Genomic DNA, 115,343 nt, shown 5'->3' with positions numbered 1-115,343 from the left:
GCCGCGTTCCCACCCGGCAGGGCACGCATTTTCCGCAGGATTCGGACATGCAGAATTCCATGAAAAACCTGGCCACATCGACCATGCAGGAAGATGCATCCATGACGATCATGCCGCCGGATCCCATGATCGACCCGACCTGGGCAAGAGAATCGTAATCCACCGGCATATCGAGAAACTGCTCAGGAATACAGCCGCCCGAGGGGCCGCCGGTCTGTACTGCTTTGAATCGTCCGCCCTGGGGGATGCCGCCGCCGATAGCAAAGACGATATCACGTAACGATGTGCCCATGGGGATTTCGATAAGGCCGGTATTGACGACTTTGCCAGCCAGGGCAAAGACCTTGGTTCCTTTGCTCTTTTCTGTCCCGATGCCGGCAAACCACTGGCTGCCCCTGCGGATGATGGGGGCAATATTGGCCAGGGTTTCGACATTATTAATCATGGTAGGGTGATCCCATAAGCCGAATTCCACCGGGAACGGTGGCCTTGGCCGGGGCCGGCCCATCCGTCCTTCAATTGAGGCGATAAGAGCGGTCTCTTCCCCGCAGACAAAGGCCCCGGCGCCCAGACGAACCTGCAGATTGAAATGAAAGGAGGTGTTGAAGATATTGTTGCCGATCATGCCCATGCGTTCTGCCTGGGATAAGGCCAGTCGAAGCCGTTTGACGGCGAGCGGATACTCCGCCCGGACATAGATGAAGCCCTGGTTTGCCCCGGTGGCATATCCCGCGATAACCATTCCCTCAATTACCCGATGCGGGTCGCTTTCCAGTACGCTGCGATCCATAAAGGCCCCGGGATCGCCCTCATCGCCATTGCAGATGATAAACTTTGTCGACCCCATCGCCTTGGCCATGCTCATCCATTTCAGGCCGGTAGGATACCCTGCCCCGCCCCTGCCCCGTAAACCGCTGCCGGACACCTGGTCGATGATCTCCTGTGGGGTCATCTGGGTAAGGGCCTGATAAAGCCCGGCATAGCCGTCTTCGGCAATGTATTCTTCAATCCGCTCCGGATCGATCCGTCCGCAATTTTCCGTGACAATGCGTACCTGGCGCTGAAAAAAAGGGGTCTCGGCGGGACAGACCAGCCGTGCTACCGGACTGCCGTTGAGAGAATCGAGGATTTCCGGGACATCGGAGACCTGCACCCCCTGATAATAGCTGCCGCTCGTCGGCAGAGACAGAAGAGGCCCCTCGGCGCAGAGTCCCAGGCAGCCAACCCCGGTGATTTTGCACCAGCTGTCAAGACCGCGCCGGGTCACTTCTTTTTCCAGGGCCTCCTTGATAAGCCCGCTACCGCATGATAAACATCCCGCCGCAAGGCAGACATTGATGCGGTGCTGGAAGCCGTCCTTCTTCGACTTTTCAATCCTGGCTATCTGCTGCAGATCTTCAATGTTCAGGGTCATGGTGCTGCCATCTCCCTATTTTTTCAAGGACTTTTTCCGGACTCAATTTGCCGGTAACCTCGCCGTCAAAGACGCCTGCCGGGGCAAGTCCGCATGATCCGAGACAGCGTGCCTCAAGCAGAGAGACCTTGCCGTCCGCTGTCGTTTCCCCCGTGGCAATACCGACTTTTTCTTTGATTCTGTCCAATATCTGGCCCGAACCGCCGATATAACAGGCGGTTCCCCGGCATATGACACAGGTGTGCTCCCCCGGCGGCCTTAAGGTAAAAGAATGATAAAAGGTGGCCACCGCGTAAACCCTGCTCAGCGGTACTTGCAGTGCAGCAGCAACGTATCTCAGGATGGGCTCTTCCAGATAGCCGAACGATTCCTGAACGGTGTGCAAGGTTTCAATCAGGCCATGGGGTTCATTGCGATAGAGCTGCATGGTGCGATTAACCATCCGCAGCCGATGATCCTGGGCGGGGCTTGTGGCGGGAAGGGCTGTTGCGTTGGGATTGATACCTTCTGCTAGCATGACTGACACTCCTGTTGTTGAAGAGTACAACCAAACGAGAAGACATAGAGTAATGCGTTAATAAACTGGTAAAACCGACTATGGGAGCCCAAGGGTGCTTCCTGCGGACGCAACGCAGATGAAGATTGCTCTGCCCTCAGGCCCGTTTTACAAATGCCTTGCCTTACTCCTCTTTCCAGAGTCCGGTGACGGTGTACGGTGAGCCGGGAGACTGGAAAAATGAGCCGTCGACAAAACGGTAGCCCTGTTCAAGCCCATCTATTGCCAGCAGGTCGGTCGCCCCGAGCTCAAGGTCGGCGGCCAGAAAATTTTCCTGCAGTCTTTCCGGATGCGTCGACTTGGGAATGACCACGGTGCCCCGGGAAAGTCCCCAGACCAGCAGCACTTGCCCCGGCGTCATATTATTTCTTTCCGCGATGTCGACAATAATTGGCTGGGTAAGCAGCGAAGGTTCGTTGTCTTTTTTCAGGGCCGCAGGCCGATCTCCAGAGCCAAGCGGCGAGTAGGCCGTGAGCAGCAGACCGTTATTTTTGCAATATTCGACCATTTTTCGCTGCTGCAGATAGGGATGCAGTTCTATCTGGTTCATTACCGGCTGAATAGCTGCCTGCCGTTTGAGCTCAATCAACCGGGGAAGATTAAAATTGCAGACGCCGATAAACCGGCATAAGCCTTTTTTTACCATTTTTTCCATTGCCTGCCAGGTCTCGATTATCGGAATGGCCTCCGGGGGAAGGAATTCTTCCGGGCGTTTGGGGAAAACAATATTGGGTTGGAAATTGATCGGCCAGTGGATAAGAAAAAGATCCAGATAGTCGAGTTGCAGATCGAGAAGTGTTCGCTCCAGTGCCGGCTGCACATGTTTTCGTGCGTGAGCGTTGTTCCACAGCTTAGAGGTTATCCACAATTCCTCTCGCTTCACCCGTTTGGCAGTGATGGCTTCACCGAGGGCTGTGCCGATCTCTTTCTGGTTCTGATAGATGGATGCACAATCGATGTGACGATAGCCGATGTCAAGGGCCGTGGAAACCGCCCTGGCGACTTCTCCGGTGTCTGATTTCCAGGTGCCGAGACCCAGGGCGGGAATTGTATCGGTATTGTTAACGGGCAGATATTTCATCGGTTCCTCCGTCAGGGTAGGTTTTAGGATGATAACAAGCAACCATACACCCGTCAATTTCGGTCAGCTCGGGCGGTTTGCCGCGGCATATTTCAGTCATCGACGGGCAGCGTGGATGGAAGGTACATCCGGAAGGCGGCGCAATCGGCGAAGGCAATTCTCCCTTGAGCACTATTCGTTCTTTGGTCCGAAATGGATCAGCCACCGGAGTTGCGGAAAGCAGCGCTCTTGTGTAGGGATGATGCGGTTTGCTGAACAGGGTGTCCCTGCTGCCGGACTCAATGGGTTTACCTAAGTACATGACCATAACTTCATCGGCAATGTGTTTGACAACCGACAGGTCATGACTGATAAACATATAGGCCAGATCGAACTGCTCCTGCAGCGTCGCGATGAGATTGAGAATCTGGGCCTGGATTGACACATCGAGCGCGGAAACGGGCTCATCGAGCACGACAATCTCAGGATTGAGCATCAGTGCCCTGGCCACGGCGATTCGCTGCCGCTGTCCTCCGGAGAACATGTGCGGATAACGATCGTAGTATTCCGGTCGCAGGCCGACAAGCCTGATGATATCCAGCGCCGCCTCCCGTCTCTCCCTGCCGCTCATTGAGGTGTTGACCAGCAGCGGTTCCTCCAGGGCATGGCCTATTTTCTGGCGCGGGTTGAGCGATCCATAGGGATCCTGGAAAACGATCTGCACCTTTTTGTGCAGCCTGTCGAGTACATATTTGTCGGCGGTAACAATGTTTATTCCGGTGATATTGAGTTCGCCGGAGGTCGGCTTTTCAATCATCGTTACCAGTCGTGCCAGTGTTGATTTGCCGCAGCCGGATTCACCGACAACGGCGAGGGTTTTTCCTTTGACCAGCTTAAAGGAGGCGCCATCAAGAGCCTTTAAAATTGCCGGTTTTTGAAAGCTGCCCCGGTCAACCTTATAGTGTCGGGTCAAATTTTCGGCTTCCAGAACAACTTCACCTTTCATGCGCTTACCTCCTCGGGATAGTTGGTTGGGAGGCCCCCGGCAAGCGGATAGTGACAGAGGGCACGACCGAAGGCAGGCGACGCCTCCACGGGCGGTGTGCTGCGGCAAAGCTCCGTGGCATATTGGCAGCGGGGGGAAAAGAGGCAGCCGACGGGCTTGTCGAATTGACCGGGAACAACACCGGCGATCGACGGCAGGATTCTCGAAGTTGATCGCTCCGGCAGGGAATTGAGCAGGGCCTGGGTATAGGGGTGGTGGGGATCGGAGAATAATCCTTTGATCAGCTGTTTTTCCACCTGTTGCCCGGCATACTGCACTGCGACCCGTTCGGCAGTCTCCGCGACGACGCCCATATCGTGGGTGATCAGCACCAGGGACATGTTTTGTTCCTTCTGCAGTTTGAGCAGCAGGTCCAGAATCTGGGCCTGAATGGTGACATCAAGCGCCGTGGTAGGTTCATCGGCGATCAGCAGAAGGGGATTGCAGGAGATGGACATGGCGATCATCACCCGCTGGTTCATTCCGCCTGAGAGCTGATGCGGAAAGGCCGCGAGTCTTTTCTGGGGTTCGGGGATACCGACCAGATCGAGCAGTTCAATGGCCCGTTTCTTCCTCTCCGCCCGGTTCATGCCAAGATGGATTTTCAGAGCTTCCGTCAGTTGAAACCCGATGGTAAAACAGGGATTGAGGCTGGTCATCGGCTCCTGAAATATCATGGCCATTTGCGAGCCGATAATCTGTCGGAGCTGTTTTTTGCTGATGGTTTTCAGGTCCTGACCGTTAAAGCGGAGGGTGTCGGCTGTTATCGTCGCAGTCCAGGGTAAAAGACCCATCAGCGCCAGCATGGATACGGATTTTCCCGAACCGGATTCCCCGACGATGGAGACTATCTCGCCGGGTGCAATATTCAGGGAGACCCTGTCAACAGCGGTGAACTCGCCACCGGCCGTTTTGAAGGTTACGCTGAGGTTTTTTATTTCAAGTAATGGCATGGTGAATTACGATCGTTTGAGTTTCGGATCGAGGGCATCGCGCAGACCGTCGCCCATCAGGTTAATGGCCAGAACGGTGACCAGGATGGCAACACCGGGGAAAGTGACGACCCACCAGGCGCGGAGGATAAATTCACGGGCTTCCGCCAGCATGGTCCCCCATTCCGGGGTCGGCGGCTGGGCGCCCAGGCCAAGAAATCCGAGGGCCGCAGCATCCAGGATGGCGGTGGAAAAGCTGAGAGCTGCCTGAACGATCAGCGGTGCCATGCAATTGGGCAGGACGGTAATAAACATCAGCCGCAGCGAGCGTACGCCGATGACTCGCGCCGCGGTTACATAGTCCTTGGTCATCTCCGTCATGACGGCCGCCCGTGTCAGGCGGACATAATGCGGCTGCTGGACGATGGCGATGGCAATCATGGCGTTGATCAGGCTGGGTCCGAGAATGGCCACCAGGACCAGGGCGAGGAGCAGGCTGGGGAAGGCCAGAACCACATCCATGATGCGCATGATGAAGGTATCCACCCAGCCGCGGAAAAAACCTGCGATAAGGCCAAGTATCACCCCGACTACCAGGGAAATTGAGACGACGATGCAGCCAATAAAAAGCGAATAGCGCGAGCCGTAGATCAGCCGCGACAGCATATCCCGGCCAATGGCATCGGTGCCCAGTAAAAACCGCGTATCGCCGCCGGCTTCCCAGAAGGGTGGCTGCAGCAGCGCGTCGCGAAACTGCTGGTTAGGAAGATGGGGGGCAATATGATTGGCAAAGATGGCGACGAGGATTACGCCGATGAAAAAAAACAGCCCGAGGACGGCACCGTGATTTTCACTGAAATAGGACCAGAATTCAGCAAGAACCGCTCTGAACCCGGTCGGCCGGTCATCGACTGGTTCAATTCGTTCAACGACTTCCTGCATGGTTGTTTCGCTCATGTTTAATCCGTATGACGTATTTGCGGGTTGATCAGGCCGTAAAGCAGGTCAACCGCCAGATTGACGAACATGACTATCGCCGCGATAAGCAGCAGGCCGCCCTGCACCGAGGAATAGTCGCGTCTGAAAATTGAATCGACCATCCATTTGCCGATACCCGGCCAGGAAAAGATGGTTTCGGTCAGGATCGCCCCGGCAAAGAGCACGCCGATCTGCAACCCGATGACGGTTATAACCGGAATCATCGCATTGCGCAGGGCATGCAGGCCAATGACCCGTTGCGGGCCGAGGCCTTTGGCCCGGGCAGTGCGCACGTAATCTTCACTCAGCACCTCAAGCATGGCGGAACGGGTCTGTCGGGCAATAACCGCCAGTGGAATGGTGCCAAGGACAATGGCCGGGAGAATGAGATGGGAGACCGCTGAACTAAACGCTCCCTCCTGTCCGGAAAGCAGGCTGTCGATCAGCATAAAACCGGTAACCGGTTCGAAATAATAGAGCAGGGAAATACGTCCGGAGACAGGGGTCCAGCCAAGAATGCCTGAGAAAAAGATGATCAGCAGCAGCCCCCACCAGAAGATGGGCATGGAATATCCGGTCAGGGCTCCGGTCATCACCGTGTGGTCAAAGACGGAACCCCTGCGGGTGGCGGCAATCATCCCGGCCGGCAAGCCAAAGAAGACCGCGATGATCATGGCACAGAGCGAGAGCTCGGCCGTCGCCGGAAACAGGGTCAGGAATTCCTCGAGCACCGGTTTTCTGGTGGTGATGGAATGGCCAAAATCACCATGGGCCAGTTGTTTGAGATATAAACCGTACTGGACGATGATTGGTTTATCGAAGCCGAACTCAGCCATCAGGGCGGCATGTCGTTCATCGCTCATCCCCCGCTCACCAGCCATGAGCAGCACAGGGTCGCCGGGGAGGGTGCGGATAAAGACAAAAGCCACCAGGGTAACGCCAAAGAAAGTTGGGAGAATAACACCCAGTTTTCTTATGAAATAAAGAAACATGTATCAGTTCCCTGTAGAAATTTCGGCATGGAAAAGGCTGGGCAGCTTAGGCTGCCCAGCCTGCGGGGACCGTCTATTTGATATCAACACCATAGAAAACATTGCCGCCGAAAGGATCGATGCGGAAATCGACAACTTCCTTTCTCACCGGCTGGAATACCACGGAATGAGCAATGGTTGCCCATGGGGCCTGTTCTTTGAAGAGTACCTGAGCTTGTTTATACAGCTTGGTGCGTTCGCCAATGTCTGCGACAATTTTGGCCTTCTGGATCAGCTCTTCGAACGGTTTATAACACCATTGCGCACGGTTTGCTCCGCCCACACCATCGCAGCCGAGCAGTACGGCCAGGAAGTTGTCCGGGTCACCATTGTCGCCGGTCCAGCCAAGGAGAACGGCGCCATCACGCTTTTCGTCCTTTGAACGTTTAAGGTATTCGGCCCATTCGTAGGAAACGATTTCTACTTCTACGCCAACCTTGGCAAAATCAGCCTGAAGCATCTCCGCCATACGACGGGCATTGGGATTGTAGGGTCGCTGCACCGGCATTGCCCATATTTTCATTTTCAGGTTTTTAACACCTTCTGCGGCAAGAATTTTTTTCGAGGCGGCAGGATCATAGGGATCGTCAACAACAGCATCGTTATAGGACCAGATGGTTGGCGGGATCGGATTTTTTGCTACTTTACCGGCGCCCTGAAAGACTGCGTTGAGGATGGCCGGTTTGTTGATGGCCATATTCAGCGCCTTCCGGACCTTGGGGTTATCAAAGGGGGCCATCTTGGCGTTATAGGCGAGATAGCCGACATTCAGACCTTCTTTTTCCAACAGGTTGATATCGGCATCCTTTTTCATTGCATCCAGGTCAGCCGGATTGGGATAGGGCATTACCTGGCACTCATTAGCTTTCAGTTTCTGATAGCGAACCGACGCATCGGGAGTGATGGCAAAAACCAGATTATCGATGGGGGCCTTGCCAGCCCAGTAGTCTGGATTGGCCTTATACCGGATAACCGCGTCTTTTTGATACGCAACCAGCTGGAAAGGACCGGTGCCGACCGGTTCAAAGTCGATCACGTCCGGGGTGCCGGCTTTCATCATTTTGTCGGCGTATTCTGCCGAGAAAATCGATGCAAAATCCATGGCGAGATTGGCGATAAACGGGGCTTCAGGACGATTGAGGATGAACTTGACGGTATAGTCGTCGACCTTGACAATGTCTTTCAACAATTCCGGCATGGACATGCTGTTGAAATATTCATAGGAAGCGTTGCCGACTTTATGGTAGGGATGGTTTTTATCGAACTGACGCATGAACGTGAAAACGACGTCATCGGCGTTAAAGTCGCGGGTGGGGGTAAAGTTTTTGGTTGTATGAAATTTTACGCCTTTGCGGAGATGAAAGGTGTATTCCTTGCCGTCGGCTGAAATATCCCATTTTGTCGCAAGACCTGGTTCGATCTCAGTGGTGCCTCTCTTGAACATCGAGAGCTTGTCGAAGATCTGCCGGGAAGAGGCATCGAAAGTGGTTCCTGCGGTATAGAAAGCGGGGTTAAAACCCTCCGGGCTTCCCTCGGAACAGAACACCAGAGTTTTCGGTGCGGCACCGGCGTGCATCGATGCCAGCAACAAGGTCGCCCCACAGAAAGCAGCAATCAGATTTTTTGTTTTTCTCATCTTTTTGATCTCCTCTTATTTTTATGATAACAGACCGGTTCTCATGGTCTGCGCTTGCCTTGTCCACAACCAGCTTTAATGCAGGATAGATAGTATAAAGTGAGCGACATTGTATACTATTTTGGCATCGACTGCATTGTTTATGTATTTTCTGGCACCTTCCGCTCACTCAGCGGACCAATTTGAAAACGGGTTCGTGACCAGATTGGCATTGTAATATCTGCTGTCGTCGGTGACTTCCCTGCCTATCCAGGAAGGTTTGTCAAAGTGTTGCCCTTCGTATTCAAGTTCAATTTCAGCAAAGAGAAGGCCTTCATTTTCTCCTTTAAATTCATCGACTTCCCAGGTAAATCCAGCAAAAGGAATTTCGTATCTGGTTTTTTCGATAAGCGGTTTCTGGCAGAGTTCATGGAGCATCTCCCTGGCATCCTCGACCGGAATATCGTATTCATACTCGAGCCGTGTCGCTCCGACATTGGGCCCTTTGATGGTCAGAATACCGCGGTCATCGATAATTCGTACCCGGACGGTTCTGCCTTTTTCCGAGTTCAGGTACCCCTGGCAATAGAGCCTGCCTGTGCCAAGATGGCGCCAGTCGTCGCCTGTAATCAGGAATTTTTTCTCAATTTCTTTCCCCATGGACAGCTCCAAGTTAAGAAGTGGTGGAAGGTTTTCCGGCAAGTTCGATAGCCGAAAAATTCAAGGTGGTGTGGACGGTCAGTAACGGAAACAGCAGTGCGATGGCAAAAATATTGACGAAAGGAATCATGCTGATAAGGGCGGGGAGAACCCCCAGCCGAAAGGCGGGACTGCTATGCGTGCGCAGCCAGCGCAGTTTTTGGCCAAGGGACCAGCGGCGTCGCGAGGCGGGATAATCGACAAACAGCAAAGCTGAATAGTAGGTGTAAAAGAGAAAAACGAGCGCCTGGCCTATCCCGGGGATAAAATTAACAAAGAGTGCCGCAATGGTCACTACTATTCCGAACGAGGCAATTTTCAGTCCCTCAAAGAGGTCTCGGAAAAAGCCGGTAATGGAAAAATTCGCTTCGGCGTCGAAATGGATGCCGGCATACATTTTTTCAGCCGCAGCGCTGAGAAACGCATAGCCGGGAGTTGACAGGGTGTAAGCGAAAAGAAAAGCGAGGTAGAAGGCGACTATTCTGGAGACGATGAGAAACAACCAGCTGCTCACCAGCCACCCGCTATATTTGATCCAGCCCAGGATGCTCCCGGTTGCCGGAGCGGTTGCGGTAAAGTTTCCGGTGAGCTGATCGATGAAGTCGACGGTCACCAGATAGCCGACCCAGGTGAGCGTGATGGTTAGCAGAAAAAGAAGAAAGCTCCAGCCAAACAGCCTTTTCCGGCGGAATATGAGCGAGAGGGAATGAGATAAGGGGATCCATTCAGGAGTGGGGGCTTCTGGAACATGGAGTTGCTTTTGCATGATATAAGCTGGTATAACGAGTAGGGTTGAAACTGCAGCCGGTATTGAGCCGCAAGCAAGGGGAAAAGGCAAAAACATTTCTGTGCGACAACATGTCATGTCGCCCAAGTGTCTGCCGACCGCCTAAAAGTATAGCTCCTTTTTACTGGCTGTAAAGTCCGATGGCGTTGTAAAAACTCTCCCCGTGCTTCGTTGTCAGAAAAGTTGAAGTTTTTCGAAGCCGGAGTTTCTGACCTATTTAAAGGCTGCGTATCTCCTTATCCATATGGAATTATACCTATTTACCAAATTTCAATTTTTCGCGTTATGAATGTAAAAAGTAAAAAACCGCCTCGACCGGTTTTCGTCTGTCGCGAGTGCGGCCATCAGAGCGGTAAATGGCTGGGGCGCTGCCCGGATTGTGGTGAGTGGGAAAGTCTCGTTGAAGAAATCCTTCACGTTCAGACCCCTGGCGGAACCACTGTTTCGCAACCGCAACCGCTCTACCTCGCTCCCGAGGGAGACGAAGATAGAATCAGCACCCGCATGGAAGAGCTGGACCGGGTTCTGGGCGGGGGAATTGTGCCGGGCTCGGTTGTTTTGATCGGCGGCGAGCCGGGGATTGGTAAGTCGACCCTTCTGCTCCATCTACTTGCCTCGATTGCCGAAGATGGCCGGAAGGTTCTGTATGTGTCGGGTGAGGAATCTGCCCGGCAGATAAAAATGCGGGCCAGGCGTCTCGGCGCCATCCATCCGGATGAATTCCTGGCCACCGAGAGCGTGGTCGAGCACATCATCGCCATGACCTGTGCCATGCGACCCAGCCTGCTGGCCGTTGATTCCATTCAGACCCTGACCTGTACCGATGTTGCCTCTTCGCCTGGTTCCGTTACCCAGGTGCGCGAGTCGGCATACCGATTGCTCGGTATGGCCAAAAAGGAAAACATTCCGGTAGTCCTGGTCGGCCATGTCACCAAGGACGGGGCAATAGCCGGGCCGAAAGTGCTCGAACATATGGTCGATACGGTGCTCTATTTTGAAGGGGATCGGAGCCATGCTTTTCGTATCCTGCGGACGGTGAAGAACCGGTTTGGGTCCACCAACGAAATCGGGGTATTCGAAATGAAGGAAGAAGGGCTGGTGCAGGTGAGCAACCCCTCGGAGATTCTGCTGGCCGAGCGGCCCATAAATGAACCCGGCTCCGTCGTGCTGCCAAGCGTTGAAGGGACGAGGCCGATTCTGGTCGAAGTGCAGGCCCTGGTCAGTCCCACCAACCTTGGAACGGCCAGGCGTACGGCGATTGGTGCCGATCAGCAACGATTATCCCTGCTCTGTGCGGTGTTGGAAAAAAAAGCTGGCCTGGATATGTACGGCCACGATATATTTCTCAATATCGCCGGGGGGATGCGTATAGATGAACCGGCTCTCGATCTGGGTGTTATCTGTGCCCTGGCCTCCAGCCTGTTGGAAAAACCGATACCCTCGACCACGGTGGTCTGCGGGGAAGTTGGTCTGGCCGGCGAAGTTCGTGCCATAGGCCATGTGGACGTGCGGATTCGCGAGGCGCAACGGTTGGGTTTTAATCGTTTTGTGCTCCCCAGGAGCAATAAGGAACGAATAACCTGGAAGCCGGCGATCGAATTAATTGGGGTGTCCAGTCTCCAGGAGCTTATGGATGTTGTATTTGGCTAAACAAGCTGATAATATCACAGTAATTACCCCACGAAAAGTAACCTTTTAAAGGAGCCGCACCATGACTGATTCGCATCAACACAGCCACCATGACCATCAGGAAGATAACTCCGTGAATGTAAAAGTTGCCTTGTTTTTTGTCGTCGTCCTTGTCGCGATTTTCTTTATCGGCTGGATAAATTGAGGAAGGTAACTCGTTGCTCCGTACCAATGAGCGGCAAAATTTATCAAGGTATTGTGTAAGGTGACGGAAAAGGTGACCAGGAACAGCCCGGAACGGGAAGTCGTTATTCTGATGACCGATATGGTCGGGTATTCACAAGTATCTTCAGGGATGACCCCGGAGGAAATTCGCGATTTTCTGATCGATTACCATGGCAGGATACACCATATAATTCATCGGGAAGAATGTATTCCCTTTGAAATCGAGCCTTCTGCCGGGGACGGCTGCCTGGTTATTTTTGACAAGCGACCGGGCGAAGACCGCGCCGGGATCTGCAGCCGGGCTCTGGCCACGGCACTCAGGATGGCCGAGGCCATTGCCGACGGCAGTTTAGCCCCGACCCGGATGGGCATCTTGCTTGGGCCGATAACCGAGGCGCAGCTGGGTACCAGAATGGCTAAATTCGGGGCAAGTTTTGCCGTTGCCAATCGTCTTGAGGAACTGTGCGGCCATTTTGGCACAGATTTACTGATGGATCGGGAAGTTGCCAGACATCAGAAGGGTTTTGAGAAGTATCTGGTCACCATCGCCAAGATCAGCCTGACCAGTGTTCAGCATCCAATGAATGTTTTCACCCTTTATAAGCCCGGCATTCAAAACTGCCCGGTCCATGTGGATGAAGCAGGCTTGTTGAAATTTATCCGGATGAAAAATGATGCCATGGAGTTCTTCAGCGGCAATTTAATGCTTGGGATTGAACCTGATTTTCCACGGGTCAGAGAGGAGCTTCTGCTGACCCAGAAGTATTTCAGGGAATTGACCGGCAGAGAAGATGCCGGCACTGAGCGAATTCTCGAATACATCCGTGAAACACCTTTTCCGGCCGACGATTTTGATCAGCAAGGCATGAAGCTGATGGAAAAAAAGCGGGATTCTCTCGGGGAGCGGTTGTTTCATCTGTCAAAAGAATTGCTCCGGGCCATGAACCCCGCTTTTTATCACGCGCTGGTTGTGGATACCGAATGGGAACGATATTTCAAACTGGAGTGGTGTAAAAAAGGCGCCACGATAATCAAAATAGACAGTGTTCCCGATGGTATCTATTATCTGGACAGCGGAACAGCGCTCGCTTTTAATGGCGAGGGAGAGCTGCTCGCCACCATGACTGCTGGAGCTATCTTCGGGGAGATGGCCTATTTTGGCAAGGCGCAGAAACGTACTGCCACGGTTACTGCCAAGACGGATGTGGTATTGCGAAGAATATCTACCGAGGACTTCAAAAAACTTCCGGTGATAATTGAGATATTCGAACGGATTGCCAGGGCGCGGCAGCGGGAGATCGCCGAAAACCTCCAGCATCCCTCAGATATGGCCGTTTCCTCCGTCTGAAGAGATGGACTCCGACGGAGGAAACGGCTCTTAGGGTTGTGTGCTATTTGCTCGACAGCACCACATAGGTTGAGTAATCACCGGCGCGGACCCGCAGGAGAACTTTGTTGTCTCCTTTCGATTTTTTCAAGACAGCCCCGAGATCTTTCATGGTGCTGACTCGTTGCCGGTTGACTTCTTCGACAAGTTGACCTGGTTTAAGTCCTGCTGCTGCTGCCGCACTGCCTGCCGCAACATCGCTGATAATCAGGCCGCTGTGAATACCATAGTCGAATTTCCTGGCCAGCTCAGGGGTCAGTTCCTGCAGCGTGAGACCATACTGGTCAAGGGAACCAACGTTATTGGCGCCAATTCCTCCTTTGCTGAAATCGGATGGCTGTTCGCCGATAGAGACCTGGATCTTCTTTTCTCTCCCGTCGCGCATGATGTCAAGCATTGCCTTGCTCTGGGGCTGGAGCATGGCCACCCGATTGCGCAGATCGGCAACATCCTTGAGTTCAACCCCGTCCAGACGGAGGATGACATCTCCCTGCTGCAGTCCGGCAGCACTGGCCGGAGAATTATTTTGAACCTCACTGATCAGAATTCCGCCGCTCTGTTTGAGGCCAAACGATTCTGCCAGCTCTTTTGTCACATTCTGGATAGCTACGCCAAGCCAGCCGCGGGTGACCTTCCCCTGTTTCTGCAGCTGTCCTTCAACGGCTTTAACCATATTTATCGGGATGGCGAAGCCGATTCCCATATAGCCCCCGGTTTTTGAGAACAGAGCGGTATTAATGCCGACCACCTCTCCCCGGCCATTGATTAACGGTCCGCCGCTATTGCCTGGATTGATGGCCGCATCTGTCTGAATGAAGTTCTCATAGTCGCTGATGCCAATGCTGGACCTGCCGGTCGCACTGACCACGCCGACGGTCACCGTCTGGCTCAGGCCAAAGGGGTTGCCGATGGCAATGACCCACTCACCGGCTTCGAGCTGCGATGAATCTCCGAGGGGTAAAACCGGCAGGTTTTCCGGATCAGAGATCTTGATCAGCGCAACATCGGTCTGGGGGTCGGTGCCGATAACCTTGGCGTCGAAATCCCGGTTATCGGAAAGGGTTACTTTGATGCTGTCGGCGCCATCGACCACATGGTTGTTGGTCAAAATAAAACCATCTTTACTGATGATAAACCCGGAGCCCTGCCCCTGTTGCTTGTATTCGTGAGGCTGTTGCTGGTAACGCCGGAACTGGGGGCCGAAAAACTGCTCAAAAAGGGGATTGTTGAACATATCTTCAGGCCCCATTCCTTCTTGGGAATTGCTCGTTGTCGTTTTTTCTACCTTGATATTTACAACTGCCGGTTTCGCCTGTTTCACCACGTTGACAAAGGCCTTGGATGACTTGTCAAGAATAGCGATATCATCGCTGCTGTTGGTCTGGGCGAAACTCCTGGTGGCTATGAGTGTCATGCAGACCATCAGGATGGCAAGTGTCCTGACAAGCGGTAGGGTCAATTTTTTTGTGTTCATGCACATTCTCCTTTAATTAAAGACGCTGAAAAGATGTAACCGTTCACCGGAAAACCTGAAAATCTCGTACAATCTCCGAGCGGTAAGCGTTTACCAGTGCCGGAGATGCGCGAAAGAGGTCAGTAAACTGTACTCGTGGTACGTTTCCGACCAATGACAGAACAGATTCGGTGCTGGTGAACGCTTACGAAAAGATTGCTTAAGGAAGATCCGTCAGCCACATGCCGATTATCAATAGTGATAAGGCGAATCAGTTTTCTGTCTGTGGAGACTACTGTAAACGTGAACAAAAGACCGTCAAGAAAGATTACTGAAATGTAATCATCAAACCGGGAACAGCAGGTGGTGAGTTGGGCGTGCAACTGGTCAACTGGTTCCCATGCGCCGCATGGGAACCAGTTGCACTAATGTGTCGTCCGTTTTATGAGGGGAAATGCAGGGTGGGGGACACCGGGTGTCAGCTCCGGATCATATCGGCAATCTGGAAAGCGACCTCCAGACTTTGTTCGGCATTGAGCCGGGGATCGCAGCTGGTCATATAGTTTTCGGCAAGTTCTTCATCGACGATGTTATGCGCTCCACCAGTACACTCTGTGACATTGTTGCCGGTCATCTCCAGATGGATGCCGCCTGGGACAGTACCCTCAGACCAGTGGGTCTCGAAAAAGCAGGTTATCTCGGACAGGATATCATTGAAATTTCTGGTTTTATGTCCCGATTTTGCAGTGTAGGTATTGGCATGCATCGGATCACAGCTCCAGACAATATTAAAGCCCTCTTTTTTCATCTCCCGCAGCAGCGGCGGCAGGGCTTTTTCAACTTTTTTCATGCCAAGTCGGGTAATAATTGTCAGTCTTCCCGGTTCGTTGTCAGGATTGATGACATCGATAATGCGTTTCACATTATCGATGTCATAGGTCGGACCGAGCTTCAGGCCGATCGGATTATGCACCCCGCGCAGGAATTCGATATGGGCACCATCGACCTGTCGGGTTCGCTCGCCGATCCACAGCATATGTGCCGAACAATCGTACCAGTCACCGGTGATGGAATCCATGCGGGTCATTGCTTCTTCATATTGCAGGAGCAGGGCTTCATGGGAGGTGAAAAGCTCGGTTTGGTGAATCTGCGGGGCTTCTGAGGAAATACCGATGGTTTCCATGAATCTGATGGCATGGCTGATCTGTTTAGCTAAGCGATCATAAGAGCGACCCATAGGTGAATGTGCGACGAATTCCTGGTTCCATGCCTGCACCCTCTGCAGAGAGCCAAAACCGCCCCGGGTAAAGGCGCGCAGAAGGTTGAGGGTTGAAGCGGCCATGTTATACCCCTTCAGCATGAACTTGGGGTTCGGGTTACGGGACTCCGGGGTGAACTCGGCAGAATTGACCATATCGCCCCGGTAGGAGGGCAGTTCCACCCCGTCGATAATTTCGGTATCGGAGGAACGCGGCTTGGCAAACTGGCCGGCAATCCTGCCAACCTTAATCACCGGCTTACCCCCGGCGTAGGTGAGCACTACCGCCATCTGCAGCAGAACTTTCAAGGTTTCGCGGATGTTTGGGGCGGTAACCTGAGCAAAGTTTTCCGAGCAGTCACCACCCTGGAGCAGAAAAGCGTCTCCGGTTACTGCCTTGGCCAGAAGCTGCTTGAGGGAACGAATCTCACCGGCAAAGACCAGAGGGGGCAGCAGGGCTAAATTGGTAAGAACTTTGTCAACAGCCTCCTGGTCCGGCCAGGTTGGCTGCTGCAGCGCTGTAAACTTTTGCCAGCTTGATTTCGTCCAGTTTTTGTGCTCGGTAGGCGTCATGTTTTCCTCGGCGGTCTTTAGTTATGTTTATTGTTGATTATTTATTGTTGGCAACTGGGGGTGTGCGTGCAATTTAAAATCTCATCCCGCCCAAAAGCATTGCGGGACTCTGTTTAGTACCCCCTTGCGGGGTGCAAGTTCATTCACGAAATTTTTTCTTGAACAGCAAGAAAAAATTTCTAAGTCACTAATAACAGCAGCGCTCCACATCAAAAGCGTTGAGTATCCGTAATTCCTGCTCTCTGCGTTTGGGCTCGGGCGGTGGATAGAATACTAATTGTGGGGCCATTTTTTCAAGAGTCTGTCGATCCGGAATGGAGTCTAATCCATAACCAAGAATCTTGCCAGTTCTAGTGTCTAAAAGTTCGGCATCCCGGCCGTTGGTCACAACGGCAAGGGGCAGACAGTACTCCCGGTTGATGACTCTGGCTGCAGCTATTGCCGCCCGCTCCCTGCTGACCAGGGAGCCCGGGCCATAGCGAATGATCATATATTGTTTTTCTGACAGGGAAACTGTCAGTTCGATGGTTGACACGACAAAACATCGGGAGAAGAGGGTTTCGATCTTCAGTCTTGGTTGCAGCTGTTCTCGGTCAAAGCCCTTTTGCTCCACCATTAAACGGCTTAGATCCTGGCGGATACGTTCGTCGTCGGTGTCGGTCAGTTCCTCGTTGGTCAGATAATCCCTGAGGGTTCCGTAGATGAGGTGATGGGGTTTGGGAACAGGCATTGGGTATCGTTATTTTTAGTACCCCCTTGAGGGGTGCTCTGTTTAGTCCCCGTGCTGTGCGGGGATACGTTTATTCACAAAATTGAGCCTTGTTGAAGGTACTTAATGTCTATGATAGCTCACTAATCCCGCCAAAAAGCGTTGCGGGACTCTTTTTAATGCCCCTTGCGGGTACTCTGTTTAGCACCCCCCTTCTTGGGTATCAGTTCATTCACGAGATAATTTGCTAAATCACTAATCCCGCCCAAAAGCGCTGCGGGACTCTGTATAGTACCCCCTTGAGGGGTGCTCTGTTTAGTCCCCGTGCTGTGCGGGGATAAGTTCATTCACGAAATAGAGCCTTTCTCATAAAGCATTGGATGTAATTGTGGTTTCACTAATCCCGCCTAAAAGCGTTGCGGGACTCTGTATAGTACCCCCTTGAGGGGTGTAAGTTCATTCACGAAAGAGTTCCTTCGTATGAAGCATTGGATGTAATTGTGGTTTCACTAATCCCGCCTAAAAGCGTTGCGGGATAAGTTCATTCACGAAATAGTTTACTTGTAAACAGCACAAGTAAACTATTTCTAATTCACTAATAATAATCTCCAGGATTTTTGCAAGTGAGGCTTTAGTTACATTACTTTGTTCCGGAAAGACGCGGAGCCCCTTTCTTCTCTAGCTGAGCGATATCTGGGTTCCAGTCGAGCCACTCCGGCTCCGGTTTGTCGTAGAGGGTGAAATGGTGGCCGGATACCATCGCCGAACCGGTTTGACCGATATTTGGAGTAGAGAGCGCTATGCCCCCACGCATGACCGCTTCAAGGGATGCCGTGGAGACGGTAACGCCAGAGAACAGTCCGCCCTCGAGTTTGGCGCCGCTGACATTCCAGAACCGGGTATTTTTCCAGATGATTGCACTATACTCCTTGGCTATGGAAACAAATACCAGCACTTTCTGAAAGGTGGGCGAGAGTTCATACCCGGTAACCCGTCCAACCTGGACCTGCCGATAATAGACCGGCGAGCCGACACTGAGGGAGCCGAGATGCTGGGTCTCCAGCACTATCCCGAGCCCGTCACGGTCGGCGATCTCCGTTTGCGGCGGTTTTGGCAGCACCTTGAATGTTTGGACAAGCGGGCCGTTGCCCTGGAGGATGCTCAGGTACGAACCAAACAGGATGGACTGGACATTTTTAACCCCGGCCAGGCTCACCTCGGCCTGTTCGACCCATATCAGGGTGCCGGATCTGAACAGCTGCATGGCATTTCTGTTGATGCGGATTGTGCCGACAATTGTTTGCAGATTTTCCGCAAGGGTGAGCCTGGTTATCTGACCGATTTCAATGCCCTTGTGTTTTACCGGTGCACCTTCCTTCAGACCGTAATTGTCTTTGAGTATTACGGTCAGCTCTATCTTGTCAGCCTGCAGCGCTTCCTGCTGGTTGGCATAGAGTGGATAGGGCTTGGTCGAGCTGAGCGGGGCTCCATCGGATACATTAATGCAACCAATGCCGCCGGCCAGCATGGACTGGAGTGACCCGGTCTGCAGGTTGAGGCCGGTCAGCCCGCCTGACACCCGGACGCCGCTGGCGTTGTAGAATCTGGTTTTTTCGTTGATAAGGTTCTTGTATTGGTTGTAAACAAAACACTCGATCAGGACGCCCTGCTGGTCGGGGGTCAGACGAAAGTCTTCAATCTCGCCGATTTTAATATTTTTATGGAGTATCGGCGCGCCGATGGAAAGAGATTGCGCATCTTCGGACATCAGCAGAAAGTGTTTACCGGAAGGCTGCAGGTCGGGAACTTTGGCAAGTGCGTCTTTATAGCTTGAATACAGCGGAAACCGAAAACCTTCTTCCGGCGTGACATTCTTTTGTTTTTTCTGTTTTTCAGGGGTTATGAAGCTCAATCCTCCACTGAGCAGGTTGGCCAGTGGTCCCGTTGAAACCTGCAATCCCTGATCGAGGCTCGCGTCAACCTGCAAACCGGAATGCTTCCAGAAGATGGAATTTTTGCTGAGCAGGTGGAGGTATTCCTGGTAGATAAACAGGGTAGTCCGGATGTTTGCGGCAGATTTTTCCAGATCGACAGCCACGATCTCGCCTACCTGGATGTTTTTGAAATAAACGGGGGATTTGGCGGAAATGTCGATGGGGTCCTCCGAGACAAGCACGAAAGACCGGCCATTTCTTAACGGTGTCTGCGGAGGGGGTTCAGGCAGGATATCAAAGCTGTCCTGAAATGGTCCATCACCCGGTTGAAAGGTTATATGGGCCCCGGAGAAAAGTGAACTGAGATTATCTATTCCTGCGGCCGAAACCTCCGGTTTCACCAGCCAGAACTTGGTGTTTTTCCGGAGGATGAGTTCTGCTTTCGGGTCAAGCAGAATGTGGGCTGTGACAGTCCTCTGTGGATCGTTGTTAATCTGGATATCCTTGACAAATCCTGCTTCCAGGCCGCGATACATGACCTTGGTTGATTTCTCGACTATATCCTCTCCGGAGGAGAGGGTTAAGTTCAGCGGGATACCGTAATTTGCCGACTCGAGATCGGGATACAGCGGAAAAACCTGGCGGCTGATAGCTGCCGGGCTGTGCTGAAGTTGTTCCGGGGTGTACAGCAGTATGCCGCCTCGCACCAGCGAAGCCAGGGATTCCACCTGGATCTTCACATTGGGCAATTTGCCGCTTATCTGGATGCCGCTGGAGTTGCAGAAACGACTGCCTTCCCTTACCAGGTGGGCAAACTCTGGCTGTATGAAGAGATCGATCTGGACATTTTTATCCTGGACGAGCCGATAGGCCTGGACTTTACCAATCTCGATATTTCGATAATAGACACCCGTTCCCGTCTGGATCGACCCGAGCATATCGGTCGTCAGCCGCACGTGAAGGCCGGGTGTCTCCGGCGAAACCGGCGGGGAGGAAGTGAGGCCCTGAAATTCTCGTCGTGCTTTTGTCGAGGAGCCGATTTGAATGCCTATATAGCTGCCGGAGAGAATGGTGTCTAGCCCCTGGACCGAACTTGCCGACAGTTGCGGTCGAACCACCCAGAACAGGGTGTCTTCAACAAGATGGCTGACGACGTCCTTGTCCATTTTCGCTATCGCTTTGGCCTGCTGGTTGTCCAGGTCGGGCAGGACTTTAGTGACAAGGCCGACCGGAATACCCCTGGCCATGATCTGGGTTTTACCCGAGACGATGCCGGTTGCATCCTTGAACAAGATGGTTATTTCCACCCCGGCATCTCTGTAGCTGTTATAGATGAGCCAGCCGCAGATACATAGAGCAATGACTGGTAAAGTCCATATTACTGAAATACCGCGATTTTTTTCAACAACAGGTTCGGTTGTCATGGGTTGTTTCCAGAAGTTATTCGAGAGTTTTTACTGCCCGCCTGCTGTGGCTGGCTGCATCTATCCCATATGAGGCGCGGGTCGAAGGTGATGACCGCAAACATGGTAGAGGCGACGACAATGCAGAAATAGGTGGCTGCCGGGGCAGCATGTATGGACGTGAAAAAGCCAAAGTTGACCAGAACGGACAGAAGGGCGATGACAAAGATGTCGAGCATTGACCATCTGCCGATAAAAGTAATAAATCGAAACATTTTTGCCCGTTGTCTGAGTAGCCTGTTGCTGCATGGCCGGGTGGAAAGCAGCAGGATGGTGAGGCCGACTATCTTGAAGATGGGCACCAGAACAGATGCGGTAAAAATGATCAGGCCTATGAAATAGGAACCGTGTTGAAAAAAATAGATAATTCCGTCCATAATAGTTGATCGACTGGGAACACCGAGAAAATCAACCCGCATTATCGGCAGCAGATTGGCCGGAGCCAGAAAAATTGTCGAGGTGAGCACCAGGGCCCAGGTCTTTGATATACTGGACGGATGTCGAAGGTGCAGTGGCTCGCCGCAGCGTGGACATTTTTTGGTGCCATGGTTCGTCGGCGAGAGTTTATGGCAGATATGGCACTGGCTCAAACCCTGCATGGCGGCGGTAACAATTCCGCCATCGCTGGCATGGACAACCACAGGTGGCTGGGCTGCAACCGGGGCGTTGTTTTTTTGCTTTTTATCTTCAATGGTCTGCCAGAAAAAATCGCGGTCGATGGCGGCGGCAAGAGCGATTGTGAGCAAAACGAGGCCGGTGAAACAGAAGATTCCGGTATTATACGAAATGTCGGTACTGCTTCCCATCTTGATGACCGTGACCATAATGCCGAGCAGGTACACTTCAACCATCGCCCATTCCTCCAGATGCAGGTAGCTCCTAAAGAGCCTGGCCAGATACCATGGATATTTTTGCCGGTAGAGCTGGAGGGAAATTATAAAGACGGAGCTCAGCAGCATCAGCGGGAAGATGACCGCCGAGAGCAGGACCATAAACGAGACCAGATAATAGCCGTTATTGTAAAAGTCAAAGAGTGAGTCAATAATATTGGCCGAATCGCTGAAACCAAATGATTCCATGGTCATAAGCGGGAGAAGCATTGCCGGGAGGTACATGAGCAGACCGGCAATGCTCAGGGCCAGCGCTTTTCTAATTGAATCGCTGTTTCTCCTGCTTATAGTCTTGCCGCAACGGGGGCAGAGGATAGAATGTCCGGCGGGCGCCTCTGTCTTCTGCAAAAGCAGATCGCAGTCGGGACAGGCAGTTAAGTGGTCAAAATCTTTTGGATCAAATTGCACTGCAGACCTTTTTAAAGACAAAAGAATACATTCGTTCTGTATAAAAATCTGGTAAAAACCACGGATCGGGGATGGCTAAGCAGATAAGCACCCTATGCAACAGGGCTTGAACTCCGACATCGAAAAACTTCCTGCACAGTATACTAATGTGAAGTTGATCGTTTGTCATATGAAAAACTATTGTTACCCTGGATTTGGGTACGACAGGCATGGTGAGGGAATTGATAAAGGATACGAGCGGGCAGAAGGCCGGAAAGAAATGGTTGAAGATAACAATCAAGGCAGAGCCTCAGCTGGTGGAATCGATCAGCGATTATCTGGTCGGGGTGTTTGATGCGGGGGTGGAGACGGGTGCCCGTGATGAACTTCTATACGGAACGGTCAACGGTTATATTCAAAAAGCTGATTTATTGCCGCATGAGGTGGACGGTATTCTTGGTCAGGTGTCCGCATATCTTTCTGAATTGGCTGAGATATTCAGTGTTCAGACACCTATCCTTTCGTCAACTATGATTGAGGAAGAGGATTGGGGGAAAAGCTGGAAACAGCATTTTAAACCGTTTGCCATCGTGCCTGGCCTGGTTATTGCCCCCACCTGGGAAGAATATCGACCGGCTGCCGGGGAGGCGGTTCTCGTCATGGATCCGGGCATGGCTTTTGGTACCGGCCACCATGCGACCACCAGCCTTTCAGTCGATTTTATCCGGCAGACTCTGGCCCAGGGGGGCGGGCAGCGACTCCTGGACGTGGGTACCGGCACAGGAATTCTCGGCATGGCGGCATTGCTTTTTGGCGCAGGAGATGTCTTAGGGATAGACAACGATCCGGAGGCGGTTTCTGCCGCGGAGCAGAATGTGCAGTTAAATTCCTTGCAGGAACATATGCAGGTAAGCCTTGCACCGCTTTCTGCGCTGCAGGAATCCTTTGCCATAGTGGTTGCCAATATTGTCCATGATGTTCTGGTCCGCATGGCCGATGACCTGACCCGTTTGACGGCAGACGGCGGTACCCTGATTCTGTCCGGGATACTGGCCGGAGACCAGGTTGCCAGTATAACAGACGTATTTACGGCAAGAGGCATGCGGCTCTCGGGGCGTCAGAGTTGTCAGGAGTGGGCCGCGTTATGCTTTAAAAAAGAGTGAGAAGCCGTGCCGGGCCTCTGGTATTATGTCGCTCGGCCCTGCATCGGGGTAAGCTGGTAATCGGTGTCGAAAATGATCCCCACCCCATCCTTTTCCTGGCGGATGACGATTCCGTTGGCGATGACCCAGACGTTCTGATCGGTAAGCTGTCTCAGGCTTTCCACCGAGAGGATGAAACGCAGTCTTTTCAGGTCGGCAAGGCTGAGATAAAATTCGATTTTAACCTTGGCAGCCATGGGGAATTTATGGGCAGTTTGAATAAAGGCCCCGCCGGAGCTGATATTTGCCGCAACCGTATCAATGACCGGAGCAGGATCATCGATATGTCTGTATGATATTTTGGCTTGAAGGTTAAGAGAAAATCGTTTCTGTTCTCTTCGTTCAATCGACATATTGTTCCCTCGGCACCTGATGGCATCACAAGCATCCCCACAAGGGGCTGGCCATCTTGAGAATCGACTCTTTATGAGACTGTTAGTTGTGGTATATCTGAATATGGCATTATCTCTTCTTACTTACGGGATGCAGGAGATTTTGTCAATTTCAACAGACGCAGATAAAATTTGTATCCGTTCACCGGAAAACCGACAAATCAAGAATTACCTCAGAAATGTAAACGGTTACCGGTGCCGGAGATGTGCGGATGAGGTTTTTAAGCTGTACGAGTGTTACGCTTAAAGGCCGAAGACAAAACAGATTCGGTGCTGGTGAACGATTACCAAAATTTAACCCTGGATGGGATGGGAGCTGATGCGACGTTTTTTTTTCGATCCGACTTTGCGAGATGGCGACATCGTCTTTCTCTCGGATGAGGAATCGCACCATATTGCGAAGGTGCTACGCCTGAAGACGGGCGATGTCATTGAAATTCTCGACGGTCTGGGCGCGGTGTTCCGTGCGGTTATCACCAGTGTCGGACGTCAGGTCGAGGCCCGGATCGAAGAAATTATCACCCGGGAGGCGACCGTTGGCAAATCGGTCTGGGTATGGCAGGCGATCCTGAAAGGCGAGAAAATGGACACGGTGGTGCAGAAATGTACCGAACTCGGCGTAACCGGACTGCTTCCCTACCAGAGTTCGCGGTGCCAGGGGAAATTCGATCAGGTACAGGGCCGCAAAAAATATCAGCGGTGGCAGCGAATCGGTCTCGAGGCCTGCAAGCAATGCCGGCGCCTGCATGCGATACACATTGACGCACCGACAAGCTACGCCGAATCTCTTAAAAAAAGGTCCGATGACGACGGCGTATTGCGACTGCTCTTCTGGGAAGAGGAAAAGACCACCCGTCTTGGTGATATTCCGGAAATCCGGGATGCCGCCTCACTCGCCCTTATGCTTGGGCCGGAAGGAGGCTTTACCCGGGAAGAGGTCGAACTGGCGCGGCTGTCGGGCTGGCGTACCGTCAGTCTGGGCGACAGGATCCTGCGGGCGGAAACGGCAACGCTCAGTGCCGTCGCAATCGTCCAGTTTCTGGCAGGCAGCCTGTGATGGATAGAGATCTGTCCCGTTCGACAATACTGGGTACATCATCCGGCCCGATAGACCTCCAGGCTGCGCAGGCAGGTGGCCATCAGATTATCGATGTCCGTTCGGCCGGGGAATTTCTGGCTGGAACCATTCCCGGGGCGATTAACATTCCGCTGTTTGATGAGGATGAGCGCAGTGTTATCGGAACCATTTATAAACACGGGGGGCATGAACAGGCGGTAGAGCAGGGGTTTTCCTATGTTGAAAAAAAATTGGCCGATCTGCTTGCCGCGTTTGAACCCTTGCAATCAAAACCACTCGCTGTTTTCTGTGCCCGGGGAGGAATGCGATCCCTGTCGGTGGTCAATCTGCTGGTGCAATCCGGTTATAATGCCTTCCAGCTTGAAGGGGGCTATAAAACATACCGCCAGGATGTGCTCGACCGTCTGCAGAAATTTCACCCGAAACTGATCGTGATTCATGGCCTGACCGGCACCGGCAAAACCCGGATTCTGCAACAACTGGTGCCGGCGATAGATCTGGAAGACCTTGCCGGACACCGCAGCTCTCTTTTCGGTGGTCTGGACCAGCAGCCGAGCAACCAGCGCACCTTTGAAAGCAGACTGGCGCAGGTTATCGGCTCTTTGCAGCAAGAGCCTTATTTCATCGAAGGGGAGAGCCGAAAGATAGGTCGAGTCTTTATCCCTCAACCCCTGGCGTCAGCCATGCAAAGCGCTCTTCTGGTCTATGTCCATTGCAGCCTGGAAACCAGAATAAGGCGTATCATTGAGGATTATCCCGTCACAGATGAGGCGATGCGCAACCAGATTGAGACCATCCTGAAATCCTTCAAACAGAAAATGGGTAGTGGGCAGGTCGACAAACTGTGTCTGCTTCTCCGAAAGGGAGATTTACACGAGCTGGTCCGCATTCTGCTCGTCGATTACTATGACAAAAGATACAGCAAGAGCATGAGCAGTTACCGGTACGTGCTGGAACTCTCTTCCGAAAATATTGCGGCGGCAGCGTCCGACCTTACCGAGTTTCGTCGTACTCTTCTGTAGCTTCGTTGTGCTTCTCCTGCCGGTTGCCCGAAATTGCTGCCCGGAGGTTGGACTGTTGTCTCAGGAAATACCAGGACGAGGCCATGCCCGCAACCGGCCCCGTAATCCCTATGACCCCGAACGTGCCGATTGACATATCGGCTCAATGAGCGAGGAGTCGATCCAGCCATGCCGGTTCATTTCATCGGCGACATAGCTGAAAGAGCCGTGACTTTTTTGGGGGTAGACCAGGCGGCCTTCCGGCAGCGTTCCGACCGACGCCGATGACGCAAACGGAGAGATGAGCATCTTCACATCCGGGGCGACAACCACCGAAGGGTTGAAGTCCTGATAGCGGAAAATCGTTCCTGCTGTGCCCAGGCAGAGGAGCAGGAGACAACAGGCCCTCGCCCCGATACTGAACTGTCTTGAAAATCGATATTTCATAGAGGCAAAAAGATACGCGGTAATGAGGAGAAGGGCCAGCAGAATAAGTGTCGTCCACTGGTTCAGGGTCAAAAGCTGGAAAAATTTTTCGGCAGTGGAGGGCTCTTGCGGAAAGAGGCCATGTTCTTTTTTTATCAGTTCGAGGTTGCCGGCGATATCCGAGTCGGCAGGGGCAAGGCGCAAGGCTCTTTCGTAGTTCAGTATGGCCTTGCCGGTTTTCCCCGCCATGGCGTAACTGTTGGCAAGGTTGTAAAGCACCGCCGGGGCATACCCTGCCGTTGTGGTTAGCTGTTCATAGTTGGCGATGGCCTGGTCATAATCACCGCGGCTGTACGCCTCATTTCCCCTGCGGAAGAGGTCGTCTTCCACTGTCCCCGCAAAAACGACTGTTGCCAGAAGCAGGATAGTCAGCACCGTGGAAATCACGCAGTGAAAGCCTCTACCCTTCATGATAATTCCTCCAGTTTCTTTTTCAGGGTGGTGAAATACTCCTGCATTTTTTCGTCGGTAAGCGATGCGCCGCCGTAGGCGGCCTCATCTGCGGCCTGAAAAATTTCAAGAAGATCGGTGTTTTCGCTCAGTCGGCTTTTGATATCGGCCAGGCTGAGTGCTGCCGGTTCGATATTCCATAACCAGCCGAGCTGGTTCTGGATGGCTGTTTTACTTAACGCAAGAAACGACGGGCCGTCGCCTGCCGCCTGGGCACGTTCGATCTGTTTCAGGTCGTTTTCAAGCAGCAGTCTCTTGTGTTTTTTTCTTTCAATTTCGGGGTTTTTTTCGATATTTCGCCGGCGAATCGCGAGCCCAAAAACAGTGAGCAGCAGCAGCGTGCAAACAGCGCAGAGTGTTAAAAACCAACTCTTTGCAAAAAGAGGAACGATTCGCGCATGATAGGACCCGGCCTCCAGATGGATCGGGGCCAGTCCTCCGCCAATGCCGGGCGCGGGGGATGCGGGTGCGGCCGACCGGGATTGCGCAGGGGTCGCGGCGGGAACCGGTTGAACAGGTGACGCGATGGCTGAAGCCGCTGTTTTTTGGATATGAACCGCGAGATGTTTACTGGTTTTGGTGATATAGCGTCTTTGCTGCGGATCGAAATAACTGAAAGAAAGCGGTGGAATTTCGGTTGCTGCCGCGTTTTTGGCAACGATTGCCTGTTCGAAGATTTTGGTTCCGGTATAGCTTTTTGCCTGATTACTGAATTTGGCGCTGGGCGAATAGGTCTTCCAGTCGGGATTTTCCGGAAAAGCAGGGGCTTCAACCCGATCGAAATTCCCCGTGCCGGAGATTTCCATAGTCAGCGTTATCGGTTCGCCGACTTCCACCTCAACCGGTGTTGCCCTGACGTTCAAGGTGAAATCGCCAATGGCACCGGTAAAGTTTTCCGGTTGATCAGCCGTCGGCAGGTCCATTACGGTAAAAACGGTCTCGGGGCTGACCGAAACAATCGGTTTTCGTTCGGCACTGCCAAAGAAGCTGTCGATGGCGGGGTCGTTAAAAAAAGAATCGTCAAAAAAACCGCTGCCGCCAAAAGGGGAAAGCACCCTTCTTTTCTGGGGGATACGCAGGGTTGCATCAAGGGAAAAACTGATCGGGTGTTCGCCGGCCTTTATACCAGACAGATTGGTTTCCCAGGTGAGAACATGGTACATCCGGCCTTTTACCGACTCCTCGGTCTGCTGGGGTTGGTCCGACAGCTGGGACATGACCACGCCGTCGCCACGCAGGGTCGGCGGTTTAATGTCTTCGACTCGATAGGCCTGATTAAAATAGGCCTTGATGGTAAACGGAACAATCTCTCCGGGGTAGTGACTGCCGGTCGGTGAAATGCGGATAAAGGCTATTTGACCTCCATCCTGGCGAGTTGGCGTCGGATAAGCGCCCGGCTGCTGTCCCCCTGGAGTGACCTCGAAACGTATTGGCTGGGTTGTGAGGGATTCGCCGCCGGCTGTCACCTTGAGAGGCGGGATGGTATATTTCCCGGGTTTGTCGGCCTGAACGAGATAGTTATGCATAACAGAAGACGAAAAGTCGCCATTCACCATGCTGATCTGACTCGATGTCCCCTGACTGCGCAGCTGGATATTGTCGATTTCCGGCAATGCAATGTCGGCGGTGCGGCTTGTTCCGGTAATTGTGATGGTCAGTCTTGCCGCCCGGTCCTGGGGGAAGGAGAGCGAGCTGAGCGAGGCCTCGACCTGGACCTCGGCAGAAGCCGGCAAGGTGCCGGGACCAAAAAGGCAGAGGCCGAGAAGGACCAGGCAGGCCAGACTTTGCCAGAGTATCGATTGTTGTTGTCGCATCACCAGTCTTTATTTACGGGGTTTTCAGTATTGTTGCCGGCGGAGGGAACAAAATTCAGTTCACCTTCCTCGTTTTTCAAGGCGTTGAGCAGGCTCTGTGCCTCTTTTTGGGTCATCTCGCCGGGTTGCTGTGGCGAACCCTGGTCTGTCTGTCCGGCAGCAGGATTGTTTTTCTCCGGCGATTTGTTTATTGGTTTCGGAGTGTCGGTTTTTCCGTTCTCTTTGTCAGCCGGTTGCGGGGGCTGCTGCCTGCCGCTGTCATTTTTCTGTGCATCCGTCCCATCGTTACTGTCCGTGGACTGCTTATCCCCAGGTTGTTGCTTGTCTGAACCGGACTGCTGCTGTTTTTTGTCCTGCTGCTCGGCATTGTCTTTGTGCTGCTGTTCCGAACCGCTTTGTTGCTGCTGGTCTTTTTTCTGCTGGTCCTGCTGATCCTTGTTGTTCTGCTGTTGTTGCTGCTGTTTTTTCAGCTCTTCCAGCCGTTTTTCAATGAGCTGGTGATTGTGTCTGGCATCAGCGTTTTGGGGATCGAGTTTCAGGGCCGAATCCAGTGAGTTCAAAGCCTCCTGCCACTGGCCGATGGCTGCTTTCGGATCGGCCTGCTGTGCCTCTGCGCCTTTTTGGTAATAGCTGTTGCCTCTATTGTAATAGGCTTTTTCCTGAAGCTTTATGTCGTCACTTGTCAGTGCCTTGGTAAATGCATCAATGGCCTCGTCAAACATATTGTTTTTATAGGCGGCTGTCCCGAAGTTATACAGGAGTTCCGGGTCATCAGGAGATTTTTCCAGTTTTTGCCGGTAATATTCCGACGCCTGCAGATAGTCTTTTTGGGCATAGGCTTCTTCCCCGCTGGAACAATACGCCCTGGGAGCAAGGCTTAGGCCGAGCAGCAGGATAAGAGCCGTTGTAGCGCCCGTTTTTCTCCGTCGCCTGAACCAGTTAACCATCGTATTGATAGCGGACAGGGGCCGGATGGGACGGGCTTTTTTCCGTTCGCCAAGCAGCAGCTCCACGACCAGGAAAAGGATCGCTGCGGCGAGTGGCCATTCGAACCTTTCCAAGGGTACTTTTTGTCTGCGTTCCGCCAGTTCCTCTTTTGGGATAAGGGCCAGTTTCTGTTTGTAAATGGTCTCCAGCCCTTCGCCGGCCGTGCCGAGGGGAACATACAGCCCGCCGGTTTTTTCGGCAAGAGCTGCGAGGGTTTTTTCGTCGAGTCGGGAGGTGACAAAATTACCGTTCTGGTCTTTGACAAAACCCTTGCCGTTTTCTGCCGCAACCGGGATGAGTTCGCCCTGACTGGTGCCCACGCCAACGGTATAAATCGTCAGTCCGGCTTTGGCACCATTTTCCGCGGCTTTTATGGCGTCCCCCTCCAGATTCTCGCCGTCGGTCAGAATAATCAGAATCTTATGATTTGCGGTATTATTCAGGGTCTCGGCCGCCATGTCGATAACCGACGCAATATTGGTGCCGCCGCGGGGAATAATGTCGGTGGTTACCGCGGCGAGGGAATCGGCAAAGGCCTCGTAGTCAAGGGTCAGCGGGCACATGAGATAGGCTGAACCGGCAAAGGGAATGAGGCCCACCCGGTCACCGTCCAGCTGTGTAACAAAATCGAGTATCGCCAGATGCGCCCTTTTCAGGCGGTTGGGTTTAATGTCTTCCGCCAGCATACTTTTGGAAGTATCGAGGGCAAAAAGCAAATCAATGCCTTTGCGCTTGACATCTACCCATTGAAAGCCATATTGCGGTCGGGCCAGAGCGGCAAAAGCGAAAAAGACTGCCAGCAGCAGCAGAATATTCTTATACCATCTCTTCCGGCCTGAGATATTCTGGGTCAGCCGGCCAATAAGCTGATGAGCGGCAAATTTTTCCAGGGCAGCCTGCCGCCGCTTCTGCATAAAGCGGAAGAGGAACATGAGACCAAGGCAGGCCAGAAGACCGATGAGTAACCAGTGTGGCTGGGCAAAGTGCATAATTCTTCTCTCTTAAGGCAATCTTTTGCGTGCCTGAAAAATTTCCACACCGAGCAGAGCCAGGGCACCGATGACCAAATACCAGAACAGTTCCCGGTACGATTCAAATTTCTTGATGGTTCTTGTTGTCGTCTCCATCTTGTTGATGTCGTCGTAAATTTTAGCAAGAGACGCCGTGTCGGTGGCTCGAAAGTACATGGCACCGGTTTTTTCGGCCACCTTCGCCAGGGTATCTTCATCGATATCAACCTTCACCTGGACCAGCCGGCGACGGCCGAAGTTATCGGTGACCGGCATGGGGGCCTCGCCGCGAGTACCGGCACCGATAGTATAGACCTTTATATTCAGGGCTTGCGCCGCTTCGGCGGCAATAAGCGGGGGAATTCGCCCGGCATTGTTCATCCCGTCGGTGAGCAGGATTAAGATACGCGACTTGGATTTTCTATCCCGCAGCCGATTGGTGCCGCTGCCGATCGCCGAACCGATCGCCGTGCCGTCTTCGATCATCCCTATCTGTAATGATTCAAGTCGCTTGCGCAACCAGTTGTGGTCAAGGGTCAAGGGGCTGACCAGGTAGGGACGGCCGGCAAAGGCGACAAGGCCGATCCGGTCATTGGGGCGTTGTTCAATGAACTCATCGACGACTTTCTTAACGACATCGAGCCGGTTGGCGGGTCTGCCGCCGAGGGTGAAGTCCATCGCCTCCATGGAGCCGGAGACATCCACTGCCAGGAGGATATCGATGCCGCTGGCCTCAATCTCGGTGGTACTGCTGCCGAGCTGCGGCCTGGCAACAGCCATGATGAGTAGAAAAAGCACGACCAGGCGCAGAAGGAGATGGAGGGTACCTGGTCGTGTTTTTCTAGCCCCGGCAAGAGACGAGGCGAGGGAGGTCGATGAAAACAGCAGCGCCGGTGCCCCGCCAGCCCGGCCGTAGAGATAGGCCAGCAGGGGGAGCAGGGCAAGCAGCCAGAGCAGTTCGGGGTGCAGAAATCTCATGCGCTGCCTCGCTTGGGTTTTTTCGATGATTTACGCTGGTGCACCGGTTTTTCTGGCTCCTGCGGTTCAGCCGGTTCGGTTTTTTTGATAAAAGTGATCACTGCCCCCTCAATTATCTCCAGGCTGTGAATATCCTGGGCATGGTGGGCGAATTTGGCCATGTCCGCCTGTTCCAGGCAGAGCTGCAGTTCGCTTTTATGCCTTTGCAGCAGAGAATTGCTGCCGGTGTCTGCCAGACCTTGCAGAAACTCCCCGGTGGTCTGCCGGGTCGACTTGATGGCAAACCGGGCCTCGATGTAGCGGCGCAGGATCTGGCTTACCCGATCCATATACAGAAGGGCCCGTTCCGGACTGAGCAGCCTCTTTGCCTCGGCAAGCTCCTGCAGCGCCTTCTCCCAGGGAGGAACAGGAGGGGGCGCAGGTCTGGTTCTCCTGTTTATAAACCAGTAGAGTGCCGCACCGGCCGCAAGAAGAGCCAGGATAATACCCGCCAGCAGCAGGTAGGGCGGTTGCTCGATCAGCGGAACGGGCCCCTGGATATCGCGCAATTCGTTATCCTCTTTGGCCGTGTTGGGAGTTTGTGCGGTCTGCGCGTTTTTGCCGGGTTGCTGCAGCAGCGTCAAGGGTGCTGCATTGCTGGCGCTGCTGTCGGCAAAAGTCACCACGGGCAGGGCAAAAAAGACCAGTAAAAGCAGGATTGCGATTCGTCCGGTCATGACGCCCTCCCTTTGCGGGCACTGAAAAAGCTGAGCAGGGTGGGCAGATACGCGGTGTCGGTAAAAAGATCAAGGAGGTCGATACCGGCTGAACGAAGGGTTTTCTGCACCGTTTTGTGTCTGGTTTTGGCCATTTCTCTGTATCGGTCCCTTACCGTGGCATCGGCGGTATTGAGATCGACCTGGTCGCCGCTTTCGGCGTCTTCCAGAGTTATCCAGCCGATATCAGGGAGTTCAAATTCCCGTGGGTCGGAAACAATCAGCGCTATCAGATCATGACGACGGTTGCTGATCTGCAGTTTTGGCTGCAGTTCCTTCAGGGTTTCATCGAAGGTATCCGGGAGGCAGAAATCAGAGATAAGAAAGGCCACACATTTTCGCTTGATGACCCGGTTGGTAAAATCAAGAGCTACCTTAAGGTCGGTTTTTCTGCCCTGGGGCTCAAAAAAAAGAATCTCCCGGATGATCCGCAGAATATGTCCGCGTCCCTTTTTCGGTGGAATGTAGAGTTCGACCGTATCGGTAAAGAGTACCAGGCCAACCTTGTCATTGTTGCGAACCGCCGAAAAGGCCAGCACCGAACCGACTTCCGCCATCATCTCCCGCTTGGAGCTGGTTACCGAACCGAAGTCGCCGGAGCCGCTGATATCGATCATCAGCATGATGGTCAGCTCCCGTTCTTCGGTGAATTTCTTGATATGCGGGATACCGGTCCGGGCGGTGACATTCCAGTCGATGGTCCGGATATCGTCCCCGGGGACATATTCCCGGACCTCGTCGAAATTCATGCCGCGGCCCTTGAAGACAGACTGGTAGCTGCCGGCCAGGCTGTCGTTGACCAGCCTGTTCGTCCGCACTTCAATCTGCCGGACCTTTTTCAGGATTTCCCTGGTAAGTAATGTATCCATGGTCATATTGGGCAAACTCAGGGAACCGGTACCGTATCGAGGATTTTCCGTATAATATCTTCGCTGGTGATGCCTTCGGCCTCAGCCTCGTAGCTTATCCGCAGCCGGTGGCGCATGACGTCCATCACCGAGGCCTTGACGTCATCCGGTGTCACATAGCCTCTGCCGGCAAGATATGCCAGACAGCGGGAGACGGCCTTGAGATTGATGGTGGCCCTTGGCGAGGCGCCGGTCTCGATATACTCCTTCAGTTCCAGCTGGAAGCTCTGCGGTTCGCGGGTGGCATAGACCAGAGAAACTATATAATCTTTGATCTTGTCATCCATATAGATGGTGTTGATGATCTTTCGTGCCGCCAGAATATCGGCGGGGTCGGTGACCGGAGTAACCGCCAGTGCCGAGTCGGTATGGTCGAAACGATCAAGGATGGTTCTTTCTTCAGCCCTGCTCGGATAGCCGACGACTACTTTCAGCATGAAACGGTCGATCTGTGCTTCCGGCAGCGGGTAGGTGCCTTCCTGCTCGATGGGGTTCTGGGTGGCCAGGACCAGAAAGAGCTCGGGCAGCTGAAAACTCTGTTCGCCGATGGTGACCTGCTTCTCCTGCATCGCCTCGAGCAGGGCGGACTGTACCTTGGCCGGCGCACGGTTGATTTCATCGGCCAGAATGAGCGAGGAGAAAATCGGCCCCTGTTTGACCTCAAAGGTTGTCTGCTGCGGATTGTAAATCTGCGTGCCGATAATGTCAGCGGGCAGCATATCCGGGGTGAACTGGATTCGCTGGAAGTCGGTCTGGATCGCTTTAGCCAGGGTTTTAACGGCCAGGGTTTTGGCCAGACCGGGGAGTCCTTCTAAAAGGAGATGCCCCCCGGTGAGGAGTCCGATCAGCAATCGTTCCATCAGGTGGTCCTGACCTATGATGACTTTCGACAGTTCGTATTTAAGCGGTGCGATCCAGCGTGAACTCTCCTTGACCGCCTCGTTGATCCTCTGGATCGAACTGTAGACATCGTTATTCCGGTCAAGTGCTGGTGAATCCTTGGCTGCGGGGGCGGGGACGAACTGCGGTGATTGTTCTAACATGAATGTTCCTCGAATTTCTGAATAATAACTCGTTGTAATCGGTGGATGCGATCAGTCAAGAGTATAGCAACCCAACATTACCGTCATCTTGCACGTACATTACAAAGTCGTAATGTTGACAAATAATTGGCGGACGCTGTTCATACGACGGATCCTCATCAGACCGGCAGACTCTGGTTTTTTCGATAGACCAGGCCATTGAATCTGGCGACGATCTCGTCCCGTTCGTCGGTGACCAGTACATCGTAGGCACCTATGCGTTTCGGGTCACCCACTTCTGTGGCGGTAGCGTAGAGAGTGCCTGACGTTTTGCTGGTTAAAAATGAGATGCTGACATTGATCGCCAAAGCTAACTGGCCATGGCTGTTCGAAGCCACCGCAAAAGCCAGATCGGCCAGGGTGAAGAGAGCACCGCCCTGGACGACGCCCGCCGCATTGAGATGTTTTTCGTCAATTTCCATCCGGGCCCGGCAATACCCGCGGCGGGCCTCAACTATTTCAATACCGGCAAGGGCGGCAAATCGGTCGTTTGCAAAAAAAGCTCGAGCTGTTTCTGTATTCATGTGTCTCATTTATAGAAATTAATAATTATTCCTATTTAATATATTGACAAAATATTAAATATTGAACATTCTAGATCCTGTGAATTATTTGCAGTCGTTATATGCAAAGATCAACTGGGTTTCCCTTTAGACCCTGACGAATTATTTTCAGATTGCCCCTGAGGTTCCGTAGCTGAACATCAGGGGCAATCTGAAAGTATTTTCTTGTTTTTTTGCAAGAAAATAATGTGTCGAGAAGTACCTGTTCCCTGCAAGGGGATAAAAAGAGCACCGATTTCCCCCATTTGCCGGGGTTGGCCCAAGTGTGGAATCTCAGCGCAACCTGATTGTGCCGGCAGGGTTCCAGACCATTCAATACACCTGAAGGAGCTTACATGAAAAAAGTACTCGTTGCCTATTCCAGCCGAACCAAAAAAACCGAAAAAATGGCTAATTACATTGCTGAAGGCCTGCGCATGGCGTCCTGTCAAGTGGATGTAAAACCAATTTCTGCCATCGAAGACGAACAGGGTCTTGCCGGATATGACTGCTACGTCTTTGGCTGTCCGACCTATCACAAAGATATGACTGGCGGTATGAAACAGTTTCTATTTAAAGCCGAAAATGCCAATTTAGTCGGTAAATTTGGTGGAGCGTTCGGCAGCCACACCCATAGCGGCGAAAGCGCGCCGATGATCTTCGATACCATGCTGTATGTTTTCAAGATGGATATGACCGACCTTGGTCCGCTCAACCTCACTGAAGCGGTGGTGTTAAGCGAAGAAGGGCTGAAAGCCTGTCAGGCCTATGGGAAAGCTCTGGCGGAAAAGATGTAACTGCTTGTCAGCAGCAACGCCTCCGGTGGCGTGATTCAGTCATCACGCTGCCGGAATAGTTCTTAAACTCTCTGCAGTACGCAGTTTCGACACGATGCGCAGCATGTGTCGTTGTCGACCCCTCGCGTCCGTTCATCTCACTTACTTCCGCTGCCTCTTTTTCCAACCGATTTAAAACGCGGCGATAGAAAGTCCTTTCCTTTGCTGTCCGTCCTGTTGCGTGCCTTGCTTCCGAAGGTCAGGGAAGCTGGCCGAGCTGTCGCCGAATATTTTTTTATGATAACGACAAAACTCGAGCTGTACAGGGAAATGAGACAGCCTTTTCCCGGCACGCCATAAACAAATCCCTGGGGGCTTGACCGCAGCCATCCAGGCTGCGGAACACCCGTGCAAAGGTCACCTCATACCTCATATCCCTCTGGAGCATCTGTGCTGAACTTCTTTGAATAAGATATTTTTTTCACAGGCGCAAATTTTTTTGGTCCGGCTAATTCTGAGCTAATTCTTGATTGCTATAGTGCAGGCACGCGAATAACCGCGCAATTCACTTTTTAAGGAGATCTCATTATGAAACGCATACTCTATCTTTTAACATTTGCGGTGGCTTCCACTTCCGTCGTGGTCAGCAGTTATGCGGCCGGTACCAGGGAAAATGATGCACTGGAGGTTCCGGCAACGCGGATTACCCTGTCCCAGGCCGTCACAACCGCCGAACAGCATGTTCCCGGCAAAGCTTCCCGAGCCGAACTGGAAAAGCATGACGGTCAGTGGGTTTTTGATGTCGAAGTAGTAAAAGAAAGCAAGGTCATGGATGTAAAAGTTGATCCGGCTAGTGGCAAGGTGCTCGCTGCCGCGGAAGACAAAGCCGATAGTGGCGATGAGGGCCACGAAAAAGAGGATTGATCGTCTTTGTACCGTTGGCCCCGATCCCTGTATCGGGGCCAACACAAAATTGAATCGATTTGCGGCAATTAAAGCAAGTTAATGAGGCTATACATGAACCCAATTGAACGAGAAGATGCGCTGGCAGTACTTAACAAGGTTCCAGAGGTTACCATCTGGTTCTGGATTATCAAAATAATGGCTACCACGGTCGGGGAAACCGCCGCCGACTTTCTCAATGTCAGGCTGCACTTTGGCCTGTCCGGAACTTCGCTCGTCATGGGGGTATTGCTGGCTTTTTTCCTGGTTATGCAAGTGCGTGAACAAAAATATGTGCCCTGGCTGTACTGGGCTACAGTCGTACTGATCAGCATTGTCGGCACATTGATCACCGATAACCTTGTGGATAACCTGGGTATTTCCCTGCAGACGACAAGCTTTGTCTTTGGCCTCGCTCTGGCTGCCACCTTCTTTGGATGGTACCGGCTGGAACGGACATTGTCGATTCACACCATCTACACCAGGCGACGTGAGCTGTTTTACTGGGCAGCGATACTGTTTACCTTTGCCCTTGGTACCGCCGCAGGGGATCTCGTGGCCGAAGGCCTCAATCTGGGCTATGCTACCGCAGGGTTAGGTTTCGGCTGCATTATCTCCGCCGTTACGGTCGCGCACCTGGTCTTTAAGGCAAATGGGGTGACTACCTTCTGGATAGCTTACATCCTGACGCGCCCGCTTGGCGCATCGCTCGGCGATTTCCTTTCGCAGCCAGGCAATGTCGGTGGTCTGGGGCTTGGAACTACCAGCACTAGCGTGTTGTTCCTTACGACTATATTCACCCTGGTTTTTTACATGACATCCGCGCAAAAAAAGGTCATGGTCAAGGATCGCTCGTAAGGAGTTCACCCGGCAGCCCGCTGAAATTGTATTTAATATTGATGAAAATCGATGAGAATTTTATTGGTTGAAGATGACCAGATGATCGGTGCGGCAGTATCCGTTGCTTTAAAGGATGCGGCTTGTGCCGTGGATTGGGTAAGAGATGGCGAAACTGCGTGGAGTACCCTCAAACTGGGCGAATATCAAGCCGTGCTGCTCGATCTCGGTCTGCCCAAACGTGACGGCTTGGATGTGCTGAAACACCTGCGTCAGGCCGGAAGCCAGGTGCCCGTCATTGTTATTACCGCCCGTGACAGTGTCGAGAATCGCATTACTGGGCTTGACCTCGGGGCCGATGACTATCTCGTCAAGCCCTTCAGTGTCAACGAATTGCTCGCCCGCCTGCGCGCGGTTGTGCGTCGTCAAGGCGGCCAGGCCTCCCCCATACTCACCAACGGGACAGTGAACCTCGATCCGGCCACGCATAAAGCCAGCTGTGGAGATGTAACCGTCGATTTAAGTGGTCGTGAGTTTGCCCTGCTGCATGCACTGTTGCTGCATCCGGGCAGAATTTTTGCCCGGGCCGAACTGGAAGAACACATATATGGCTGGAATGAGGAAGTGGAGAGCAATGCGGTGGATTTCCTCATCCACGGGGTGCGCAGGAAACTTGGTGCCAAGGTGATTAAAAACGTGCGCGGCGCCGGCTGGATGGTGGAGAAGCTCCAATGAGTCGATCCCTGCAGAAACGGCTCACTTCCATGCTGGGCATCGCTCTCCTGATCTCCGGACTGGCTTTGGCCTTGATGTCGTTCGTCCTTGCCTATAATGAAGCGAAAGAATTCCAGGATGACGTGCTCCGGCAGACAGCACTGTTGGCGGCGGTACACGACTCGACCACCGATCTGTCCCCCGTTGATGGCACCGGTCAGAATCGGTTGCCGATTCCGGTTGACGACCCCGAGTCGCGAATCGATGTCATCCACATACCGAAGACCCCGCGTCCTGCCTGGCTTGCAGAAAACTCGACCCCGGGTTTCTATACAGTCGAAACAGGGGCGGGACGTCTGCGGGTTTTTCTCCGGAAAGATCCGTCCGGCGGGACTACGGTGGTGACGCAGCCTACCGATATCCGCGATGAAATCGCCCTAAACAGCGCTCTGCGCATATTGGCTCCCTTACTTCTTCTTCTGCCGGCAATGGCGTGGTTTATAATGCGCATCGTTCGTCATGAACTGGCCCCGGTCAAAAACCTCGCCGGACATGTCGATGCACAACCGGCAAATCTGCTGCAGCCAATACCGGACAGGGAAGTCCCGCAGGAAATAGCCCCGTTTGTGCACGCCATCAACCGTTTGCTCACTCGCGTAGCCGAGCTGATGGATCAGCAGCGGCGGTTTATCGCCGATGCCGCACACGAACTCAGGAGTCCGCTCACGGCACTGTCGATACAGGTACAAAACCTGAACCAGCCGGGATTACCGGAAAAAATCAGGGAGCGGGTTCTGCCGCTCCAGGACGCAATCGAAAGGGCGAGAAAACTTACCGAGCAGCTCCTCAATCTCGCCCGGATCCAAGCCGGCACTGCCCAGAAAAAGACAGTCGATGCCTCATCCGTTTCCCGTCAATTAATCGCCGAGTACCTGCCTCTGGCGGAAGCCAGAGGCATTGATCTGGGCCTTGATGAAACCGCCTCGATCATGCTTGCCGATACCGGGGAAAATCTTTATTTAATACTCAAGAATGCACTGGAGAATGCTCTAAAATATAGTCCCGAGGGAGGAGAAGTCACCCTTAGAATTGCTGCGGTTGGCAATAATGCCCTCTTCGAAGTTATCGATAATGGTCCCGGTATACCGGTTTCTGAGCTGCAGCGTGTCGGGGATCCGTTCTACCGCCTGCCCGGCGCAAACGGCGAAGGCTGCGGGCTGGGTCTGGCTATTGCGATGGGGGCGGCAGCCGCTCAGGGTGGAAATGTAAGTCTGATCAACCGGCAGGAAGGCAAGGGCCTGATATTTCGTTACCGTCAGAATGTCCGGGCTGGTTCCCAGGATGAACAATGCCAAAAGATTCTCGAAGGAAAATTGAGCGCCGACAAAGAATTTCTGTTCATGAAGAAGAAATCGGAAGGGGAAAATCAACAGTAAACCGGGTGATCCCTTCGGCGGAACTGGTCACTGAAATCGTGCCCTGATGTAATTCAACGATTTGTTGGACTATGGTAAGTCCGAGCCCTGAGCCGCCGAAGTTTGCGGAGCGCGATCTTTCCACCCGGAAAAACTGTTCAAAGACCTTCGGCAGGTCTTGTTCAGGAATGATTGGTCCGGTATTGGCTATGGTCAGACGGATGCACTCTCTGGTTTTTTGGGTCGCAATCCATATCTGTCCGTTTTCCGGTGCATTGTATTTTATCGCATTATCAACAAGATTAATCACCATCTGCAGGATCTTTTCCGCATCGCCAACAAAAGTAACCGGCGACAAATCTTTTTCCAGAACAATGTTTCTCGACTGCAGTAAATCCTTGAATTCATCGAGCACATGGTCAATTAATTCGTGGAGATGAATAGTCTCATGGCGTAGTGTTTCCTGCTGTTCCAGGCGCGAGATTTCCAGGAGATTGCGGACCAGTTTTGATAAGCGGCGAAGAGTAGTCAGGTGTTTTTCAAGTCCGGTGCGGACAGTCTGCGGCAGCTCTCCGGCGAGCATTTCTTCATGACCCAGCATCAGAATAGTCAGTGGGCTCTTCAATTCATGGGAGGCATTGCCGATAAATTCCTTCTGCCGATTGAACGAAAACTGCAGCCGGTCAAACATGCTGTTGAGCGATCTGGTCAGGATATAAAGTTCATCCTTGTTCTTTCCCAGGGGTATTCTTTGGTCAAGGGAGTTGTCGCTGATGTTTTTGATCAGGTTGTTGATCGAAGCGAGCGGCTGGAGAATTTTGCCGGCCAGATAATAGCTCACAGCAATGGCAATGATGGTGATAAGCACAAGTCCCGCGAGAATATAGTAGACCAGCTCAGACAGTTCGTGTACCAGAAACGGAATTGGATTGGCGACCTGTAACTCGAATACCTTGCCGTTTATTACTTTTCTGTCCGTCAGCACTCTAAAAACAACCGGCGAGGCGGGGATATTTTTTCGTTCGCTGTGGTCCTCCGGGGCTAGCCATAATTTTTCGAGCGGGAGGTTTTTTCTCACAAAGGAGAATTTTTTATCGCTGTGTGCGGGAATATCCACATACCTGGTCATTGGCGATGCAAGGAGCGTAATGCCCTGGTCGCTTACGACTTTGATCCAGTATTTGTCGTAAGGGTATCTGGACAGGGTGTTGTCCTGTTTGCCCTGCGGGGTGTCGCTGTTCACAGCCTGAGCCGCGACTTCGGCAATGTCCTGCAGTTCGTCATCGATTACTCGAAAAGGCTGCTCCACCAGCTCGTAGAAGACGAGGCTGGAGAAGCAGATGGCAACAGTAAGGGTAAAGGATGCCGTCCAGAGAGTAATTTTACTCCGAGCTTTCATGCTCATCCTTTATCGATGATATAGCCAAAACCACGGACAGTTTTTATCAGCTGGCGGTCGTCATCGGTTTTCAGTTTTTTTCGCAGATTTTTAATATGTACATCGACGAAATTCGACATGCTGAAAGAATCGAAGTTATCGCCCCAGACGTGCTCGGCGAGGACAAAACGGGAAATGGCCCTGCCCCGGTTGTGCAGGAGAAACTCCAGAATGGCAAACTCCTTGGTCGTGAGCGCTACCGGTTCTCCGTCTTTCAGCACTTCCCGGCTGACCGTGTTCAGGCTGATGGCGCCACTTTCGATTACCGGATTTGTTTCCGCGCCGCGTCGCAGTAATGCCCTGACCCGAGCCAGTAATTCCGCCAGTGAAAACGGTTTCGGCAGGTAGTCGTCTGCCCCCAGATTCAGACCAAGGACTTTATCGACCACATCTCCCTTGGCCGACAGCATCAGCACCGGGGTAACCATGCCGGCGTTTCTGATTTCCTTGAGGACCTCCAGGCCACTGAGACGGGGAAGCATGATGTCAAGAAGGATAAGATCGTGGGTCTCATTCCAGATCTTGTCCAGCGCTTCCTCTCCGTCACTGGCTGTTTCGGTGGTATATTGCTCACTATTGAGGACACTTACCAGTTTTTCCAGGAGATCCGGCTCATCCTCTACAACTAAAATATGCATCGCTTTCAAAGGGTGTGGTGATGATGAATCAAAGTTGCGTTGTTTTGCTAACGTACATGGAATCGCAGAAAAGTTACAACCACTTTTCAGTTTATGAAATGATTGTGTAGAGAGAGTACAGAATGAACATGAAGGAGAGATGAAGTCGGGAGGACACAGCACATCTCGATTTGATTCATTCTTGAAATATTGACTTTCGTTCAGGGGAATTTACCGTCCTTGTATACGACGGATGATTGTGCATGATCATCGATGAGCAAAAGATGCGGGTTGGTTATTTCCATGGCACGCAATACAACGGAGGAATACGAAGATGCGCTACAAACAGCTTGGAAGAACGGGATTGCTGGTCTCGGAGTTGTGCTTCGGCACCATGACTTTCGGCGGAAAGGGGTTCTGGAGCGTGATCGGTCAATTGCCCCAGGATGCGGCGGACACTCTGGTCGGTCGTGTGCTGGATGCGGGGATCAATTTTATCGATACGGCCAATGTCTATTCCGAAGGAGAGTCGGAAACAATTCTCGGCAAGGCGCTTCGACAACGCCGCAAAGATGTGGTTCTGGCCACCAAGGTATTCGGCCGCATGGGCCCGGGCCCCAATGAAGTCGGGTTATCCCGCGGCCATATCATGCAGGCTGTCGAGGACAGCCTGACCCGCCTGGGAACGGATTATATCGATCTCTATCAGATCCATGGCTTCGACGCGCTTACCCCGATAGAAGAAACCCTGCGGGCGCTTGACGATCTGGTACATTCCGGCAAGGTGCGTTATCTCGGCTGTTCCAATCTGGCAGCCTGGCAATTGATGAAATCGCTCTGGATCGCCGATAAGTGTAGTCTGCACCGTTTTGAAAGCCTTCAGGCTTACTACACCCTTGCCGGTCGGGACCTCGAGCGGGAGGTCGTCCCGCTTTTGCAAGACCAGAACCTCGGGCTGATGGTCTGGAGTCCCCTGGCCGGCGGACTCCTTTCCGGCAAATATGACCGCGACGGCAAGGATTCCGGAGAAGGTCGCCGGGTCAATTTCGATTTTCCACCGGTTGCCAAAGAACGTGCGTTTAACGTGGTTGACGTGATGCGCGACATCGCTCGGGACAAAAATGTCACCGTGCCCCAGATTGCTCTCAGCTGGCTGCTGCACCAGCCGGTGGTCACCAGCGTGATCATTGGCGCCACGACGATCGAGCAATTGACGGACAACCTGGTGGCCCCCGATGTACAATTATCTGCTGAAGAGCTGGCACGGCTGCAGGAGGTCAGCGAACTGCCCGAGGAATATCCTGGCTGGATGCTCAAACGCCAATCCATGAACCGTTTTCCGGAAAAGGAGGAGGTCTAGTGTCGCGCCGGCATGTTCTCGACAGGAGAAGGGGGGAGAAGGTAACGGCGGGCGGTGCGGTTTATCTTGGTAATCCGGGGCAGATTATCCCGAGAAGATAAAGAATTTACGTACAACATAGTTGAGCAGTACCTCTGCAAGTATATTGGCGCCAAAGGCATAGGTGGTGAGGAGGCCGTACCGTCTGATAAGAACGGACATCAGCAGCGTGCCGAGAAAGACACTGATACCGGATACCGCATAAAAGAACAGGATCTCGAGGATGAAATTATATCTTCCCCCATGAAACACCCAGGCAACGTTGATGATATACGCCACCATATTGGAGAACAGAAAGGCGATACCGTTGCAGATCATCGAGTTTCGTGCCCGGGCGGCATCGTCTGTTGCTGTGATGGACAGTTTGAAAAAACGTACGGCAAGGTCTTTTGCCTGAAGCACCGGAAAAATCTTCCAACCAGCTAGGTGAAAGACGATGATATGGGTCATGGTGGCAAGTGCTCCCGCCACCGCGTACTTGATGAACTGGATGAGCGCAGGGTTATCAGTGATCATGGGTTGCATACTCTTTGCGGTATGAATTAAAGGGTGCCGATTGTTGCTGTCTGCGAGTTCGGTGTGGGCTCTCTGGACACAATGGATTTGCAGGAATCGGCAAAAGCTGATTGTGCCTCAATAGTGGAGCAGCAGGAACCCCTCGCTGCCATTGGAATCAATGGAAACCGGAGGTGGAAGGATGCTTTGCCATTGTGCGTATTCCTGGTAATCGGCAATCAAAACTACCTGGCCGGGATGATTGGTGATAAGAGCTGCCGCATCAGCCGGGCTCAATAATTTTCGTGGATTGTCATGGAAATTCAAACCATATTGCAGTTCCCCCGCCCGCGCCACCATATAAATATCCTGTCGCTTTAAATACCAGCATACCGCCCGTGCAGCCTGTTCCCCGGAGAGTATATATGTCTGCGGCGTGATGCCCGCTGCATGACGTGAGAGAAGGGCTCCCGGATCCTTTCTCTGCAGGGTAAGAGCCGGCAGGGTAAACTGGGCAATGATATAGAAAAATGTGCACGAGACGGCAAAGAGGACGATCTTATGCAGGATCTTTCTGGCGCGAAAGGCTGCAACCTGACCGAAAAAAATGGTTGCGAATCCGCCGCCTAATAAGAGCCATTCCTGGATTCTGTTAAACGCCCGCACCTGGTCGGCCGGCCAGAAAAAGTAACATCCCGCAAGCGCTGCAAGCAGCAGGAGGGCAAGCAGTCCGGTTGCCGCTATACTCTGCTGCAGATAGTTTTTGATTTTTTCATTGGTGTGCAGATACTCAACACCCATGGCGAAAACAATGGCCAAAGGCGGAAAGCACGGCAGTATATAGGTTATCAGTTTGCCTTTGGCGATCGAAAAGAAAACAAAGGGAAAAATGAACCAGCACAGGCAAAAAACGAGAAGTCGAAATTCCGTCGCCTTCGACCATGTTTTTTTCCATAAACCGATAGCCGCCGCGGGGAGCATGAGGGTCCACGGCAGAAACATGCCGGGGAGTGCCGCGAGATACAGCCAAAAGGGTTCTTTATGCTGCGCCGAATCCGATAAGAAACGCTGCACATGTTCAATCCAGAAGAAATAATGCCAGAAATCGGGCTCGCGGAGATGGATATGCATCGCCCAAGGCAGGCTTACCGCAAAGGCCCCGGCAATGGGCAGCCACAGCATCCGCAGGGTATCCCGCCACCGCCCTTGTAACATCAGGTAAGGGCCGGCGACGATAACCGGTATGGCAAAGGCGAGAAATCCTTTGGTGAGAAATGAACAGCCCGCCAGGATTCCTGCCAATAATAACAAAGTCCGTTCCCGGCCGGAGCCGGGTGGTGCCTCGGTTGCCAGAAGAAAAAAGGACAGGGTGGCGGCGAGAAACAGGGACAGCTGCGAATCAAGAACGGCAAAGGTGCCAATACCCATTACGCCGAGTGAGCTCAGATAGACGAGGGTGGCAAGAAATGGCAGCATGGAATCGCGGCGTTTGCTCAAACGGCTGCAGAGAAAAAAAATGAGCAGTGCCGTAAGTCCGGTTGACAGAGCCTGGGGCAGGCGAACAGCAAAATTGTTCTCACCAAAAAAAGACAGAGAAAGCGCGGTCAGCCAATACCCCATGGGAGGTTTTTCAAAATAGCGCCACCCATTAATCCGGGGGACAACCCAGTCTCCGGTGGCAAGCATTTCCCTCGGCACCTCGGCATAGCGTGTTTCATCGGGAATAATCAGCGGCCGCTCAGCCAACGGTACCAGGTAAAGAATAATGAACAGAGTAATGAGAAATACTGGCAGGATCTTATTGTTCATGGACATCGTTTCTGGCCTTTTCCTGTGTTGCAACGAGGCCATCACGACCCTCGGTATTTCCCTCGGTTATCCGCGCCGACCCGATCGATTGTGTCGAGTCAAGAAGCTCTCTGAGCGGTACAAATCGAGTGCCGGCTCTCTTTGCCATTGAGAGAAACTTCTCAAAGAGAGCCGAACAGCTCACCCCCTCGACTTCAGCATGGATCGTCAGTACATTGAGTTGATCGGATCGCATCAGAGACAGCAGATGGGTATTGTAATTTGCTTTGGAGATACCATTGCTGCCGATCAGCTCGTCATAGGTGGGCAGCGTCACCGGAATCTGCGGCTGAGCAAGTTTTACGCCATCTATCTCAGGGAAAAAAATCGAATCCCCCCGACAGTCCGAATTGTAGAGAAAATCAAAAGATTGCTTTGCCGCAAGAGCCTTATTGCTGCAGCGCCAGCCAGGTGCCGCCGAACAGAGGACAGGCATGCCGATAATCTGCTCCAGCATCTCCTTGCCCGTCTGCAATTCACATCGTATCCGATCTTCAGACATCACGTCTATTTTCTTCTGCCAGAGATGATGGTCCCAGGCATGCAGGCCTATTTCATGACCAGCTCCGGCGGTGCGCCTGATCATATCGGCACAGGACCTGCCGATAATCGGTCCGGGCCACAGTGTTCCGCGCAAAACTATATCCCAGCCATAGAGGTTCGCCGCCTTGCTGCGCAGCATTTTCGCCAGAAATGTCGGCCGCAGCAGACGCCAGAGATGACGCCCCATGTTGTCGGGACCTACCGAAAAAAAGAACGTCGCTTTAATCTTATGTCGGGCCAGGGCAGTCAATAAACTGGCCACCCCCAGTCGCGTGCCCCGCAAGGTGTCGACATCAATGCGCAGCCCTGTTGTACAGGCGGTTTTATTCATCTTTCCTGTGTCTCAATGGCCTGTTTCAGGAAGTAATCCAGTGTCTCCTCAACAGACTGGGCAAGCAATATTTTCGGTTCCCAGTCCAGTAGTTGTCTGGCCAGTCGAATGGATGGTCGGCGGTGCTGTACATCTTCATAGCCCGGACCATAAAATTCCCTGCTTTCCACCGACTGAATTCCCGCCAGAGGTGGAAATTCCCGGCGCAGGGGGTGTGCCTCAAATTTTTCGGTCAAAAGATGGGCAAGTTCGCTGATGCTTGCTTCATTGTCGGGGTTGCCGATATTAAAAATTCTGCTGTCACAGCACCGGTCCTTGTTCTCGATGATTTTAAACAAACAGCTGATCCCATCTTTTACATCGGTGAAACACCTTTTTTGTGCGCCGCCATCCACCAGACGAATGGGGGTCCCCTCAACCAGGTTCAAGATGAGTTTGGTAATGACCCGTGAGCTGCCGATTCTTGCCGATTCGAGATTGTCGAGGCGAGGGCCGACCCAGTTGAAGGGACGAATCAGGGTGAACTGCAGGCCTTTGGTTACTCCGTATGCCCAGATAACCCGATCAAGCAGCTGCTTGCTGCAGGAGTAAATCCAGCGCTGTTTGTGAATCGGGCCCAGCACCAATTTAGATTTTTCTTCATCAAACTCACTTTCCTGACACATACCATACACTTCGGAGGTCGAGGGAAAGATGATGCGCTTCCCGTACTTCGCGCAGTAGCGAACGATGCGTAAATTTTCCTCGAAATCCAGTTCAAAAACCTTGAGCGGATTTCGCACGTATTCGGCCGGTGTTGCAATAGCTACAAGAGGCAGGATGATATCACATTTGCGGACATGGTATTCAATCCACTCGCGGTGAATAGAGATGTCGCCTTCACTGAAATGAAATCCAGGCGTCCCGAATAAGCGGCCAATGGAATTACTGCTGAGATCCATGGCATGAACCTCATAGCGGCCGCTGTCGAGCAGCCGTTCGCTCAAATGGTTGCCGATGAAGCCGTCTGCGCCTAAGATGAGGACATGCTTTTTAATTTTCTGTCCAAAAGACCTCGATCTTTTCTGGCCAAAACGCATACCGACGGCCAGGCCAACCTCGTCAACAAGCTGCTTGCCGCTCATGTACAGGCCGGCCTCTGTTTGTCCGGCATGGACCTTGAGACTTCCATCGCTGCATTTAATGACCAGGGGAGTGGTGGAAAGAATAGTCCCCGGCTGCTGGTCTGAGTGGTCTTCCTCGAGGCTTGCCGACCAGAAGATCACCTTTCGGTCACCAAGATAACTGAATGCTCCGGGATACGGTTTGGTTACGGCGCGAACCAGGTTGTATACCCGCTCATTGCTTCGGTGCCAGTCTATTTCGCCATCGGCAGGTTTTCTGCCGCCAAAATATGAGGCTTGCGCCTGGACCTGCACGGTGCTGGGGAAGTTACCGGTCATAAGGGCAGGAATAATTTCCTCCAGGAGACGCCCGGCCGCCGATGTCAGCTTCTTATGCAGGGTCAGCGCCGTGTCGGTAAAAGAGATATCGATTCGTCGCTGGCTGATAATATCGCCGTTGTCCGGTTTCGGTGTCATCCGGTGCAAGGTAACACCCGTTTCCTTTTCTCCGTTGACCAGCACCCAGTTAACCGGACATCGCCCGCGATATTTGGGCAAAAGAGATCCATGCAGGTTGAAACACCCCATCTTCGGGATATGCAGAATATCTTTCCCAACCATCTTACGGTAGTAAAAAGAAAAAAGGATATCCGGTGACAGATCCCGGATTCGTTCAATCCAGAGGGGGTGATTAATATTTTCCGGTGCTAAAACAGGGATATCATTTTCTGCAGCCAGCTGCTCAACAGAGTCAAACCACAAATTTTCGTCGGGATCCTCTTTATGGGTGAAAATCGCCTGGATAGTTACTCCATGTTGAAGCAATGCCCGCACACCCGTGCAGCCAATATTGTGATAGGCAAGAACGACAGCTTTCATTATTTTCCTTTTTGAACAAACGAATGGGTTTCTGATAAAGACCGTGCAGTTTCAAGAGGGGTAACGGAATGTTCCTGCACTCTTCCCGTCACTATCTGGCTGACAAAATAACTGGGTCTGTTGCGGACATCCTGGTAGATACGACCGATATATTCACCAAGCAAGCCAAGGCCGATAAACTGGGCGCCGATAAAGACAAAAAGTACGGCAAATAACGTAAAAACACCCTCTGCGGCCCAGGCCGAACCCATATGAAGACGCATGATCATGAGAAAAACGCCAAAGGTTATGCCGCTGAGCGCAATAATCGTCCCTAAAAACGAGAGCAGTCGCAGGGGAAAGGTTGACATGGAAGTCAACAGATCAAATTGCAGAGAAATAAGTTTAAATATGGAATACTTTGAATTGCCCTGGCTGCGGGAGTCATGCTTGACCGGGATCTCGCTGGTTTTTCGAGCAAAGCTGTTGGCCAGGATGGGAATGAAAGTGGAGTGCTCCCGACACTGGAGGATCGCCTGAATGATTGGTCGGCGATATGCCCGCAGCATGCATCCATAATCTTGCATCATCACCCCGGTGGTTCGCCGAACCATAGAGTTGATCAGGCTGGAGGCTGTTTTCCTGAACCAGCTGTCGCGCCGATTGATGCGAATGGTGCCCACCACATCAAAACCCTTATGTATTTCCTCCAGAAGTCTTGGTATTTCCTCCGGTGGATTCTGCAGGTCGGCATCAAGAGTGACGATAATATCCCCACGGCACTGCGCCAGGCCGGCAATTACTGCGGCGTGCTGCCCATAATTGCGATTGAGTATAACCCCGACAATCTCGCGGCCATAGGTTGTTGCCGCCTGGATAATCATCTCATCTGAACCATCGCTGCTGCCGTCATCGACCAGGATTATCTCAAAAGTTCCGCCATCCGCCCTGCAGACCGCAAGACACCGCCTGATCAGCTCACTTACGTTGTCCGCTTCGTTGAATACCGGAATAACCAGGGAAAAATCGACTTTTGCTTTCATCAACTGAGTACCTCTTTGATAGCAGACACCACGCTATCAACATCGTCTATAGTCATATCAGGGAACAAGGGAAGTGAACAGATCCGGTCGGAATTCCACTCCGTCGCCGGGAGTGTGCCGGGCGCAACCGGCATATTCTGCAAATAATACTTCTGCCTGTGCACGGCACGAAAATGTAATCCTGTGCCAATGTTGCGCTTTTTTAATTCTTCCATAAACTGATCGCGGGTCAGTCGCACTCGATCGGTATCCAGGCGAACGACAAACAGATTCCAGGAATGGCGGGTTGTGACAGCAGGTACCTGCAATGGTAAAATTTCATCCACCTCCGCCAGCAGCTCTCTATACCGGTCGGCAAGCAAGGTTCTTTTCTCGATAAAGCTTTCCAGCCGGGCAAGTTGGGCCAGACCGAGAACCGCAGATATATCCGTCATGTTGTATTTGAAGCCCGGTACCAGCACTTCAGCCTGCGGATTTCTGCCCTGTTGCTGACGGTCATGGGCATCAACACCCAGGCCGTGAAACCTAAGGGTTCTGATGGTGCGCAACAGTTCTGCATCATCGGAACAAACAATGCCACCTTCGCCGCTTGTTATATTCTTGATAGGATGGAAGGAAAATATTGCCGTTCCTCTGCAGCCGGTCTTTTCGCCATTATACTGTGTGCCAATCGCATGGGCGGCATCATCTACCAGGGCAATCGAGCGAGACGCCGCCAGGGTGCGAAGTGGCTCCATATCAACGGCAGCCCCGGCAAAATCAACAGGAATTATCAGCCGCGTTCTGTCCGTAATGAGAGGCTCAATAAGTTCAGCGCTGGTGAGCATAGAATCTTTGTCAATGTCGGCAAAGACTGGTTTGGCACCCATGAGTACGATTAAATTGACGGTGGAAACCCAGGTCATCGACGGGGTGATAACCTCGTCCCCCTGGCCGATATTGAGGGCCATCAGGAGAAGGTGCATCCCGGCTGTCGCCGAGGAGAGAGCCACGGCCCCATCGCAGCCGCAGTATGTACAAATATCCGCCTCAAACTGGCTGTTCTTTGGTCCGGTAGTGATCCAGCCACTCCGCAGAACCTCATTGACTGCCAAAATATCGCTTTCGCTGAGAGATGGCCTGGAAAAGGGGAGAAAATCTTTGCGCATTGCTGCTCCTTGTAAATGAAGTAATCGCATCTTTCGCGTCCTTGATATCACATCAAGATTAAGAAATGATGAATATACCGACCACCATCTCGGTAAGGTGGCCACATTCCGGGCAGAAGATGTCAGCAGCGAGACTAATTGTCTGCAAAAAAGTAATAGAATAATCTGTATGCTACTGATTGCAAACTCTTTTTACTCCGTGTTTCCAAACCATTTTCCGTGGTTGTTGTATGGAAAACAAGCCAGGATCGACAGGGAAAAACAATGTTTGAATTGGAATGTCGCTCATCGCGCTGAGAGGTATGGGCCTCTTGCCAGTCTTTCCCTGGCGGGGAAATAGTAGTTTCGCGAAATTTTTTCTGGTGAAAACTGTGGATGTGCAAAGAATTTCTCCTTGAAATACACTGTACGAATTGGTACAGATAATGATTTTCGATTTCCTCCAAGTCAATACCGTTCCATGAATCCAATCAGCCCAGCCAATAAAACATCGGTGTTTGAATTAAAAGGCAGCGTAATCACTATACTCGTGCTGCACATCAAAGAAACCGATGCTGATTCTCTCTATCCGCAACTTGAAAAGAAAATGAATCAAGCGCGATCCTTTTTCAAAAGTGCTCCTCTGTTGATAGATCTGAGCGCGGTGGACGAGGAACAGCAGGCGGCCCTGGACTTTAAGTACCTGTCGCACAAGCTTCGCAGTCTGGGCGTGGTTCCTGTAGGTGTTCGTGGCAGTGCGGCGGGTCAAAAAGAACGAGTGCTTCTTGCTGGCTTGGGCTTGCTGCCCGACATCAAGACCGAAAGAACTTTCGATCCCCCTGCGGACCCAGAAACTTTAGAGACTGTCTCGGTCAAAGAAGAGAAACCGCCGGAGCCGGTCGCCCCGGAAGAAGAAAAACTCCCTGCGCCGGTAGCCGAGAAAGAAGAGAAACCGCCTGAGCCATCGGAAACGGTAACAAGCCAGGCAGGCAAGACTGCCCCGACCAAGATAGTAGCCCTTCCCGTACGTTCGGGACAGCAGGTTTTTGCCCCGGAAGGAGATCTTATTATTCTCTCTTCGGTCAATGCCGGTGCTGAGGTTCTTGCTGCGGGGAATATTCATATCTACGGCGCCCTGCGTGGCCGGGCCCTGGCCGGTATACACGGTGATACTACAGCGCGGATATTCAGCCTGCAGTGTAACCCCGAGCTTGTTGCCGTCGCGGGCGAATATGTCGTCAACGAGCTGCTGGATGAGAGAATTATTAACCAAAGCGTGATGGTATCGCTTGAAAATGGCAGCCTGAAATTCGATGTCGTCGGCTCGTTCAATCCTGCATCATGAACGAGTTTTATTAATAGTTCAACCCCTTGTCATCTTTCATAATTATGATTGAACAAAATCTTACAGAAGAATCAGAACAGAAATCAGCCAGAGTGATAGTGGTTACCTCCGGTAAAGGCGGAGTGGGAAAAACAACCACCAGCGCCGCCTTTGCAGCGGGACTGGCTGTACGCGGTTATAAGACAGTTGTCATTGATTTCGATGTCGGTTTACGAAACCTCGACCTGATCATGGGTTGTGAGCGAAGGGTGGTTTACGATCTGCTCAACGTCATTCATGGTGAAGGTTCGCTTAACCAGGCACTGATCAAAGACAAACGGGTGAGCAACCTCTTCATCCTGCCTGCCTCGCAAACCCGCGACAAAGACGCTCTTTCAATGGACGGTGTCGGTGAGGTGATTGCAACATTGCAGCAGAGCTTTGACTTCATTGTGTGCGATTCTCCCGCAGGTATTGAAAAAGGGGCGATGACCGCAATGTATTTTGCCGATGAGGCCTTGGTGGTTACCAATCCTGAAATATCCTCGGTGCGCGATTCGGACCGAATCATCGGCATGCTGGCGAGCAAAACCCGCCGCGCAGAGCAGGATCTTGAACCGGTAAAAGAGCATCTGGTGATTACCCGCTATGATCCGCTCCGGGTCGATAAGGGCGATATGCTCAGTGCCGACGATATTCACGAGATTCTGGCAATACCTTTTCTTGGCGTTGTGCCCGAGTCCAAATGGGTACTTGCCGCATCCAATTCGGGGATACCGGTCACACTTACCGAAGAAGAGAGCGATGCAGGCGAGGCGTATTTCGATATGGTAGACAGATTCCTTGGTCAGGAACGTCCTTTCCGTTTCCTGGATGCCCCCAGAAGAAGTATTTTTTCCCGCTTATTTAGAACTTAATAATATGAAATTTTTCGATTTTTTATTCCGATCCAGACTATCAGACTCTGCCTCCGTTGCCAAAGAGCGCCTCCAGATCATCGTTTCCCATGAGCGAAGACGCGCGTCCACGCCGGATTTTCTGCCTCGCCTCCAGCAAGATATTCTCGAGGTGGTGAGAAAATATATTCAGATCGACGAAGATCAGATCAGACTGTCACTGGATCGAAAAGATGACTGCGAGGTACTGGAGCTAAATATCTCACTTGCCGATCCGGGAGCAGCGATGCAGGCTCCCGGGCGAACAGGTCTGGAGTAGATTCCCGGTATTTGTTCAGCTGCGGGTAACAGAAGTGTTTTTTGGACGGCAATTCATCGCAGCCTGGTGTTGGCAGAAGGGGAAATCGCCCGACAAAGGATGTGCCTGCGGACAGCAGACATACCCTTTGTCCGGGCTGCACACATCAGCTATGCCAGTGCACCCGTATTTTTTTTCGGTGCATAAAGGGCAGGCTTGCTGACAGAATTATCAGCGTCAGCACAAAAAAATGGAGGAACATATCTTTCTGAATGGCTCCCCAGATAATATACAGTGAGCCCGCTCCGGCAAAGAGTGGCGCTCCAAACCTGGTGATGGGGCCGGCCTCACTGAATTTTTTCATGACCCATACATAAAGTGAGATGTAGATCACGTAGAGAAAAGCGATAGGCAGTTCAGAAATATCCATGAATTTGCCGAACCAGCCGGCGAAGTTCCCATACCAGACCAGCAGCCAGAACGCGGAAAGGATAAACCCAAGGATTGCAGAATTTTTGGTGCTGTTGGTTTTTGGATCGATTGTCGCAAAAAAATCCGCATACGGCCCCAGACCTCGAGAAGCGATGGCGAACATTCCGCGCGATGCCCCCATAATCAGCCCGTTCAGGGTGCCAAGGCAGGAAATAATGACAAAGACTGTCAGCAGTGTTCCGCCCATCCGGCCGAAAATCAGAGAAATAACCTGAACCGGGGCATCATTTCCTGCAGCCAGCACCTGCTCATTGGAAAGCACCCCGGAAATTCCCAGATAGTAAAGCATGTAGATAATGACCACAGCTGTTGAGCCGAAAAAGAGCGCTTTTGGCAGGGTACGCTTGGCATCCTTGAGCTCGGCATTTATCGAGGTGGCGATAATCCAGCCTTCATAGGCAAAGGCGGTGGCCAGGGTGGCGACGGCCAGTCCTCCGCCGCTGGATACCGTTTTGGCGGCATTGGTAAAACTGGAAAGAGTCTGCCCGTTCAATAAACCGGTGACAAGACCCACAACGGCAACGAGACCAAGCGGAATAAGCTTGATGACGGTTGCCGAAACCTGCCATCTTCCGGCCAGTATCGGCGAATAGCAGTTCAACAGGAAGAAAAAGACCAGATAGATCGAAGCTATCAGCCAGACCCCGTGCTCAAGGCCGAGCAGCCCCGTGGTGTAGTTGGCAGAAACCCAGGCCAGAACCGCCACCAGTGTGGGATAATAGATAAAGGTCATAAACCAGGCAACCAGATATCCGGCACGCCAGCCATAGGCCTCTTCAAAGTAATCGACCACCCCGTTTACCTTCTCAATCCGGGTCGCAATTTTGGAAAAAACAAAGGCGGTGACGACCATAATCGCCCCACCGATAAGCCAGGCGAGCAGGGCAATCGGCAATCTCCCGCCGGAGGCAGCCAGGACGTCATCCGCCTTGAAAAAAACCCCAGACCCTATGACGATACCGATAACCATCGCGGTTGCCGTCCAAATCCCATATTTCTTTTGTAAGCCGTGCATTGAAAACCTCTGAATAAGCTGTTTTATCAAGGATTGAATAATGATGTTTACATTGAACAAAACCGTCCCTGATTACCCCATTTTCAGGGAAATGCCGAGGGAATAATTTGTGTAACCGTTACAGGAACAAAAGGAGGCTCCAGACGAAGCAAAAGGGTGGAGTTCTGATCAAAACTTGCTCTATGGGCAGGCATGAAGTCATTCTTTCCTGTGCTGACCACTAAAATTCGGCTATATCCCTCTGGATCTTCGAAGCTGTACTCGAGTGTTCATCACATTCTTTAATCTGATTACCCCTAATGTTCAGCTAGTGAACCAGGATGTGAGCTGTTCGTTTCCCGGGACGCCGTAAACCCATCCCTGGGGGCTTCGCTGCAGCCGTCCATGGCTGCAGAGACCCGAAAAACGAACAGCTCACACCCTTCCATTCCGGCAGGCTGGGTTTCAGGGGCAATCACATTCTTTAATATTTGCCAACCGGCGCCAGGTAAAGGGTAAATTGTTCCTTGCCGTCTACCTGGAGCAACTCGTCCATTGCTTCCTGGTCGTAGGCGGCAATGGCACAGGTGCCTGCGTGAATCGCCTCGCAGGCCAGATAGAGATTTTGGCAGACATGACCTGCATCGAGCAGGATGACCCGATGTGCCGCCTGCAGATAGCGCCACTCCATGCGATAAGGCACGGTTGTCCAGACAAATACCACCGCACTGCCTGCAACAAACCCCTGGCCAAAGACAGCCCGGGAGAGCTTGTTTTTGCTCTGCTCATCGAGTGCGTACATTAAAACAAGCTCATTGGAGAAGGGGAGATAGCGATAAAGACCCGGGACAATGTTTTCCACTCTGTGGATGAACAGGTACGTCTCGAAACTGTGTCTGGCTCCCGCTGAAGGGACTGTGCGTAAATGAGGCGTCTGATTCCCTGGATTCCTGGGTCCCTGAGTTGTCCAGAGAAGAAATGCCAATTCTTCAACTTTCAGGTATGCGTCACTGTAGTTTCGTCTGCTGCGCCGATTGCTAATAGCATCGACGATGTCAGTTTCTTGTAGAACAGGACGCCAGGACTTTCTGTCGGGCAGACTGATACGGGGCAGCTTTTGATCAACCTGTTCCTCCAGGGGGGGTGCGGGTACTCCTCTGCTCTGGTCGCTCGCATGAAAATCGATGGTCTTGCGGATACTATCTTTTAAAAAATAGCGATACAGGTCGATGTCTGCCATAGAATAATTCCCTGCTGTTTTGTGGTGGTTGGTCTGGTGCAGCTTTTAAAGCTTCTACCAAATATAATCATATTTCTGTAACAGTCCTCATCTCCTTAGCTGTGCCGGGAAGCAACCCGACCCTTTTGCTCAGCGAGGTGATTTTTCAACCATTTTTTTGATAAAGCCGTGCGCGGTATTATACTGTTTCCTGCCGGCTCGTTTCTTATGTGAAACACCGCCAGACATCAAAATTCCTGGATCAGGAGGTTGCTCATGAAAATAGCAAAAATTCTTCTCCCTTTTGACAACTCTCCCCCCTCCCTGAATGCTGCCAATTATGCCCTCACTCTGGCTAAACTCTCAGAGGCGCACGTTACTGTTGTTACTTGCTATGATGCGGGAAACTGGGAATTATCGGGGATATCGGATTTTCTGATAGAGGGGATTAAAGCCAACAGAAAAAAGACTGCTGAAGAGATACTCCATAAAGCGGAGATGATTTTTATGGAAAATGGCGTGGCGTATCGCCTGGAAGCCATTGCCGGCAGAGCAGGCGAGGTATTTGCCAGGCAGGCACAATCCAGGGAGTATGACCTGATAATCATGGGCTCGCATGGCCACTCAGATATTGCAGGTCTGTTCCTCGGCAGCGTCACGCATAAGGTGCTCAACACGATTTACTGCCCGGTCCTGATTGTGCCTTAAACGGCCGGATTTTTCTCAATGAAGTAGTATGCAAAGAATGCGTCCGTTTTTATGTGACCACCTCATTACTCCTCTTCTCATGTCTTAATGCGTCGAGATTCACCAAAAAGAGTAAAAAGTCTTTCATCATAATCGTGCTGGTGTTATATAAGCATCCTTGCGCTATTATTTGAGCTTGATTTTAACCCAAATCATCCATTTCCTATCCTTCCAGCCAGAGCCGTGTCTGGTGCTGCCCTTATATCTGTTGCTGTCATGAAATCACACCTCCGATGGCTCCTGCCTGGAGACAACACGCGTCTTCTTGCTGTAGCCACATTTATCGGCCTCATCTCCGGAGTCCTCAATATTGTTTTCCGTATTACTGTTCAATTCGTCGAGGAATTTTTCTTCAAAGGCGGAAAGGAATTGTTACGAATCGACCATGGTGGTCTGCACCTCCTCCTCCTGCCACTCATCCCTGTGACTGGCATGATCCTCCTCATTCCTCTGTCGTTACTTTTTCCCGGCGAAGTGAATGGCTACGGATTTACGAAATTTCTCCGCAAAGTAAACCTGGAAGGTGGATATATACGCAGCCGTACCATCTTCTTAAAGATAGTTTCCACAGCCCTCACCATAGGAACGGGTAACTCTGCCGGGGTCGAAGGACCAATCGCCCAGATAGGTGGTGCGATGGGGTCACAGGTGGGTCAGTTTTTTCATGTCTCCGGAGACAGGATGAAACTCTATATCGCTGCCGGTTGTGCCGGCGGGATTGCCGGTATGTTCAATGCGCCAATAGCCGGTGTATTTTTTGCGGCGGAAATAGTGCTGCTGGGCACCTATGAAATATCCTCCTTTTCGGCCCTGATCACCGCCTCAGCCATATCAACCGTGGTCACCCGATCCTACTTTGGGGAAGCAAATCTTTTTGTAATCCCTCAATACTATGTCGTTAACCCCTTTATAGAGCTGCCTCTCTATGCGTTACTGGCCGTGATCACCGGTTTTATCGCAGTATTTCATACCAGGGTTTTTTACTCTATCCGTGATTGTTACCGAAATCTTAAGATCCCCAACCAGTTAAAACCGATAACCGGTGCCGTCATCGTCGGTACAATCGGCATAATGTTCCCACAGGTTATGGGCGATGGGTATCATGCCATCGAAGCAGTACTCTACGGTAGCGAGATGAACAACCTGCTGATCTCACTAATTTTCCTGAAAATATTTGCAACGGCAGTAACGCTGGGGTCCGGCGGGGCGGGAGGACTGTTTGCGCCGGCCCTCTTTATTGGCACGATGATAGGCGGCAGTTTCGGCTCATTTGTGCACAGGTTATTCCCCGATATAACCGCGGGACCAGGTGCTTATGCATCGGTCGGGATAGGGGCCTTCCTGGCAGCATCGACCCATGCCCCCCTTACGGCTATTTTCCTGTTATTTGAGATGACTGGGAATTACAAGATCATCGTGCCAGCCATGCTCGCCTCCATCATCGGTACGGTTGTGGCCACCAAGCTCGATGAGGACTCAATTGATACCGTCGATTTCAGTCGAGAGGGCATTAACATTCACGAAGGTCGTGAAGTGGCGATAATGAAGTCACTTAAAGTCGGTCTGGCAATAACTGAAGATATTAATTTTATAAGTGAAGAGGCAGATATTAACCAGCTGCTGTTGACTTTCAGTGAGAGCAAGGACGGATTCTACTTCCCGGTCATCGACGAGTCAGGGAAAATGACGGGAATAGTCTCCATGACCGACGTCAAAAAGATTATTCACCGTGACTCCCAGGCCCGATCAGAGCAGACGGTAGGTTCGATCTGTCACCGTGATATCATAATGCTGACGCCCGATGACACTCTCTACACAGCAATGGAACTTTTCGATATTAAAGGAATTGAAGAAATTCCCGTTGTTGAATCCCTGGACAATCAATGGGTTCTGGGCATGCTCAAGCGACGCAGCGTTATCTCCGCATATAATCGCGAAGTTCTGCGAAAAGGCATAAGTGAAAAAGTAGGGTCTATCCGAGTATCGGCTCAGCAGCAATAATGCCACTGCTCCTGACGGTGCCAGTTTGAGCTTTCCTTCTGGGGCGTAGCTCCAGGTGCCGCATGCCGCTGTCAAAAGAGCGGAAATCTAAAAAACCCTTTACTTGAATAGGTCGTTGTGATGTACTTACTATGCCACAATGTCTTAATGACATTGCTATGAAAAACTATTGAGCAGGATCCCGATCATAAACGACCGGGTATAATTCCGAACTTCACCTACATGTTTCGCCACGCTCGACGGGCCTTAAAAAATTTGTGATGACCACTCAAGTTCAGCTGAGAAGGTTTAGAGGGATATGAGATCCCCTTTGCACGACTGTTCCGCAGCCTGGATGTGTGCGGTCAAGCCCCCAGGGATGGGTTTATGACGTCCCGTGAAAGGGGCACCTCATATTCCTATATAGCTGAGGTTTAGTGGAACTCACCAAAAAATATAAATATCTTGAAAGTATTGAAAAAGATCGGAGTAAATGGCTTTACACTTATTGAAATAATGGTCTCTATCGCCATTATCGGAACCTTGGCCGCCATCGCCACCCCCAATTACATCAGTTATAGAGAACGGGCTGTAATTGCTGGTGTTATTGCCGACTTCAAAAGGATTGAAACTGCCGCCTACGCCTTTAAGGCGTATAATAACCGTTTTCCCAATACCCTGATTGAGGCGGGACTGGGCAACCCTGTCGATCCCTGGGGCAATGCCTATGTGTATTATCCAATCGATAATGTACCCAAAGGGGTAAAGATCCGTAAAAACAAAGCATTGCATCCGGTGAACACCGATTTTGATCTTTATTCTGTGGGGAAGGATGGCAAGAGCGTTGCCCCTTTCACCGCCAAAGCCAGTCAAGATGATATCGTCCGTGCAAATGATGGTGCCTTTTTGGGACTCGTTGCAGACTACTGAAAATTATGCAGATCGGAATCTCCTTTTTCAAAAGCAGAATTGCCCGCCGTTTTTTTGTCTTGTTCCTTGGATGCGCGTTTTTGCCCTTAACCATTTCTGTTGTGTATTCCTATTATAGGGTCGAAAATCAGCTCTACGAACAGACTACGCTCCGCATGGAAAACGACTGTAACGTATATGGTATGGCTCTGATGGATCGTCTCATCCTTATGGACAATCTCATCCAATTTTATGCCTCATACCTGACTGCTGGCGGTCAAAGCACGAATGGCATCCCTGACGTGCTCCGCGAGCAGGTAACGACAATGTTTGTTGGTCTGGGCCTGTATAAGGCGGGATCCGGTCTGACAACGCTCTCCGGCGTCATAGACTTGGAGCCGGATTTTGATCTCTTTGATCAACTGCTTCAGCAACAGGGAAAACCCACTCTTTACACGAGTAAAACAAAAAGCCCAGGCAAGGCGGTGTATCTTCTTGTTCCGTTTACAGCCGTTGGCAGCCAGGGGCTTCTTGTCGCTCAACCCGAATCCTCTATTTTATGGGGAGTTGGGGTCAATGACGTGCTGCCTTCCATGACTGAACTGGCCATTTATGATGGGACCGGTCAGCTGATTACCGCAACACAGATCTCACCTGGTGCTACGTTGCCAGCCACGGCCAACCATTCAGCAACCAGCAATTACTTGCGTTTCGACTACGCAATTGATGGAGAAAGGTACATGGCCAGCGGCTGGCCGTTGTTCCTTAATTCCCGTTTTAACGGTCAGACATGGACCATCATTCTCAGTGGCACGCGTTCCAATATGCTGCGTGCCATGCTTGGGTTCAAACGAACTTTCCCCCTGATAATTTTACTCTCTTTCTGGAGCATCCTTTTGCTTTCGCTGTTTTTCATTCGGAAAACATTAAACCCCCTGGAAATGTTGCGACAGGGCACCGAACGAGTGGGGAAAAAGGATTTCAACAGTCGGGTTGAGATCACCAGCGGTGATGAATTCGAACAACTGGCCGAAAGCTTTAACACCATGACCAGCCAATTGAACAAACAGTTCAACACCCTGGCTCTTATTGACGAGATCGACCGATCTATCCTTTCAAGCCTGGATTCGTCGGTGATTATTCCCCGGTCGCTGCGCATGATTTCGGAATTTTTTTCCGACCGGTTGATCATACTTGCGCAACGCACACCGGAGGATCTGAACCGGATGCGATTGACCATTCTTGAAGGGAGTCACCACAATGATCTCGATGAAGAATATGTGCAATTAAGCAAGGAAGAACAGGAAGTGCTTTTCTCGGGAGAACGGTTCAGAGTTTTGCAACGGGATACTTTCCTGCCCCGTTTCCTGGTGGACCGAACGACCAGTGATTCCTTCTTGTTTCTGCCGCTCAATTCGGAACGGCATGTCATCGGTGCTCTAATCCTGGACTTCACCATTCCGGCAGGGCAGGATTCGATGGAGCAGATAGGTCAAGCGCGGCAGCTTGCTGATCAATTGGGCATAGCCCTGGCCAACGCCCGTCTGGTTTCCAACCTGGAACGACTGTCCCTTGGAACGGTGGAGGCTCTGGCCCGCACTGTTGATGCGAAAAGTAAGTGGACGGCGGGGCATTCGGAGCGCGTCGCTGACCTGGCGGCAAGAATTGGCCGAGCGATGAATTGGGACAAGGAGCAGCTGGAAATATTGCTTCGGGCTGGATTGCTGCACGATATCGGCAAAATCGGTATACCTCTCGCGGTATTGGATAAACCCGATAAACTGACCGATGAAGAATACGGCTCAATCAAAATGCATCCTGCCATCGGCGGAAAGATCCTTGAGCCGATCCACGTGTACAAGGACATTATTCCACTAATCATACAACACCACGAACGTTTTGATGGCAAAGGCTACCCGGATGGACTCTCAGGCGAAGAAATCGCTATCGGTGCCAGGATTCTCTGTGTCGCTGATGTGTACGATGCCCTGATCAGCCAGCGTCCGTATCGTGAGGGGTGGCTCAAGGAAAATGTTCTGGCCTTTATGCGCGAAAACCGTGGAACCATGTTCGATCCAGACGTGGTGGATGTATTCCTATCCCTGGATGTGTGAAAAATTTTCTTCAAAACAGATGGGCAATCATTTGATAAGAGGCAGCACGATGAGAATTCTCTCAATAGTAATCCTGGTCATTACTTTGTTGGCAACTGCTGGGTGTGAAAAAAAGTCGCCCTTCGTAACCATCGATTTATTAGAAGCAGCAGCTCGTGGCGATCTGACTGGGGTGAAAAACCTTCTCGACCAGGGGGCCGATGTCAATGTCAAGAATAAGGACGGGATAACCGCTTTGATGCTCGCCTCTGCTGACGGTTACAAGGATATTGTGGAACTGCTGCTTACCCAGGGTGCCGATGTCAATGGTCTGAATAATAACGGCGAAACTGCTTTGGATCTTACCTCTTATACGGAAATCAAAGTATTGCTGCGCAAGTATGATCAATCGGCAACACCTGATTTCTTATGCTATGCCGCACGAGTGGGAGATATCCATGCCGTCGAAACCTATCTCGCCAGAGGAGTCGATATTAATGCCAGGGAGACCGAGGGCTTGACTGCTTTAATTGAGGCATCTCAGGAAGGTAAAAAAGATGTAGTTGCGTTGCTGCTGGAAAAAGGGGCCGACATAAATACCAGAACAGAATATGGACTCACCGCCTTGATGGCGGCTTCTCGGAATGGCCACAGCGATGTCGTGAAGCTGCTGCTTGCCAAGCGGGCCGATGTCAATATCAAGAACACCTACGGCGACAGTGCGTTATCCATCGCTTCTAAAATGAGCCACAGGGACATCGTGGAGCTACTGCACCAGCACGACGCGGCCGCAAAATGAACGGCCAGGGTTAAGAAAACTCGTATCCAGCGGCATCAGCCCAGGACGAGCCGCCGGGAATACGGGCCATGGCATCACTTTTCGCCACTCCATTCTCAATCATCCTCCGAGATAGAGGCGCTGGACTTCGGGGTCGTCGAGGAGTTGGGTGCCACTGCCGGTCAAACGATTTTGGCCCGATTCAAGGACATAGCCGCGATTGGCAACGGACAGACCTTTGCGGGCATTCTGTTCGACCAGCAAAAAGGAGATGCCCTGCTGGTTCAAAGCAGTGATTGTCGCAAAAATATCATCGACAACCAGCGGGGAAAGGCCGAGGAACGGTTCATCCAGGAGAACAAGCCTGGGTTTGAGAAGGAAAATTCTCGAAAGAGCCAGCATCTGGCGCAGGCCGCCCGAGAGCGATCCCGCCGGACTGTGCAGTTTGTCTTTCATCCAGGGAAAAGTTTCCAGGACAGTTTCCAGCCGCTCCTGAAAGAGGGACTCGGAGATGAAAATCCGGCAAAGATGCAGATTTTCCAGGAGTGACAGGCTGGGAAAGACGTTGCGTCCCTGGGGGACAAAGAGAATGCCCAGAGTAATCTTCTGTGATCGCTACAAGCACAAGCGGGCAAGAATCTCCAGATAGAGAGCAACGCCTTCAAGCAAGTCATTTACCATCACATATTCATCAACTTTATGGGCCATACCCGAATCGCCCGGACCCAGCACAACAACGGGCGCATTGCCAAGACCCGGGCCAAGAATTCCGCCATCGGTGTAAAAAGTGACAATTGCCGGCGGGTGCGTTTGTTTCCGTACGGTATCACAGGCGGCAAAAATCTCCGGGATGCCGTCGCTTTCCGGGGGGGTCCACAGCGGCGGCAGATCAAAGATCACTTCAAATTCGGGATCCAGAGGCGCAAGCAAGGTGGTAATCTTGTGCAGAATCTCGGTATGCGACCAGTTTACGGTGGAACGGATATCGATGCCTACCTCGGCCAGGTCAGGCACGGAGTTGTAATTGTCGCCGCTCAAAAAACGACTGGTCACCAGCGTTGCCTCACCCATGACATCATGTGCCTTCCCCCTGACGATGTCACCATTCAGTGCCACAACAGCCCGGGCTGCTTTTAACAGGGCATTTATGCCAAGCTCGGGAAAGGCGGCATGGGCAGTTTTGCCGTGGAACAGTGTTTTTAACCAGAACACCCCTTTATGGCCGAGCCGGGGAATATTGCCGGTGGGTTCTGCCACCAGTATGCAGCGGGCCCTGGGCAGCACCTTCTGACTGATAAGCGACGCCGCCCCCGCGCAGCCAATCTCCTCATCCGCGGAAAGAACCAGCGTGACCGGTTTTTCCTTGATTTTATCGGCGAAATGAATCGCCGCCGCGACCAGCACGGCAACGCCGCCCTTCATGTCTGCCGCCCCTCTGCCAAACAGTTTGTCCTCAACGACCAGGGCCCCAAGCGGGTCGGTTTGCCAGGGTTGAGAGCCAAAGGGGACGGTGTCGAGATGACCCGACAAAATAACGGCAGGCCGGTCCATTCTCCCTTTGTGCGCAACCAGTGAACTGCGGTTGGTGCCGTACTGGTACTCTTTGAGGTGAAATCCGGCGTCCTGGAGAAGCGGGGCGATAATACGGACAGCATCAGCCTCATTTCCCGGTGGATTGACGGTATTTACCCGTATAAGCTGCCGGGCTAAGGATACGGCAAGAGTATTATTCACGATATTCCCTGGTGCTCTTATGAACGAAAGCACCCTGGTCAAAGGTGCCCCCCATGGTGCAGAAGTAAAAATCAGACAGGGTATAACTGTTAATGGTTATTGGGTAACTTTGCAAATGATGATTGGGATTTTTTTTGATGCAACCGTGCATTTTTCAGGTCGCCTGGTGAAAAACCCTCCTTGACTGATCGATATTGTAAATATTGCGGGAGAGGGCCGAACATGATAGCTTGGCTGTTGCATCTGCAGGCAGCGAAGAGGTGATTCTCCAACAACACATAGCCGCGAAAATGTTTGATCATGGTACAGCTCTATCTCAATGAATATGTAAAGAACCTGGTCGGCCGAACGGTATGTATCGCCTGTCGCGAGGGAATCCTGCGCGATCATTTTAATGAGATCGTCGCCGACATTAAATTTTTAGTAAGAAAAGGCGTCGCCACCACCCTGTTTCACAATCTGCCTCATCGCTTTGCCAACCAGAAGTTATTGAAAAAACTGGAACTACGTCTGCCTGAAACGAGCCTTATCAGGATCGCTCCGGAGCTTGATTTTTACCAGGAAGTTCTGCAGCATCCGGATACCATCTATAAACTCATTTTTCTTGAACGCCGTTATCTTATTGATAACAAGGGTTATAAAATCAATGCCCTGACCACCCGAAGAGTGCGGGAGGCAATGGCCGATTATGCCGATTTTGGTGATTTTATCGGCAATGTGAACTTTAAAGACACCATGAATCGCATCTGCGAAAAGATTGAGGCGGGCCAGTGCGAGCGTATTCATATCCTGCCGGCCGGAAAGAATACCATCAAACACGAGCTGTTCACCGTGGAAGGCACCGGAACGATGATCGCTGACAACTTCAGCGAGGAACTGCGGCAGGTGCAAACCGATGAAGAGGTGGCTATTGTGCGGCGGATTCTGGCTATGTATAAGCGTTCAGGATTCCTGAAACCCCGAAGCAGGCAATATCTCAGTGACAACAGGCATCACTTTTTTGTGACGGCGATTGACGGGATTGTGGTCGGTTGTCTGGAGCAGAAGATAATCGATGAGCGGACCGTGGAACTGGGGGCTTTGGCAATCTCCGCCCGTTTTCGTAATCAGAGGGTGGGGGTCTTTACGGTCAATGCCTTTATCGACAAGATGGTTGAACAGGGCTACAGCCGGTTTATTTCGTTGACCAGAAATCCTCGACTGCAGGCCCTCTACCTCCAGCTGGGCTTTGTCGAAGAGAGCCCGCCGGAATACTCCCGCCGCCAGAGTGAGAGTCCCGATGTACAGATGTTTTTAAAAGAGAGGCAGCATCAGTAATTTTTTTGCGAGAGATTCATTTACACCCTGTAAATTATCCTGACACCACGTCATGCGGCAATATCGTGGGGATTTCGGTTTACGAGTATGGTTGTCCATTCCCGTTTAATAACTAGTTGTTTTTTCAATCAGATACCGAATGGGAAAATGTTTGGAAAAACATTAAAAGAGATGCCTTGCTGTGGCACAGTCTGTGCAAGATAGTTACCTTATACTATGGATATATGGAAAAATCTTTGACAAGGGAGACAGAAATGAGACCTATCAAACGAGTTGTTGTTCCCGTCGATTTTGCTTACCATACGGACGCGCTTGTTGACTATGCAGCGTATCTGGCCGGAGAGTTCTCAGCCCTCACCCATTACATCCATGTCGTTGAATTCTACCCGGGCAATTCAATGACACCGCTCTCATACGTCCAGGAATATGAAGCAAAGTTGCTGGCAGATGTACGGGTCAGAATGGCGCAGCTTCTTGAGGACAACAAAGAGAGGTGCAAAGGGTGTACCGGGAAGGTCATTGTCGGTGATCCAGTCGATTCGATCATTGAATATGCCACCGCTCAGGATGCCGATTTGATTATCATGGGAACCCATGGCTCGAAAGGGCTGGAAAAGATCCTGCTCGGCAGCGTCGCGGAAAGAGTCCTGAAAGCGGCGCATTGTCCGGTGCTGATTATGAATCCGTTCAAAAAATAGTCGTCCGGGGGATGCGCTTTTGGTCACTCTTCAGGTGTGAGGTAAACTCTCAGCACATGAAAACTCGTACTCCATGCCGAAAAAACCAGCTGCACAGACTGATGATTTTTCCCTGTCTTCTGTGGTGTCTCTTCGTTTTGTCGTCAGCGCAGGCAGCGGAAAAACCAGTTAAAATCGGGGTGCTGGCGGTGCGCGGCGCAGCACAATGCCTCAAGAACTGGTCGCCAACGGCAGAATATCTCACCAGGCATATTCCGGGCTTTGCATTTGTCATCGTGCCCTTAACCCATGATCAGATTACCCCCAGCGTCCGCAATGGCGAGGTGGATTTTATCCTGACCAATTCCTCCTATTATGTGGAACTGGAACAAGGGTATGGCGTCAACCGGATCGCGACCTTGAAAGAGATGCGGCTCGGCCGGGTCTATTCGCAATACGGCAGTGTCATCTTCAGCCGGGCGGATCGAAAGGATATCAGAAAGCTGGCGGATCTCAAAGGGAAGTCGTTTATGGGGGTCTCCGAAAACTCCCTTGGCGGCTGGCTGATGGCCTGGCGGGAATTGAAGGAAAACGGCATTGATCCCCATAAGGCTTTTAAAGAAATACTGCACAGGGAGACCCATGATGAGGTTGTCTATGCGGTCCGCGACGGGCTGGCTGATGTCGGGACCGTGCGCACCAATACGCTGGAAGAACTGAGCGCCGAGGGGAAGATCAATCTCCAGGACTTTTTTGTTTTTCCCCGACTGCACGATCCAGGGCTGAAGACCCCGTACCTCTGCACGACGAGAGAATATCCCGACTGGCCGATGGCAAAGGCCAAAGAGACATCGGTCGAGCTGGCCGAAAAAGTTACCGTGGCATTGCTGCAGATGAACGCCGACTCTCCGGCCGCCCAGGCGGCAGGCTGTGCCGGCTGGACGATACCGATGAATTATCAACCGGTCATGGATCTCATGATGGCACTGCACGTCGGGCCCTATAAAGATCTCGGCAAGGTTACCATCCATAACATTTTGCGCGATTACTGGCCGTGGCTGCTTGTCTCCATTATCGTCATCTGTTCACATGCCGCCTTCACCGGGCTGATTTTAAAGCTCAACCGTCGCATCAAGGCATCGCATGATTCCCTGACCAAGGAGATTGAATTACACAAGAAAATGGATAAGGAACTCGAACTGGCCAAGGAGCAGGCCGAGGCGGCGACCCTTGCCAAGAGCCAGTTTCTCGCCAATATGAGCCATGAGATCCGTACGCCGATGAACGGTATAATCGGCGCCACCGATCTGGCCCTGGCGGAGCCCTTGTCGAACGAAGTAGAACATTATCTGCATATTGTGCAGAACTCTTCCTATTCCCTGTTGGGGATTATCAACGATATCCTCGATTACTCAAAGATCGAGGCCGGGCAGCTGGAGCTGAAAGACCGGGTGTTTCGACTTGATGAGATGTTTGACCGGGTCATGGATGTATTCATTAACCAGGTGGCGGAAAAAGGGATCGAACTGCTGGTGGATATCGAAAAGGATACGCCGCGGATTCTGCTTGGTGATTCCCTGCGACTCCAGCAGATACTGACCAATTTAATCGGTAATTCTATTAAATTCACCAGCCAGGACGGCATTATTCTGGTCAGTGCCTGGGATGTGACGGCGCAGACCGAGGGGCTGACCGACGATCAGCTGATGCTGGCCTTTTCCGTCAAGGACACCGGTACCGGCATATCGCCGGATTATCTGCCGTCGCTCTTTGAACCCTTTACCCAGGGGGATTCCTCTTCGACCAGGAAATATGAAGGAACCGGCCTTGGCCTCAGTATCTGCAAAAAATTTGTGAACATGATGCACGGCAGCATTGATGTGGTCAGTACGCCCGGGGTGGGAAGTACCTTTACTTTTACCGTGCGCCTCGTCAGGGCGGCAACGCCGATTGGCTCGATGTTTGATATCCCGCCGGATCTGCGCGGCATAAACGTTCTGGTGGTAGACGATTGTGCTGACAGCCGGGATATAATGGCCAAGATTCTGACTTCTCTTGATTTTAATGTGGAAACGCTGGGCTGTGGGAAGGATGCGCTGCAGCGCCTGGAAGTTGATGCGGCGGCGGAGGATCCGGTGGATTTAGTCTTGATGGACTGGAAGATGCCCGGGATGGACGGAATCGAAACATCGAAGAAGATTCGTAAGGAATTAAACCTCAAGCTGCCCATTATCATGATGACCGCCTTTGCCAAAGAGGTGCACCGGTCGGAGGCGGAGGAAGCCGGAGCCAACGGTTTCCTGACTAAACCGATTTTTCAATCGACTCTGTTTGATGCAATTATGGATGCCTTTGGCAAGCAGGGGCAGCACAAAAAAGGGACAAAAACAGATTTTACCACCAGGGCGTCGATGTATAAAAAACGTTTGAAGGGATGCAGGATCCTGGTGGCGGAAGATAATTTTACCAACCAGGAGGTGGCCAAGGCGATTCTCGGCGGCGCCGGGGTCTTCGTCACCATCGTGGTTAACGGCGAAGAGGCGGTTGAAGCAGTGCGAAAAGGGGGCTATGATGCTGTACTGATGGATGTGCAGATGCCCATCATGAATGGATATCAGGCGACGAGGCGAATACGGAAACTGCCTGGCTGCGAGGACTTGCCGATTGTGGCAATGACTGCCCATGCCATGAAGGGGGATGAGGAAAAATGCCTGGAAGCGGGCATGGATGGATATGTTGCCAAGCCCATTAACCAGGATCGGTTTTTTTATACCCTGTGGCGGGTGCTGAAAAACCGTAAAAGAATAACGGATTCGGAGGAGGACGCGGCTGAACCCGACGATGCCGGGACCGCCGGTAATAAAGAGACTGCAGGAGCCGGCACCATTGCAGGCGATGCTCTGCAGGCGGAGAAAGTCGCCGAGATCCAGCTGCAGCTGCCGGCGATCGATGTCGCTGAGGTATTGCAGACGACAGGTCTGCAGTGGCCGATCCTGCAACAAATTCTGGTGGGATTTTACCAGGATAACACGGAAACTGTGGATACTATCGTAAATGCTGCAGCGAACAACGACGGGCAGTCTCTGCTGGGACTGGCCCACAGATTGAAAGGCAGCGCTGCCAACATCGGCGCCCACGCGGTGCAGGGAACCGCAGATGCCCTGGAGGCTGCCTGCAGTAAAGAACCGTCCCCGGCAAGCATTGCCGGCCCGGTGCAGGCCCTGGTAAGAGAATTGACACTTCTTCTCGAGCAGTTAAAACCATTGACCGAGAAGGTCGACAGTGTTGCGGTGAAGCCTGCGGCAAATGTTGCGGTCGGCGATCCTCTGCAACTTTTAGAGACATTAGTCGGGGCCATTGAGCAGGCGGACCCGCAACAGATAGAGGGGACTTTCGCTGCGGTGAAAAGACAGTTTGCCGGCCGGAAGATTGTTGAGCCATCACTGTTGAAGATCCTGGATGTGCAGATTCGTCGTTATGACTATGATCAGGCTCTGAAGACTTTAGCACAGATGAAAAGCTCCCTGGAGGCAAATTAATGAACGAACATCGGCCGCTGGTCCTCATAGTCGATGATAATGCCACAAATATCGATTTACTGGTCAACACCCTAAAGGAAGAATATCGTCTGGGCATTGCCAAAAGAGGTGCTTCCGCCCTTGAATACGCCGAAAAATATATGCCTAACCTTATTCTTCTCGATATCATGATGCCGGAGATGGATGGTTATGAGGTCTGCTCCAGGCTGAAAAAAAATCCTCTAACCAATTCGATTCCCCTGATATTTATCACCGCAAAAAGCGAAACCATTGATAAAACGAAGGCTTTTGCCATGGGGGCGGTCGATTATATCACCAAACCGTTTCATACGGCGGAGGTCAAGGCCAGGGTCAAGACCCATATCGCGCTGGAGGAGATGAAATCCCAGCTGGTTTCCCAGAATGCCCAGCTGGAAAAGATGGTTGAAAAAAAAACCATCGAAATTCAGGAAATGCTCCATGGCAGTATCTGCAGTATGGCCCTGATGGCGGAAATCCGCGATCCGTATACCGCCGGACATCAGCAGCGGGTGGCCCAGCTGGCCTGTGCGATTGCGGCAAAGATGGGACTCTCTGACTGGCTGATCGAGGGGATTCGCATTGCCGGGCTTCTCCACGATGTGGGGAAAATACGTATTCCCGTTTCCATTTTGAACCGCATGGGACAGCTGCTCGATGCCGAACTGGAGGTCATCAAAATCCATCCCCAGATCAGTTTCGAAATCCTGAAAAACATCCCCTTTCCCTGGCCTTGTGCCCAGATGGTTTTTCAGCATCATGAGCGGCTGGACGGCTCCGGCTATCCGCTGGGGCTTCGTGGCGATGAGATGCTTCTTGAATCAAAAATTCTGGCCGTAGCCGATGTCACCGAGGCGACAAGCTCCTTCCGGCCGTATCGTCCGGCCAAGGGCATGGAGGCCGCACTCGCCGATTTGAGAAAATGCCGGGGGATCACGCTTGATGCCGAAGCGGTCGATGCCTGTCTGGAAATCTTTGAAAGCGGTACCTTTGTCTTCGAGTATGATCTCCAGAAGCCTTCGCCGATTCTCTGTGTTGCCTCGCCCGAAATGCTGCATTCAACGATGCCGTCTCATCCGAATCGTTGAGGAGAGCTCGCTTTTTCAGTTGTTTTCATACCGGCGGATTGCTATCTTTGTCGCCAGGGTTCTCCCTGCTGCGCCCCATTCTCAACCCAGGGAATTGCCCGATGGTGTCGTATACAAAGTTGAAGCTATTTTCTTAAATGAGGTGGTACCATTAATATCATTCATTCCGTGCAGGAAATGCAGGCCCGGGCAGACGAGATGAGGCGTTTAGGCAAGACAACCGCCTTTGTACCTACCATGGGCTATCTGCATGCAGGGCACGTGTCGTTATTGCGTATCGGCAAACAGAAAGGTGACGATCTGGTTTTGAGTATCTTTGTCAACCCGGCGCAGTTCGGACCCAACGAAGATCTGAGCTCCTATCCCCGGTCCCTGGAACGCGATCTGGAGCTGGCCGAAAAAGAGGGTGTGGACGCGGTTTTTGTGCCGACCGACAAGGCGCTCTATCAGGATGGCTACCAGACCTATGTCGAGTTGGAGAAACTGCCGCACCATCTGTGCGGATTGTCGCGGCCGGTATTTTTTAAAGGGGTGACGACTGTTGTGACCCAGTTGTTTCATATCGTCAAACCCCATGTTGCCATTTTCGGTGAGAAGGATTTTCAGCAGCTGGCTGTAATCCGGCAGATGGTGGCCGATCTCAAGTTTGATATCGAGATTGTCGGCGGACCTATCATCCGGGAGGCTGACGGGCTCGCCATGAGTTCGCGAAACGCCTACCTGAAGGACCATATGCGGCCGGCCGCCCTCAGTTTATCAAAGGCCCTGGAAAACTCCCGGCAAATGGTGCAGAGCGGCATCTCCGATGCCCGGGAAATTGTCGAGAAGGCAACGGAAATACTCGCCGCGTTTCCGGCAATTACCATTGACTATATCTCCATCTGCGATCCTGTGACTCTGGACGATGTTGCCTTGATTGAAGGCAGAACGCTCATGGCGATTGCCGTTGCCCTTGAAAAAATAAGGCTTATAGATAATACGATTCTGCAACCCTGAAACCTCGTTAACAGCCATTTTGCACGCAACGTATATTTTTATGCGTTGCGTGAAGATGATCAAAAAGGAATTATTTTGAAAACCCATGAAATTACCAAAATACTCGTCTCGGAAGAAGAAATTAAAAAGACGGTCCAGCGGCTTGGTGCGGAAATAAATGCCCATTACGGGCAGCTTGACCGGGAACTTATTGTTGTCGGTCTGCTGCGGGGGTCTTTTATTTTCATGGCCGACCTGGTGCGGCAGATCAAGATCCCCCTGGTGGTTGATTTCATGACGCTGGCCAGTTACGGCGATGGTACGGTCAGCAGCGGCGACGTCAAGGTGGTTATGGATCTGGACTCGTCGATCGAGGATCGGGACGTCCTGCTGGTGGAAGATATTGTCGATACCGGCAGGACCTTCAGCAAGGTCATCCGGATGATGCGCAACCGGAATCCCCGGTCGCTGAAAATCTGTGCTTTTCTCAATAAACCCGCGGCCCGGATAGTCGATATTGATATCGATTTCTGCGGCGTGGATATTCCCAACGAGTTCGCCGTCGGTTACGGCCTCGATTATGCGCAGGGCTACCGGCAGCTTCCCTATGTCGGGGTTCTCGACCCTGATTCCGCGCAATAGGATTCTAGCCGACCAGTTGGATCAGGACCGTGCTCAGCCATGGAAAATAGGTAATGATCAGCAGGGTAATGAGCAGCAGGCCGAGAAACGGTATGGTGGCATGGTACAGTTCGGTTACCGGGCGCTCAAAACGATAGGAAGCGAGGAACAGGTTCAGGCCTACCGGCGGAGTACAGTAGCCTATCTGCAGATTGGTGAGAAAAATAATGCCCAGGTGGATCGGGTCGACGCCATAGCCCACGGCAATCGGCAGGATTATCGGTACAATCAGCACCAGGGCGGAGAAGATGTCCAGCATTGCGCCGACGATGAGCAGAAAGACGTTGAGCAGCAGTAAAAAAGTATATTTGCTGTCGATATAGCTCCGGATAAAATCAAACAGTCGGGACGGTACCTGCTGATCGATCAGGTAGTTGGTTGAGGCCATGGAGGCGGCGAGGATGACCAGTATCCCGCCAAACAGCACCATGGACTTACTCATGACCGCCGGCAGCTGCCGGAGCGGCACATCCCGGTGAATCCCCACCTCGACCACCAGCACATAGAGGGCAGTGACCGCCGCCGCTTCGCCGGGGACGAAAATCCCGCCATAGATGCCGCCGAGCAGAATAACCGGCAAGGGCAGTTCCCAGCCGATTTCCCGCAATCCCTGCCATCTTTGCTGGGCGCTGTAGGTTGGTCTTGCCTGTCGGGGCGGACTTTTCACCAGCGCGTAGCCGATCAGCAGCAGGAGCATGAGCATGCCCGGCAGGATGCCTGCCAGAAAGAGGTGGTCGATCCGCGATTCGGCGATAACCCCGTAGATGATGAGCGGCAGGCTGGGCGGAAAGAGCAGGCCCAGACTGCCGGACGAGGTGATAAGGCCCATGGAGAACTTGTCACCGTACCCGTCTTCCAGCAGGGCTGGCAAGAGCAGGCCGCCCAGGGCAAAAATGGTCACCCCGGAGGCACCGGTAAAAGCGGTGAAAATGGCGCAGACACAAAGAGTGATGACCGCCAGGCCGCCCGGCAGCCAGCCGAGAAAAATCTGGGAAAAACGCAGCATGCGGCTGGGGGCCTTGCTTTCCGAGAGCAGAATACCGGCAAAGATGAACAGCGGCAGGGAAACGAGCAGCGGGGTATCGGCCAGTCGGGCCATCTCGATGATAACCACCGAGACATCAATGTCGGCCGAGACAAAAGAGAGCAGGGCGAGAGCGCCGATGACCAGAAAAAGCGGGGATCTGAACAGGGCCAGAAAGAGTATCAGGGTTTTCAGGATGCTCATGGCTGTACGCTGTCCGCCGGTTGGTCTGGCGAGCAAAGAGTTCTCAGCTGGGCGAGCAGCAGCAGGAGATACTTCAGGGTAATAAGACCAAAGGCTACCGGAAAGATGCCGTTCCAGAACCAGAGGGGCAGGGACAGGGGACCGACTCCGCCGGTCTCTATTTCATCGCCGAGAAATCGCCATCCGGCCCAGGTCAATCCGGCGGCGGCAAGGGTACAGAACAGGTGGGTTACCAGGACAACCCACGGTTCAAGCTTTGCAGGGAGAGAGTCGCCGATAATGTCCAGGGCAATGTGTTTGCCCTGGCCGGTGGCGGCAATCGCCCCGATAAGGCCGCACCAGAGCACCAGATAGCGCACCAGCGGGTCTGCCCAGAGCAGGCCGGTTGCAAAAAAGGTGCGCAGCACAATCTGCACACAGGCGAGCAGGATCATCGCGGTGAGCAGCAGGCAGAGCCCCAGGCTTTCTCCTTTGTCGATCAGACGCAGAAGGGGGTGGGTCTGAAAGATTGTGCTTTTCTGCTTCTCGATCAATTCGCACCCGTTGCTGGTGTTGTCTTGCGGAATGTATCACGCAGGCCGATGGTCTGGTCATAGATATCTTTTGACAGCGAGTCCGGCACCAGCAGTTTTACGGTATCACCAGTTTTTTCGCGCAATATCTGGCTCGTTTCTTGGTCAACCTTCAGGAATTCGCAGCCGCGTTTTTCGAGGACCTGACGGGAATCGCTGTTGCTTTCCCTGGTCTTTTGCAACAGGACTGGAAAGTGATTCCGGGCGGCTGCCTCGATTGCTTTCCTGTGCGTTGCAGGAAGCCGGGCGAAGCTCTTGCCGTCCAGGGCAAAAACCCCGTAGGCGTATCCATAGGGGATGTCGGCTATATAGCGGGCCTTGGTGAACCACTGCAAAACGATTGAGCCGTAAAAGGAGTTGTAGACTGTCTCGACCAGGCCGCTCTGCAGCGACGTCAGGACATCCGGGATGGACAGCTGGACCGGTGAAATGCCGAGGGTGGAAAGGTACGCCTCGGATACAGGATCTCCTGCGGGGCTCCAGTTTTTTGAATTCTTGAGAATTGCAAAAGTGGCAATGGGTTGTGTCGACATGGCGTAGATAAAGCCTACCTCGGTCATGGCAATATATTCCAGGCCTTTTTCACGGAATCGCTCCTTAAAGGTGGGGGTCAATCCTTCTTTTACATAGTCGACCTCGGCATAGGAATCGAACAGAAAAGGGATCGAGAGGACCCGGAAATCGGGAACGAAGGCGGAAATTCCGGTCATGGTAAACCCGCCCCCGTGCAGCTGGCCGACCCGCATCTTGCGATACATGGACTGGTCGTCGCCCATAACGCCCCCGGGGTACATGCGAAAGCTCACCTCGCCGCCGGTTTTCTCGGCAACTTCTTTGGCAAAGTTGTCAAACTGTTCAATCCAGACCGAACCCGCCGGGGCGAGTGTCGCGATTTTAAACAGATATTTCGGTGCCGCCTGCAGTTGGTGACAACTGAAAAAAAGAAGGGATAACATGGCCAGAAGGGTGGTTGCAAAGCGTTGCATGGTTTCTCCGTGAACAGCAAATTGAAGAAGATACGTTTTTATTAATTGAAATAATTTTCTTTGAGCAGTCTTTTAGCCCGACTGACGGCGATCTGGTTGCTGAGCCCAAATTCCGGGGCACTGTCAAGCGGGAAGGCAAGCACCTCGTGCAGCAGGCGGTCGTGCAGTTTCTGATCGAGCGTTGTTCTGGCCAGCGTTTCGGCATAGGTGGTCTGGGTCAGGAGAAATCTGTGTCTGGCCAGGAGCAGGGCTTTCTCGAAATGGAGTTTGCTCAGATCCGGTCTACCGCCCAGCATGGCCGGCTTGGCGGCATAATAGCTGCCGAAAAACAGATGAATGGCACCAGCCTGGTACGATTCATCGAGTTCCAGAAGGCGGGCCATGATTTTTTCAATTTCTACCATGTCGGCAACAGCCTCCGGAGAACCCTGCTGTCCTTTAATCCAGGTCAGCCAGCCAAAAGTACCCCAGAAAACGTCAGGAACGTCACTCCGGTCAAGCTTTGCCAGCCGATGGTCCAGCAGTTCATAATTTTGTCCGGCGTCAAGAGGGAGATAGTGGCGGAGTAAGCGGAGTCCGTACAGTTTGGCCTTGTCGGCGACAGGGGCAATGCGCGGGTCATCGGCGTCGGCGCACTCCTCGAGAGCGGTCGCGTAGGCACTGAAGGATTGCACCCCGGTCAGCAGCAGGCCGCGATTTTCAGGAGAAGAGACGAGCATGCTGTCGATCATCAGCAGATAGGCAGGCGTTCCGGTACAGACCAGGTCTATATTGGTCTGCTGCTGCAGATTGCCAATTGCCGGCTGTATAGCCGCTGTTATGAGACTCGAACAGGAAGACAGGCAGAAACCAAAACAGATCAGGACAATAAAAGCTGGTCGTGAAATGCGTTCTATTAACATGATCACCACCAATCCGGTTAATGGCGTCGTAAAAAGTTTGATCTCCTTCGTTGCAGGTTTTTGGCTGACTTCCGACATACTACTTGTATAGTCGGAAACCAGCCAAAAACACTACGCCTTGTATATCAAAATTTTTATCTAGCCATTTCTAAGCTTCACTTTGAGTTGCTACGATGCCATCATTGTTGTGCAGGTGCAGCTTCCTTCCCTGCAGCTGATTGTTCAGCCTGCTGCTTCTCTTCCGCTTTTTTGCTGGCGTTCAGTATTTCCTGGGTGGCGATTACCAGTTGTCTGGTTGCAAGAACCATGTCATTGGTAGTCTTCACCATCTGCTGGAGAGCCGCAGCCAGTTCCTGTTCTGTACCTGCTGAAGCAGAAGCTGCTGTCTCCTGCATTTCAGGGCTTTGCATTTTAAGACAGGGGGGGCCATTTTCCTGGATATCTTCCTTGGCAACCACCCGGCCACAAGGCAGAACTACCTGTTGGGGCTCAGCTGCTTGCTCACTGGGGGCTTGTTCTACAACTTTAAAAGAGAGAATAGGATCTGTTTGATTTGCAGATTCAGCAGGTTGCTCAGTTGTTTTAACAACTTCGGTTTGTTCCTTTTGGGCAGGTACGGCTGGTTTCTGGTGTTCTACCGCAACAGCTGCTTTGTCGCTGTCATGAGATTGTTTGACGGTGGTCTCGACTGTTTCTTTGTGGTCCTTTTTAGCCTTCTCGGCGCTATCGGGGCTGCATCCATAAATGATCAGATATATTGCGATTAATGCGATAAAAGCGTATTTCATTGATGTGGTCTCCCATGTGAATGTTGATGTCGAAAAGGATTAATTTTTTCCTAAAATAACAGTAAGTAACCTCTGCTCCATACTCGCTGCACTGTAAAGTAAACAGAGTCGAATACTAACACAGTTTCGCGGTCGTTTTCACCCTTTTCCATGCGGGTACTGTCATTTTTCAAGAATAGCTGTTATTTCGCGATGATCAGGTGGGACTCTTGGCGGCTGCGGTCGATAATTCTCGGCCATGGCAGTAATTTCATCCTGCAGCCGTTGCATGAGCGCGGGAGGCGAGAGAACCCGGGCCATTGCCCCATACTGGAGGATTTTCATGACCAGTTCACGATCATCACTGACCGGGAGGCGCAGCAACACACCTTTTTTGACCGGTAGTATTTCCTGGTTTTTATGCCAGCGCTGGTTTTTGACCAGTTCGGCCGCCGTGGAGGTGAAAAGAATTTCCGCTGTGTAGCGGGGCTTGCCTTGAAAGATGCCAAAGGACTGGCCGAGTGTGCTCCGGTCCAGCGAGATATTGTCGGGTATGTCCTGCCCGGTAAGCTCGGCACGCAGGATCCGGCCGATATGAAAAAGGCGGTTTTCCTGGCGAAGGGAGCAAAAAGCGTAGCAATACCAGCGGCCCTGGTAATTGATGATCTGCAGAGGGGCGACAGTTCGGGCGGTTGTTTCTTCGCCAATCGACCGGTATTGCAGGGCCAGGAGCTGCTTTTTGACAACGGCCTCGATGACGATCTCGAAAATCTGGTGATCAATGGACTCGATCTCAATCCACAGACATTGGAGCGACTCGTTAATGGTGCCGTACGCGGGTGAAATCATGGTTGACAGCCGTTGTTCCAGCTGCCTGACCTCCTGCAGTTCACCAAGGCCCGCTTCATCGGCGAGTTTACTGAGCATGGCCAGCAGAAAAATGATCCTGGGGCTTTCCTCGAAAGGCAGATGAAACCCCTCTGCATAATAGAAGCCGTTTTTCTGTGCATCGAAGCGGAGGGGGGCCAGCAATCGATCGCGAAGATAGCTGATGTCGCGTCGCGATGTTGCAAGCGAAATCTCGAAATGCTCGGTGAGGGTTCTTGAATTCGGATACTTTCCGCCGAGAATTTCTCGATGGAAATAGAACACTCTTTCCAGGACGCTCATGGCAGGATTATTGGGCGTGGCGGCGGTGTTTGACGGGGAGAATCTTCAGTTGCTCCCGATATTTAGCTACCGTTCGTCGGGCGATCTTGATATTTCGTTCAGCGAGTTTTTCCGAGATGGTGTTGTCGCTGAGCGGGGCATCTTTAGATTCGTTCTGAATCATTTTCCTGATAATGGTCTTGATCGATTCAGATGCCATGGCATCCTGGCCTTCTCGCGGGATAGCCGTTGAAAAGAAGTATTTCAGTTCGTAGATCCCGAGCGGCGTATGGACATACTTATTGGACGTGACACGACTGACCGTCGATTCATGCATCTCGATATCATCGGCGACGTCTTTTAAGATAAGCGGCTTCAGGTACTGCGCTCCCTTTTCGAAAAAATCATACTGGAAACGGAGGATGGACTCCATCACCTTAATAATGGTTCGCTGCCGCTGATAGAGGGATTTTATAAACCAGTCGGCATTCTTCAGCTTTTCGTTAATATACTGGCGCGATTCTTTTTCCAGGGTCTTGTCGTTCTTCAGCAGATCCTGATACAGAGACGACAGCTTGAGCTGCGGCAGATCATCATCGTTGAGCCGAATAACATACTCGCCGTCGAATTTGCGGACATAGACATCGGGGACGATATAATTCGTCTCCTCTTTTGCATAAGACAGGCCCGGATAGGGGGTCAGTTCGGCGACAATGTAGTTGATGGCCCTTTCCAGTTCCGGCTTTTTCCGGCCGGTGGCCCGGGAAAGTGCTTTGTAGTTGCGGGTCTCGAGCAGTGGGAGGTGGTCGCGGACAATTTCGGCGGCAAGAGAATCCGCCTTGCCTAATCTTTCCAGCTGAAGATACAGAGATTCACTGACATTTCTTGCCGCAATCCCCGGTGGGTCGAGGTCCTGGATCACCTCCAGGATATACTCTGCATCGTCCTGCTCGCAGCCGGTTTCCTTTATAACCATGGCCAGGTCCACCTCGAGAAAACCGTATCTGTTCAGGTTGCCAATGATGAATCGGGCAATCTCCCATTCTTTTTCGTCGAGTTCACTGTGGGCCAGCTGCCATTGCAGGTAGGCCATCAAACCCGGTTTTTCCGAGATGAATTCAAACTGGGACGGGGCGTCGGCGGCAGGTGTTTCGTGGGAAAAGGAAAAATTAGAGTCGAAATTATTGGCGTAGTCTTCCCAGTTGGTTTCGGCCAGGGTGTCGCCAACTTTGATGTTTTCAGTTATATCCGACTCCGTCTGGGGGCCGGATGTTTCCTGGGTCGAAGAGAGCGACATGGGATTGTCGACACTCTCCGGCGCTGAAAAATCTTCCTCGAGCGCCGGATTCTGCTCGATTTCCGCCTGCAGGGCATCAGAGAGTTCAAGCCTGTTCAATTGCAGGAGTTTTATGGCCTGGCGCAGTTGCTGCGTCATGACCAGTTTTTGACTAAGCTTGAGTTGTTGTCTGAGTTCTAGGGCCATAGAGAGTTACATGTGAAAGTTTTCACCGAGATACATTTTTCTTGCGACTTCGCTCTTGATAATATCGTCTGCGACTCCGCTTGTGAGTACTTGTCCCGCATTCATTATATAGGCAAAATCACAAACCTGTAAAGTTTCTCTTACATTATGGTCGGAAATGAGAATGCCCATGCCCCTCTCTTTCAGGTTGAAAATTATCTCCTGAAGATCATGGACCGCCAGCGGGTCGATGCCGGCGAAAGGTTCATCGAGTAAAATGACCTGAGGCCGGGTGGACAGCGCACGCATGATTTCCACTCGTCTCTGTTCGCCTCCGGACAGGGCGTAGCCCTTGTTGTGCCTGAGATATTCAATGTTCAGGTCGGCCATCAATTCATCGATACGGTGGTTGATTTCGTTTTTCGACAGTCCCAGAGGTTCAAGAATGATCCGCACGTTTTCTTCAACCGTGAGTTTTTTAAAAACCGACGGTTCCTGAGCCAGGTAGGAAATCCCCTTTCTGGCCCGTTTATGAATGGGCAGACCGGTGATCACCTCGCCATTAAAGATAATATCACCTTTATCCGGCCGGATGAAGCCGGCTATCGAATAAAATGTGGTGGTCTTTCCGGCGCCGTTTGGTCCGAGTAAGCCAACCACGGCACCGCTTTGCACCTGCAGGCTGACACCATCAACTACCGTCCGGGAGCCGTAACGTTTAACAATATTTTGTATTTCAAGTATCGACATCTGTTGTGTTATCGTTTCGCTCCTGCGGGGCTTATCTTCTGCGTCTTGTTGGGGATAGTCGTGATGGCGTCGTAAAAATCCCTAAGAGGAAGAACCATTGATGAATTGGATTTTTTGCGAGTGTATCATTTTTGCCGGATGGTCATGTTGACCCGTGAAGGTTTCTTCTCGCCCGGTTTTTTCCCTTTGCCCGTTGTTGCCGAGGTGTCGCCGATAACTTCCGACCGGCCTTCATCCAGGTAGTAGATGATCTTGTCGCCGCTCACCATATTCTGATTTTGCCATGCTTTTGCATTATCTGTAAGTATAACCTGTCTCTCCCTGGAGAGATAGGTCATTTTTTTTGCCGTCCCCAGCCATTCTCCCCTGGTAATTTCCACGTTGCCGGTGCAGACGAGTTTCTCCACCTGTTGGGACGCCGACTTTTCAGCCTTTTTAGTCTGCTCGCTCTGGGTGTAATAAACCGTCATTTCATCGGAACGAATTCTTACGTCCGCCTGCCGGGCATCGACGTTTCCGGTAAATACCACCGAGCTGGTCCGCTCGGTCGAAGACATGCGATTTGCTTCAATATGGATGGGAGCATCGCTCGCCCAAACGGATATCGGGCCGAGGAAGAAAAGGCACAATATGAGACAACTGTTGAAAATAAGAACAAAACAATTGATGAATTTCATCGGGAATTACCAGAGTTATGGTGATGAGCCGGGACCCGCAAACTATACCGAGCCCATCGTAGCGTAAAGGTCTTTAAATGTAAAGCACATGGTGCGCGGGCGCGACAACAAAGAGTGCTTTACTTACATAATATGAGCAATTACAATAGCACCTTGTCGCCGTGCCCTCGTTGTGCACTTTAGCTCACTGATTTCATACAATAATATAAGGATCGATTGAAGGATCGAAAATGGCGCTATGGTAAAAACCGTTGAAGAGAGTATTGCCAAGGCGAAAGTGCTTCTGGAAGCCCTTCCCTATATGCAGGAATTCAGGCACAAAACCATTGTGATCAAATATGGCGGTCATGCGATGGTTGACGAACACCTGAAAAAACAGTTCGCCCTGAATGTAATTTTGCTCAAACAGATCGGTATTAACCCGGTCATTGTGCACGGCGGGGGCCCCCAGATCAACAGGCTGCTTGACCGTCTGGGCATCAAGCCCAGTTATATCCAGGGGATGCGGGTGACCGACGGCGAAACCATGGATGTGGTGGAGATGGTCCTGGTGGGTAAGGTGAATAAAGAGATTGTCGGCCTGATTAATCATTGCGGCGGCAAGGCCGTTGGGCTTTCAGGCCGGGACGGGGATCTGGTCTGTGCCGAAAAACTCAAGGTGAGCAGCACCAGGGGCGACGAAACGATGCAGGAAGCTCCGCCGGAACTCATCGATCTGGGGCGCGTCGGCCAGGTTACCAGAATAAATACCGGCGTCCTGGAAAGCCTGTACCTGAAGGATTTTATTCCGGTCATTGCCCCCGTTGGCGTGGGAGATGACGGGCAGGCCTTTAACATCAATGCGGATCTGGTTGCCGGAGCCATTGCCGGGGCGCTCTCTGCGGAAAAACTGATGCTGCTGACCGATGTTGCCGGGGTAAAAGACAAAAAGGGTGAGTTAATCACTACGCTGCCGCACCAGCAGCTGGAAGGGTTGATCAGCGATGGCACCATTGCCGGCGGAATGATCCCGAAAGTGCGCTGCTGTGAAGATGCCCTGCGACGCGGGGTTGGGAAAACGTATATCATTGACGGGCGGGTAGAGCATGCGATCCTGTTGGAGATGTTTACCAATGAGGGCGTGGGTACGGAAATTTACTAGAGACTGTGAGAATACATACGCTATGAACAGCAATAAAGAGCTCAAAGAACGGGGCGATAAAGTATTTGTCGGTACCTACTCCAGGTACCCCGCCGCGATGGTGAAGGGGTCCGGGTGTCGGCTGACTGATGCCGACGGCAGGCAATACCTGGATTTTATGGCCGGAATTGCCGTTTGCGCGCTAGGTCATGCCCATCCGAAAATAACCGAGGCCATCTGTCGCCAGGCAGGCGAGCTGGTGCATGTCTCCAATCTCTACTATACGCTGCCGCAGATCGAGCTGGCCGAGACGATCATCGCCCATTCCTTCGGGGAAAAGCTCTTTTTGTGCAACAGTGGTGCCGAAGCCAATGAGGCGGCGATAAAGCTGGCCCGTATCTACTCTGCTGCGGAGCGCTATAAAATCATCAGTCTTTCCGGATCGTTTCATGGCCGGACCCTTGCCACCGTGGCGGCAACCGGGCAGCCCAAATTCCATAAAGGATTTCAGCCGCTGCCCGAGGGGTTTCTCCATGCCCCGTTCGGTGACCTGCTGGCTCTGGAGGAGATGATCGACAGCTCTACCTGTGCTATTCTCTGTGAACCTCTCCAGGGTGAGGGCGGCGTGCGGCCGCTGGCGAAAGAGTATCTGCAGGGAATTCAAGCCCTCTGCAAAAAACACGGCCTGCTGCTAATTTTCGATGAAGTGCAGACCGGTATGGGCCGGACGGGAAGCCTCTTTGCTTATGAGCAGCTGGGCATTCAACCGGATATCCTGACCATGGCCAAGGCGCTGGCCAACGGACTGCCCATCGGCGGGATGCTCACCAGTGAAAAGATTGCCGCCGCCTTTGTGCCCGGTACCCATGCGTCCACTTTCGGCGGCAATCCGGTGGCCTGTGCTGCTGCTGTGGCGACCTTGAAGATCATCCTTGCCGACGGTTTTCTGGCAGATGTCATGCAGAAGGGTGCCTATTTCCAGGCAGAGCTGAGGAAGCTGGCCCAGCGGTTCCCGGCCCTGCTCAGCTCGGCGCGGGGGATGGGGCTGCTCGTTGGCGCCGTCCTCACGGAGCAGGGAGTTGCCCACGGTACCGCAATCGTCAATAAGATGTTCGATCGTGGTTTTCTGATGAACTTTGCCGGCAATGTGGCGCTGCGGTTTGTTCCGCCGCTGATTGTGACGAAGGAAGAAATCGACCTGCTGGTGGCGGCGCTTGCCGAGGTTCTCGCTGAGTTTTGATTTTCCTCGTTGAAGCTGAAAAAACAGGGAGGCTTCTCTTTTGGGGGAAATGTTTTGCAAATCACCCCCCTTTTATGTAATGATACCACCTCTCTCCCCTTTGGATTACCCCGGTAAACGGGTAAAACGGGTGCTCATTTCAGTACTCGCGAGGGGGTAAGGTATCAACAGGAAAGCGCAGGCATTGCGGGTAAATCAACCGGAGAATATTCTTCTTTTTGTTTTGAGGTGAACAGGGTGTCGAAGGATTTACGATCGTTACAGGAATTTACTAAAACAGAGCTGATCCATATCATTGATCGGGCGATTGAACTCAAACAAGAGCAGCAGACTGCTCAGGGGCAAGAGGTGGTCGATGGACCCGTCGATAATGCGACGGTTCCGGTACACGATGCCCTGACGGACGTCCAGCATACCTTCCAGGTGCTGTGTGACCTGATGACAATTTTAGAAAAGAAAGGAGTGCTGGAAGATCTGCATATAGCCTGGATCGGCAATGGCAATAGCATGGCGAACTCCTGGATTCAGGCGGCGGCAGTCATCGGCTTTGAGCTGACCCTGGCTTGTCCCAGGGGGTATGAACCGGCCAGTGAAATTTTTGCCGCAGGCCGGAAAAAAGCAAAAAAACCCATTACCCTTGTCCGCAGTCCCGAAGAGGCGGTACGGCTGGCCGATGTCATAAATGTCGGAGCATGGGCGGAGGGTGCGCAGCAGGAAAGGCTGCGCGTCTTCGCCAAATACCAGTTGAACAGTGAACTTCTGGCTGAAGCACCGCCTGACTGTATTGTTCTGCACTCTCTTCCCGCTCACCGGGAGGAGGAAATAACCGAGGAGGTACTGGAGTCGGTACAGTGCGTGGCGTTTGACCAGGCGGAAAATACAATGCATGTGCATAAGGCAATCCTGGAAAGCCTGACAGGAAAGTGAGCAGGTGTTTCAGTGGAAATATTTTCGTAAAATTATAAAAACTAGGATGTGATATGAGTGTCAACAAGATAGTTCTCGCCTATTCCGGCGGTCTCGATACATCGGTTATTCTCAAGTGGCTGGCCGAGGAATATAAATGCTCGGTGATCGCTTATTCGGCGGATATCGGCCAGGAAGAAAACTGGGAAGCAGTGAAGAAAAAGGGCCTTGCCACCGGCGCGGAGAAGGTGATCGTCTCCGATCTGAAAAAAGAATTCGTCGAAGAGTACATTTTTCCGGCTTTTCGGGCAAATGCCATTTACGAGGGCTCCTATCTGCTCGGCACTTCCCTGGCCAGACCTCTGATTGCCAAGGAACAGGTCCGGATCGCCCAGGCAGAAGGCGCGGACGCGGTAAGCCATGGTGCGACCGGTAAAGGCAATGATCAGGTCCGCTTTGAACTGGGCTATATAGGTCTGGCGCCGAACCTGCAGATCATTGCCCCCTGGAGAACCTGGAACCTCAACTCCCGGCAGAAGCTGGTGGAGTTCGCCCAGGAACACAATATTCCGGTCCCGGTAACCAAGAAGAACCCCTACAGCTGTGACGAAAATCTTCTCCATATCAGCTATGAAGGCGGTATCCTGGAAGATCCGTGGAACGAGCCGGATGAGGATATGTTCAAATTCACTGTCTCGCCGGAAAAAGCGCCTGATGTCGCCACCTACCTGGAGATCGAATTTGCCGGTGGCGATCCGGTGGCCCTGGACGGCGTAAAAATGAGCCCGCTGGCTCTTTTCACCCGGCTCAATCAACTGGGTGGCGCCAATGGCATTGGTCGACTCAACCTGGTGGAGAATCGGTTTGTCGGCATGAAGTCCCACGGGGTGTACGAGACCCCCGGCGGCACCGTGCTGCGTACGGCCCATCGTGATCTGGAAACCATCTGCCTTGACCGGGAGGTCATGCGTATTCGTGATTCCCTGATACCGCAGTACGCCGAGCTGATCTATAACGGTTTCTGGTTTTCCCCGGAACGCGAATTGCTGCAGGGGACCATGGATGCATGCCAGAAAACGGTCAACGGCACGGTCCGGTTGAAGCTCTACAAAGGAAACTGCATCCCGGTCGGGCGTAAATCGGATCAGTCGCTGTATCAGGAATCCTTTGCTACCTTTGAGGAAGACCATGTCTACGATCAGGGCGATGCGACCGGATTTATCCGGCTCAATGGGCTCAGGTTGAAAATAAATGCGCTGCAAAATCGATTCAAAAAATAGGTAATTGAGTTATGACTGAGCCGAAAAAAAGCGGATCGGGAAAAATGTGGGGAGGGCGTTTCAGTGAAGGGACTGCCGCCTCGGTGGAGGCTTTTTCCGCCTCCATTCAGTATGATTCCCGGCTCTATAAGTATGACATCGCCGGCAGCAAGGCCCATGCCGATATGCTGGCCGACCATGGAATCCTGACCAGAGACGAGCTGACGGCAATAAAAGATGGTCTGACGGCAATCGAGCAGGAAATTGATCAGGGAACATTTGTATTCCGGCGCGAGCTGGAAGATATTCATATGAATATCGAAAAATCCCTGGTCGAACGGATTGGCCCGGCGGGCGCGAAGCTGCACAGCGGCAGGTCGCGCAACGATCAGGTCGCCCTTGATTTCAAAATGTATCTGCGTGACCAGTGCGATATTCTCATGGCGCTGCTCCACGACATCCGGAAGGCCTTTGTTGTCCTGGCCCGAAAATATCTCGGCCACATCATGCCCGGTTACACCCATATGCAAAGGGCGCAGCCGGTGCAGATAGCCCACCACATGCTGGCCTACTACGAGATGTTCGGCCGGGACCTTGGCCGGATGGCCGATTGCCGCAAGCGGCTCAACCTGTCACCGCTCGGCTGCGCGGCCATGGCCGGCACCGGGCTGCCGATCGATCGGGAACAGGTTGCCAAAGCCCTCGGTTTTGACGGGGTTACCGCCAACTCCATGGATACCTCCGGGGACCGGGATTACGCGATTGAGTTCACCAGCACCTGCACCATGATCCAGCTCCATCTCTCGAGGCTTTCCGAAGAGCTGGTGCTCTGGTCGGGCCAGGAGTTTCACTTTGTCGATATTTCCGATAAATTCTGCACCGGCTCGTCGATCATGCCGCAGAAGAAAAATCCGGATATTCCCGAGCTGATCAGGGGCAAGAGCGGTCGTGTCGTCGGTAGTCTGATGACCCTGATCACCCTGATGAAGGGCTTGCCGCTTACCTACAACCGAGATCTGCAGGAAGACAAAGAGCCGGTTTTCGATGCGGTGGACACCGTTTCGGCGTCTCTGGCGATTATGGCGGAACTCCTCGAGAACCTCACCTTTAATACCGAGCGGATGGCCGAGGCGACCCGGACCGGGTGTATGACGGCCACCGATCTCGCCGATTACCTGGTGCTGAAAAACGTCCCGTTCAGGGAGGCCCACGCGATTGTCGGCGGGGCTGTCGCCTATTGTCTGAAAAAAGGCTGTGAACTGCCGGATCTGACGCTGGCCGAGCTGGCCGGATTTTCACCGGTAATCGGCAAGGATGTCTATGAAGTGCTCAGCGTCGAAGGTTCTGTCAACAGCAGGATATCAACCGGCGGAACCGGCGGGGTAAGGGTTGCGGAAGCGGTTGTCGCGGCTGAGAAAAACCTGGGGCTCAGCCAATGAAAAAAAGCTTCGCGGGACAGGCGGCAGGATTTGCAGTGCTGGGGATTTTCCTCCTCCTGCTGAGCGGCTGTGGGTATAAGAATTCACCGATACCGCCGCAGAGCGTCGTCCCGACGCCAATTAACGACCTGCTCTATCAGACGAACGAAAAGGGAGTGCAGCTCAGCTGGTCATACCCGGTGAAGAATATTAGCGGTACAGCGCTGGAAGACATCACGTCGTTTGAACTGTATCAGGCGGAAGTGCCGCTGGAAGAGTATTGCGGTTCCTGTCCGATTCCGTTCGGTGAGCCGATTATAATCGATGGCGGCTCTCCGATTGACGGTAAAATCAGGAAAAAGGCCGGTTTCGAATTATCGCTTCTGCGACCCGGTTATAAATATTTTGTCATGGTCCGTTCCCGCACCAGCTGGTGGGCTGCCAGTGGTGACTCGAATATTCTTTCCTTCGTCTGGTATCAGCCGGCAGCAGCGCCAGAGGGGTTGACGGCGGCACCGGGAGATGGACAGATCACCCTGGCCTGGCAGCCGGTCACTCAGCTCACCGACGGCAGCCCGGTGACAATGCCCATGAAATACCAGGTGTTGCGCAGCGCCGATGGACAAAGTTTCCAGCCGCTGAGGGAACCGGTGGCAGAAACCGGATTTGTCGACCGTCAGGTACGCAATGGCTTGCAGTATTTTTATGCCATCCAGAGTAAGATGGTCTACCAGGATGAATTGATCAACGGCGGAACCAGTGCGGCTGTATCGACAACTCCAGTCGACCTGGTTGCCCCGGGGACGCCGGTTGAAGTAACGGTGATACGGACTGACGTCGGCATTAAGGTTTTCTGGGATCGAAGTGAAGCAGGGGACATTGGCGGATATCGCATCTACCGTCGCACCGCCGACAAGGGTGCATACCAGCTGGTTGGTCAGGTAGGTGCGGATTATACCCTCTTTGTCGATACCAACGCCCAGGAAAATATACGTTACTACTATGCAATCACTGCCATTGATACGGCCACACCGCCAAACGAGAGCAGGAAATCGACAGAAGCCACACTGAGGCACTGACCGAAAACGCATGATCCCCGTGGCGTTCCAAGATGCCCTCTGGCCGCAGTGCAAGCGGTTGGAGGGTTCTTCCGTCTTTGGGTATACGATAGCGAAAAAACGACCCACAGGGCATCATAATCCTGGTCAGTGTCATTGTTGCAATGTTTTATCATGGATAAAGGGGATGTACTTATTCAAAACATTTAAGGAGGTCCAGGGATGACAGTCACTTTGCCAATCGCCTTTGAAAAGATGAGTGGTGCGGGCAATGATTTCGTGATCATCGACAACCGGACCCTGAAAATCCCTCCTGCCGATCAGCCGGGTCTCGCCCGGAAGATATGCCGGCGGATGTTTTCGGTCGGGGCGGATGGTCTTATTTTTATAGAAGAGTCAACAACGGCCGATTTCAGCTGGAATTTTTATAATGCCGACGGATCGGTGGCCGAGATGTGCGGCAATGGTTCCAGGTGCGCCGCGCGTTTTGCCTATCGCCATAAAATCGCCGGCAAAAAAATGAAGCTGGAGACCCTGGCCGGTATAGTCGAAGCGGAGATCTGCGACGAGGAATCAGTAGTCCGGGTGAAAATGATCCAGCCCTTTGATTTCCGCCTCGATATTTCCCTGGAACTCGATGGGGAAGAGCATGCGGCAGCATATGTCAATACCGGCGTACCGCAGGTGGTAATTTTTGTGAAGGAAGACGATATCCCGGTTAAAGTATGGGGACGACGGGTGCGGTTCCATGAATTGTTCCAGCCAAAGGGAACAAACGTCAACTTCGTTAAGGTGTTGCCCGACGGCAGGCTCAAGGTACGCACCTACGAACGCGGGGTGGAAAACGAAACCATGGCCTGCGGCACCGGAGCCGTGGCCTCTGCTCTTTTTGCCTCCATGCAGAAAGGCATGGAGGCACCCGTCGAGGTTATCACTTCCGGGGGAGAAATGTTGACGATACTGTTTGATTTACATGATGGGCCCGTGGCGGAAAATGTTTTTCTGCAGGGGCCCACCAGGTTGATCTGCACTGGCAACCTGACCGCTGAAGCGCTGCTCTGATGTATGGACAGACACTGACTAAGCAAGGTATTACAAGGAGGAGTCATGGAAAAATATAACGGAGCGATTGTTGCGTTGGTAACCCCGTTTATCGACGGGGAGCTTGATGAACAGGGACTGGTCGATCTTATCGAGTTTCAGATTGACAACGGCACGCATGGAATCGTGCCGTGCGGCACCACCGGAGAATCGGCGACGATCAGTTTTGCCGAACACAAAAGAGTTATTGATCTCACCGTCAAAACGGTGAACGGCCGGGTGCCCGTCATCGCCGGGACCGGCGGCAATAACACCCTCGAGGCGATCGAACTGACGGAAAGTGCCAAAGACAGCGGGGCTGATGCGGTCCTGTCGGTGGTACCCTATTACAACAAGCCGAACCAGGAAGGCATGTATCTGCATTTCCGGAAGATTGCGGAAGAAGTGGATATTCCGATGTTTCTGTACAACGTGCCGGGCCGAACGGTCGTCAACATGCTGCCGGAAACCGTCGCCAGGCTGGCGGAAATAGACAACATTATCGGCATAAAAGAGGCTTGCGGCAGTCTTGAGCAGGCAACCGATGTTATCCGCCGTTGTCCGGATGATTTTATCGTTTTGTCCGGGGATGATTTTACCGCCATGCCGACGGCGCTTATTGGCGCACGTGGTGTTATCTCGGTAATTTCCAATGTGTATCCCAAAGGAATGGCCGAGATGATGGAGGCTGCCCTGACCGGCGATCTGCAGAAGGCCAACGAACTGCATTATCAAATGTTCGGGCTGATGAAGCTGATGTTCTGCAACCCCAATCCGGTCCCGGCCAAGAAAGGACTGGAGCTGATGGGCCGGATCCAAAGTGGCTTGCCTCGTCTGCCACTGGCTCCGATAGATGCACCAAGTCTTGAAAAATTGAAAGCGGGTATGGCTGAACTCGGTCTTCTCTAGGCCGAACTCTGCAACAAAGGATCCTGATATGATAAAAGTAATAATCGCCGGTGCGGCCGGCAGGATGGGGCAGCGGGTTGCCTGTATGGTCAACGCCCACCCCGGGCTGGAATGTACCGCGGCATTTGAGGCGCCCGGCAGTCCTGCCATCGGCAAAGACGCCGGAGTCGTAGCGCTTGGTTCGGAGAACGGGGTGATCATCAGCGAGGGGCTGGAGTCGGTCATTGACCAGGGCGATGTGATTATCGACTTCACCTTTCATAAGGCGACTATGGAGTTTGCCCGACTGGCGGCGAGACATAACAGGGCGATGGTTATCGGCACCACCGGTCTTTCTGCCGAGAATCTGGCGGAACTGCAGGAGCTGGCAAAAAACTTTCCCTGTGTCCAGGCACCCAATATGTCGATCTGCGTCAACGTCCTGTTCAAGCTGGTCAAGAAGACGGCGGCAATTCTGGGCGATGATTACGATATTGAAATTATCGAGGCCCATCACAATAAAAAGAAGGACGCCCCGAGCGGTACGGCACTCAAACTGGGTGAGATGGCCGCCGAAGGTGTCAATCGCAACCTTAAAGACGTGGTGGTGCTGGAACGCAGCGGCATAATCGGCGAACGAAAGCCGAAGGAAATCGGCATTCAGACCATCCGGGCCGCCGATATCGTCGGGGAGCATACCGTCTACTTTGCCGGACCGGGAGAACGAATCGAGCTGGTGCATCGGGCCCACAGCCGTGATCATTTCGCTAAAGGCGCCGCCACTGCGGCAGCCTGGATTGTGGGTAAAGAGTGCGGGGTGTATTCCATGTTTGATGTGCTTGGCCTGCACGATCTTTGATGGCGTCGTAAAAAGCCCGATCTCTTTCGTTGCCCCCCGAGGGCACTTCTTTTGGGGGTATATCAAGCTTTTCATATAGCCATCTCCGGTGATTGTTTTGGCTTTTTACGAGTACACTCATATTTAGGATTTCGTCTTTGTTACACACTAAAGCAGTCAAAGCATATATTGGCCTGGGTTCCAACCTTGGCGACAGCAAAACCCTGCTTCAGGAGGCCTGGCAGGCTCTCGGAAATGTCGACGGCATTGTTTTAGACGGCTTGTCGAGCCCCTATATGACCGCACCGGTTGATATGACCAGTCAGCACTGGTTTACCAATGCTGTCGGTCGATTGCAGGTGACACTGTCCCCTCTTGAGCTCCTGCACGTCCTGCTTGCGGTAGAGGCCTCGTTTGGCCGCAAGCGGAGCGAAAAAAAATTTGGCTACCAGGATCGAAGTCTCGATCTTGACCTGCTCTACTACGGCGATATCGTTATGGACAGCCCTGAGCTGACCCTGCCGCACCCGCGCATCGGCGATCGCCTGTTTGTCCTCGTCCCTCTGGCCGAGCTGGAACCGGATTTCAGGGATACCCTCAGTAAAAAAACCGTCAATGAGATGGAAGCTCGTCTCCGCGAGAGAATCGATTCGACCACCAACAAAAAGCAGGAAATCATTCATGGCCAATGGAATGAATAACCGACCTTGCAAAGTGGTAAAAAAGATGAGATGCTTATTAAAGCGAGTGGTCCTGAACTGGAATTATAGACCCCAGAGAGAACATTGAGCCCTCTACGCCTCATAATCATAGCCATCCTGATTTATATTGCCTACCGGCTCATAACAGGCGGCAGAACGTCATCGGTACCGCGTGGTCAAAAGAAACCATCAGACGGGGAGATGCCGGTGAGCGATACCCTGGAAGAGGACCCCGTCTGCAAGAAACTCGTGCCCCGGCAGCAGGCCGTGCACTACGAACACCAGGGTAAAAAGCATTATTTTTGCAGCAAGGAGTGCTGCAATACATTCAGATCCAGACAAGGAGAACATAAATGAAGTTTTTTATTGATACGGCCAATCTTGATGAAATAAAAAAAGGCCTTGAAATGGGCATGGTCGACGGGGTTACCACCAATCCGTCGCTGATTGCCAGAGAAAGCATGCCTTTTAAAGATATTATTACTGAAATCTGCCGGTTGGTCGATGGTCCGGTCAGCGCCGAAGTCGTCAGCCTCGACGCGGAAGGGATGTTGACCGAGGCAAAAGAACTGGCCAAGATCGCCGACAATATCGTCATCAAGATCCCGATGATTATTGAAGGACTGAAAGCAGTCAAGAAACTCTCCGCCGAAGGTATCAAGACCAATGTAACCTTGGTCTTTTCTTCTGCCCAGGCGCTTCTGGCCGCCAAGGCGGGTGCCTCCTTTGTCAGCCCCTTTGTCGGGCGCCTCGATGATATCGGCACCCCCAGTATGGACTTGATCAGCGATATCGCCACAGTCTATGACAACTACGGGTACGAAAGCGAGATTATTGTCGCCAGCGTCAGGAATCCGCAGCACGTCATGGATGCCGCGCTTATCGGTGCGGATATCGCCACCATTCCTCTAAAGGTCATCACGCAGTTGGCCAAGCATCCCTTGACTGACATCGGTATGGAGCAGTTTCTGGCGGATTGGGAAAAACGAACCAAGTAAATGGCCGGGGCATTGAATACCTTCATCTCAGGCAGGGAATCTGCTCCCGATCAAGCGCATGCATCCGGGCACGGAATCGGTTTCCCTTTTTTTCGTGCCAGACTGTATTCGACCTGTCTGAGATTTGGTGTGTATGCAATGCTGCTGCTGGTGTTGCTTGTCTTTGACAGCAACACCGTGCAGGCAGAGATGTATCTCTGTACTGATGCATCCGGGACCACCAACTTTACCAATGTCCCGAACAGCCCCGACTGTAAAGCAGTTGAGTTAAAAAAAGATGTCAACTGGGCCAATCTGCCCTCCCGCAGCACCCGCAGTTACCCCAGCTACAGTTCCGGTGGTTCGGACTCGGCCAGATATGACCGGGAAATAATCCGCATCGGCAGACTCTATAATGTCGATCCGCCGCTGATAAAGGCGATCATCCATACCGAATCCGCTTTTGATAGTGAAGCCGTCTCGCACTGCGGTGCCCAGGGGCTGATGCAGCTCATGCCCGGTACGGCGAGTGATTTACAAGTCGACAATCCCTTTAATGCGCTGGAAAACATCGAAGGCGGCACCCGCTATTTCCGCAGCCTCCTCGATAGTTTCAATGAAGACCTTATCCTCTCCCTTGCCGCCTATAATGCCGGTCCCGGACTGGTAAGCCGTACGGGTGGGGTGCCTCTCATCCCTGAAACAGTGCAGTATATAAACAGGGTTCTCAAGCGATACAAAGTCTATAAAGCGAACTGGTGAGTCTCTGTGATTCCTGATTCGGAAAAATGCCAGATACTGGAAGGCATCGCACCTTTTACCCTTGACGATAAACGGGAAAGTGGGGTATATACGAGACCTACGCCGGAGTGGTGAAACTGGTAGACGCACGGGACTCAAAATCCCGCGAGGGCAACTTCGTGTCGGTTCGATTCCGACCTCCGGCACCAATGCCAAGTACACAGTAATCCATAGAAGTCCATTAAAGCCCCAGCCTTAAAAGGTTTGGGGCTTTTTTGTTGCTTTTTCAGTCCTATGTTGTCCATAAGTGTTCAGATAAATCCTTTGCAAGAAGGGTACATTGAGGGGTATATTTAAAAATAAAGACGAACTCGCTTTTTAAAATATACCCTTTGGAGTCTGCTTTGCCCAAACTTACAGCTATGCAGGTTAGAAACCTTAAAGAACCGGGTCGCTTTTCCGATGGTAATGGATTGTTTTATGAGATTATTAAGACCGGGATTAAGCGCTGGATGTATCGATATAAAATCGTTGGAAAAAGTGGGATTTATATTATCGGTCGATATCCAGAATTGTCACTTGAGCAGGCACGAAAAAAACACAGAGAGGCACGAGATCTGGTAAAAGAAGGTTTGAGCCCAGCAAGAGCCAGAAGAGCTAAAAAGCAAGAAAACGTTGCCAAGGAAGAGCAAGAGAAGGAACGAAGGAATAATTCATTTAAGTTTGTAGCGGTTGAATGGATTGATACTCAAAAAGATAGGTGGAGTAATGACCACGCAAATGCCGTGCTTACGACACTTAGAAGAGATGCATTTCCAGTTATAGGTGATGTAGCAATTGATATAATTACCCCCCCAGATGTTTTGAAAATTCTTAGAAGTATAGAAAAACGAGGTGCTCTGGAAATTGCTAGAAAGGTGCTACAGAGAATGAATGCCGTTTTCCGCTATGCAGTTCAGACAGGCAAAGCTACCTATAACCCTGCAGCTGATATGCAGGGTGTTTTAAAATCAAAACTTGTCGAGCATATGCCTGCAGTTTTTGATAAAGACCTTGCTAAGCTTCTTAGAGATATCACTGCCAATAATAAAATGCTTACCATTACAAAGCTAGCTCTGCAGTTTACGGCATTAACAGCTTGCCGCTCTGGTGAGGTTCGTAATGCAAGGTGGTCTGAAATGGATATGCAAACTAAAGAATGGCATATACCAGCTGAACGTATGAAGATGAGACGTCCACATATTGTGCCACTCTCTCATCAGGCTGTAGCAATATTAGAGCGATCGGGAAACCTATTTGGTACCGATGGCCTAGTTTTTCCGTCAGCCAGAGATTTTGATAAGCCAATGTCTGATAATGCAATGAGTAAGGCTCTCCGTGATATGGGCTACAAAGGTAAAGCAACACCACATGGTTTCAGGTCTTCCTTTTCTTCTATGGCGCACGAGTCAAACAAGTTTCCCTCAGAGGTGATTGAAAAAGCTCTTGCGCATGAGGAAAAAAATAAGATAAAAGGAGCCTATAATCGCGCTGAGTATCTCGAACAGCGTCGAGATTTACTTCAATGGTGGGGTGATATGTTGCAAAGGATTGAATATGAAACCAAAGAAACCGGTAGTGGTGTTGTCAAAGAGAATGAAAATGCCGCTAACTGCCTAAGCAACTTGCCTAGTTACTAGGAGAAATCGGTTATCCGGTGGGAAACGTCTGAACACTCCCTGCTGTACTTCAGATGGTAGCTGATGATGAGCTGAAAGAATCTTTGATGTCTTCCCTTTATTTGAAAAATAAAGGGAAGGGAAAATACTCACCAGTTAGCCTTGACTCAACAATTGAATAAGTTTGATACAATTCCTTTTGCAACTGGGAGTAGTCTTTATTCTTAATTTTAGCGAGAATCTTCTCGTTATAAATCCTTTTAACGCCTGGATACTTAAGTTTTTCTTTAATATTAAGCGCTGTTGCTGACAGTTTCATAGCATCCATTACAGAAAGCTTGGTGGCATCTTTTCTGGGACCATGAAGATAATCCCAGGTAAGGATTGCTTGAAATACTGTGCTTACAGTTTTAGCATAATGCACTATTTTTTCTTCACTTTTACGACGAGGGTTGTTTTTATATGATTGATAATCATCAGCCAGCAACTTTTCTTCGGATGGAGGTAGCTCTCTTTGCATTTTATATTCTCCCATAAGCTTCTCTTGAAAAAGAGCAATTGTATATTCTAAAAAACTGTACAGTTCTGGGTTCTTACCATTCTTTTTTGACAGTTTCATAGCTCTAATATAACGATTGCATGAAAGGTCTACCTCAAATTTAACGCTAGGACTGTATTCATCATCATGTGTAATTGTAGGCTTATCAACAGATCTGCTTCTCAAAGAAGAAAGTGGTAAACTCTCTACTGTCTTCCAAAGCAGTTTGGCCTGCTCCTTTAGCTCCAAAGGTTGTAGTTCATCAAGCTGCCCCCCCCTATCTTTAACCAAATTAGCCTCTGAAATTAATTTGGAGAACAAAATATCTGGATAGTACAGGCAGATAAACAGGTTTAAGTGGCTGTAGCCCCGCAATTGGCCTGCAGGCACGATATTACCAGTCAAAGTTCTTAAAAAATCTTGATATTGACTTGTTATTTTACCGCGGTCATTACTGATTCCAATTTCACGATCAAAATACAGCAGAATATCTATCAGAATTAAAAATGGGGTTTCATTAAAAGGTTTCTCGTTGAGTAGTTCGTACCGAGCACGTTGAGGATGCTGGTTCAGTCGATATATATCTTCAAGCGTGTTACCAAATGTTTCCTCGTCCTCTTTAGTGAACTCCATAAACAGATCTGATTGCTCGTCGGTTAAATATCGCCTCAGCCAACTGGAAGCACCATCCTCTGGAAGGTTAAACATCTCTTTAAGCTTCGTCCTATCTGATAAGACCTCGTGGGCTTTATGAATCTTCTCAAATACCTTCCTTACTTTTTTATCACTGAAATATAATTCTCGCGCAAATAGGCTCATCAAAAGCACTTGGTTCACCAAGTCAAGATATAGTTCCCTGTTTAATTTCTTCGCGCTGCCGAGGGCAAGTGCTTTGTCTTGCTCGTTAGAATCATGACTCTGGTCAGATGCGATCTGGTCGCAATTTTCTGCATGAAATTTTTTTTTTACCATCCCACCCTCTCTTTTTTTCTGAAAAATATTTAAGAATATCACCAAGAAAACATGTGTCAATTTACATACATCAATATACTATTTCGTTTTATAAAGCAAATATAAGAACCATTAATCTAGATATAGATAAATTTAATCAAATAAATTCAGTATTAAGTACTAAATTATCATTATAGGGTATATTTGTGTACATACAGTATGTATTTAAGTATCACATGAAACTTATAAGTACTTGTTATTGCAGCATTTAATGTTGTTTAAATTGTTGACATTGGCCAAAGAAGGTTTTAAAAGTATTCGCAACATGATGCCGAATAAACAGCATCAAAAACTTAAATTGGAGTTTGATTATGAAAAAACCGTCATGGGAAAATCGAGCAAGAGATGAAATGAAGAGGGTGGACGCCCGAAGTGAACAAAGTGTGAGTAAGGGCTTTTATCGTCTCCCGCAGATTATTGGGGATCGAAAGGCTAATCCACCAATTGAGCCACTTTTACCGATATCACGGTCCGCATTTTATGCCGGTATCAAAAAACACATTTATCCAGCGCCAATAAGGCTTTCAGCGAGAGTTAGCTTGTGGAGAGTTGAGGATATCACGAGGTTACTTGAAGATCTCGGGAACAATAAAAGCAATTGATAGCCTTCGCAAGGCTTTTACTGCTTTAGAGAAAAACCTAAATGGAGTGAACAAAAAATGGACAAACCAAAAAAAGAAATAAGGAAAATGGAAAAGGAGCTTCAGTCAGAACTCGTGAGAACAAACGAAGAAGTTATTATGCCGATTAATGTCGGTAATGTAGTTGATCGTTTGTTTGACAGATTCGAGAGTATGTCGCCAGAGGTTAGGGATCCACTTCGAATTAGCATCGCTGGTCAAGATAGATCGTTCAAAATATTTCCTGATGGCGTTGTCGAAATTACTTCACCAAAGTTTCAGGTAGTTGTCGAAAAGAGAGATGGCAATTTCAAAGACCTCAAGTAGGTAGAGGCATCCGAACTTTTGTTCTACGTTCAAGCAGAACAAAAGTTCGGATGATTAAGGAGGTTGTGATGAATGATGACATCGAAATTGAGATGGACATTGAGCTTGAGCAATTTGATATTTATTTACCTACTTATTGGGCAGAGGGTACCCGTGAAGGCGTGCAACGTGCCAAGTATGATCCTGGCAAGTTTCCTTGTCTTTCGGAGCGACGTGCTAAGTATGATCCTGGTAAATTTGCTAATTGTTCGGATCGTCGTTCAGACATGCATTTGCCTGTCAATTTGTTTTCACAAAGACGTTCTATGATATTACCTGAGAACTCGCCGGTAGAGCAAGTTCTCAAGAGTAATATAAGGCTTATGCTGGGGAAGTTGTCCTTCTACATTCCACCCGGCTTTAAACCAGGGTCAGTCAAGACTGTAAGCCATGATAAAGCCAAAGACATGAAGTTGGTGAAGTGGCGTGGTGTACATCCAGATCCAAAGCAGGTAGAAATTGTTGTTAAAGGTATTCTGGATCTTGGTGTTGACGAAATTCGACCAGGTGAGTTGACCTATCCTTTACGTAATCATTTAAAAGCCGCACAAATAAAACGCGTTTTTCTGTTTCTTGTTATCCACCATGGTGCATTGGAGAAGGTTGACAGTGCACATGCATCAAACCCAACTGGTGGTAGACCACCTGGTGAGAGTTATCGAATTTTGTGGGGGGAGTCGGAGTTCTTTCCGCAACGGCCAGTAATTGCTAGTAAAAGAATAAACCCAGAATAACCTCAGATAAAAAGAAGAAAAAACCGATGTATCTGTGAACATGTAAATGTGAATCCTTATACGGTGGTGTCTTCTATTCTGAAAGGAGGATTTGTTCATACTTGCTAGTAGTGGGGGCGCTGTTGCTGTACTTGGTTTTATTGCAAATTGAGTGCAGGCAAACCTTGTACCGCAATAGCAGTGTTTATCCTGATATACTTAAAGGAGGTGATATACATACATTCACGAATTCAGATAATAGGAAGAAGTGCTGATCGTGATGTCGTTTGCAAGTCTGCGTATAACAGCAGGTCCAATGAAAAGAATCACAATACTGGTATAACTCATTACCATCGAAGCAAAGGCAGGCTTATTTATGAGGAAATCCTTATCCCACCAGATTCGCCAGACTGGTTAAAGGAACTGGCAAAGGATAGAGGGTATTTTTGGTCTGCTGTGGATAAACGTGAGGGTCGGTGTGATAGTCAACTCGCTCGTGAGATTAATATACCTCTGCTGCATGAATTGAGTGACCAGCAAAACATTGAATTGTTTAAAACCTTTGTACAACAAAACTTTGTGGAAAAAGGAATGGTTGCAGATATTGCAATACATAGAGCGCCGAAAGATGGTGACCCTAGAAACGTCCACGGTCATGCTACATTATCGATGAGAGAAATAACACCCGATGGTTTCGGCAACAAGGATCGTAGCTGGAACGACCAAAAGTTGGCTAGGCAATGGAGGAAATCCTATTGCAATTTAGGTAACCTATATTTGGTGCGGAACGGTTTTGAACCTAGACTTGACCACAGAAGTTTTGCTGAACGCAATATCGATAAAGAACCAACACGCTATCAGGGGCGTTCGTACAGAAAATCTAAGCAGAAGGGTAAAGAGCGAAATGTTCAAAAAGGCCCAATAAATGTGATGGAAACCTTGCGTGAGATATTGCAGGAAAACGATCAGGATCGTGAAAACGATAACTTTGAAAATGAAAGATGAAGGCTTATATACCTTTATCATAATAAGAGAGGTCATCTGCTTTGACCTCTCTGTTTTGGGAGTAAATTTATGATCATTGATAACAATAAAGGTCAGAGGGGAACGGCAAGATTTACTGAGCCTTCTGATTTCGGGACATTTGATGAGAACGTGGATTTTGGTAAACACATGGTTGTAGGAAAAAGTTTACCAGGCAAGGTTGACGGTTCTCAGAAGGAAATGATTGTCGAAGTTACAGGGCATCCTTTGGTGATCGGTGGTTCAGGTTCATATAAAAGTACTGCCATCGGGGTGCTGAATATGATTTCAAGGCTGATGTCGTTTGTGGTGATTGATCCCAAGGGAGAGCTTTATCACTTAGTAGCATCATATCTTCAGGCGATGGGTTTTGAAATAGTCAAGCTCGATCCTTTTGATGCATGGAACAGAAAGTATCGGCAAGAGGGAGCTGATCTTGAAATATCTTCATCTTTCAATCCTCTTGAGAAACTTGACTCAGAAAATCCTGAGTTCGCTGATGACGTCGAGGAAATTGTAGCAGCTTTGATTTTAATCATAGGTTCTGATCCCCATTGGCCTATCAGTGCAAAGTCATTAGTTGCAGGACTGATTGCATACCTAGTCGAGAAACCAGAGGAAACTGCAACTTTGGGTAGAGTCAGGGAACTGTTCTGTGGTGGTCCTGCATTTATTATAAAATTAGCTGATGAGGTGGTTAAGGATGAGGACAAAGTTTTTGGAGAAAATAGTTTAGCACGCAGAAAGTTGGCTCGTCTTGCTGGAATGAAATCTGTCAGCAAGGAACTGCAGAGTGTTTACACCACGGCTGATGCGCAATTGCAATTTTTAGATAGCATGCCTATTTGTGATAGCCTTTCTCAGAGTGATTTCAGTTTTGCAGAATTGGTTGATCCGAACAAAAATATCGCTGTTTTTGTTATTCTACCTCTGGAAAAACTTGAAATACACAGTAAGTTTTTACGTTTGATGGTTGCTGAGACAATCAACACGATCTCGCGTGTTGGTGGGAATCCTGATAAGCCCGTAGGTTTACACATAGATGAGGCTGGTACAATAGGCTTTTTGCCTGCATTATCGCGGGCCATCGGCTATATGAGAGGTGAAGGTCTTCGAGTTACAAGCTATTATCAGTCTCTTAGTCAGTTGCAGAGAGATTACCCACAGGACTGGGAAAACTTTATTGACAATTGTGGTGTTATCATACTTTTAAAAGCTATGAGTATTGGTACCGCAAAGTATTTCTCTGAAATGCTGGGAAATACTACAATAGAACTGAAAGATGGTGGAGAGTGTCCTCAGGATATAGGCGAATTTGCGTATATGCTGCAGGATAGGTTTGCCAAACATAATGCCAGTTTTGGTGGAGGTAGTCGAACATCCAATACTTTTTCACGACCACTCATGACTCCAGATGAGCTTATGCAGCTACCAGAGAACCTCGGTATAGTTATTACAGATGGTCGGCCTGCTCTGTTTATGAAGGTGAAATGCTTCGCCGAAAAACCGTATTGTGATGTATTACGCCCCAATCCTCGATATCGTTAAAGTTACACACAGCCCACCTTATCCTGCTGCTTGTCTGGCAGGATAAGGTGGGGGGTTGATTCTCGCATCGTTGAACTTGGATTTGCATCGTGGGTCTGTCTATTTATTCATTACCACCTCATACTTCAATTGATTCCTTATTACACAAACCTCCATGAGTGCCATTTTCCACTGAGAAAGTGTGGAACAGAACAGCGATGATTTTGCTGCTGAGTGTCACAGCCTGTATTCTATCAAGGCCGCATTGAGAGTTGAGAAATTGGTGGTATTAGAATCCTATAAGAATTCCGATGATGATAGGGCCTCTTTCCCCACCTCTTGGTGTCATCACCTATTGATGTAGTGAATCGGGAAATATAATTGGCATTGAACACTCATCCTCAACCCTGGTCGGCTTATTAAAAGAGCCGACCAGGTTTGGTATACTGAAGAGAATGATTCAAGTTTGCTGGTACAGAGGTCACCATTGCAGGCAGCTTGCTATGCTCTGGCGAAAGGCTTTGGAGATTATGCAACGATGATGAGTTTGTTGTCTCGTGTAACGTGGTAAGCGGTCAACACAATCAAACAGCTACATGGCGACTAAAGATCAATCGGAGTGTTCCTGGTGTTCAGCAAATGCACAATCAGTGTTTTGAGAGGATGGGTTCGGTAATTGGCGGATGCTTACAGTAAGGATTCGTCACCTGTCGTCAGTCTCCAGTGTCAATCAATTTGGGCGTTCAAGGATATAAGGTTTTTCAGGTAAAAAATGAGGGGTAGGGGGAAGCATTGCTATAAATGAAGAGGACTCCGTAGTAGATTTTTTGATAGATAGTTCTTTTACGGAAGCTAGATGAACATAATTTCTACACGTAGTTTGTCGTGTTAAATCGACCAGCATTTTGGTCTGTATGGGTGACCTGAATACTTCATGGAGGTGGCATTGTAGGCACTCGGTTGGTGCTGCCAGAAGATATAGGTGTTTATCCGGTGTGCCGAGGTAATTGACTGTGTAACTGGAGATAGAGAAATGCGGAGGGCGTCTATACAGATGGCAATGGAGCAACTTTTCAGCAGAATACTAGCCTGAAATGACGATATTGTAATTACAGGACTATCAGGAAGAATATCAATCTCAGAAAATGATCTTCAGCATGGCATTGGCAGTAGACATCTTCTCCTTTGAAAGTTAGATATAGCCTAAGATAGTCCGGGATTTGTCTTCCTATTCCTTGCTCAAAATTTAAACCGTGGTCTGTCCCAGGTTCCCTACTCTGACCCCAAAAGACTGCTGCCCCCCAAAAGACTCATATAAGGAGAGAATCATTTGTGAGTATAGCCACATCATTAGTTGATTATGGCGGCGCTCGCGGTTCAAATGCCGGCGACCAGTTTCATGAATTATGGGCACTGCTTCATGTCCTTGAGCTTCTGAAACCCGATACTGACTTGCTCGCTGTTGGAGTTGAAGGAGTTCGAACCGAAACTTCATCTCAGACTGCTGATAATCCTACCTGGGACGGTGTTGATTGTGCCCTTTATTATGGCGGGACATCACTTGAAACCGCTGATCGTGTTGAGTTTGTCCAACTCAAATATTCTGCTGCAAATCCTGAGAAGAAATGGTCTGTTGCGAGGCTATCTGAAAATACTGCAAAGAAGACAAATAACTCTGGTATTCGCAGATTGGCAGATGATTTCATAGATGCCAGGCTGCGAATGAAGCAGGGTGCGCAATTATCCATCCGGTTTGTAAGTAATCAAAATATTTCTGATGAACTCAAAACGTTAATAGGCACAAGATGGAAGGGCTCACTCAAAAAAGCACAGCTTGACCCATCAACAAAGAGCGGCCTTCAAGAGCTGATTAAAGCATCCGGCATTTCAGAAAATGAGTTTCAAGACTTTCTTTCAGCCTTGGATTTTAGTGAGTGCGGTACTCAATCCCGGTTCTCTGTAAAAGAGAAGGTAGTGGATTCTGTCGCGAGTCTGCTCGGTAATGATGTTTCATCCGAAGTCCGCGAACTCCAGATAAGAACCCGTGAATTGATGCTTCCAGAACGGGCAGGAGAGGTCGTCACTGAAAAAGATCTATTAGTAGTTTGGTTCGGTCTCTGCGGGCGTGATGGACTGTTCCCTTGTCCTCCTGACATTCAGTCCCCTCAAAAAGTAATTGAACGCGAAGCTGTTACAGATGTAGTCAATTTGCTGACTAAGGGTGAACGACTAGTTTTAATCCACGGTGCTGGTGGTTGTGGAAAGACTACGTTAATGCATCAAATAACCGACCGTTTGCCGCAAGGATCGGTAACAGCATATTTCGACTGTTTTGGAGCTGGGCGCTACCTGCAGACCGACGATAAACGGCACTTGCCTGAAAATGCATTCCTCCAGTTGACAAATGATCTTGCCATATCGCTACAATTGCCGTTATTCATCCCTCGAAACCAGAAGAATCCTGCAACTATCAAATTATTCCTGCAACGCCTACACGCTGCAGGAGAAGCATTACACAGACTTTCTCCTCAAGGATTATTGCTGATCTTAATTGATGCCGCCGACAATTCGGTTGCAGCTGCTCAAAATATGATGCCTTCAGAGACTTCTTTTGTGCATGAGCTCTTCGGTGCTGGCCTTGAGAGGCTCCCAAGCAATATTAAGTTTATTGCTTCATGCCGTACAGACCCCGCCAGACGCAAGTCAATCAAGCTGCCAGCAGAAACGCCAGAGGCTCTTTGCCCCCCCTTTTCTCTTCAAGAAACAACGCAGCATTTAGAGGCCACATTCTCTGATCTGCCAGCCAATCTAGTTGAACAGTTTCATGAACTATCAGCCGGTAATCCTCGCGTACAGGCATATGCAATCGCAGCGGCTGAAGGCGAAGTCTCACGGCTCCTTGCAGGACTACTCCCTGGAGGGAAGTCCTTAGCGGATGTTCTCAAAGAACAATTCAAGACTGCGCTTCAGAAACTCGGATATCCTCAGAAATTCGATAATCTCATTGATACGCTGGCATTTCTACCCGCTCCAATCAATGTCTCCGCACTGGCACGTATTACTGATACGTCGGAAGATATTGTTCGTGATTTTGCAACCGACTTGTGGCCTGGCTTACGTCTTAAAGAGAATGAAATTACTATAGCTGACGAGGATTTTGAAGCTTTCATCAAGAACAAAGGTTCTGCTAATCGGAATGCAGTCACCACCAACATAGCAGCAGACTTTTACAAAACATTCCAGCTTGACCACTACAGCTCACTTCATGTCACGGATGCCCTCATCACAGCCGGTCGCGCCAAGGATATTTTGTTTGTCATTGAGAGCGACTCTCAAGTGGCGGCAATTTCTGACCCTATTGTGCGTCGTCAAGTTCAAGTTAGAAGGCTTAAGCTTTCTCTGGCTGCATGCCACGAGGCAGGGACAACAACGGATGCCCTCAAAACGGTGTTGTTCAGCGCCGAAGCTGAACATGACGACAGCACTCTAAACGAAGTTCTCGAAAACGAACTGGACCTGTCAGTGGAGTTTGCCGGTTCATCGTTACGTCGGACAATCCTTCTGGACCCTGAACGCATTGAATCGCAAGGGTCATTTCTCGCTCAGGATGCAGTTCGCGCGATTCGTTCAGGAGACCGAGTAACCGCACGAGAGCAGCTTTACTTTCATGAGGCATGGTTGAAGCGTCGGCGCACTGTCCAGAACAAAGAGATGAATGACTGGAAGGTCACGGATAGTGATATTGCCGCTCGCGTTGAAACTATTTTGGAGCTTGGCGGGCCAAAAGCTGGCATTCACGAATTACTTCGGTGGACTCCCCGTGATGTTGCGATTCGCGTCGCTATCATTCTTGTACCTCAACTTATCGCAGCTGGTAAATCCGAGTATCTTAAAATTCTACTCAAGGACCGCTTGCCGCGCAGTCCTTGGGATCTACTCTTATGGGTTCCGCTCGCCATGGCCGGTGAGTCTATCGACAGTGCAGCAATCGAAAGGTCACTAAAATACCTCAAGAAGCGCTTTATTCCTGATATCAACACCATAAGCGCTTCGCACAGCGACGAAGGTTGGCAACAAACTCTTCTCGATATTCTTATCACTGCATGCGAACTTGCTTTTAAAATAGGCGTGGATACACAAATTGTACTATCCACAGTAAACCTGATTTTGTCCGCACTCGAAGGGGAAAAGAAGAGACATTTGTACTTGTTCGACGTGTGTCGGATTGATGCCCTGTTCCGCTGCTGGCTTCTTAGAGAGATGATCAACGGAACAACTACAAAGGCGGAAGATTTCATTGCTTATACAACGTCTCTTAATCCTGAGCCGAAACCAATACAGCAGGAGAAAGGAAAAGGAGCAAAAACAGGAAAGAGAAAACAGCAGACTGATAATCGAGACATTGAAAAAATTCACAAGAAACTCAAAGCACTGTACCCCATCTATTACACCCGCCTGGAAATCCTTTCATGCGCCAAAAAAGGTCATCAGATAGAAGAAAAACAACTGGATAGTCTCAATATTGCTTCGAATTTATATGAATTTGATCACGACCACGAAAGTTCAAAACTTCGTACTGTTGCCGCACAAAGCGTCATGGGGTTGTTGATTGTTGAGGGCATCAAGGCAGTTGATCTTGCTAACAGGGCTAATCTGCTGTCTAAAGGCCGTTACAGTGATTCGTTCGCGAGTAACCGTTTAAAACTCTGGTCACGGATGAGATTACGAAATGCTGAATCAGAAATCATCGTTGAACAAATTGCAAACGCGGCAGATGATATCAAGAAACTACGAGAAGCTTCGTCCTCTAAGCTGGAAGCGCTAATTCGATTCTGCCGTCTTGTACTGCCGATCAGCAGAGACGATGCAGCGGCACTATTTAACGATGCTGTTATGATCGCAAAGGAAATAGACCGAGAAGCTTTTGATCAAATTGACTTCTTGTCTGTCATGGCTGATCGTGCCGATTTATCCGCGCAACAAGATGGCAGAACTATTGCCAGTGATATTTTCACATTCATTTCAGGAGCTGCCGAGCGTCTATCTGGTTACGACCATTTCCCATGGAACTCAGCTGTACATGCGCTTACTTGTGTGGACAACAAAGCTGCATTGGCGGCCATTTGCCGCTGGGATGACAACGGGACCGTTTATCTGCATGAAACATTGAGTCAATGCCTTCTGACAGCTTTGAAGCGTGAAAATATAAGTCTTGAAGTGGCAAGCTCCCTTGCCTTGTTAATCGGAGGTTCTAGTGGGGATCTCTGGCAGGAACTGGTATGCCGGGCCATTACAAATCCTTTGCATAACAAAGAGGTGATCGAAGGACTTGCAAAGGAAGCCCTGCTGCTAACTTCTCAAGAATCTCGTCTGAAATTAGGGGGGGAAATTGTAGGCCGTATTCCTGAAGAGAGCATGCATGTCGGTAAATGGATAGCTCATTTGAGAAATACTGTTGAGTTTTTGAAAAAAGCGAATAATGGCATCTCAGACGAGTCTGTCACTCAGTATGATAACTCAGCATATAGAAATAGCGATTACCAACCACCACCTGAATTCGAATTTGACCCACAAGGCAAAATTTTCAGCACACCTGAATCCATAGCGGAGGTTCTTCAAGCTGCGGCAGCATCCGGCCTGAGGCATAACGATAGAGAACTCCTCCGAAAAATGAGAGAAGCAACCTCAAATCTCCGGAACAGAATTTCATTTCTGAACGCTCTTGCCAATATCCCCGACGAGGCTCTTTGGGAACATACCCGCATCGATATGTTACTAGAGACTATTGGTGCATGGAAAGGGACTCCTGCCGTTGATCATTGGTGTAGTGAGACGTTGCCATCAATTTTGATTGAGAATTTTTGTGGTGCTGCTCGTTATCTCAAGGAGGAAGAGTCTGCTCTTTATCAGATGTTTGATTATGCAGGATTAGATGACAAGGGCCGTCTCAATACGATCCTTGCAGGGGTTTCAACAGCAGGTGAAGGCCTAGGTAGCCGTGCATTGTTCGCCATTGCAGAAGAAATTGCTCGCACTCTTGAAGGAAAAGAAGCTGGCAATTTTTTGGTTTGGTACTCTGAACGATTGAGAAACCGGATTCCTGCTGAGGAACACACTATTCTCGCATCAGACGACATCCCGAGTGATACGACTGAAGCGATTGCCCGTTTCCTGTTCGCTCTAATGAGCGATATTGATACGAGAGTCCGTTGGAAAGCGGCCCACGTATTACGTCAGCTGGCACAGCATGGTTGTTTGGATATCATTACCGCCGCTATAGATCAATCAAGCCGGCAACTTGATATTTCCTTCCGTGACCCCACGGCCCCATTCTACTTCTTGGCTGCCAAGCTTTGGTTAATGATTTCTCTGTGTCGTATTAGCTCCGAAACACCCAGTGCACTGGTTTCACATAAAGAGCAGATTCTTAATATTGCGACTTCGTCCGAATTGCCGCATGTTGCGATTCGGGAATATGCAAAGAGAACCCTGCTTCAATTGGCAGCATCTGGAGTGATTGCGCTGACTGCTTCCGAAAAAGATCAGCTTGATAAGATTAATGCAGCTATAAAGGGCAAAACTAAAAGAGGAAGGGATTCTTTTCGGTCATTCGGACGCGTTCGAGAGGGTAAGCGTAGATTCAGGTTTGATGAGATGGATACCCTTCCCTACTGGTACGAGGATATTCTCCGTATCTTCCCAACGATATCTCAGGAACAAGTCCTTACGATTGGCGAAAACTGGATTATCGACAAATGGAATGCTACCGACGAAGCTAATTACTGGGATAGAGAGCCAAGAAAGGCACGTTACGATCAACGAAAATATCATTTGTGGTCCCATAGTCACCACTCGCGCCCGACAATTGAACGCTACGGAACGCATCTGGAGTGGAATGCAATGTATTGCATTGTAGGAGAATTGTTAACCACTCATCCTGTTTCAAGTGATGAAGATGGCGAATGGGGTAGCTTCAGTTATTGGCTCTCCCATGTATTGTTGACAGATAACCCAGCTTGGCTTTCTGACCATCGCGGTCCCACGCCGCTCGAACTTCGGTTTTGGAAGGATGATCCAAGAACAGACAAGGGGTGGATGCAAAATATCAATCGTGTTGAGCTACTTTCAGAAATGGGCTTGCCTGCGCCAAACCGAGAAGGCTGGATTGTTGTCAGTGGAAGTTGCACAACACATTATAAGAAGAGGGTGGAGCAAATCCGGATAAATTCAGCTCTGGTGTCACCTGAGACAGCATCGGCTCTTGCTCGTGCACTTCAAACTGAAAGTGATGTTTGGGGACTTCGCTTGCCGTATGAAAAAAGTGACTATCAGATCAATTCAAAACCTTTTCGGCTTCAAGGTTGGCTTTCTTATTTAGAAGGCGATCTCCGCTTTGATGATAACGATCCCTTCAGGTATGAAGTAGGTCAAATACGTGTTGTTCCAGGGCATAAGCTGAAAAAAACACTTAAATTGGCGCGAGAGGCCACTGACCATCTATCCTGGGTTTCCAGTTATACAGGTGAAGCCGCTTTCAATTATGAAGCATGGTGTGATGAGCCGTCCCCTGATGATGACTACTATCCAAGACGGAACCGTTCAAGTGGCTGGCGGTTGTGGGCAAAGATAGACAAAGTACGGGATTTCCTTGCAATTGATCGATCTGATTTAATTTGTGAAGTACAGATTGAGCGTGAACTACGAAAAGAATATGGGCGGGCACATGAATCAGCCGAGAAAGAGAAAAAGCACCATAAAATCATCCTGCTCCGGTCAGATGGCTCCATCGCTGACGCCAAAGGGCATATTGGAAATTGGTAGGGCACTGATCAAAGAGTTGGCTCTTGAACCAGGGGATGACACTTTATGCCGCTGGATGGCTCACTACATTGCAGAGTTAATTGAAGGTGCGGAAACCGCAACAGAGGCTGATCGCCCGGAAAAGTTGGCAAAGTGTTCTGAAATAATCCTTGCTCTTTGGCAACACCGCTATGAACTTCCAAATGGCAAAAGGCCATTTGAGGAGTTTGAACCGATATTCAGGGCTATTGAGAGTCTTGACCCTGATGATGAGAGTCCCAGATATTTTCGATCTGTAAGAAATGCTAGCGACAAGGCCGACATAAATACGGAATCTAAAAAATGGCTTGAGCTTGCTGAAGGTTTGGATTACTCGGCCAAACTGCTGATTCGATATTGTTTGGAGCAAGCATCTCAGGATGCTCTTGATAAAACTCAAGAATGGGTAAAGCTGGCCGAAGCTGCAGCATTGGAAGATGGAATAGACCTCCCCGTTGTTCGATTCATCACTGCTGAAAGTGAACTTATGAACGAGAGCGGGACCGAAGAGAGGGCACGAAAACTGATTGAGGATCGAGTAAACCGACTGTACGCGTTTAAAGAGATGGCTGACTCACTTGCTTCAGATATGCTTAGAAAGCTTGAGGAGAAATAAACATGCATATTCGCCATCTGGAAAGTAGGTACCAAACCTGAACCTCTTGCAGAAGTCTCTCTTGCCAAGGAAGCACTGCTGGAGCAGATGAGTACCGTAGACCCGGCTATTCTATCCTACCGGTAGCTGCTGAGCGGGGGATTCCGGGGACAGCTTTAGCAAATGCAAATGAAGTCGATCCAGGCTATGTGCCTATGTTTCAGACAGTATAGGTTTCAAACAGATTTGTGGCCTATGATGCCATTTTAAGGGAAGGAATAGGCAAAATCGGATCACGGAAAATAAGAAGAAAAATATCGATCATCCAAACCATAAAATGCATCGGATAGCCCGGTGATTTTCGTATCGAACTTGCCACTCCCAATCTCTAGGAATTCTTAATCTCCTTAAACATTATATTCCTACTGTATATATGAACCTGGGGAGGGTGCTGATAATCGAACAGATCGAGCTTTTAGCATTATAAAAAGACGTTAGGTTCTATACTTGATTACTACTCAGGATCATGACCCATAATCAATCATTTTTCAAGCGCCATCACATTCGAGTTTTTCCGTAATTCCCTTTTGTAGTAAAGGTTGTAGAGGTATATGGATTTGAGCCTTAGCACACAAGAAGTTAAACGATCCTGCTGTCATTTCTGCGGAGGCTTGATGTCTTTCGATTTCGTCCAGATTCTGCCACTTGGTCAGCGACAATTATAATTCCCCCCCCCAGTAATCGGGTGTTCGATTTTCTCCATGTCCCATCAAGAGGTGAACTTACCAGGGAACCTGCGATGCTGCTATCGTGTCATATTGTACCATTCTTTCTTACCAACGCAGATAATGATTATGTTTTATACGTTGAGTTTGAATCAAACCAAATGTGAGTTGTATCAGCATGTAAGAAAATTTTGAGAAAGTTATGCAGAATTCAACGGTCATTACTTTGGTTCATGGAACTTGGGCGCAAAACGCTCCGTGGATTCAAGAGAGTTCACCTCTGAGAACCGCCCTACAACGTGCTCTCGGTAAGGACACAGTTTTCCGTCCCTTTCTATGGTCAGGTGAAAACTCTTTTGCCGGAAGACTGGCTGCCGCTGAAGACCTGCGAAAATTTTTGCAGGAAGGTATTGAGCAATCGCCAGGTGGCCGGCAGGTCATCATTGCACATAGTCATGGCGGAAACGTCACGATGAAGGCGCTCGAGAATTGTGAGTATGCTCAGAACATTGATGCGGTGGTTTGTCTGGCTACGCCATTTATTATGACGAGACTACGGCAGTTCGGCGAGCATTCCATGTTGGTTATTGTGCTTGCCAAGTGGCTGACATGTGTGCTACTCGGGATCGCGGTCAGCATGATGATGACAAACGTGCTTGGAGCAGACAAAGTGGGCTATTGGGGAGTCATTGCTCTTGCCTTGATGTTGCTTGGAGGTCTTGGTTCTTGGTGGACGATTTCCAGGGTTGGACGAGCATGGCTGCAGCATGCTAAAGAATGGGCAGCTCAAGTGAATGTCTCGTCGCCTGCCCCGCCAACTCGTATGTTTGTCATCAGAGCTGCCGCTGATGAAGCCACCGAGGGACTTTCCTGGATTCACTTCCATTCTATACCTGTATTGATCGGTTGGCGACTGCTTTCCTGGATTGCTATTGCGCCGCTGTCAATAGCCTTAAAAATAGATAACTGGGCGTATAGCCGTCTTTATGGTCGCCTCTTGGTTGGGGGCGGTGTGTGGTCAACCGTGGCGTGTTATATAAACTATGGTTACCCTGACGCCCCACCGGAGAAAAGGACATTTCTGTTGCTGTATATCGCAGTCCTTTTAACGATTGGCTCGGTATGTTCGAAAGAGCTTGGCCTGTTGCGGCTCGTAGCCTTTTTAGCTACTCCAGTCTTTGTGATTCTTGGTCTGGTGTTTGTGATGCTTCTGCTGTGCCTTTCGCTGGTGGTTGTGCCATTCAATACATCTATTCGAGGTTTATGGACGTTTGTAAAAACAGCGATCTGGCTTGGTCCAATCGACATCTCAGCGGAAACAGTACCACCTGGACGTACAATTCAAACTCGCCAGATGACTGCCGACACCAAAGAGGGTCTTCGACACAGCAGGCCGTATCTCGACCCCGAATCTATTCAATGGATCGTGGAGTGGCTCCAATATCATGATAAAGACTAGAGAGTCATTTGAGCGATCCGTAAAAGCCACGACGCAAGTAACAGCAAGTAAGAATTACATTGCGCTGTCTGGCTCAACGTCGCGCTGCCAGTTTTCTATGAAATTATATCAACAGAGACGGAGTCTTGTAACGAAGGTTGAACGCCTGATATTCGCGGGTTGGTTACCGCCAGACCCAACAAGGTTATGGGCGGAAAATTGTTGAAGCTGTTGTCCGGGGTACTCCTGATGATTGGCATTTTGTTGTTGTGATGTATTGGAGCGGAGGTTTTTGGGCTAGAATGCTTGAGTTATACCCACGATTTGTCGTATTCTAAAATGATTAAGATTCATTTCAATAAATTGGTAACCAAGATCACAAATCCAGCGGGTATAAATCGTGAATAAATCTGAACTGATAGAAGCTTTGTCTGAAGAATTAAATTTTTCAATCACAGTAACACAGAATATTATAGGCACCATTCTTGATAGTATAACCGAGAAGCTTGTCGCTGGTGAAAGTGTGGAAATCCGTGGGTTTGGGTCCTTTTCTGTGAGGCATTATGATTCTTATATAGGACGACAACCGAAGACAGGGGAGAAAATTGAAGTCAAATCTAGGAAGCTCCCGTTTTTTAAGGTTGGAAAGGAACTTAAGGAAGCTGTGGATGCCGGTAGGAAGTGATTCAACACAAAACATTAAAATGATTTCTACCAGGATAACATTATGCGTAAACTCTCCTTTCTCTACCTTCTTCTATCTCTCATTATCTCAACAAGTGCCCATGCTTCCACAAGTAGCTTTACCGGACAGACGATTGACGTTGCAGATGGCGACATGATCACAGTTCTCAACCAGAACAATGAAAGAATTAAAATTCGGTTAGCTGGAATAGACACGCCTGAAGGTTCTCAAGTCTATGGCAACCAAGCGACACAATTCACTGTGTCCAAGGTTTCAGGAAAAAGAGTACGGATATTTCCCGAGACCACCGATAGGTATGGGCGTACAGTTGCCATGGTTCTTATCAATGGAGAGAATTTAAACGAGCAGATCGTAGCAAGTGGAAACGGATGGGTGTACAGAAAATATTGTACTGCTGACTACTGCAATGATTGGTTGAAACTCGAAAAAGCTGCAAGAGATGCTCGTATTGGACTTTGGACGGACAGAAATTCTCAACCTCCCTGGGAATGGCGAGCAGAACACCGAAATGGGAAGAGTAATGGTAGTGGTGATAATGTTTCTGTTGTTACAGCTGCAGTTGCTGGCGCAGGATCATCGACTACTTATCATGGTAATAGAAGAAGTCATGTCTTTCATGGTCCTTCTTGTAGAGATTATAACTGTAAGAATTGTACCGTCAGATTGGGATCATATCAGGACGCGGTGGGGGCAGGGTATAGGGCTCATAGGGAATGCGTGAAGGAGTAGGGTGTTAGTGTCGAGCTGAGGTGTACAGGCGTAACCAATTGTTTCCAGGAAAATTTTGCAGATTATTTGGAAAATCGCTTACGAGCGAGCATTCATTTTTCGCCTTTATCCAACTGAAAGACAAGAAAGTACTACCAACGCCGACGATGGTCAGAAATGGAGCAATTGTCTTCTTTTTTGCATCTCGCACTACATGGGCGTGACGCTTACCAGCAAGCTCTGCAATCTGCCTGGAAGTCATGCTCATGTCGAAAGTTTTAATGTATGGAATGTATGCACTGGTAATGTAGTCTCGTAAGCCAGAAGAAAAATCATTCCGAAAGTGGGTTACATCAGAAGTATCGCCTACCATCCGTCAAACTGGTGGTGTTTATATGACAACAATATGCAGTTGACAAATGTGCTATAGCTGCAATATAGTTAGGCCAATGACTTAATAACTTGGTATTAAGCGGATAGTGAAGGATGAGCCTCAAACAGAGGGCATCTTGAGGCCAGCATTCATAGGATGTTGGTTCATTACATAACTGACATACCCATACAGGATGTCGGTGGCCAGTACCGAAATGGACTGGTTCCCGTTAGTGGCATATAGCCATGGCGGGCTTCAATTAAGAGAAGCCTACCTATGTCTCATGCCAGTCACAAAAAGTAGGCTTCATAAAGAATCAGGAAGTCTACTTGCCACATAAGAATTACCTCAAAAAGTGGGCTTCCGTAACTTTTTCGGAGTCCATACATGTCTATTCAGATTTCCCAAAAACGTCTCGTTGCATTCAATAAACAGTCAGGCTGCTGTTATTATTGTGGTAGTCCAATGTGGGAGGGCAAACAAAAAGAATTTGCCAACAAACACAAAATCACCAAAAAATATGCAGCAAGATTCCAGTGTACTGCAGAACACTTATTAGCTCGTTGTGATGGTGGCAAAGACCAAGAAAACAATATTGTTGCTGCTTGCATCTTCTGTAATCGCAATCGTCATAAAAGGAAGAAACCACTTGTTCCCCTTAAGTATAGAGCACTCATCCAAAAGCGGCTGCAGCAAGGCAAATGGCATCCTAAAAAGTTGCGACACTTACCTTCTCCACAATAAACAGATGGCAGAATAGCTACTTGCAGAACAGTATGTTCAATTCCAAGTGAAACATTTTAGGTTTTTATGATGACAGTGTAGTCCAACCTGAACCAAAATTAAACGCCAGGAAGGAAAGTACTATCGTGCATTCCCGGGTGGAGGCAAGAAGCGCGAGATACCCTCGGGCTACTCGACTCTTCTGATTTTAACATTGCTCAAAACCACGCCTAACTAATCGAAGGTTTATTATTGGATCCATATTGTTAAGGGAAGGTCACAGAGAAATTCAATCATTTTTTAACATGGGCCCAAAGTCCAGACCAAGGTCAGGGTAGAACCTTCTCGAACAATCAGGACACATAGCGTGACTGAACTTTGCTTTTGAGTGCTGACTGACGTATGACTCCACCTGATTCCAATATCCTTTATCATCACGAATTCTTTTGCAGGACGAACAGATAGGTATCAAACCATTCAGTGTCTCAATGTTAGCAAGGGCTTCTTGGAGATCATGTATGTTTTTTTCCAGTTCTTTTTCCAGACTTTTTCTGTGATCTACGTTATGGACTACCTCAATTCCGGCGATAATATCTCCTGCCGCATCTCGCAGCGGAGATGCTGTTATTTCAAAATATGAGGTACCTCCTGCAACAGGCTTCTGTATCTCGGTGCTATTAATTTGGCCAGTTTGAAAAGAGAGTAAGATCGGGCAGGGTTCACAGGGGGCTCCAACGCACCTGTATGCCTGGTAGCATTTTTCACCCAGATGGTCTCCGAATAGGGAGATGTGTATATCGTTTTGATATTTTATTGTGAGATTAATATCTTGAATGCTAATACCATCACCGATTGCGGCTATGATTGCCTCAGACTTTCTATGTTCTTCCTCAGTTCTGCTCATCGCAAGTTTCGCCGCCTCTTCAGATCGACGGATTGATAAAAAGAGTGGAGTAATGCAAGCCATACCGAGAAGCGTGAAAAAAGAAATAAGTATGGCTATTATCTCGTCAGGCAGAATCGACAAATTCTCATCCGCCCTCAAAATAGTCCAGAAAGATATTAACCTTCGAAGGACCTGTATGATGACGGCGATGACGATAAAAATCCAGGCAATTTTATGACCGGTAATTTTGATCAACCGAAACGCTAGAATAGCAGCAATGGAATGAAAAAGGACAGAGAGACCGACGATAATGACAGTACCTGACATGTGGCACTCCATGGATAGTGATTTGAGAACGTTCGGTTACTCTATCATAACGTACCAATTTTTCAATTAATTATTTCGTTTCGAATTATAATGATATCAAACATTTCCGGTATGAACATTCCTTGCTAATGAGCCGTCAAAGCCAATCGCAATGAAGCTCCTCAAAATGCTTCTCGACACTTTGTTTGACAATACTAGGGGGATTACTCTAAAGTTTAGTGAAAAATTGGTTCGTGTCTCACGAATCTTCCTATTGGCGGAGGATATTTTCTCATATTATCTAAGCTGGTCACCTCGTGATGAGTGTCAGGCAAAATGGTTGATACTAACTGATACACTGCCATGAAAGTATTACCAACGTTGACGATGGTCAATAATGGAGTACTTGTCTCGGGAGATTTTCTGTGAACAATCTGGGATTTAAAATTTTTTTTTGTTGTCAGGGTTATCTTGGTTTTCGAATGGCAAATAAAGATTCTTTATGTTGCTAGGTTTTTGGGACAACTTCTTCAGGATCTGCACAGTAGACACCTATAAGTCAGAAATTAGCAGGAAAACAGTACACTCGATTGGCAACATTAACTGCACAATTTGAACTGGAGTCAGTTTTCCTTAAGAATATCTTCCAGAAAAGAAATGGGAGTGAGGTTTGGTGTCTACTTTTTAACCTTCCTCAGTTTCAGAGGTGATCGTAGGTGTACAATACCCTAAGGCGGAAAGCAGTGAAGCCATTTTTTTTACGCGCCGTTAATGCTAAAAGCTGAGGTTTGACTAATCAACCGGACAGGATAGCAGTATCTTCAAGGAAAATCTCCAGTTCGGCAAGATCGATTTCAGAAAGGTTGAGTAGGTGAGCCTCTTCGTTTGCTGACAATTCTAAAGTGGGGTCTATC

At 50.5% G+C, this 115,343-nt stretch carries 99 protein-coding genes, 1 tRNA gene and 1 pseudogene (1 of these 101 running past the window's edge); 54 read left to right on the top strand and 47 right to left on the bottom strand.

Going from position 1 to position 115,343, the window contains the following annotated elements; all coding sequences use genetic code 11:
* The 10 genes from FCL47_RS19185 to FCL47_RS19140 all read right to left on the bottom strand — a co-directional run.
* Positions 1–1,414 carry the 5' portion of a NuoF family protein gene (locus FCL47_RS19185; RefSeq protein WP_240744306.1) on the bottom strand. It extends 233 nt beyond the left edge of the window, so only the first 1,414 of its 1,647 coding nucleotides appear in the window; the start codon lies at positions 1,412–1,414; its stop codon lies beyond the left edge, outside the window.
* A complete protein-coding gene (gene hoxE / locus FCL47_RS19180) occupies positions 1,398–1,931 on the bottom strand; it encodes a bidirectional hydrogenase complex protein HoxE (RefSeq protein ID WP_136815298.1) in 534 nt (177 codons plus the stop codon). The genes FCL47_RS19185 and hoxE overlap by 17 nt, the downstream gene beginning before the upstream one ends.
* A gap of 163 nt (positions 1,932–2,094) precedes the next feature.
* Positions 2,095–3,051, bottom strand: coding sequence for an aldo/keto reductase (locus FCL47_RS19175; RefSeq protein WP_136815297.1), 957 nt, complete (start codon positions 3,049–3,051; stop codon positions 2,095–2,097).
* Positions 3,032–4,036: a dipeptide ABC transporter ATP-binding protein gene (locus tag FCL47_RS19170; RefSeq protein WP_136815295.1), complete on the bottom strand. Its 1,005-nt coding sequence runs from the start codon at positions 4,034–4,036 to the stop codon at positions 3,032–3,034. Before FCL47_RS19170 ends, FCL47_RS19175 begins: the two co-directional genes overlap by 20 nt.
* A complete protein-coding gene (locus FCL47_RS19165; RefSeq protein ID WP_136815293.1) occupies positions 4,033–5,028 on the bottom strand; it encodes an ABC transporter ATP-binding protein in 996 nt (331 codons plus the stop codon). The genes FCL47_RS19170 and FCL47_RS19165 overlap by 4 nt, the downstream gene beginning before the upstream one ends.
* 6 nt (positions 5,029–5,034) lie before the next feature.
* A complete protein-coding gene (locus FCL47_RS19160) occupies positions 5,035–5,949 on the bottom strand; it encodes an ABC transporter permease subunit (protein WP_205747374.1) in 915 nt (304 codons plus the stop codon).
* A gap of 17 nt (positions 5,950–5,966) precedes the next feature.
* Positions 5,967–6,977 carry an ABC transporter permease subunit gene (locus FCL47_RS19155; RefSeq protein ID WP_136815289.1) on the bottom strand — a complete coding sequence of 337 codons (1,011 nt, stop codon included), beginning with the start codon at positions 6,975–6,977 and terminating at the stop codon, positions 5,967–5,969.
* A gap of 73 nt (positions 6,978–7,050) precedes the next feature.
* Positions 7,051–8,652, bottom strand: a complete 1,602-nt coding sequence (locus FCL47_RS19150) for an ABC transporter substrate-binding protein (protein ID WP_136815287.1) — start codon at positions 8,650–8,652, stop codon at positions 7,051–7,053.
* Between the two features lie 165 nt (positions 8,653–8,817).
* Positions 8,818–9,291, bottom strand: a complete 474-nt coding sequence (locus FCL47_RS19145) for a CYTH domain-containing protein (protein ID WP_136815286.1) — start codon at positions 9,289–9,291, stop codon at positions 8,818–8,820.
* Positions 9,292–9,304: 13 nt separating this feature from the next.
* Positions 9,305–10,096: an EI24 domain-containing protein gene (locus tag FCL47_RS19140; RefSeq protein ID WP_136815284.1), complete on the bottom strand. Its 792-nt coding sequence runs from the start codon at positions 10,094–10,096 to the stop codon at positions 9,305–9,307.
* Between the two features lie 306 nt (positions 10,097–10,402).
* Here FCL47_RS19140 and radA point away from each other — a divergent pair, with 306 nt between their 5' ends.
* From radA to FCL47_RS19130, 3 genes are all read left to right on the top strand, one after another.
* Positions 10,403–11,767, top strand: coding sequence for a DNA repair protein RadA (radA, locus tag FCL47_RS19135; RefSeq protein WP_136815282.1), 1,365 nt, complete (start codon positions 10,403–10,405; stop codon positions 11,765–11,767).
* A 61-nt stretch (positions 11,768–11,828) separates the two neighbouring features.
* On the top strand, positions 11,829–11,951 hold the full coding sequence (locus FCL47_RS25375) for a hypothetical protein (RefSeq protein ID WP_255580778.1): 123 nt from the start codon (positions 11,829–11,831) through the stop codon (positions 11,949–11,951).
* Between the two features lie 72 nt (positions 11,952–12,023).
* Positions 12,024–13,319, top strand: coding sequence for a cyclic nucleotide-binding domain-containing protein (locus FCL47_RS19130; protein WP_136815281.1), 1,296 nt, complete (start codon positions 12,024–12,026; stop codon positions 13,317–13,319).
* Between the two features lie 43 nt (positions 13,320–13,362).
* Here the strand turns inward: FCL47_RS19130 and FCL47_RS19125 are convergent, their stop codons facing one another.
* The 5 genes from FCL47_RS19125 to FCL47_RS19105 form a co-directional block, all read right to left on the bottom strand.
* Entirely contained in the window at positions 13,363–14,832 is a 1,470-nt protein-coding gene (locus FCL47_RS19125; protein ID WP_136815279.1) for a DegQ family serine endoprotease, read from the bottom strand.
* 457 nt (positions 14,833–15,289) lie between these two features.
* Complete coding sequence (locus FCL47_RS19120; protein WP_136815277.1) at positions 15,290–16,642, bottom strand: class II 3-deoxy-7-phosphoheptulonate synthase; 1,353 nt, start codon at positions 16,640–16,642, stop codon at positions 15,290–15,292.
* 187 nt (positions 16,643–16,829) lie between these two features.
* A complete protein-coding gene (locus FCL47_RS19115) occupies positions 16,830–17,372 on the bottom strand; it encodes a type I restriction enzyme HsdR N-terminal domain-containing protein (RefSeq protein WP_136815275.1) in 543 nt (180 codons plus the stop codon).
* 619 nt (positions 17,373–17,991) lie between these two features.
* Complete coding sequence (locus tag FCL47_RS19110) at positions 17,992–20,709, bottom strand: PqiB family protein (RefSeq protein ID WP_136815273.1); 2,718 nt, start codon at positions 20,707–20,709, stop codon at positions 17,992–17,994.
* On the bottom strand, positions 20,706–22,046 hold the full coding sequence (locus FCL47_RS19105) for a paraquat-inducible protein A (protein ID WP_167496574.1): 1,341 nt from the start codon (positions 22,044–22,046) through the stop codon (positions 20,706–20,708). The genes FCL47_RS19110 and FCL47_RS19105 overlap by 4 nt, the downstream gene beginning before the upstream one ends.
* Positions 22,047–22,267: 221 nt before the next feature.
* On the opposite strand from FCL47_RS19105, the gene prmA reads away from it, so the two are divergent.
* Positions 22,268–23,188: a 50S ribosomal protein L11 methyltransferase gene (gene prmA / locus FCL47_RS19100; RefSeq protein WP_167496573.1), complete on the top strand. Its 921-nt coding sequence runs from the start codon at positions 22,268–22,270 to the stop codon at positions 23,186–23,188.
* Positions 23,189–23,211: 23 nt separating this feature from the next.
* Here the strand turns inward: prmA and FCL47_RS19095 are convergent, their stop codons facing one another.
* Positions 23,212–23,580 carry a PilZ domain-containing protein gene (locus tag FCL47_RS19095; protein ID WP_136815268.1) on the bottom strand — a complete coding sequence of 123 codons (369 nt, stop codon included), beginning with the start codon at positions 23,578–23,580 and terminating at the stop codon, positions 23,212–23,214.
* Positions 23,581–23,938: 358 nt separating this feature from the next.
* On the opposite strand from FCL47_RS19095, the gene FCL47_RS19090 reads away from it, so the two are divergent.
* Positions 23,939–24,676 (top strand): 16S rRNA (uracil(1498)-N(3))-methyltransferase, encoded by a 738-nt coding sequence (locus FCL47_RS19090; RefSeq protein ID WP_167496572.1) that lies wholly within the window; start codon positions 23,939–23,941, stop codon positions 24,674–24,676.
* Positions 24,676–25,719 carry a tRNA 2-selenouridine(34) synthase MnmH gene (mnmH, locus tag FCL47_RS19085; protein WP_136815265.1) on the top strand — a complete coding sequence of 348 codons (1,044 nt, stop codon included), beginning with the start codon at positions 24,676–24,678 and terminating at the stop codon, positions 25,717–25,719. The genes FCL47_RS19090 and mnmH overlap by 1 nt, the downstream gene beginning before the upstream one ends.
* A 108-nt stretch (positions 25,720–25,827) precedes the next feature.
* Here mnmH and FCL47_RS19080 read toward each other — a convergent pair whose 3' ends face one another.
* From FCL47_RS19080 to FCL47_RS19045, 8 genes are all read right to left on the bottom strand, one after another.
* A complete protein-coding gene (locus tag FCL47_RS19080) occupies positions 25,828–26,595 on the bottom strand; it encodes a tetratricopeptide repeat protein (RefSeq protein ID WP_136815263.1) in 768 nt (255 codons plus the stop codon).
* Entirely contained in the window at positions 26,592–28,448 is a 1,857-nt protein-coding gene (locus tag FCL47_RS19075) for a BatD family protein (RefSeq protein ID WP_136815261.1), read from the bottom strand. Before FCL47_RS19075 ends, FCL47_RS19080 begins: the two co-directional genes overlap by 4 nt.
* Positions 28,448–30,424 carry a VWA domain-containing protein gene (locus FCL47_RS19070; protein WP_136815259.1) on the bottom strand — a complete coding sequence of 659 codons (1,977 nt, stop codon included), beginning with the start codon at positions 30,422–30,424 and terminating at the stop codon, positions 28,448–28,450. The genes FCL47_RS19075 and FCL47_RS19070 overlap by 1 nt, the downstream gene beginning before the upstream one ends.
* A 12-nt stretch (positions 30,425–30,436) precedes the next feature.
* A complete protein-coding gene (locus FCL47_RS19065) occupies positions 30,437–31,423 on the bottom strand; it encodes a VWA domain-containing protein (protein WP_136815257.1) in 987 nt (328 codons plus the stop codon).
* Entirely contained in the window at positions 31,420–32,139 is a 720-nt protein-coding gene (locus tag FCL47_RS19060; RefSeq protein ID WP_136815255.1) for a DUF4381 family protein, read from the bottom strand. The genes FCL47_RS19065 and FCL47_RS19060 overlap by 4 nt, the downstream gene beginning before the upstream one ends.
* Positions 32,136–33,053 carry a DUF58 domain-containing protein gene (locus FCL47_RS19055; protein ID WP_240744305.1) on the bottom strand — a complete coding sequence of 306 codons (918 nt, stop codon included), beginning with the start codon at positions 33,051–33,053 and terminating at the stop codon, positions 32,136–32,138. The genes FCL47_RS19060 and FCL47_RS19055 overlap by 4 nt, the downstream gene beginning before the upstream one ends.
* 11 nt (positions 33,054–33,064) lie before the next feature.
* Positions 33,065–34,129 (bottom strand): MoxR family ATPase, encoded by a 1,065-nt coding sequence (locus tag FCL47_RS19050; RefSeq protein ID WP_136815254.1) that lies wholly within the window; start codon positions 34,127–34,129, stop codon positions 33,065–33,067.
* Between the two features lie 158 nt (positions 34,130–34,287).
* The gene (locus tag FCL47_RS19045) at positions 34,288–34,692 is read right to left on the bottom strand and encodes a PaaI family thioesterase (protein WP_136815252.1); all 405 of its coding nucleotides are present in this window, start codon (positions 34,690–34,692) and stop codon (positions 34,288–34,290) included.
* A gap of 374 nt (positions 34,693–35,066) precedes the next feature.
* Here FCL47_RS19045 and FCL47_RS19040 point away from each other — a divergent pair, with 374 nt between their 5' ends.
* The 5 genes from FCL47_RS19040 to FCL47_RS19020 all read left to right on the top strand — a co-directional run bounded on the left by FCL47_RS19040 (position 35,067) and on the right by FCL47_RS19020 (position 39,415).
* Positions 35,067–35,507, top strand: a complete 441-nt coding sequence (locus FCL47_RS19040) for a flavodoxin domain-containing protein (protein WP_136815251.1) — start codon at positions 35,067–35,069, stop codon at positions 35,505–35,507.
* A 567-nt stretch (positions 35,508–36,074) separates the two neighbouring features.
* A complete protein-coding gene (locus tag FCL47_RS19035; RefSeq protein ID WP_136815249.1) occupies positions 36,075–36,410 on the top strand; it encodes a PepSY domain-containing protein in 336 nt (111 codons plus the stop codon).
* 93 nt (positions 36,411–36,503) lie between these two features.
* The gene (locus tag FCL47_RS19030) at positions 36,504–37,286 is read left to right on the top strand and encodes a hypothetical protein (RefSeq protein ID WP_136815248.1); all 783 of its coding nucleotides are present in this window, start codon (positions 36,504–36,506) and stop codon (positions 37,284–37,286) included.
* Positions 37,287–37,337: 51 nt separating this feature from the next.
* Positions 37,338–38,000, top strand: coding sequence for a response regulator transcription factor (locus tag FCL47_RS19025; RefSeq protein WP_136815246.1), 663 nt, complete (start codon positions 37,338–37,340; stop codon positions 37,998–38,000).
* Positions 37,997–39,415 (top strand): ATP-binding protein, encoded by a 1,419-nt coding sequence (locus tag FCL47_RS19020; RefSeq protein ID WP_136815245.1) that lies wholly within the window; start codon positions 37,997–37,999, stop codon positions 39,413–39,415. Before FCL47_RS19025 ends, FCL47_RS19020 begins: the two co-directional genes overlap by 4 nt.
* On the opposite strand, the gene FCL47_RS19015 is transcribed toward FCL47_RS19020, so the two are convergent.
* Both FCL47_RS19015 and FCL47_RS19010 read right to left on the bottom strand, forming a co-directional pair.
* The gene (locus FCL47_RS19015; protein WP_167496571.1) at positions 39,378–40,793 is read right to left on the bottom strand and encodes a cell wall metabolism sensor histidine kinase WalK; all 1,416 of its coding nucleotides are present in this window, start codon (positions 40,791–40,793) and stop codon (positions 39,378–39,380) included. The two genes, FCL47_RS19020 and FCL47_RS19015, sit on opposite strands and share 38 nt — an antisense overlap.
* A 2-nt stretch (positions 40,794–40,795) precedes the next feature.
* A complete protein-coding gene (locus FCL47_RS19010) occupies positions 40,796–41,470 on the bottom strand; it encodes a response regulator transcription factor (protein WP_136815242.1) in 675 nt (224 codons plus the stop codon).
* A 313-nt stretch (positions 41,471–41,783) separates the two neighbouring features.
* Between FCL47_RS19010 and FCL47_RS19005 the strand changes: the two genes are divergently transcribed.
* A complete protein-coding gene (locus FCL47_RS19005) occupies positions 41,784–42,809 on the top strand; it encodes an aldo/keto reductase (RefSeq protein ID WP_136815241.1) in 1,026 nt (341 codons plus the stop codon).
* An 84-nt stretch (positions 42,810–42,893) separates the two neighbouring features.
* Here the strand turns inward: FCL47_RS19005 and FCL47_RS19000 are convergent, their stop codons facing one another.
* From FCL47_RS19000 to FCL47_RS18975, 6 genes are all read right to left on the bottom strand, one after another.
* A complete protein-coding gene (locus tag FCL47_RS19000) occupies positions 42,894–43,364 on the bottom strand; it encodes a GtrA family protein (protein ID WP_167496570.1) in 471 nt (156 codons plus the stop codon).
* Positions 43,365–43,481: 117 nt separating this feature from the next.
* Positions 43,482–45,152, bottom strand: coding sequence for a phospholipid carrier-dependent glycosyltransferase (locus FCL47_RS18995; RefSeq protein ID WP_167496569.1), 1,671 nt, complete (start codon positions 45,150–45,152; stop codon positions 43,482–43,484).
* On the bottom strand, positions 45,142–46,065 hold the full coding sequence (gene arnD / locus FCL47_RS18990) for a 4-deoxy-4-formamido-L-arabinose-phosphoundecaprenol deformylase (protein ID WP_136815237.1): 924 nt from the start codon (positions 46,063–46,065) through the stop codon (positions 45,142–45,144). Before arnD ends, FCL47_RS18995 begins: the two co-directional genes overlap by 11 nt.
* Positions 46,062–48,047: a bifunctional UDP-4-amino-4-deoxy-L-arabinose formyltransferase/UDP-glucuronic acid oxidase ArnA gene (gene arnA / locus FCL47_RS18985; protein WP_136815235.1), complete on the bottom strand. Its 1,986-nt coding sequence runs from the start codon at positions 48,045–48,047 to the stop codon at positions 46,062–46,064. Before arnA ends, arnD begins: the two co-directional genes overlap by 4 nt.
* Positions 48,047–49,069 (bottom strand): glycosyltransferase, encoded by a 1,023-nt coding sequence (locus tag FCL47_RS18980; protein ID WP_136815233.1) that lies wholly within the window; start codon positions 49,067–49,069, stop codon positions 48,047–48,049. The genes arnA and FCL47_RS18980 overlap by 1 nt, the downstream gene beginning before the upstream one ends.
* The gene (locus FCL47_RS18975; protein ID WP_136815232.1) at positions 49,069–50,217 is read right to left on the bottom strand and encodes a DegT/DnrJ/EryC1/StrS family aminotransferase; all 1,149 of its coding nucleotides are present in this window, start codon (positions 50,215–50,217) and stop codon (positions 49,069–49,071) included. Before FCL47_RS18975 ends, FCL47_RS18980 begins: the two co-directional genes overlap by 1 nt.
* 460 nt (positions 50,218–50,677) lie before the next feature.
* On the opposite strand from FCL47_RS18975, the gene minC reads away from it, so the two are divergent.
* The 3 genes from minC to minE are packed head-to-tail and all read left to right on the top strand — an operon-like array spanning position 50,678 to position 52,735.
* Positions 50,678–51,541 carry a septum site-determining protein MinC gene (minC, locus tag FCL47_RS18970; protein ID WP_136815230.1) on the top strand — a complete coding sequence of 288 codons (864 nt, stop codon included), beginning with the start codon at positions 50,678–50,680 and terminating at the stop codon, positions 51,539–51,541.
* A gap of 44 nt (positions 51,542–51,585) precedes the next feature.
* On the top strand, positions 51,586–52,437 hold the full coding sequence (gene minD / locus FCL47_RS18965) for a septum site-determining protein MinD (protein WP_136815229.1): 852 nt from the start codon (positions 51,586–51,588) through the stop codon (positions 52,435–52,437).
* A gap of 4 nt (positions 52,438–52,441) precedes the next feature.
* A complete protein-coding gene (gene minE, locus FCL47_RS18960) occupies positions 52,442–52,735 on the top strand; it encodes a cell division topological specificity factor MinE (protein WP_136815227.1) in 294 nt (97 codons plus the stop codon).
* Positions 52,736–52,880: 145 nt separating this feature from the next.
* Here minE and FCL47_RS18955 read toward each other — a convergent pair whose 3' ends face one another.
* Together FCL47_RS18955 and FCL47_RS18950 are read right to left on the bottom strand one after the other, a co-directional pair.
* On the bottom strand, positions 52,881–54,221 hold the full coding sequence (locus FCL47_RS18955) for an APC family permease (RefSeq protein WP_136815226.1): 1,341 nt from the start codon (positions 54,219–54,221) through the stop codon (positions 52,881–52,883).
* Positions 54,222–54,684: 463 nt separating this feature from the next.
* Complete coding sequence (locus FCL47_RS18950) at positions 54,685–55,440, bottom strand: SagB/ThcOx family dehydrogenase (protein WP_136815224.1); 756 nt, start codon at positions 55,438–55,440, stop codon at positions 54,685–54,687.
* Between the two features lie 255 nt (positions 55,441–55,695).
* Here FCL47_RS18950 and FCL47_RS18945 point away from each other — a divergent pair, with 255 nt between their 5' ends.
* From FCL47_RS18945 to FCL47_RS18925, 5 genes are all read left to right on the top strand, one after another.
* Complete coding sequence (locus FCL47_RS18945) at positions 55,696–56,127, top strand: universal stress protein (RefSeq protein WP_136815223.1); 432 nt, start codon at positions 55,696–55,698, stop codon at positions 56,125–56,127.
* 255 nt (positions 56,128–56,382) lie between these two features.
* The gene (locus FCL47_RS18940; protein ID WP_136815221.1) at positions 56,383–58,167 is read left to right on the top strand and encodes a chloride channel protein; all 1,785 of its coding nucleotides are present in this window, start codon (positions 56,383–56,385) and stop codon (positions 58,165–58,167) included.
* Positions 58,168–58,620: 453 nt separating this feature from the next.
* Complete coding sequence (locus FCL47_RS25480) at positions 58,621–59,076, top strand: prepilin-type N-terminal cleavage/methylation domain-containing protein (protein ID WP_304992181.1); 456 nt, start codon at positions 58,621–58,623, stop codon at positions 59,074–59,076.
* A 155-nt stretch (positions 59,077–59,231) separates the two neighbouring features.
* Positions 59,232–61,169 carry an HD domain-containing phosphohydrolase gene (locus FCL47_RS18930; protein WP_167496568.1) on the top strand — a complete coding sequence of 646 codons (1,938 nt, stop codon included), beginning with the start codon at positions 59,232–59,234 and terminating at the stop codon, positions 61,167–61,169.
* Positions 61,170–61,218: 49 nt separating this feature from the next.
* Complete coding sequence (locus tag FCL47_RS18925; RefSeq protein WP_167496567.1) at positions 61,219–61,947, top strand: ankyrin repeat domain-containing protein; 729 nt, start codon at positions 61,219–61,221, stop codon at positions 61,945–61,947.
* Positions 61,948–62,046: 99 nt separating this feature from the next.
* On the opposite strand, the gene FCL47_RS18920 is transcribed toward FCL47_RS18925, so the two are convergent.
* Complete coding sequence (locus FCL47_RS18920; RefSeq protein ID WP_370459582.1) at positions 62,047–62,523, bottom strand: ABC transporter ATP-binding protein; 477 nt, start codon at positions 62,521–62,523, stop codon at positions 62,047–62,049.
* An 18-nt stretch (positions 62,524–62,541) separates the two neighbouring features.
* Positions 62,542–63,660: a M20 family metallopeptidase gene (locus FCL47_RS18915; RefSeq protein ID WP_167496566.1), complete on the bottom strand. Its 1,119-nt coding sequence runs from the start codon at positions 63,658–63,660 to the stop codon at positions 62,542–62,544.
* 19 nt (positions 63,661–63,679) lie between these two features.
* On the opposite strand from FCL47_RS18915, the gene FCL47_RS24455 reads away from it, so the two are divergent.
* The 7 genes from FCL47_RS24455 to hpt all read left to right on the top strand — a co-directional run bounded on the left by FCL47_RS24455 (position 63,680) and on the right by hpt (position 71,916).
* Positions 63,680–63,844, top strand: coding sequence for a hypothetical protein (locus FCL47_RS24455; RefSeq protein ID WP_153306381.1), 165 nt, complete (start codon positions 63,680–63,682; stop codon positions 63,842–63,844).
* A gap of 116 nt (positions 63,845–63,960) precedes the next feature.
* Complete coding sequence (locus tag FCL47_RS18910) at positions 63,961–64,977, top strand: GNAT family N-acetyltransferase (RefSeq protein WP_136815212.1); 1,017 nt, start codon at positions 63,961–63,963, stop codon at positions 64,975–64,977.
* Between the two features lie 254 nt (positions 64,978–65,231).
* Positions 65,232–65,675 (top strand): universal stress protein, encoded by a 444-nt coding sequence (locus FCL47_RS18905; RefSeq protein WP_167496565.1) that lies wholly within the window; start codon positions 65,232–65,234, stop codon positions 65,673–65,675.
* A gap of 56 nt (positions 65,676–65,731) precedes the next feature.
* Positions 65,732–69,193: a response regulator gene (locus tag FCL47_RS18900; protein ID WP_167496564.1), complete on the top strand. Its 3,462-nt coding sequence runs from the start codon at positions 65,732–65,734 to the stop codon at positions 69,191–69,193.
* Entirely contained in the window at positions 69,193–70,299 is a 1,107-nt protein-coding gene (locus FCL47_RS18895) for an HD-GYP domain-containing protein (protein ID WP_136815207.1), read from the top strand. Before FCL47_RS18900 ends, FCL47_RS18895 begins: the two co-directional genes overlap by 1 nt.
* Before the next feature lie 150 nt (positions 70,300–70,449).
* Positions 70,450–71,295 (top strand): pantoate--beta-alanine ligase, encoded by an 846-nt coding sequence (gene panC / locus FCL47_RS18890; protein ID WP_136815205.1) that lies wholly within the window; start codon positions 70,450–70,452, stop codon positions 71,293–71,295.
* 75 nt (positions 71,296–71,370) lie between these two features.
* The gene (gene hpt, locus FCL47_RS18885) at positions 71,371–71,916 is read left to right on the top strand and encodes a hypoxanthine phosphoribosyltransferase (RefSeq protein WP_136815204.1); all 546 of its coding nucleotides are present in this window, start codon (positions 71,371–71,373) and stop codon (positions 71,914–71,916) included.
* A 4-nt stretch (positions 71,917–71,920) separates the two neighbouring features.
* On the opposite strand, the gene FCL47_RS18880 is transcribed toward hpt, so the two are convergent.
* The 9 genes from FCL47_RS18880 to lptA all read right to left on the bottom strand — a co-directional run bounded on the left by FCL47_RS18880 (position 71,921) and on the right by lptA (position 80,448).
* Complete coding sequence (locus FCL47_RS18880; protein ID WP_136815202.1) at positions 71,921–73,183, bottom strand: TRAP transporter large permease; 1,263 nt, start codon at positions 73,181–73,183, stop codon at positions 71,921–71,923.
* The gene (locus FCL47_RS18875) at positions 73,180–73,716 is read right to left on the bottom strand and encodes a TRAP transporter small permease (protein WP_136815200.1); all 537 of its coding nucleotides are present in this window, start codon (positions 73,714–73,716) and stop codon (positions 73,180–73,182) included. Before FCL47_RS18875 ends, FCL47_RS18880 begins: the two co-directional genes overlap by 4 nt.
* Complete coding sequence (gene dctP, locus FCL47_RS18870) at positions 73,713–74,741, bottom strand: TRAP transporter substrate-binding protein DctP (RefSeq protein ID WP_136815198.1); 1,029 nt, start codon at positions 74,739–74,741, stop codon at positions 73,713–73,715. Before dctP ends, FCL47_RS18875 begins: the two co-directional genes overlap by 4 nt.
* A 41-nt stretch (positions 74,742–74,782) precedes the next feature.
* On the bottom strand, positions 74,783–75,643 hold the full coding sequence (locus FCL47_RS18865) for a TRAP transporter TatT component family protein (RefSeq protein WP_167496563.1): 861 nt from the start codon (positions 75,641–75,643) through the stop codon (positions 74,783–74,785).
* A gap of 179 nt (positions 75,644–75,822) precedes the next feature.
* Positions 75,823–76,431, bottom strand: coding sequence for a hypothetical protein (locus tag FCL47_RS18860; protein ID WP_136815195.1), 609 nt, complete (start codon positions 76,429–76,431; stop codon positions 75,823–75,825).
* A gap of 162 nt (positions 76,432–76,593) precedes the next feature.
* Positions 76,594–77,580: a YafY family protein gene (locus FCL47_RS18855; RefSeq protein ID WP_136815193.1), complete on the bottom strand. Its 987-nt coding sequence runs from the start codon at positions 77,578–77,580 to the stop codon at positions 76,594–76,596.
* 7 nt (positions 77,581–77,587) lie between these two features.
* A complete protein-coding gene (gene rpoN / locus FCL47_RS18850) occupies positions 77,588–79,042 on the bottom strand; it encodes an RNA polymerase factor sigma-54 (protein WP_136815192.1) in 1,455 nt (484 codons plus the stop codon).
* Positions 79,043–79,048: 6 nt separating this feature from the next.
* Positions 79,049–79,771: an LPS export ABC transporter ATP-binding protein gene (gene lptB / locus FCL47_RS18845; protein WP_136815191.1), complete on the bottom strand. Its 723-nt coding sequence runs from the start codon at positions 79,769–79,771 to the stop codon at positions 79,049–79,051.
* Positions 79,772–79,896: 125 nt separating this feature from the next.
* The gene (gene lptA, locus FCL47_RS18840; protein ID WP_136815189.1) at positions 79,897–80,448 is read right to left on the bottom strand and encodes a lipopolysaccharide transport periplasmic protein LptA; all 552 of its coding nucleotides are present in this window, start codon (positions 80,446–80,448) and stop codon (positions 79,897–79,899) included.
* A gap of 238 nt (positions 80,449–80,686) precedes the next feature.
* On the opposite strand from lptA, the gene argB reads away from it, so the two are divergent.
* From argB to FCL47_RS18765, 15 genes are all read left to right on the top strand, one after another.
* The gene (gene argB, locus FCL47_RS18835; protein ID WP_136815188.1) at positions 80,687–81,589 is read left to right on the top strand and encodes an acetylglutamate kinase; all 903 of its coding nucleotides are present in this window, start codon (positions 80,687–80,689) and stop codon (positions 81,587–81,589) included.
* A gap of 22 nt (positions 81,590–81,611) precedes the next feature.
* Complete coding sequence (locus FCL47_RS18830; protein WP_136815187.1) at positions 81,612–82,808, top strand: aspartate aminotransferase family protein; 1,197 nt, start codon at positions 81,612–81,614, stop codon at positions 82,806–82,808.
* A gap of 237 nt (positions 82,809–83,045) precedes the next feature.
* Positions 83,046–83,735 (top strand): hypothetical protein, encoded by a 690-nt coding sequence (locus FCL47_RS18825; RefSeq protein WP_240744302.1) that lies wholly within the window; start codon positions 83,046–83,048, stop codon positions 83,733–83,735.
* A gap of 53 nt (positions 83,736–83,788) precedes the next feature.
* Complete coding sequence (locus FCL47_RS18820; RefSeq protein ID WP_136815185.1) at positions 83,789–84,994, top strand: argininosuccinate synthase; 1,206 nt, start codon at positions 83,789–83,791, stop codon at positions 84,992–84,994.
* An 11-nt stretch (positions 84,995–85,005) separates the two neighbouring features.
* Positions 85,006–86,412, top strand: a complete 1,407-nt coding sequence (argH, locus tag FCL47_RS18815; protein ID WP_136815184.1) for an argininosuccinate lyase — start codon at positions 85,006–85,008, stop codon at positions 86,410–86,412.
* On the top strand, positions 86,409–87,470 hold the full coding sequence (locus tag FCL47_RS18810) for a fibronectin type III domain-containing protein (protein ID WP_136815183.1): 1,062 nt from the start codon (positions 86,409–86,411) through the stop codon (positions 87,468–87,470). Before argH ends, FCL47_RS18810 begins: the two co-directional genes overlap by 4 nt.
* Before the next feature lie 201 nt (positions 87,471–87,671).
* Entirely contained in the window at positions 87,672–88,511 is an 840-nt protein-coding gene (dapF, locus tag FCL47_RS18805) for a diaminopimelate epimerase (RefSeq protein WP_136815182.1), read from the top strand.
* A 45-nt stretch (positions 88,512–88,556) separates the two neighbouring features.
* Positions 88,557–89,438 (top strand): 4-hydroxy-tetrahydrodipicolinate synthase, encoded by an 882-nt coding sequence (dapA, locus tag FCL47_RS18800; RefSeq protein ID WP_136815181.1) that lies wholly within the window; start codon positions 88,557–88,559, stop codon positions 89,436–89,438.
* Between the two features lie 28 nt (positions 89,439–89,466).
* Positions 89,467–90,276 (top strand): 4-hydroxy-tetrahydrodipicolinate reductase, encoded by an 810-nt coding sequence (dapB, locus tag FCL47_RS18795; protein WP_136815180.1) that lies wholly within the window; start codon positions 89,467–89,469, stop codon positions 90,274–90,276.
* A 137-nt stretch (positions 90,277–90,413) separates the two neighbouring features.
* Positions 90,414–90,956 carry a 2-amino-4-hydroxy-6-hydroxymethyldihydropteridine diphosphokinase gene (gene folK, locus FCL47_RS18790; RefSeq protein WP_167496562.1) on the top strand — a complete coding sequence of 181 codons (543 nt, stop codon included), beginning with the start codon at positions 90,414–90,416 and terminating at the stop codon, positions 90,954–90,956.
* A gap of 84 nt (positions 90,957–91,040) precedes the next feature.
* Positions 91,041–91,313 carry a YHS domain-containing protein gene (locus FCL47_RS18785; protein WP_136815178.1) on the top strand — a complete coding sequence of 91 codons (273 nt, stop codon included), beginning with the start codon at positions 91,041–91,043 and terminating at the stop codon, positions 91,311–91,313.
* The gene (gene fsa, locus FCL47_RS18780; protein WP_136815177.1) at positions 91,310–91,954 is read left to right on the top strand and encodes a fructose-6-phosphate aldolase; all 645 of its coding nucleotides are present in this window, start codon (positions 91,310–91,312) and stop codon (positions 91,952–91,954) included. Before FCL47_RS18785 ends, fsa begins: the two co-directional genes overlap by 4 nt.
* The gene (locus tag FCL47_RS18775; protein ID WP_240744301.1) at positions 91,955–92,695 is read left to right on the top strand and encodes a lytic transglycosylase domain-containing protein; all 741 of its coding nucleotides are present in this window, start codon (positions 91,955–91,957) and stop codon (positions 92,693–92,695) included. It abuts the gene before it with no gap.
* Positions 92,696–92,796: 101 nt separating this feature from the next.
* Positions 92,797–92,883 (top strand) — tRNA-Leu (locus tag FCL47_RS18770).
* 195 nt (positions 92,884–93,078) lie between these two features.
* Positions 93,079–94,353 (top strand): tyrosine-type recombinase/integrase, encoded by a 1,275-nt coding sequence (locus tag FCL47_RS18765; protein ID WP_136815176.1) that lies wholly within the window; start codon positions 93,079–93,081, stop codon positions 94,351–94,353.
* A gap of 97 nt (positions 94,354–94,450) precedes the next feature.
* Here FCL47_RS18765 and FCL47_RS18760 read toward each other — a convergent pair whose 3' ends face one another.
* Positions 94,451–95,842, bottom strand: coding sequence for a hypothetical protein (locus FCL47_RS18760; RefSeq protein WP_136815175.1), 1,392 nt, complete (start codon positions 95,840–95,842; stop codon positions 94,451–94,453).
* Between the two features lie 350 nt (positions 95,843–96,192).
* Here FCL47_RS18760 and FCL47_RS24610 point away from each other — a divergent pair, with 350 nt between their 5' ends.
* From FCL47_RS24610 to FCL47_RS18700, 12 genes and pseudogenes are all read left to right on the top strand, one after another.
* A complete protein-coding gene (locus tag FCL47_RS24610) occupies positions 96,193–96,483 on the top strand; it encodes an AlpA family transcriptional regulator (RefSeq protein ID WP_205747370.1) in 291 nt (96 codons plus the stop codon).
* Between the two features lie 57 nt (positions 96,484–96,540).
* Complete coding sequence (locus FCL47_RS18750) at positions 96,541–96,828, top strand: hypothetical protein (RefSeq protein ID WP_136815174.1); 288 nt, start codon at positions 96,541–96,543, stop codon at positions 96,826–96,828.
* Positions 96,829–96,896: 68 nt separating this feature from the next.
* Complete coding sequence (locus FCL47_RS18745) at positions 96,897–97,601, top strand: hypothetical protein (protein WP_136815173.1); 705 nt, start codon at positions 96,897–96,899, stop codon at positions 97,599–97,601.
* A 180-nt stretch (positions 97,602–97,781) separates the two neighbouring features.
* On the top strand, positions 97,782–98,585 hold the full coding sequence (locus FCL47_RS18740; RefSeq protein WP_370459581.1) for a MobA/MobL family protein: 804 nt from the start codon (positions 97,782–97,784) through the stop codon (positions 98,583–98,585).
* A gap of 69 nt (positions 98,586–98,654) precedes the next feature.
* Positions 98,655–100,151 (top strand): type IV secretory system conjugative DNA transfer family protein, encoded by a 1,497-nt coding sequence (locus FCL47_RS18735; RefSeq protein WP_136815171.1) that lies wholly within the window; start codon positions 98,655–98,657, stop codon positions 100,149–100,151.
* A 1,311-nt stretch (positions 100,152–101,462) separates the two neighbouring features.
* Positions 101,463–107,951: an ATP-binding protein gene (locus tag FCL47_RS18730; protein WP_136815170.1), complete on the top strand. Its 6,489-nt coding sequence runs from the start codon at positions 101,463–101,465 to the stop codon at positions 107,949–107,951.
* Positions 107,938–108,585, top strand: a complete 648-nt coding sequence (gene avs3b / locus FCL47_RS18725; protein ID WP_167496561.1) for an AVAST type 3 anti-phage proein Avs3b — start codon at positions 107,938–107,940, stop codon at positions 108,583–108,585. Before FCL47_RS18730 ends, avs3b begins: the two co-directional genes overlap by 14 nt.
* A gap of 906 nt (positions 108,586–109,491) precedes the next feature.
* Positions 109,492–110,748, top strand: a complete 1,257-nt coding sequence (locus FCL47_RS18720) for a triacylglycerol lipase (RefSeq protein WP_136815168.1) — start codon at positions 109,492–109,494, stop codon at positions 110,746–110,748.
* A gap of 379 nt (positions 110,749–111,127) precedes the next feature.
* Positions 111,128–111,412 (top strand): HU family DNA-binding protein, encoded by a 285-nt coding sequence (locus FCL47_RS18715; RefSeq protein WP_136815167.1) that lies wholly within the window; start codon positions 111,128–111,130, stop codon positions 111,410–111,412.
* 42 nt (positions 111,413–111,454) lie between these two features.
* Entirely contained in the window at positions 111,455–112,162 is a 708-nt protein-coding gene (locus FCL47_RS18710) for a thermonuclease family protein (RefSeq protein ID WP_136815166.1), read from the top strand.
* Between the two features lie 239 nt (positions 112,163–112,401).
* Positions 112,402–112,530 (top strand): annotated as a pseudogene (locus FCL47_RS25730) (Bro-N domain-containing protein); the annotation flags it as partial.
* A gap of 371 nt (positions 112,531–112,901) precedes the next feature.
* Entirely contained in the window at positions 112,902–113,258 is a 357-nt protein-coding gene (locus FCL47_RS18700; protein WP_136815165.1) for an HNH endonuclease, read from the top strand.
* Positions 113,259–113,526: 268 nt separating this feature from the next.
* Here the strand turns inward: FCL47_RS18700 and FCL47_RS18695 are convergent, their stop codons facing one another.
* Positions 113,527–114,450, bottom strand: a complete 924-nt coding sequence (locus tag FCL47_RS18695; protein WP_136815164.1) for a PAS domain-containing protein — start codon at positions 114,448–114,450, stop codon at positions 113,527–113,529.
* Positions 114,451–115,343: the final 893 nt, after the last annotated feature.

Source organism: Desulfopila sp. IMCC35006 (assembly GCF_005116645.1).
Taxonomy (GTDB): Bacteria; Desulfobacterota; Desulfobulbia; order Desulfobulbales; family Desulfocapsaceae; genus Desulforhopalus_A.
Note: the sequence above shows the minus strand (reverse complement) of the source record. Positions and strands in the feature narration are given on the sequence as shown.

Excerpts from the sequence above, each read along its gene's own strand:
- FCL47_RS19030 (WP_136815248.1), top strand. The coding sequence starts at position 36,504 with ATGAACCCAATTGAACGAGAAGATGCGCTGGCAGTACTTAACAAGGTT.
- FCL47_RS18925 (WP_167496567.1), top strand. The coding sequence starts at position 61,219 with ATGAGAATTCTCTCAATAGTAATCCTGGTCATTACTTTGTTGGCAACT.
- FCL47_RS19170 (WP_136815295.1), bottom strand. The coding sequence starts at position 4,036 with ATGAAAGGTGAAGTTGTTCTGGAAGCCGAAAATTTGACCCGACACTAT.
- FCL47_RS19010 (WP_136815242.1), bottom strand. The coding sequence starts at position 41,470 with ATGCATATTTTAGTTGTAGAGGATGAGCCGGATCTCCTGGAAAAACTG.
- FCL47_RS18940 (WP_136815221.1), top strand. The coding sequence starts at position 56,383 with ATGAAATCACACCTCCGATGGCTCCTGCCTGGAGACAACACGCGTCTT.
- FCL47_RS19045 (WP_136815252.1), bottom strand. The coding sequence starts at position 34,692 with ATGAATACAGAAACAGCTCGAGCTTTTTTTGCAAACGACCGATTTGCC.
- FCL47_RS18945 (WP_136815223.1), top strand. The coding sequence starts at position 55,696 with ATGAAAATAGCAAAAATTCTTCTCCCTTTTGACAACTCTCCCCCCTCC.
- FCL47_RS18750 (WP_136815174.1), top strand. The coding sequence starts at position 96,541 with ATGGACAAACCAAAAAAAGAAATAAGGAAAATGGAAAAGGAGCTTCAG.
- dapA (WP_136815181.1), top strand. The coding sequence starts at position 88,557 with ATGGAAAAATATAACGGAGCGATTGTTGCGTTGGTAACCCCGTTTATC.
- hoxE (WP_136815298.1), bottom strand. The coding sequence starts at position 1,931 with ATGCTAGCAGAAGGTATCAATCCCAACGCAACAGCCCTTCCCGCCACA.
- FCL47_RS19075 (WP_136815261.1), bottom strand. The coding sequence starts at position 28,448 with ATGCGACAACAACAATCGATACTCTGGCAAAGTCTGGCCTGCCTGGTC.
- FCL47_RS19065 (WP_136815257.1), bottom strand. The coding sequence starts at position 31,423 with ATGAGATTTCTGCACCCCGAACTGCTCTGGCTGCTTGCCCTGCTCCCC.
- FCL47_RS19155 (WP_136815289.1), bottom strand. The coding sequence starts at position 6,977 with ATGTTTCTTTATTTCATAAGAAAACTGGGTGTTATTCTCCCAACTTTC.
- FCL47_RS19150 (WP_136815287.1), bottom strand. The coding sequence starts at position 8,652 with ATGAGAAAAACAAAAAATCTGATTGCTGCTTTCTGTGGGGCGACCTTG.
- FCL47_RS19040 (WP_136815251.1), top strand. The coding sequence starts at position 35,067 with ATGAAAAAAGTACTCGTTGCCTATTCCAGCCGAACCAAAAAAACCGAA.
- FCL47_RS18950 (WP_136815224.1), bottom strand. The coding sequence starts at position 55,440 with ATGGCAGACATCGACCTGTATCGCTATTTTTTAAAAGATAGTATCCGC.
- lptA (WP_136815189.1), bottom strand. The coding sequence starts at position 80,448 with ATGAAATTCATCAATTGTTTTGTTCTTATTTTCAACAGTTGTCTCATA.
- rpoN (WP_136815192.1), bottom strand. The coding sequence starts at position 79,042 with ATGGCCCTAGAACTCAGACAACAACTCAAGCTTAGTCAAAAACTGGTC.
- radA (WP_136815282.1), top strand. The coding sequence starts at position 10,403 with ATGAATGTAAAAAGTAAAAAACCGCCTCGACCGGTTTTCGTCTGTCGC.
- FCL47_RS19095 (WP_136815268.1), bottom strand. The coding sequence starts at position 23,580 with ATGTCGATTGAACGAAGAGAACAGAAACGATTTTCTCTTAACCTTCAA.
- FCL47_RS18700 (WP_136815165.1), top strand. The coding sequence starts at position 112,902 with ATGTCTATTCAGATTTCCCAAAAACGTCTCGTTGCATTCAATAAACAG.
- FCL47_RS18710 (WP_136815166.1), top strand. The coding sequence starts at position 111,455 with ATGCGTAAACTCTCCTTTCTCTACCTTCTTCTATCTCTCATTATCTCA.
- FCL47_RS25375 (WP_255580778.1), top strand. The coding sequence starts at position 11,829 with ATGACTGATTCGCATCAACACAGCCACCATGACCATCAGGAAGATAAC.
- dctP (WP_136815198.1), bottom strand. The coding sequence starts at position 74,741 with ATGCAACGCTTTGCAACCACCCTTCTGGCCATGTTATCCCTTCTTTTT.
- lptB (WP_136815191.1), bottom strand. The coding sequence starts at position 79,771 with ATGTCGATACTTGAAATACAAAATATTGTTAAACGTTACGGCTCCCGG.
- FCL47_RS19015 (WP_167496571.1), bottom strand. The coding sequence starts at position 40,793 with ATGAAAGCTCGGAGTAAAATTACTCTCTGGACGGCATCCTTTACCCTT.
- FCL47_RS18820 (WP_136815185.1), top strand. The coding sequence starts at position 83,789 with ATGAGTGTCAACAAGATAGTTCTCGCCTATTCCGGCGGTCTCGATACA.
- minE (WP_136815227.1), top strand. The coding sequence starts at position 52,442 with ATGAAATTTTTCGATTTTTTATTCCGATCCAGACTATCAGACTCTGCC.
- FCL47_RS18910 (WP_136815212.1), top strand. The coding sequence starts at position 63,961 with ATGGTACAGCTCTATCTCAATGAATATGTAAAGAACCTGGTCGGCCGA.
- FCL47_RS18975 (WP_136815232.1), bottom strand. The coding sequence starts at position 50,217 with ATGCGCAAAGATTTTCTCCCCTTTTCCAGGCCATCTCTCAGCGAAAGC.
- FCL47_RS18745 (WP_136815173.1), top strand. The coding sequence starts at position 96,897 with ATGAATGATGACATCGAAATTGAGATGGACATTGAGCTTGAGCAATTT.
- FCL47_RS19050 (WP_136815254.1), bottom strand. The coding sequence starts at position 34,129 with ATGTTAGAACAATCACCGCAGTTCGTCCCCGCCCCCGCAGCCAAGGAT.
- dapF (WP_136815182.1), top strand. The coding sequence starts at position 87,672 with ATGACAGTCACTTTGCCAATCGCCTTTGAAAAGATGAGTGGTGCGGGC.
- FCL47_RS18955 (WP_136815226.1), bottom strand. The coding sequence starts at position 54,221 with ATGCACGGCTTACAAAAGAAATATGGGATTTGGACGGCAACCGCGATG.
- FCL47_RS19020 (WP_136815245.1), top strand. The coding sequence starts at position 37,997 with ATGAGTCGATCCCTGCAGAAACGGCTCACTTCCATGCTGGGCATCGCT.
- FCL47_RS19165 (WP_136815293.1), bottom strand. The coding sequence starts at position 5,028 with ATGCCATTACTTGAAATAAAAAACCTCAGCGTAACCTTCAAAACGGCC.
- FCL47_RS19090 (WP_167496572.1), top strand. The coding sequence starts at position 23,939 with ATGCGACGTTTTTTTTTCGATCCGACTTTGCGAGATGGCGACATCGTC.
- FCL47_RS18980 (WP_136815233.1), bottom strand. The coding sequence starts at position 49,069 with ATGAAAGCAAAAGTCGATTTTTCCCTGGTTATTCCGGTATTCAACGAA.
- FCL47_RS19115 (WP_136815275.1), bottom strand. The coding sequence starts at position 17,372 with ATGCCTGTTCCCAAACCCCATCACCTCATCTACGGAACCCTCAGGGAT.
- argH (WP_136815184.1), top strand. The coding sequence starts at position 85,006 with ATGACTGAGCCGAAAAAAAGCGGATCGGGAAAAATGTGGGGAGGGCGT.
- FCL47_RS19070 (WP_136815259.1), bottom strand. The coding sequence starts at position 30,424 with ATGCACTTTGCCCAGCCACACTGGTTACTCATCGGTCTTCTGGCCTGC.
- FCL47_RS19160 (WP_205747374.1), bottom strand. The coding sequence starts at position 5,949 with ATGCAGGAAGTCGTTGAACGAATTGAACCAGTCGATGACCGGCCGACC.
- FCL47_RS19140 (WP_136815284.1), bottom strand. The coding sequence starts at position 10,096 with ATGCAAAAGCAACTCCATGTTCCAGAAGCCCCCACTCCTGAATGGATC.
- FCL47_RS18860 (WP_136815195.1), bottom strand. The coding sequence starts at position 76,431 with ATGAAATACGCTTTTATCGCATTAATCGCAATATATCTGATCATTTAT.
- FCL47_RS18895 (WP_136815207.1), top strand. The coding sequence starts at position 69,193 with ATGAACGAACATCGGCCGCTGGTCCTCATAGTCGATGATAATGCCACA.
- FCL47_RS19145 (WP_136815286.1), bottom strand. The coding sequence starts at position 9,291 with ATGGGGAAAGAAATTGAGAAAAAATTCCTGATTACAGGCGACGACTGG.
- FCL47_RS19025 (WP_136815246.1), top strand. The coding sequence starts at position 37,338 with ATGAGAATTTTATTGGTTGAAGATGACCAGATGATCGGTGCGGCAGTA.
- argB (WP_136815188.1), top strand. The coding sequence starts at position 80,687 with ATGGTAAAAACCGTTGAAGAGAGTATTGCCAAGGCGAAAGTGCTTCTG.
- FCL47_RS24455 (WP_153306381.1), top strand. The coding sequence starts at position 63,680 with ATGAACGAAAGCACCCTGGTCAAAGGTGCCCCCCATGGTGCAGAAGTA.
- FCL47_RS18905 (WP_167496565.1), top strand. The coding sequence starts at position 65,232 with ATGAGACCTATCAAACGAGTTGTTGTTCCCGTCGATTTTGCTTACCAT.
- FCL47_RS18865 (WP_167496563.1), bottom strand. The coding sequence starts at position 75,643 with ATGTTAATAGAACGCATTTCACGACCAGCTTTTATTGTCCTGATCTGT.
- FCL47_RS19060 (WP_136815255.1), bottom strand. The coding sequence starts at position 32,139 with ATGACCGGACGAATCGCAATCCTGCTTTTACTGGTCTTTTTTGCCCTG.
- FCL47_RS18855 (WP_136815193.1), bottom strand. The coding sequence starts at position 77,580 with ATGAGCGTCCTGGAAAGAGTGTTCTATTTCCATCGAGAAATTCTCGGC.
- FCL47_RS19035 (WP_136815249.1), top strand. The coding sequence starts at position 36,075 with ATGAAACGCATACTCTATCTTTTAACATTTGCGGTGGCTTCCACTTCC.
- FCL47_RS18760 (WP_136815175.1), bottom strand. The coding sequence starts at position 95,842 with ATGGTAAAAAAAAAATTTCATGCAGAAAATTGCGACCAGATCGCATCT.
- FCL47_RS18930 (WP_167496568.1), top strand. The coding sequence starts at position 59,232 with ATGGAAAACGACTGTAACGTATATGGTATGGCTCTGATGGATCGTCTC.
- FCL47_RS24610 (WP_205747370.1), top strand. The coding sequence starts at position 96,193 with ATGAAAAAACCGTCATGGGAAAATCGAGCAAGAGATGAAATGAAGAGG.
- FCL47_RS18995 (WP_167496569.1), bottom strand. The coding sequence starts at position 45,152 with ATGAACAATAAGATCCTGCCAGTATTTCTCATTACTCTGTTCATTATT.
- FCL47_RS19055 (WP_240744305.1), bottom strand. The coding sequence starts at position 33,053 with ATGACCATGGATACATTACTTACCAGGGAAATCCTGAAAAAGGTCCGG.
- FCL47_RS18695 (WP_136815164.1), bottom strand. The coding sequence starts at position 114,450 with ATGTCAGGTACTGTCATTATCGTCGGTCTCTCTGTCCTTTTTCATTCC.
- minC (WP_136815230.1), top strand. The coding sequence starts at position 50,678 with ATGAATCCAATCAGCCCAGCCAATAAAACATCGGTGTTTGAATTAAAA.
- minD (WP_136815229.1), top strand. The coding sequence starts at position 51,586 with ATGATTGAACAAAATCTTACAGAAGAATCAGAACAGAAATCAGCCAGA.
- FCL47_RS18900 (WP_167496564.1), top strand. The coding sequence starts at position 65,732 with ATGAAAACTCGTACTCCATGCCGAAAAAACCAGCTGCACAGACTGATG.
- fsa (WP_136815177.1), top strand. The coding sequence starts at position 91,310 with ATGAAGTTTTTTATTGATACGGCCAATCTTGATGAAATAAAAAAAGGC.
- FCL47_RS18720 (WP_136815168.1), top strand. The coding sequence starts at position 109,492 with ATGCAGAATTCAACGGTCATTACTTTGGTTCATGGAACTTGGGCGCAA.
- arnD (WP_136815237.1), bottom strand. The coding sequence starts at position 46,065 with ATGAATAAAACCGCCTGTACAACAGGGCTGCGCATTGATGTCGACACC.
- FCL47_RS19005 (WP_136815241.1), top strand. The coding sequence starts at position 41,784 with ATGCGCTACAAACAGCTTGGAAGAACGGGATTGCTGGTCTCGGAGTTG.
- FCL47_RS19110 (WP_136815273.1), bottom strand. The coding sequence starts at position 20,709 with ATGACAACCGAACCTGTTGTTGAAAAAAATCGCGGTATTTCAGTAATA.
- FCL47_RS18880 (WP_136815202.1), bottom strand. The coding sequence starts at position 73,183 with ATGAGCATCCTGAAAACCCTGATACTCTTTCTGGCCCTGTTCAGATCC.
- FCL47_RS19175 (WP_136815297.1), bottom strand. The coding sequence starts at position 3,051 with ATGAAATATCTGCCCGTTAACAATACCGATACAATTCCCGCCCTGGGT.
- FCL47_RS18775 (WP_240744301.1), top strand. The coding sequence starts at position 91,955 with ATGGCCGGGGCATTGAATACCTTCATCTCAGGCAGGGAATCTGCTCCC.
- arnA (WP_136815235.1), bottom strand. The coding sequence starts at position 48,047 with ATGAAAGCTGTCGTTCTTGCCTATCACAATATTGGCTGCACGGGTGTG.
- FCL47_RS19120 (WP_136815277.1), bottom strand. The coding sequence starts at position 16,642 with ATGACGCCTACCGAGCACAAAAACTGGACGAAATCAAGCTGGCAAAAG.
- FCL47_RS19080 (WP_136815263.1), bottom strand. The coding sequence starts at position 26,595 with ATGAAGGGTAGAGGCTTTCACTGCGTGATTTCCACGGTGCTGACTATC.
- FCL47_RS19000 (WP_167496570.1), bottom strand. The coding sequence starts at position 43,364 with ATGATCACTGATAACCCTGCGCTCATCCAGTTCATCAAGTACGCGGTG.
- mnmH (WP_136815265.1), top strand. The coding sequence starts at position 24,676 with ATGGATAGAGATCTGTCCCGTTCGACAATACTGGGTACATCATCCGGC.
- FCL47_RS18810 (WP_136815183.1), top strand. The coding sequence starts at position 86,409 with ATGAAAAAAAGCTTCGCGGGACAGGCGGCAGGATTTGCAGTGCTGGGG.
- FCL47_RS18830 (WP_136815187.1), top strand. The coding sequence starts at position 81,612 with ATGAACAGCAATAAAGAGCTCAAAGAACGGGGCGATAAAGTATTTGTC.
- FCL47_RS18735 (WP_136815171.1), top strand. The coding sequence starts at position 98,655 with ATGATCATTGATAACAATAAAGGTCAGAGGGGAACGGCAAGATTTACT.
- FCL47_RS19125 (WP_136815279.1), bottom strand. The coding sequence starts at position 14,832 with ATGAACACAAAAAAATTGACCCTACCGCTTGTCAGGACACTTGCCATC.
- dapB (WP_136815180.1), top strand. The coding sequence starts at position 89,467 with ATGATAAAAGTAATAATCGCCGGTGCGGCCGGCAGGATGGGGCAGCGG.